Source organism: Photorhabdus hindustanensis (assembly GCF_002968995.1).
GTDB lineage: Bacteria > Pseudomonadota > Gammaproteobacteria > Enterobacterales > Enterobacteriaceae > Photorhabdus > Photorhabdus akhurstii.
Map to the genome: position 1 here is coordinate 1 of NZ_PUWT01000018.1, position 115,343 is coordinate 115,343.

The following is a 115,343-nucleotide window of genomic DNA, read 5'->3' on the forward strand; positions in this document are numbered from 1 at the left end:
CCGGCGTTGAGGGTGACGGTTTGTCCCGCATCCAGCGTAGTTTCATTATGGCTGACGCCGTTGCCGCTTTCACGGCCTTTGCCGTAGTTGACACTGGCGGAGAGGTTGATACCCGTGCCCCCCGGTCCGGCAGTGAAACCGACGCCTAGTGAACCACCGCGACTACTGTTTTTGCCGGTGGTCTGTTCGGTGTTCTGGCTGGATGAGAGCTGGATATCCCGGCTGGCATTGAGTTGCAGGTCTTTACCCGCCTGCAACTGGCCGCCCTGAATACGAATATCGCCGTTCTGGTCTGGAGCACCGGAAGCGGTGAGGGTGAGATTATCCCCGGTCATCAGGCTGCTGCCCTGTTGAGTGGTCTGGTGCTGTTTCAGTTCTGACCGGGAGGACTGGCTGCCGTAGGAGAGGTTGACGCCAACCAGGTTGTTGTTGGCTTTGTCGTCACCGCCTTTAGCGTTGGCCAGCCGAGCTGCCTGGACTGCCTGTACTCCGCTCAGGGCGGCTTTGGTGCCTTGTAAGGCTTTGATTCGGCTGTCACTTTCACTTCTGGCTGCTTGAACTGTTTGAACAGTGGAATTCAGGGCCCCGCCTGCTGTGCCGGACAGCGCCACGGTCAGGCCGCTTTGTTTCTGTTCGGTTTTGGTGACAGCGGTGTGATTGTTTTCTGCGCTGGTGATGTTAATGTTTTGACCGGAAAGTTGCATATCGCGGCCCGCTACCACATCACTGCCGTGAAGGTTGAGCTGTTTTCCGGCGCTGAATGTCACACTGCCCTGACTGCTGCCTACTGTGCTGCCTTTGTTGAGGTTGCTGTCGATGTCGGTAGTGGATTTTTGGCTGGCTTTGCCGACGGTGAAGCCGATACCGCCGGTCCCCATCAGGCCCGATTTTTTCTCTTGCTTGAAGTGCGTTTCATGACGGGCTTCATCAGCGGTAGTGACGGTGAGCTGATTGCCGGCGGCCAGATTAACATCCTGAGTGCCTGCGACGTTACTGCCGATGATGTTTAGGTCATTCCCGGCCTGTACAGTCACGCTGTCGCCACTGAGCGTGGTGCTCTGCGCCCGGCGTTCATGCACTTCGTCGTGGGTTTCGACGGAGGATTTGGAGAGTAAGCCCTTACTGGTCTGTTTGCTGTGTTCTATCAGGTCGGATGAAGCGGTACCGGCATCTAGAGTGAGGTTGTTTCCGGCCCGTGCCGTCAGTCGCTGACCGGCGTTCATGTTAGCTGCGGTGGCATTGAGGTTATTGCTCGCTCGCAGGGCTAGGTTGCCGGCAGTGCTTATCTGGCTACCAACGTCATGTTGTTGTGTCAGATGGCGATAGTTGTCGCTCCCCCAGTCACTGTTTTCCGTGCGATGAGTACGCAGGGTGTCCAGAGTCAGATCGAGTCCCGCGGTTATCTCTGTCTGGCTGTCTTTGCCGGCATTATCGACTTCACTAGCGGTGAGACGGATGTTGTTGAGGGCTTTCAACGACATGGTGCCGTTGTCATTTTGGACATAAATACCCGCTTGTCGGTCCAGCCAGCGGTCAGCACCTTCTCCGCGCAGGGTAGAGGTACTGATGATATCCCGGTTTGCCCGTGCGGAAACGTGGTCGCGGCCCCGAATTTGTCCGCCGAGGTTGGTGATGTCCTGCCGGGCGGTTAAATCCACTTTGCCGCTTTGGATAAAGCCGCTGTTGGTCAGATTGTTTGCTGTCAGTTTGGTGATTTCACGTCCGCTGATGGCGCCGCTGTTGGTGATATCTCCTCGGCTATTTATTGTCACGTTTTTGCCGGAGAGCAGGGCGCCGTCACCGGTCAAGTCGCCTTTATTCACGCGAGCGTAGACTTGTGGCACGGTCACGGTCTGTTTTGTGCCATCTGCCAGAGTCACGGTCCGGTTGGTCAACCAGATAATGTCTGAGGTGAGCAGTGCCATCTGTGACGGGCTCAGTGCAATACCGGGGGTAAGTTGTTGCCGTTTGCTGAAAGCAACGCCAGCTTCCATTAGTGCTTTGAACTGAGTTTCATCGTTGTTGTGTCCGGCCAGATAACGCTGTCCGGTCAGTTGGGTGATTTGCTCACGCACCAGGCGCTGTTCGTAGAACCCATCGCCCAGGCGTTTATGTGCCAGTGTTGGGTCAAGGGTTAATTGTTGTTGCATATAATCCGTACCCAGCCATTTTTTATACTGGGTGAATTTAGGGTCGGTTTCCACCAGGTAATGGCTGTCACTGCCCGGCTGTACGACAAACAGGCTGTTGTCCGGCAAGCGGGTATCTGGAGCAACGATGCGGATAAGCGGTTCGATGCTTTGGCCTTGGACGGTATCAGACGGTAGCGCCAGTTCAAATTGTTGGCCGGTTGGTAACACCAGCGGGCGCTCATCTAATGTAACACTGTTTGGTAGGGTGACAGTGGCAGGGGGGAGTACCCGTTCAGTTTGTTGAACTGGTGGAAGTACCGGGTGTTCAGTGAGTTCATCTCTGTTTGGTAGTGCCACTGTGCCGGATGATAATATCTGCTCAGTCTGTTGACTGGTAGACGGAAGTGTGGGGTGTTCAGGCAGGGTGTCCCGGTTTGGTAGTGCCACTGTGCCGGACGATAATATCTGCTCAGTCTGTTGAGCGGTAGGTGAAAGTGTTGGGTGTTCAGTGAGTGCATCTCTGTTTGGTAGTGCCACTGTACTGGATGATAATATTTGCTCAGTCTGTTGACTGGTAGGCGGAAGTGTGGGGTGTTCAGGCAGTGCGTCTCTGTTTGGTAGTGCCACTGTGCTGGACGATAATATTTGCTCAGTCTGTTGGCCTGTAGGAGAAAGAAATGGACGATCGATCGGTATGTCCCTGTTCGGTAGTGTGATGGCGTTGATAGTGGCGTTTGTGAACGTAACTTCACCGGCTTCCGCCATTCTTGAGGTCTGGTTAATCCCAGCTGGCGCGCTTTGAACATGGCTTTGCTGCCTGTCACCGATTGTTATGCCGGTGGAGTTTGGACGAGTGTTGCCCTGCCAGGCTAGGGCTTTCAGGTCAATGGTTTCGATTATCGGTGCTGGGTTATAGTCGTCCCAATCTTTTCCTTGGGAGGTTTTGGTTCCTCTGAATCGACGTTTTTTCTTTTTGGCATACCAACGGATTTCGCTACCTTCATCCGTGATGATACGTTCGCCTTTGGTGGCGTTATTGTGCAGCTCGTCAATATCACCCCCTAGTATTCCACCCGCTACAATCTGACTGTCGTCATTAGTCAGCATCGCGCTATTGATGGTCATATTACCCCCGGACAGGATTTTACCCGGATCACTCTCTTTTATCTGGGTTTCATTGATGGTACGGGTATATCGGTACTCGTAAAACTCATCATCACTGCTACCATCCGGCATAACAGCGGTATGTACGCCGTATTTGTTGCTGTAGGAAGTGTCTACTTGTGACCAATCATAGCGGGTAGTGTGGCCGCTCAATACTGCTTCATGACGCTGAGATTTTTCTGTTTCGACGATATGGGTGACCAAACCGTTGTTGGTATTTTTGATAATAGCGGCATCAATCTTTAGGTTACCTCCGGCCTCAATGGTTGCCGCATGGTTGCTGAGTCGGCCAGCTTGACTAGTAGCAGCTAGGTTTTCATCCAGTTGTCCACCAATGCGCATGTCACCCACGCTGTAAATTTGGGCATGGTTACTGTTGTTGAGGGTTCCGGTGCCGATATCTAATTGGTCCCGGGCGGCAATGACAGCGGCTTTGCCATCTTTCGCTGTGTTATTGAGAGTGCCAGTCTTTAGGGCTATTTGGTCACCGTAAATACGTCCGGTTCCAGTGTTGTCCAGTACTTTGGCGGTGAGATGGGTCTGTTCGCCGTCAATGAGTCCGGTGTTGGTCAGCGTGTTGCGGACGTTGACTTCGGTTTGCTTGGCACTGATTTCCGCGGTCTGGGTATTGGTGAGGTGGTTTGGCTCCCAGATGCAATGTTTGCCAGGCTTTAATTGTGCTGTTATTGATAATGTTGCCGTCGGTTTCCAGAGACAGCTTACCGTCGGCGGCGATGTTGCCGGTATTGTGGAAGTCCTGTTTTAATTTTACCTCCATATCGCCCTGTGATAAGGTCTGGCCGTCACCGCTCAAGGAGTTGGCTTTAATATTGACCATTTCACTCCCAATCAGTGTGCCTTGCTGGTTATTCACTGTCAGTTCCTGGGTTTCATCTTTGATGGTGAGTTGTTTTCCACCGGAGACGAGTCCTTGTTCGTTTTTCAGTGACTGGTTAATGATGGCTTGCAGGCGGTTGGTTCCCCGTAATGCGCCTTGGGTGTTATCCACTTGTTGAGCTTCAATTATCAGGTCTTGGGCTTCGATACCTTGGTCAAGGTGATTAGTCTCCCGGTTAATGAGTTCTGCTGTTTTGAGTGTCAGTTGGTGGTCACTGTGGATAAAGCCGCCAGTGTTATTCGTTTGTTTTTGTGCGTCAATCGTCGCGTCACCTATGGCGTTGACCTGCCCGCGGCGGTTGTCGAGCTGTAGGGTATTCAGGCTCATGGTGTCTGTTGACAACAGCTTACCGTCCTGGTTATCCGTATCGGTTTGCCCGGTGTCGATGGTGAGTTTTTTACCCTGAATGTGTCCGTGTTGGTTATCCAGTTTGCCGCTGGTTACCGTGGTGTTGCCATCGCCCATAATCTGGCCATGCTGGTTGTTCAGTAGCTGCCCGTTCGTGTCAATATTGACGGTTTTTGCTGACTTTAATGAGCCACTGTGGTTGGTAAGTGTTTGGCTATGAATGTCCAGTCCACTGTTGCCCGCAATTCGTCCTTTTTTATTGGTGAGAGTTGTACCGGTAATCTTAGTTTTGCCATCAGCGGCGATAAAACCGGCGTCGTTGTTTAACTCACCGATATCCAGTGTCAAATCTCCTTGGGCAGAGAATTTGCTTGATTTATCTTTATCACCTTGGTTATTCAGGCGTTGGCCTTGGGTGTTGAGGTTCAGGTTGCCATCAGAATCGACGGTGCCTTGTTGGTTATTGAATGCTTGGGTAGTGAGTTTTATCTGTTGAGCACCAGCAATAGTGCCCTGAGTATTATTCACGGCAGCAGTGTTCAGGGTGGTGATTTTACGACTAGTAATCATGCCGACCTGATTATGTAAATCACCGCTGGTAATGGATATGTCGTCTTGGCTGCGAATGCCGCCTTTATCAACACTGTTTTTATTGGTCAGGGAATGGCCGTGCGTATTGAGAGTCAGCTTACTTGCGGATTGCAACAAGCCGCCGCTATTGTCAGTTTGGTTCACCGATAATGTCAGCGCATCTTTTTCGCTGATGAGTGTTCCGCCTTGGTTTTTCAGTTCACCGCCGGTAACTGTTGTTGCTCCTGTACCGATGATCGCACCATCCTGATTGTCGATTTCACCGGTGGTCAGTGTCATAGTTCCTTTACTGATAACGCCTTTGGTCTTACCGCTTTTGGCGTTGGTCAGTTTCTCTCCGTGAGTATCTAGCGTCATGTTGCCGCCAGACTTTATTAGTCCACCGGTACTGTCTAACTTGCCGCTATAGAGTTGTAGGTTTTTCTTACTGACTATAGTGCCGGTTAGATTGCTTAATGTCTGTTTATGCGTATCAATATGTGTTTCATCGCTACGGATATATCCGAGATCATTGATGAGTTCACCTGTAATCAGTTTTAAGCCATCCAGTGCGAGGATTCCGTTAAATTTTCCACTATTGGTATTCGTTAGTTTCTGCTGTTGAGTATCTAGTTTCAGACTGGCTGAGGATTGTATTAGCCCGCTTTGGTTGTTGACCGCCAGTGTTGTCAGCTCGGTTTTTTTCTGCGAGATGATTTTACCGTCGGTGTTGTTGAGGTTTTGGCTGGTTAGCGTGGTTTCGCCTTGTGAATCTATCTTGCCGGCGGTGTTATCAATTTCACCGGCTTCCAGTATCAGGTCACTGCCGCTGAGTATGCCGTGTTTATCTCCGCTTTGAGTGTTAATCAGTTTCTGGCCGTGAGTGTTGAGTGAAAGGGTGGTGTTGGATTGCAACAGACCACCGGCGTTATTCAGTTCGCCGGTATTGAGTTCCAGTTGTTGATGCTTGCTGATGAGTGTTAATGCGGGTTTCATTACCACGAATATCGCCGCGGTCATTGATCAGTTTGCCGGTAGCCAGTTCTAAAGCATCTTCCGCGACGATCTTACCGCTAGTGCTGATCAGTTCATGCTGTTGTGTATCTAATTTCAGACTGGCTAAGGATTGTATCAGTCCACGTTGGTTGTTGACTGCTTGTGTTGTCAGATCGGCTTTTCCCTTCGAGAGGATTTTACCGCCGGTGTTGTTGAGGTTTTGGCTAGTTAGCGTGGTTTCGCCTTGTGAATCTATCTTGCCGGTGGTGTTATCAATTTCACCGGCTTCCAGAGTCAGGTCACTGCCGCTGAGTATGCCGAGGTCATTCCCGCTTTGTGTATTAGTCAGTTTTTGGCCGTGAGTGTTGAGTGAAAGAGTTGTTTTGGATTGCAGCAAACCACTCGTGTTATTCAGTTCACCGGTATTCATGGTGAGTTGTTGATGCTGGCTGAGCATTTTGCCGCTGGTATTATCAACGGCTCCTGTTGATGTCACGTTGAGCTGCTTATCGGCGATGACTCTTCCCTGTTGGTTATCGATGGTGCCCGCGGTTATTGTCAACTCTCCCTTGCTTGAGATCCCCTGTTTAGGCTGGCTGTTGCGGTTGGTTATTTTGCCTTGTTTCCCATCTAGAGTTAGGTTTTTATCCGCATGGATCCAGCCAGCTTTGTTATTGATGCCTTGAGCGGTCAGCTTGACATTGCCTGCACCGATTATGCCCCCGGTCTCGCCGCTGTTGAGGTTAGTCAGTAGCTCACCTTGTGTATCGAGTGTCAGATCACCAGCAGATTTCAACAGGCCGCCGCTGTTATCGGTTTTTTTCACGGTCAATGTGAGTGCGCTGGTTTCACTGGCGAGGGTTCCGCCTTGGTTTTTCAGTTCACCACCGGTAACGGTTGTGGTTCCTGTACCGATAATCACACCGTTTTGGTTGTTAATATCGTCAGTGGTCAGCGTCATATCACCGGCGGACTCTATTCTCCCGCCGGTACTGTTGAGTTTTCCGCTATCGAGTTTTAGGTTTTTCTTACTGGTTATGGTGCCAGCCACGTTATTTAGCGCTTGCTGATGAGTGTTAATGTGGGTTTGATCGCCACGGATAGATCCGCGGTCATTGATCAATTTACCGGTAGCCAGTTCCAAGTCATTTTCCGCGATGATCCTGCCGTCGGTGCTAGTCAGTTCATGCTGTTGTGTATCTAATTTCAGACTGGTTGCGGATTGTATCTGTCCACTTTGGTTGTTGACCGCTTGTGTTGTCAGATCGGCTTTTTTCCGCGAGAGGATTTTACCGCCGGTGTTGTTGAGGTTTTGGCTAGTTAGCGTGGTTTCACCTTGTGCATCTATCAGGCCAGCGGTGTTATCAATTTCACCGGCTTCCAGTGTCAGATCACTGCCGCTGCGGATACCACGTTTTTCTCCGCTCTGTGCGTTAGTCAGTTTCTGGCCTTGGGTGTTGAGCGACAGGGTTGTGCCGGATTTCAACAGGCCGCCGGTATTGTCAACTGTCCCGGATGTCACGGTGAGTTGTTTATCAGCTTCTACAGATCCTTGATGGTTATCAATAGCGCTTGCAGTCAGCGTCAAGTCTCCTGAGCTACGGATACCCTGATTAGGCAGGCTGTCGCGGTTGGTTATGGTTCCTTTCTGTCCGTCAAGGATCAGGTTTTTTCCCGCATGGATTAGGCCAGCATCGTTGTTAACGCCTTGGGTCGTCAGCTTCATGTTGCCTATGCTGATTATGCCCCGGTCTTTGCCACTGTTGGTGTTGGTTAGCAGCCCACCTTGCGTATCCAATGTCAGGTCACTAGCGGATTGTAGTAACCCGCCGCTGTTGTCAGTTTTGTTTACCGTTAATGTCAGGGGGCCGGTTTTGCTGACAAGTTTTCCTCGTTGGTTGTGGAGGTTTCTACCCGTTATCGTTGTCGTCCCTGTTCCAGTGATAGTGCCATCGTGGTTGTCGATCTCGCCTGTGGTTAAGGTCAGTGTTCCCTCGCTGATAACGCCACCGGTATCACCGCTTTTGGCGGTGGTCAGTTTTTCTCCGTGCGTGTCCAGTATCATATCGCCGGTAGATTCTATTTTCCCGCCTGTACTATTGAGTTCTCCGCTATCGAGTTTTAGGTTTTTCTTACTGGATATGGCGCCGCTTTGGTTGCTCAGTGCTTGTTGATGGGTATCAATGTTGATGCCATGACCAAGGATAACGCCTGCGTCATTAGTCAGTTTACCGCTGGAAATGCGTAATGAGTCTTTGGCAATGATACCGCCAGTTTTGCCACTGTCGGTATTGGTCAGGGCTTGGTTTTGAGTATCCAGCAACAGGCTTGACTCTGATTGGATCTGTCCACGAGTGTTATTTAATGCCTGTGTGGTCAATTCCGCCATCTGTTGTGATAAGAGTTGACCATCGGTATTGTCAACGCTACCGGCGTTAAGGGTGGTTTTTCCTTTAGCGGAAATAATGCCGGCGGTGTTGTTGATATCCCCGGTACGGAGTTCCAGATTGCCTTTGCTTAATATGGTGCCTTTTTGAGTCTCTTTTTTGTCACCATTTTTAGTGTCTTTCGTGTTAGTCAGTTTCTGCCCATGAGTATTGACTATCATGTCACTGCCAGATTGTAACAAACCAAACGTGTTATCCAGCTCACCGCTGTTTAGGGTGAGTTTTTCTTGGGCAATGACTTGTCCTGCGGTGTTGGTGAATTTATGTCCTTTGGTTTGGCTGTCTATCTGCTGAGCCAGTAATGATCCTTGATGGTTATTTAACGCCTGACTTTTTGTGGTGAGCGTCGTTTTGGCTTCGATTCGTCCGTCAACGTTTTCAATGTTTTTCCCAATGATCAGTTCTGTGCTGCCACCGGTTGCAGCGATTTTGCCCCGGCTGTTATCAAGCTGTGTTGCTGTGAGTTGGATATCTTGACCGGCTTCTAGCTGTCCATCTTGGTTATTCAGAGCGTCATTAACAGTCAGTTCCAAGGTGCCTTGTTTGGCTGCTATGATTTTACCTTTGCTGTTATCTAAGGTAGTGGCATCGATTTTCAGGTTGCCATTACCTTTAATCTCGCCATTTTGGTTATTCAGAGTCTTGGCAGTAAGGGACATTCTGTCCTTACCCTGTTGCTGCATTATTCCACTCTGATGGCTTAATGTGTCTGTTGTTATTGTAATTTTGTCGGCGGTAGTGACTGCTTTTTTGTTCAGTTGCAGGTTGTGGGCTTGTACATCCAGTTCACCATTGGAGAGCAGTTTGCCTCCGTCACCTATCCACTGATGGGTGTTGAGTGACAGTTTACCTTTACCGGCGAGTTGAATTGTCCCTCCTTCCGTGTTGTCCGCTTTCTCGTGGACGATTAGGTTCAGATCATTCCCGTTATTGGCGATTTTTCCATGACTGTTGTCCAGATTTCTTGTGGTGATAGCCAGTCGTTTCCCTTCATTGAGAATGGTCCCGCTGTGGTTATTCAGTGTTTGGGTGTTCAGTACCAGCTCGCCGTTGCCGGTTTGATTAATTTTCCCCTGCTTGTTGGATAAGTCTGGAGTAGTTAAGTTGATTTCTCGTGCTACCAGTGTTCCGCTGTCATTGTTAAATAGGCTTGGTGTTTTGGCTGTAAAGCGGTCAGCGGTGACTGTAGCGTTGGCGGTGCTAATCTCTTGCTGACTGGCAGTGAGTTGAATGTTGTTGGCAGAAGTTTGACTGCCGCTGAGATCAATCTTTTTACTCTGTACTTCCAGAGTATTGGTTGCCAGATTTTTTCCATTGGCCTGAATTTGCTGTTTGGCGGTCAGTGTCAGCGATCCGGGCAGCGTGGCTTTCCCTTTATCATCAATTCCGGCAGCCAGGATGCTGCCTTTGGCGCTCTGTATCGACTCCGCTTTGATTGTGGTGTTACTTCGTGCAGCGATTGTGCCACTGTTCTCAATCTGTCCATCAACCGTGATACGGACGTCACCGGCGGTTGCTCCGATGTGGCCGGCGTTACGTACCCCTACGCCAAACTCGGTACCCACCAGCACGATTTTATTGGCGTACATGCCACCGAGTGCGGCTACGTCCAGCGTAAATGATGGATTCTTGCTGCCGTCAGCAGTTTTTTTCTCAATATTTTGGTGAGCTGCATCAACGATATTACTTCCGGTTGTGATTTTTAGATCTTTCGCGTGCAGTTTGCCGTTGATTACCACCGAGCGGGCAATAATTTCGGTGTAATTTTGTTGTGAGCTGTCCAGTCCCAGGTCTTCAATGCGGACTTCTCCCCGCTCAATATCAAAGCCTTTCAGCCGGCCTTGTTCCATCATGGCTTGTCCCGTGGTGAGTGTTGCGCGATGGGCGTTAATGAATCCACATCCGTTGCAGGTGATACCCGCCGGGTTGGCAATAATAACGTCGGCTTTTTGTCCGGCGACTTCTATCCAGCCATTGAGTTTGCTGGTGTTAATGCTGTTCACTTCATTGAGAATAATTTTGGCTTCTGCTTTGGCGAGCCACGGATTTCCCGCCACCATGCCGCCCAGTTGAGTTTGGACAGCCTCGTGACTGTTGTTAAGAATGACACCTTGTTTATCGATATCAAATTGGGTGTAGGTATTATGCGAGATACCCGCGGCGTTAGGGGTTTGAATATCGATTTGTGGCGTACCGTTCGCGCTGTTCAGGATAGTCGGTTGTTGATTACCCGGCGCTTGTCCGTCGGCCACAATATTTGCTTGCGTTGTTAGGGAGATGCAGCCGGTTGCCAATAACAAACTTAGTCGTAACGTCGTTAACCGGCAAAGGCATTGTGATGATTGCCGACGACTACGGCGGCGTACCGTACTACCTTGCCCGGAGGTGGCAATATCAGACACGACCATCAGCATGTTCCGGGCTTTGTTAAAGATAATACGATACAGATGCTTGTTCATTGTTTTTCTCCACTAACACTTTTTATCTGTGATAACTTTGGCTGCGTTGTTATTTTGAATTAGTACTGCCAGTACAAACTGAATCCGGTGGTGACTGATGAGGTTTGAAAGCCATCCGGTTTGGATAGCGGGATACCGGCAAACAGGTCATAGCTCACGCCTTTAAGACTGCCGCGATAGCCTAGAATGCCGCCCGCCAGATGTTTTCCCAGACGTTGCTCATTTCCCGGCCCGCCGATTTCGCCATAATCCATGCCCAAATACAGGGATTGACCATTCAGTGGGGTTTGCCATTCCAGTTCGTTACGGCTGTACCAGCCATGATCTCCATTTAGCGTGCGTTCGCCGTCAAATCCGCGTACGGTCCAGCGGTTGCCGATTGAAAATTGATCCTGTGGCGTCAATGGCCTGGAGCTTATTTGGCGCAGGTACTGGGTTTTGTAGATGAATGGTTGAGAAAATAGGGTAAACGGCGCAGAAAGTGCCGCGGAAAACTGGGTTGTTTTAAGTAGGGCGGTTGCTGTACCGCGGATCTCTTCTTGTGCGGGCAGTGCCCCAAACCAGCGTGTTCCCTGTTGGTAAGTCACTCCGGCATCCAGGGTCGCTTTACCGATGTAGTGACGATGAGATAATCCCAATTTCCAGCCAGCCGTTTCCCGGTGCTGTACGCTAATTTCTAGGTCATTAATAAAACTCTTGGATGTGCGACGATAAATTTCACCATTAACCGAAGTTTTCTGGCTGGCGTTACGATGCAGGACTCGGCTGAGTTGGACATTCAGGTTTTTGCTTTTGCCACTGTATTTGTCGTCTCCATTTGGCCTGGCTACCTTTTGGTTGTAATCGTAATTACTGGCGGTGATGCCTGCCATCCAGTATCCCACCGGTAGGGAGTAGTGGATGGTATAGTTTTTGCTGCTGCGGCCAGAAGGGGAGTGAATATCACGCCCACCGGAAATATAAAATAGATCACTCAACGCAAGAGGATTATCCAGATATAAAGTTAATCCGCCTTGATAACGCCCGGTACTTTTAGAACCAGAATCATCCAGATAGGAGGCTAGCCGCCAATGTCTTGATTGACGCCAATCCAGTACGATATCGCTTTCTCCTAATTGCTCATTCGGTGCAATTTCCATGTTGGCTTGAACGGTAGGAAAACGTTGTAAATTTTCTAATCCTTGTTCGATATCCCGTAAATCAAGCAATTTTCCTTCACGGGGAGGGAATGTGGTTATCCGTTGGATATAATTATCGCTTTCAGCGGTATAGCGAATATGCCCAACTTTTCCCGGTAAGATCATCAGCTTTAATGTCTTGGAATTAAGATCCTGACTGGGAGCTAATACTCTGCTAGTAACATAGCCATGATTAATTAATCGGTTTTGTATCCGAGTCATTAATATATTAATCCCCTGGGTGCCCAGGCAGTGATTTTCTCCCTGTTGAGCTAAACGTTTTAAAGGTAACCAGTGAGGAAAATGTTCGGTGCCTTCAAGAACGACACGCGTAATAGGAAAACAGGGCGTATCGACAGGAAATTCAGAGGGTACTGCTGTTTCAGGAACAGACAGACGAATATCCTCTGGCGGCGGTGCTAATTGAGCCTCTAGGGCTTTCTGCCGTTCCTGTTGATGAATAAGTTGTTGATCTGATATTTCGGTAGCTTTAGCACTGATAGTAATAATAAGAAAGCTAGTAAAAACAATGGCCCTTTTTTGCATTATTCTTTGGCATCCCGCACGCGATATGTAATTTTTGGGGCGCTATTAATCATTAATTTAACTTAACAATCAATATATGGATTTATGTGTTGATATGATTGAGAAATACAGCTTGTTTTAAATTTATAATAAAAAACAACTAGATGTGTTTTTGTTGGAAAATGAGAAAGAATGGAAAATGCTTTATTAATTAATGGGTTATATAGCTAATGTCAGATGTTTATAATTTAATTTTATATATTGATAAATATGTGATGTGTGTCACTAAGAATATTGTTATTTAATTGTAGTTAAAGTAACAGTTGAAATTGTTTTTTTTCGGTATTGAGTGAATGAGTGATATTGTTTTTTCTGGATTATTAATTAATTAATTGTCGGACATTTGTTTCTTAGCAAATATGCGAATGGATTGAATTATTGGTGATTGTCAGAATCAATCACCAAGGTGAAATAATGATTTAGCGAGAAATTATTTCTCTTTTTCTTCACTTGATTTGCTGTTGGCTGTCAGTAAATAAGGCGATTGCTGCCAGCGGCTTGGGGCTAATTGCAATAGGTTATGTGCCAGAATAAAACCAATTGCTAAAGCGAGTAAAATCATGATCCGAAGTAAGTTAGTCGTGTTATCCACCTGCTTGGACTCTGTTGCCAATTTGTGGGTATCCAGTGTCAGGCGTAGAAAACCTTTTGGCTCCTCTTTTCCTGGGATGGGTGTGACTATCTGGTAGTTAAAATAGCTGCCGGCTTTTTTACCATCCAAAGATAGACGATCCCGCACCGAGACGTCCTCTCCGCTATGGGCAACCTGTGTTCCATTGTTAAGATAAACACTGGCATCAAGTATGCGGCTGTTTGTCGTTAGATGATGTAAATTAGCCTGTATTCGCTCATTATTAAGATCTTTGCTGCCACTCTCCATATAATCAGATAAGCTGAATGCGACTTGTTTTGCCAAGGTTTTTGCCAATTCCTCAAATTGATCCATCTGGGCTTGTTGGTGAGAACGGCTAAAATAAGAAACGCCCTGCATTAGAAATACTAATAAAGCAATGCAAATCAATATAATAGCTGTTTTATGCAGTCGGAATTTTAATTTAGCTTTGATCATCGTTATCTCTTCCAAGCTTTGGCCAACGCCATGTTGCCAGATGCAGTACAGAGAGGATAGTTTGAAGCGCAATTTTTTGCTGTTAAATCATGTGGGATTACAGGAGTAGGGATTAATGTCTAATAATCTGGCTTATCACTATTTGCCGGAAGAGGTCCATAAGTGGCCGGGATTACCACTTTCGTTAAGTGGTGAAGAAGTTATGCCATTGGATTACCGGGCTGGTGACAGTGGCTGGTTGATATATGGTCGTGGCCTGGATAAACAGCGTATCAGTAATTTCCAGCATCGGCTTGGCGCTGCTATTGTCATCGTCTCTTCATGGCGCATTGATGATTATCAGGTGGTACGCATTGCCGGAAATTTGACTACGCGTATTAAGCGGCTAGCCGATGAATGTCGGTTGGATGTGGTTCCGTTGGGGCAGATCCCAAGGTTGCGGTCACCGGGTTTGCTTGTGATGGATATGGATTCAACGGCAATTCAAATTGAATGTATTGATGAAATAGCCCGTTTGGCTGGCGTAGGTGATAAAGTCGCTGAAATTACCGAGCGAGCGATGCAAGGAGAGTTGGATTTTTCTGATAGTCTGCGGGAACGAGTTGCTCAGTTGGCAGGGGCTGATGCTGATATTCTGCGGCAGGTTGTCGAAAATTTACCACTTATGCCGGGGCTGACCAGTTTAGTGCGTAAGTTACAATCCCTTGATTGGCATGTGGCGATCGCGTCGGGTGGTTTTACCTATTTTGCTGACCATTTGCGTCGGAATTTACGTTTGATGGCGGCGGTAGCCAATCAGTTAGAAGTAAAAAATGGCAAGTTGACAGGTAAGGTTATCGGGCCAATTGTTGATGCTAAGTATAAGGCTGCTACATTGGTGAAGTTGGCGAAAAAACTGGATATCCCATTGGAACAGACTGTCGCGATTGGTGATGGCGCTAATGATTTGAAGATGATCCGCAAAGCAGGGTTAGGTATCGCTTACCATGCTAAACCGAAAGTTTATGCACAGTCGAAAGTAACCATCCGTCATGCTGATCTCATGGGAGTATTGTGTGTGTTAAGTTGTGGTCTCAAACACGAAGAGCGTTAATAAAGTTTTTAGGAGTGCAGAGTGGCTAAAGCAGCAAAGCGGGCATTTGTCTGTAATGAGTGTGGAGCGGATTATCCTCGCTGGCAGGGGCAATGTAGTGCGTGTCATGCCTGGAATACCATTACTGAGGTGCGCTTGGCCGCAGCGTCTTCTTCCCGTAATGACAGGTTCAGTGGTTATGCGGGAGATGCTGGCGTCAGCAGAGTTCAGAAATTATCAGAGATTAGTCTGGAAGAACTTCCTCGTTTTTCTACCGGATTTAAAGAGTTCGATCGGGTGCTTGGCGGCGGGGTTGTTCCCGGTAGCGCGATTCTGATCGGCGGTAATCCGGGAGCCGGGAAAAGTACCTTGTTGTTGCAGACGATGTGTCAGTTGTCTGCGCAGATGAAAACTTTATATGTCACCGGGGAGGAGTCGTTACAGCAAGTTGCAATGCGTGCGCACCGGTTGGGGTTGCCGGCTGATAATCTGAATATGTTGTCAGAAACCAGCATTGAACAAATTTGTTTGATTGCGGAGCAGGAGCAGCCAAAGTTGATGGTGATTGACTCCATTCAGGTGATGCATATGGCGGATATCCAATCTTCGCCGGGGAGTGTCGCTCAGGTGAGAGAGACTGCCGCTTATCTTACTCGGTTTGCTAAGACTCGTGGTGTTGCCATTGTTATGGTCGGTCATGTGACCAAAGATGGTTCGTTGGCGGGGCCGAAAGTGTTGGAACACTGTATTGATTGCTCTGTGATGCTTGATGGTGAAGCGGATTCCCGCTTTCGCACTTTACGTAGTCATAAAAACCGTTTTGGGGCGGTTAATGAGCTTGGTGTATTTGCCATGACAGAACAGGGATTGCGTGAAGTGAGTAATCCATCGGCTATTTTCCTGAGCCGTGGCGATGAAGTTACCGCGGGCAGTTCTGTCATGGTGGTGTGGGAAGGGACTCGTCCTCTGTTGGTAGAGATTCAGGCGCTGGTGGATCATTCCATGATGACCAATCCACGGCGGGTGGCTGTGGGGTTGGAGCAAAACCGGCTGGCTATTCTGTTGGCGGTCCTTCATCGTCACGGAGGTTTGCAAATGTCCGATCAGGATGTGTTTGTGAATGTGGTGGGGGGCGTTAAGGTCGCGGAAACCAGCGCGGATCTCGCTTTACTGCTCTCTTTAGTCTCCAGTTTTCGGGATAGGCCGTTACCCCGTGATTTAGTTGTATTTGGCGAAGTCGGGTTGGCAGGAGAAATCCGCCCTGTTCCCAGTGGGCAGGAACGCATATCCGAAGCCGCTAAACATGGTTTCAAACGGGCGATAGTGCCTTATGCCAATATGCCAAAAAAAGCGCTGCCAGAGATGCAAGTTTTTGGTGTGAAAAAGTTGGCGGATGCGTTATCTGTTATGGATGATTTTGATTAAACAGGGAGGAGATATGGGCCAATTTGACTACCTTAAAGAAGCGATTAAACAGACAGGTTGTACGTTGCAACAGGTTGCCGATGCAAGTGGTATGACCAAAGGTTATCTCAGTCAATTAATTAATGACAAAATTAAAAGTCCCAGCGCCCAAAAACTGGCTGCCCTCCATCACTATCTGAGGTTGCAATATCCTGTACAAAATAAAACGGTTGGAGTGGTATTTGGCAAGTTTTATCCCTTGCATACCGGGCATATCTATCTGATTCAACGGGCCTGTAGTCAGGTGGATGAGTTGCATATTATGCTTTGCCATGATGAGCCTAGAGATCGGGAGCTGTTTATAAGCAGTTCTATGTCTCAGCAACCCACGGTGAGTGATCGTCTGCGCTGGTTGCTACAAACGTTTAAATATCAGAAAAATATTCATATTCACTCTTTTGATGAACAGGGAATTGAACCTTATCCACATGGTTGGGGTGTGTGGAGTGAAGGCATGAGAGCTTTTATGGCAAAAAAAGGCATTAATCCAACTTATATATACTCCAGCGAAACTCAGGATGCTTGCCGATATAAAGAGCATTTAGGAATTGAGACAATTCTTATCGATCCACAACGTTCATTTATGAAAATCAGTGGTCGGCATATTCGCCAGGACCCATTCCGCCATTGGGAATATATTCCTACGGAAGTGAAACCTTTTTTTGTTCGTACCGTAGCGATTCTTGGTGGAGAGTCCAGTGGTAAATCTACGTTAGTTAACAAATTGGCAAATATTTTTAATACGACAAGCGCTTGGGAATATGGTCGTGATTATGTTTTTTCTCATCTGGGGGGAGATGAGATGGCGCTGCAATATTCGGACTATGACAAGATTGCATTAGGGCAAGCTCAGTATATTGATTTTGCCGTAAAATATGCGAATAAAGTCGCATTTATAGATACCGATTTTGTCACTACCCAAGCATTCTGTAAGCGATATGAAGGACGTGAACATCCGTTTGTTCAGGCATTAATTGATGAATACCGATTTGATTTAGTCATTTTACTGGAAAACAACACCCCTTGGGTTGCTGATGGTTTGCGTAGTCTTGGCAGCGAACAGGATCGTAAAGAGTTCCAGCAACTGTTGGAGGATATGCTGAAAAGTAATAGTATTGAATATGTCAATGTGGATTCACCTGATTATGATCAGCGCTTCCTACGTTGTATTGAACTCATTCAGCAACTTTTAGCGGCTAATCCTAAATGACACGTTAGTTGAATCGTTTGTAATTAGGTTTATATATAATATTTTATATGATAAATTAATAAATATATATCCAATCACAATATGCATTGTGGGTGGATATTTTTATTTCCTGTAAGTAATAAAATATATAACAGCTATTAATATTTTTGATACTTCTATTGATTATTTATTTCTTGAATAAAAACAAAATTAATAATTAAATACTTCCCGGTTGATTTATAAATAAAAGTTCTTGGGTTTTTGATTGGTCTGGGAATAAGAGAGGGTTGATTTCTTTATTAATAATTTAATGTTCGATGTGTAGCTGTTATTATGATGGTTAAATATTAATTTTAACATGTTGTTATGATATTAAGGTGTTTTTATCTATAAAAAATTATTTGTCTGATGTTATTTTTTTATTTGTACTAACAAGATAGTAGCCTATTGTTAATGAATGGTTGGTAGGAGTGGGTTGCTCTTGTTTAGTAAAATTTTGATTTTAGCATGCAGATAGTCATTTGAAATAGTCACTGGTAGAAATATTGATATACTTTCAATTGAGATATTTCTTATATGATTTTCCCTCGTTTGTGTAATCTTATAATGATGAATATCTGTATTTTTACGGATTGCTCTGGCTGTAAGAGTTACTGATAATGCCAGATTTCTTACACTATTAATTATGCTGAGATAATGAATTTGAATCAAATCGCTACGATTGAAGCCATTGATATTTCATATGGTTTTTCGAAAAGTAAAGCTAACCAGAAAATGATTTCAGACATCACTCTTTCTATTTTTCCAGGTGAATTTACTTTGATTAATGGGGATCTCTGTTCAGGAAAAAGTACTTTGCTGGCAATGATTTCTGGGTTATTGCCTCTCGACGGAGGAAAAATATTAATTGCTGATAATGAATTGGGGAGGATGAATAACTTCGAGTTAGATAGATTTCATTTGATAAATTGTGGTTTTATCTTTCAAAGAATTAATTTATCTAATGAACTTACGGTTCTGGATAATTTGCTATTATCTCTTTCTTGTGGAATCACGACTTCTCATCAAGAAGCAACAGTCAGGGCAACCAAGGCACTGAATATTGTTGGTTTGAAACATAAGAAAGATATATATCCCAAGGAATTACGTGATAATGAAAAACAACGGGTGGCAATAGCCAGCGCCATTGTGAAAAGTCCTCGGTATTTGTTTGCTGATGAGCCAACCCGTTATCTTGATAATGATGACTGCCAAATAGCGATTGATATCTTAAATTTTATTGCTCATAACCAAAGAGGCACGGTTGTTGTGGCTTCACAGGATAATAGGCTTATCAAACATGCAGATCGTATTATTACGTTGAAAGAAGGAAAGATTATCCATGACACGTATCTTACACATAGCATAATGAATAAGACTATGAGTTTATATCTAAATAATTGAGCGGAAAACGGCCTGTCTCCAGGCCATTTTCAATATGATTATTTGCTGATTCTCTTATATTTAATGCGATGCGGTTCCAATGCTTCTGCTCCGAGAGTCCGCTTTTTATAGTCTTCGTATTCACTAAAGTTACCTTCAAAGAAAGTGACTTTACCTTCATCTTGGTAATCAATGGTGTGGGTTGCGATACGATCAAGGAACCAACGATCGTGGGAAATAACCATCGCACAACCTGGGAATTCCAGCAAGGCGTTTTCCAGTGCGCGCAAGGTTTCAATGTCCAGATCGTTGGTTGGTTCGTCGAGCAACAGCATGTTACCGCCAACTTGCAGTAGTTTAGCCAGATGCAGCCGTCCTCTTTCACCACCAGACAACTCACCGACACGTTTGCCTTGATCAACACCTTTGAAGTTAAAACGGCCAACATAGGCGCGACTTGGCAGCTCGAAGTTACCGATACGCATAATATCCTGACCGCCGGAAATCTCTTCCCAAACGGTTTTCTTATCATCCATGCTGTCACGGAACTGATCGACAGAAGCGAGTTTGACGGTTTCACCTAACGTGATAGTGCCGGAATCGGGCTGTTCCTGGTTGGAGATCATACGGAACAGGGTAGATTTACCGGCTCCGTTAGGCCCGATAATCCCAACAATCGCTCCTTTTGGCAGAGAGAAGCTCAGATTATCAATCAGAACCCGGTCGCCATAGGATTTGGTTAAATTTTCCACTTCCAGAACTTTGTCGCCCAGGCGTGGCCCAGGTGGAATAAACAGTTCGCTGGTTTCGTTACGTTTCTGGTATTCAACGCTATTTAATTCTTCAAAACGGGCCAGACGTGCTTTACCTTTTGCCTGACGGCCTTTCGGATTTTGGCGAACCCATTCCAGCTCTTTCTCAATGGATTTACGACGTGCGGCTTCTGTTGCGGCTTCTTGAGCCAGACGAGCATCTTTCTGTTCCAGCCATGAAGAGTAGTTACCTTCCCACGGAATACCTTCACCACGGTCAAGTTCCAGAATCCAACCGGCAACGTTATCAAGGAAGTAGCGGTCGTGGGTAATGGCGACAACGGTACCTTCGTAATCGTGTAGGAAGCGTTCCAGCCAAGCGACAGATTCGGCGTCAAGGTGGTTCGTAGGCTCGTCCAGTAGCAGCATATCGGGTTTTTCCAGCAGTAAGCGGCAGATTGCCACACGGCGTCGCTCTCCCCCGGATAGATGCTCGATTTTTGCATCCCACGGCGGCAGACGTAGGGCATCAGCGGCACGTTCAAGCTGGTTATCAAGGTTATGCCCATCGTGGGACTGAATAATCGCTTCCAGTTCACCTTGCTCTTTAGCCAGTTTGTCAAAATCAGCGTCAGGATCAGCATAGGCTGCGTAGACTTCATCCAAACGAGTCAGCGCGTGTTTTACCTCGCTGACTGCTTCTTCCACGGCTTCGCGGACAGTGTGCTCAAGGTTTAATTTAGGCTCTTGTGGTAGATAGCCAATTTTAATTCCTGGTTGTGGGCGAGCTTCTCCTTCGATATCTTTATCGATGCCAGCCATAATGCGCAGTAAGGTCGATTTACCGGCGCCATTAAGGCCAAGGACGCCAATTTTTGCTCCTGGAAAGAAACTCAAGGAGATATTTTTCAGAATATGACGTTTCGGGGGAACAATTTTACCGACCCGATGCATGGTGTAGACGTATTGAGCCACGTTGCTATAAGCCTCGCTATCTCTGATGGTGATAATGCCTGTTTTGCGAAGCAAGTCGCATGGACAGGGCGCGTTGATACCTGATTATATCTGTTTAGGTTATTGATGTTCATCTGAACACGATTTGTCACAGTTTACCCGATTTAAGTTAATAAACTCTAGAACCCAATTGCTCGAATAAAATGATCTTAGGTTGAGCTTATTAAAGTGAATCAATCTATTAGATAAAAAACTTACCTGCTACGAATATGTGGTTAAATATCTCATCATAGGGTAAATTGATGTGGTAAATGGTAGTAATTATATTATTATGCTGTCTATACATTCGTAATATTAACCTATTTGATTGATCTCCGGAAGGAGCGTGATAATGGCTAAATGGCAATACCTTGCGGTAGCTGTAGGGTTGGTTTTTATCTCTATAGCAGCAAGCGCTGATTCTCTGGAAAATCAGCGGCAGAGATATCAGCAAATTAAACAAGCGTGGAATGTCGGCGATAAGGCTGAAATCGCGAGGCTGATGCCAACGTTGAAAGACTATCCGCTTTATCCTTATCTGCAATACCGGGAGCTGACTCAGGATCTGTCACTTGCTACATCAACGCAGATCCGTGATTTTACGGATCGTCATCCTAATCTGCCTCCCGCACGTTCTTTATCATCCCGTTTTATTAATGAGCTTGCACGCCGCGAAGATTGGCGCGAGGTATTGGTGTTCACTCCTACTGCACCGAAAGCTATTACCGCCCGCTGTCATTACTATTTTGCTAAATGGGCTACGGGTGAAGAACAGGTTGCCTGGCAGGGAGCGAAAGAGATTTGGTTGAATGGTCGTTCTTTGCCAGCCAGTTGCGATAAATTATTTGATGTTTGGCAGCAAACCGGCCATTTATCAGCGAAACTGATATTACAGCGTATTAGCCTGGCGTTAAAAGCGGGGAATACGTCACTGGTCAGTTACCTCGCTAAACAATTGCCACTGGGATACAAAAGTATCAGTGAGGGCCTGATTAAATTGCAGGATGATCCTGCGACTGTAGAGGATTTTGCTAATCATACCGGGCCGACTGATTTTACTCGTGTCGCCACTTTAGCGGCTTTCTCGCGTTTCGCACGTCAAGATCCGGAACAGGCAAGAGCGATCATCCCATCAATTGTCAGAGTGCAAAAGATGAATGCAAGTGAACGTCAGCAATTAAAAGAGATTATTGCCTGGCAGTTAATGGGCGAGGTGAGCGATGAACAAGAAAAGTGGCGTGATGATGCGATTCGCGATAGCCAATCTGTTGCATTGCTTGAGCGTCGTGTTCGTTTGGCGTTGGGTCGTGCAGATGAGCGTGGTGTAGCTCAATGGATAAAATTGCTACCGTTAGAGAAGCAGAACAAAGAAGAATGGCGTTATTGGCAAGCTAACATTCTATTGGCGCAGGGTAATAAAAGCGAAGGTGAGGCGATATTGCGTAAGCTGACAGAAGGCCGTGGTTTTTATCCAATGGTTGCTGCGCAGAAACTGAATGTCAGCTATCCGCTGGTGATGAATAGCGCAAAAAAGCCAGATGCTGCTATTGCTTCAATACCAGAAGTACAGAGAGTGAGAGAACTACTATATTGGCAAATGGATAATCTTGCTCGCATAGAGTGGAGCTACCTGGTCGCCAGCCAAGATAAATTAAAACAACAGCAACTGGCGCGTTATGCTTTCGATCAAAGATGGCCAGCTCTGAGTGTACAGGCGACAATAGCTGGAAAAATGTGGGACTACCTTGAAGAACGTTTTCCATTGGCATGGCTGCGGGAATTTAGTCATTTCACTGCAAATAAAGGCATTTCTCAAAGTTATGCGATGGCGATAGCCCGTCAGGAAAGTGCCTGGAATCCGCAGGCCAGTTCGCCAGTCGGGGCCATTGGGTTAATGCAGGTGATGCCAAAAACGGCGGAGGATACGGTTAAGAAAAATGGAATCCAAGGATATATAAACAGTAGCCAACTTATAAACCCACTGACAAATATCGAAATCGGTACTGCTTATCTTGAATCGGTTTATCAGCGCTTCGGAAATAATCGGATACTTGCCAGCGCTGCCTATAATGCCGGACCAACTCGGGTAGAGCGCTGGTTATCTAACAGTGATGGGCGACTGGATGCGATAGCTTTTATTGAAAGCATTCCATTTTCTGAAACTCGCAATTATGTCAAAAATGTTTTGGTTTATGATCTCTTCTACAGTCATTTCATGGGTAAGTCATCAAATGTGCTGACTAACGCGGAGTGGCAAAGGCGTTATTGATTTATGGCAAACTATGTTATGCTGCTGTACTAGTTAAATAGTATGATGACTAATTGATTATGACGACGAATCATCTGACAGACCCGGCACTTTCGCCGCAAGATCATGAAGATTGGCAATGTTTCGTAACATTACTCCAACAGGCTTTTGCTGAAAATCTACAGCATCCGATTTTGCAGTTATTCTTGACGCCAGATGAACGGACAGCACTGGCTACCAGGGTACGAATCATCAAGGAGTTGATGAATGGAAAAATGAGTCAACGTGAGCTGAAAAATGAACTTGGAGTGGGCATTGCGACTATAACGCGCGGCTCTAATAGCCTGAAATTTGCTTCAAACGATGTGAAGGCTTGGTTGGAACAGCAATTACTGAAATAGCAGGCCGCCGACTGCGGCCTATGGTGAGCGCCTGTTTAACGGGCGTTCAGTTCTTTATAAATTTCATGGTGTACCGGCACTAAAGCGAGTATCAGAGCTTGGTGGTACACACTGGTACGAGTCAGTATGCCATCAGTAAAAAAGCCAATCGCCCCATCTTTCTGTTTGATGTTATCAATGCCTGTAAGGTAGGCCATTTCATGGCCTAATTCCCGACCTTCTCGAATGCCATCAAGAATTTTTTCTGGCAGCATTAAACTGGCTGAACGAGATTCTCCGCGAATTTGCTGATATTCCACCACCATCCAGGCAAAGGTCATATCGTCTTCAATACCCGCTTCCACACCGACCCAAAAATCTGCTTCAGGACGAACTTGTCTGGCAGCCATGACACGCTGACGGGCGCCGGTACGGGTTTCCGTGTTACCAATAGGTTGTTGTGGGACGCTACTGTCTACATTGATATCTTCGATCCGATAAGTACCTGGCCCAAAAACATCATCAAAGGCGAGACTAATGGCTTTAATTTTTGCAGGGTTGGTGGTTGCGGCAATAACGTGATACATAATAGATGAGTTATCCTTTGAACGAGTATTTACGCAGTATAACGGAAAATGAAAATGTTACAGGTATATCTTGTTCGGCATGGGGAGTCCGAATGGAATGCGGCACGTCGTATTCAGGGACAATCTGACAGCCCTTTGACCGAAACAGGCGAACATCAAGCCAGATTAGTGGCGCAAAGAGTAAAATCTGAAAGTATTACCCATGTTATTACCAGCGACCTTGGACGGACACGTCGAACGGCAGAGATCATTGCTGAGGTTTGTGGTTGTGAAATTATTCTGGAGCCACGTTTGCGCGAATTGCACATGGGGGTGCTGGAACGCAGAAATATTGATTCCTTGACCTCGGAAGAGGAGAACTGGCGTAAGAAAGTCCTTGATGGCACGCCAGGGGGACGTATCCCCGAAGGCGAATCGATGGATGAACTCGCTGTGCGTATGAGAGCTGCACTGGAAAGCTGCCGTAAGTTGCCGGTTGGTAGCCGGCCGTTGTTAGTCAGTCATGGCATCGCTTTGGGATGTTTGGTTAGCACGATACTGGGATTGCCCGCCCATGCTGAACGTCGTCTTCGCCTGCGAAATTGCTCTCTGTCTAGAGTGGATTATCAACAAAGTCCGTGGCTGGCGTCAGGCTGGATTGTAGAAACGGCAGGCGATATCACACATCTGGATACGCCCGCACTGGATGAATTACAACGTTAATGCTGGATAGGAATGAGATACTGAAATTCGATGATATGGTTCGCCGCTTCCTTATCCCTATCATTGGTATTGGTAAGGTAATATCGTTCGATATCGTATCCTTTCCTACGCGTCAGGTTTAGCATTGGCAGGCAAATACCGTAGACGGTAAACAGGAAATCCTGTAAGCCATCTTTGGTGCCGTAGTAACTAAATGAGACGTATTCTCCAGCCGGTAATGTAACAGGTTGGCTGCCTGCCACATCAAACTGGGCATATTGGGGTTCTACCGCCGTTGTGTACAACACGGTTTGTTCATCTTCTTTTTCTGGATTGGGAGTCGCATGATGAAGGCCATAAAGTACAGGAGGTAACACTTCTGCATTTTGCAGATAATATGTCCAGAAATTGTGTCGCATTTCAGTACAAAAACTGGACCATTGTTCCAGCGTATAAGAACAGGTCTGTTCTATACCAACCAGTGGCTGTTCCTCTAGGGTGAGATAGGTTGCTTCGGGAATATACCTTTTATCCAGCAATATGGGCGGGCAAATACCCGTGGCGCACCACTCCTCACTGAGACGATAAAGTGCAGGTGTTTTATTAAATTGTTTTTTAAATGCGCGAGTGAAAGTTTGTTGGGAGTCAAACTGGTACTGTAAAGCAATATCCAGAATAGGGCGGCTGGTTAAACGTAAAGCAACGGCTGCCCGTGATAACCTTCTGGCACGGATATAGGAGCCAATAGCCTGGCCGGTAATGTCTTTAAACATACGTTGCAGGTGCCATTTAGAATAACCTGCTTTAGCTGCAACATTATTGAGTGATAATGGTTGATCTAGATGATTGTCTAGCCAACGTAATAAATCACGAATGATGCCGGTTTGATCCATACATCTCCTTAGTCATTAAGACCAGAAAGAACAATATAAGAACCTATACTACTAGGCTATTTTGTTTGCCATTTGAACAGGCCCATAGAGTAAGTAAAACGAATCATTCCTATGTATTGCATATCTGTTTTGGTGTCTGTGTGCTGTTGGTGTTCATAATTTATTGACAAGCGTGGCATTCAACAATAACTCTACTGGATATAAGCACTAAGTGTAAAACAAGTCTTATATTTACAATAGGATACTTATTCGTATTATTATTTCACTCATTACTTTGTGAAATTATTCTAATAAGTAATTATTGTTATTAGAGGGTATTACCGACTATTTGGTATATTGGTGGTGAAATTTTACGCTGAATTAATTAAGGCACGAGACTATATATGTTAAAAATCATAAAGATACTAGTAACGACAACATTGTTGTTCATACCTGTGGCGACTCAGGCAGAAGAGATTGGTTCGGTAGACACTGTTTTCAAATTTATCGGGCCTGATCACAAAATTGTCGTGGAAGCATTTGATGATCCTGATGTTAAAAATGTGACTTGCTACTTGAGCAGGGCAAAAACAGGCGGAATAAAAGGGGGTTTAGGGCTTGCGGAAGATACTTCTGATGCGGCGATTTCTTGTCAGCAGGTTGGGGAGATTGAACTAGCAGACAAGATTAAAAAGAGCGGCAAAAAAGGTCAGGTGGTTTTCCAGAAACGAACTTCACTGGTGTTTAAAAAACTTCAAGTTGTCCGCTTCTATGATGCAAACCGTAATGCATTAGTCTATCTGACATATTCCGATAAGATGATCGATGGTTCACCGAAGAATGCAATCAGCGCTGTACCGATTATGCCGTGGAAGACGGTAGGGAATTGAGGGGCAGGATGGGTTCCCACAGGGATATCCCATCCTGTCATTTTTAGAGGCTTACTGACACTGGCAGTTCAAGTTATGCTTCCAAATCACCACAGAAACGATAGCCTTCGCCGTGAATGGTGGCGATAATTTCCATCGTATCTGGCGTCGATTCGAAATGTTTACGGATGCGGCGAATCGTTACATCAACGGTACGGTCATGAGGTTTCAATTCACGACCTGTCATTTTTCTCAGTAAATCTGCGCGCGTTTGGATTTTGCCTGGATTTTCACAGAAATGAAGCATGGCGCGGAACTCGCTGCGCGGCAATTTATATTGCTCGCCCGCCGGGCTGATCAGAGAACGGCTATTGATATCTAATTCCCAACCGTTGAATTTATAACTCTCAACTTGGCGACGTTCCTCGCTGACATTACTCAGATTCATGGTACGAGAAAGCAGGTTGCGGGCGCGAATAGTTAATTCACGCGGATTAAATGGTTTGGTGATGTAATCATCAGCACCAATTTCCAAGCCAAGGATTTTGTCTACTTCGTTGTCACGGCCGGTCAGGAACATCAAGGCGACATTTGCTTGCTCACGCAGTTCGCGGGCAAGCAACAAGCCATTTTTGCCTGGAAGGTTGATGTCCATAATCACCAAGTTAATGTCATTGTTTGACAGAATGTGGTGCATCTCTGAACCATCGGTGGCTTCATAAACTATATACCCTTCAGCTTCGAAAATGCTTTTTAGGGTATTGCGAGTGACAATTTCGTCTTCAACAATCAAAATGTGCGGGGTTTGCATGGTTGCTACCTAGAATCGCTTAAAAATAAATCAGAATGATTCAAACTACTCTTATCTCAGGATATTTACTGGTTATTATTTGTCATCACTGAAATTATAGTTTAAATCAGTAATAACATTTATTGATATGTTTTACACTGAAAGTAAAAGTTGCTTTTCCTTTGGTGGGCATATACCCAAAAAACTGGTTAAACAGTGTTATGTTAGTCCATTAACAGCAATATAACAGCTTGCAATGCATTTACCATCTAAAAAAACTACCTTTTATTGACGTACATCAAAATTGATTGTAGCACGTTAATATTATTTATATTGGTTATTTTATACCTTGTATTCTGTCATGCAAATGACAAATTTCTGTTAACGTACAGAGTGGTTTTGTACGGAAAATAATCTCTGTTGAGTTTGGCAGTGAACAAAAATAGCTGATTTTTACGAAAAGATAAAATATATTGTTAATTTTGTTAAAAATGGATTTAACAACTAAAAAATTGGCTTCAACAAGAAATATTTGTTTGTCTTGATGACCATGAGATAAATTATTCCAGTACTAAAAATATCGAAAAAATAAGATTGTTTAGAGAAAATGTTTGACTTTGTGCACAGATTCATTTAACCAATATAGGGTCGAACCCATTAAATGACAGACAGGAACCTATGCAAACTATCAGCCTGAAAACCACAATTATTATCACCACCGGAACCACAGGTTGCGGGGCGGGCTGACGCATACATAAAACAGAGAAAAAAGCCCGCATCCAAATCAGATGCGGGCTTTTTTTTGGCGCGGAATCAGGAGAAAAATGTTAATGCGAGTGCTTAAATTTGGAGGAACTTCGGTCGCTAATTACCAACGTGTGCTGAGCGTTGCCGATATTGCAGAAAAAAAAACTTTCTCAGGGAGGAGTTGCATTGGTGCTTTCCGCACCGGCAAAAATTACCAATCATTTAGTGGCGATGATTGAAAAAACGGTCTCCGGGCAAGAGATCATTACCCATATGCATGATGCTGAGCAGATCTTTGCTGATTTATTACAGGGATTGGCGCAGGCGCAACCCGGTTTTGCTTATGAACGGTTAAAAATGATGGTTGAGCAAGAACTTGCGCAATTAAAACAGGTTCTGCATGGTATTTCGTTACTGGGTCAATGCCCGGACAGTATTAACGCTTCCCTGATTTGTCGTGGTGAAAAACTCTCTATCGCCATCATGGAGTCTGTATTGCAGGCACGTGGTCATAAAGTCACGGTGATTGATCCAGTGAAAAATCTGCTGGCACAAGGTCATTACCTTGAATCTACGGTAGACATCAACGAATCCACTAAGCGTATTGCTTCTCTGAATATTCCTGATGACCATATTGTCCTGATGGCTGGATTTACGGCCGGAAATGATAAAGGGGAGCTAGTTGTTCTGGGGCGTAATGGTTCTGACTATTCCGCTGCTGTTTTGGCGGCTTGTTTGCGGGCTAAATGTTGCGAAATCTGGACTGATGTGGATGGTGTTTATACCTGTGATCCCAGAATTGTGCCGGATGCGCGGCTACTAAAAGGCATGTCCTATCAAGAGGCGATGGAACTCTCTTATTTTGGCGCCAAAGTGTTGCATCCACGGACTATTGCCCCGATTGCTCAATTTCAGATCCCCTGTTTGATTAAGAATACCGCTAATCCAGATGCGCCGGGAACACTTATCGGTGACGGGCAGAAAGATGAAAGTACGCCGGTAAAAGGGATTACCAACCTGAGCAGTATGGCGATGATTAACGTATCAGGCCCTGGTATGAAAGGGATGGTGGGTATGGCAGCAAGGGTATTTGCTGTCATGTCTCGCAAAGGGATCTCTGTTGTGCTAATTACTCAATCATCTTCAGAATACAGTATCAGCTTCTGTGTGCCTCAACGTGAATTGGAACGTGCGCGTCAGGCGCTGAGTGAAGAATTCTATCTTGAACTGAAAGAGGGTGTACTTGATCCTTTGGATGTGATGGAAAATCTTTCCATTATCTCGGTTGTTGGCGATGGTATGCGTACCTTGCGTGGCATCTCTGCCCGTTTCTTCTCGGCATTGGCACGCGGTAATATCAATATCGTTGCCATTGCACAGGGGTCTTCTGAACGTTCTATCTCCGCGGTTATCGATAATGAAATGGCAACGACAGCCGTTCGTTTGTGCCATCAGATGTTATTTAATACCGATCAGGTGATTGAAGTTTTTGTTGTCGGCGTTGGTGGTGTAGGCAGTGTTTTAATTGAGCAGATCCGTCGTCAACAAACCTGGTTGAAACAAAAGCACATCGATTTAAGGGTATGTGGTATTGCTAATTCACGGGCGATGCTGACGGACATGAGAGGCATTTGCCTTGATAATTGGCAGCAATGTTTATCAGAAGCCACAGAACCTTTTAGTTTGAGTCGTCTGATCCGTTTGGAGAAAGAGTACCATTTGCTGAACCCGGTGATAGTGGATTGTACCGCTAATCAACAAATTGCCGATCAATACGCCAGTTTCCTGAGTGATGGCTTCAATGTGGTCACGCCGAATAAAAAAGCCAATACATCGTCGATGGCTTATTATCACCAGATTCGTAAGGCAGCAGAGAAATCTAAACGCAAATTTCTGTATGACACTAACGTCGGGGCTGGTCTGCCGGTTATTGAGAATTTACAAAACCTGCTTAATGCGGGTGATGAACTGGTTCAGTTCAATGGCATTCTTTCCGGTTCTCTCTCTTTTATTTTCGGTATGCTGGATGAAGGAATGTCACTATCTCTGGCGACGTTGCTGGCAAAAGAGAAGGGTTATACCGAACCTGATCCGCGTGATGATCTGTCCGGTATGGATGTTGCTCGTAAGTTGTTGATCCTCGCTCGTGAATCAGGTTATGAACTTGAACTGGATGATATTGATGTGGAGCCTGTACTGCCAGCTTCCTTTGATAACGGTGGCAGCGTGGATACTTTCCTTGAGCGTTTACCCTCTCTTGATCAGGTTTTCAGCCAGCGTGTGGCAGAAGCCAAAGGGCAGGGAAAAGTGCTGCGCTATGTTGGCATAATTGAAGATGGCCGTTGTAAGGTGAAAATCGCCGCAGTAGATGGCAATGATCCGCTTTATAAAGTCAAAAATGGCGAAAATGCGTTAGCATTCTACACGCGTTACTATCAGCCAATACCGCTGGTACTGCGGGGATACGGGGCGGGTAATGATGTTACTGCCGCAGGTGTGTTCGCAGATATGCTGCGTACTTTGTCCTGGAAACAGGGAGTTTAATTGTGATTAAAGTTTATGCGCCTGCATCTATTGGCAATGTCAGTGTTGGGTTTGATGTGCTGGGAGCGGCGGTCTCTCCGGTTGATGGTAATTTATTAGGTGATTGCGTTACTGTCCGGGCAGCGGAGAGCTTTAGTTTGCGTAATGAAGGGTTGTTTGTGGGGAAGTTACCTGAGCAGCTGGAGCACAACATCGTTTATCAATGCTGGCAATTATTCTGTCATCATTTTGGTAAACAACTACCTGTGGCGATGACGCTGGAAAAAAATATGCCAATTGGCTCTGGTCTTGGCTCTAGCGCTTGTTCTGTTGTTGCCGGCTTGATGGCGCTGAATGAATTTGCAGGTCTTCCGTTTAGTGAAAGCCAATTACTGGCAATGATGGGGGAACTGGAAGGACGCATTTCCGGCAGTATTCACTACGATAATGTTGCTCCATGTTATCTCGGCGGTTTACAACTGATTATGGAGCAGGGGGATACTATCTGTCAGCCGGTACCTTCGTTTGATGAATGGTTGTGGGTGATGGCTTATCCGGGCATTAAAGTTTCTACCGCAGAAGCCAGAGCGATTTTGCCTGTGAACTATTCGAAGCAGGATGTTATCGATCATGGTCGTTTTCTTGCTGGCTTTATTCATGCTTGTCATACACGGCAACCCGATCTGGCTGCTGGATTGATGAAAGATGTGGTTGCTGAACCGTATCGTACCCAACTGCTACCGGGTTTTGCTAAGGCCCGTGAAACCGCGAAACGGATAGGGGCATTGGCGTGTGGTATTTCTGGTTCTGGCCCGACCTTGTTCTCCATTTGCAATGATATGGCAACCGCAGAGGAAATGGCTGAATGGCTGCAACAGCATTATGTTCAGAATGATGAAGGTTTTGTACACATTTGCCGTCTGGATCTCGCAGGCGCACGACAGATAGGGTAATTGATGAAACTGTATAACTTAAAAGACAACAGCGAGCAGGTAAATTTTGCACAGGCAGTTAAACAGGGGTTAGGCAAACAGCAAGGGCTTTTCTTCCCGCAAGACTTACCTGAGTTTAGTCGGGAAGAAATTGACCAACTGTTGAAACTGGATTTTGTTACTCGTAGCGGCCGCATTCTCTCAGCGTTTATTGGCGATGAAATTCCGCCAGAACAATTGGCGACACGGGTTAAGCATGCTTTTACTTTTCCGGCGCCTGTTGCCAAAGTGGAAAATGATGTTGCAACACTGGAATTATTCCACGGCCCGACTCTGGCATTTAAGGATTTTGGTGGTCGTTTCATGGCGCAAATACTGGCACAAGTTGCTGGTGAGCAGCCAGTAACTATCCTGACGGCGACTTCTGGCGATACGGGGGCCGCAGTAGCGCACGCCTTTTATGGGTTGAATAATGTACAAGTGGTGATCCTCTATCCGCAGGGCAAAATCAGCCCGTTACAGGAAAAACTGTTCTGTACCTTGGGCGGTAATATTCACACGGTGGCAATTGATGGCGATTTCGATGATTGCCAAGCGTTGGTTAAACAGGCGTTTGATGATCAGGAGTTGAAACAAGCTCTGTATCTCAATTCAGCCAACTCAATTAACATCAGCCGCTTGTTAGCACAAATTTGCTACTACTTTGAAGCGGTTGCTCAACTACCAGAAGATAAACGTGAACAACTGGTTATCTCTGTACCGAGTGGGAATTTTGGTGATTTGACCGCGGGTTTATTGGCAAAATCGATGGGATTGCCGGTAAAACGCTTTATCGCTGCCACTAATGTTAACGATACGGTTCCACGTTATCTAGAGGATGGAAAATGGCTGCCTCACCAGACCGTTGCCACGCTTTCCAACGCAATGGATGTGAGCCAGCCAAACAATTGGCCACGTATTGAAGAGCTATTTCGTCGTCAATCTTGGTCGTTAAGTGAATTGGGATATGGCGTAGTCTGTGATGACGTGACAAAAGAGACGATTAAGGCGCTGGCTAAATTGGGTTATATTTCTGAACCTCATGCTGCGGTTGCTTATCGTGTTCTGCGTGATCAATTGCAAGAAGATGAATACGGATTATTTCTCGGTACGGCGCATCCAGCGAAATTTAAAGAGAGCGTGGAACAGATTTTGGGTGAAGAATTACCATTGCCGGAAGCTTTGGCGGAACGGGCTGATTTAAGCTTATTATCCCATCATTTACCGGCAGATTTTGCTGAATTACGTACTTTCCTGATGGAAAGAGTGCCTAAATAGCGATGAGAGTAGGCGCCGCACAAATCATGCGGCGTTTATGGCTGATAATAAAAGCCTTAATGTTGTTCAGGGCGTTTAAATACCAGTTCATTTCCTTTGGACAGTGACTCATCAAAGGCGTAACCATCCAGATTAAACTCCACCAGACGGTCAGTTTGGGTTAACTGATTCTGAATAATAAACCGGCTCATTAGCCCACGGGCTTTTTTCGCGTAGAAGCTAATGATCTTATATTTACCGTTTTTCTCATCAAGAAAGACGGGTTTAATAATTTTACCGGCTAGCTTTTTCGTATTCACGGATTTGAAATATTCATCGGAAGCCAAATTAACTAACACATTATCACCTTGTTGTTCCAGAACCTCATTGAGCTTTTCCGTGATCAAATTTCCCCAGAAAGCGTAGAGATCTTTACCACGTTTATTTTCCAGCTTGATCCCCATTTCCAGCCGGTAAGGTTGCATTAGATCCAACGGACGGAGTACACCATAAAGACCAGACAGGATACGCAGATGATTCTGAGCAAAATCAAAATCCTGATCGGAGAAAGATTCAGCCTGCATACCGGTATAAACATCACCTTTAAATGCCAGAATAGCCTGACGGGAATTTTCTGGCGTGAAATCAGCATGCCATTCGCCAAAACGAGCGGCATTCAGGCCGGCAAGTTTATCGCTGATACTCATCAAACTCGCAATTTGGGCTGGCGTTAGTTTACGGCAAATGCTAATTAGCTGTTCTGACTGGTCGAGTAATGCTGGCTGACTATATTTTTCCGTGGTAAGCGGGCTTTCATAATCAAGGGTTTTTGCAGGTGAAATAGTAATAAGCATAATATTGTCCCGGTTATTCAGATTAAGTTAATTTAACAAAAGATAGGATAATAAAGAATGAGTAACAATGATAGCGGAAACTGTGTATTTAATATCTATGGGGTAACAAACTGATAATTTTACACTCCATTTTATTGACCGATATTACCTTTAATGAGAATAATATTTAAATAATTTATCATGGTATATTTTAATTTAACTTTATATATAAATAAAGTTTTATTGATTGTTTCAATATTAATTTTTGTGAATTTGATCTATTTTTCTTGGATTTTAATAGCGTAATTATGCTAAAAGTAAGAAAGTGTACAATATTACCAGTTTCTTATTTGATTGGAATCGAATGGGTAAAAATGTATAAATGGGGTAAAACATGGAGAATAAAAACAAGCTATTATCCTCTGATATAATATCTATCTTTGGTACAGGAATAAGTGAAATAGCGCTTCTTTCACTTGTATATTCAATTACCAAGTCGGAGATAGATACGTCTTTAATGGTATCTGTGAGGTTAATGGCGAGTATATTGGTTTTTGTGGTTATTGGTGGGTTAACGGCTCGGTTTAATATGCGGGCTATTTGTATTTCTTCGGATTTATTTCGGGCAGTAACAATATTCCTTGCTGTATTTGTGAATAATATATATTTATTATTTTTCATATCTTTCCTGCTGTCATTTTTTTCAGGTTTAAATATATCGATAAGGTCAGCGGCATACCAGGTATTTGTCAGCTCAGAAGAAAGAGTTGCTTTTATATCAAAGCAACAATTCTATTATGGGTTACTCTCTATATCTTCTCCATTGATAGCCGGTTTTTTGATAAATATGATGTCAATACGATCCTTGTTTCTTATTGAATCAATGTGTTTTATTTTATCAATTATATTTCTCTTCTTTATCAGTGATTGGGGAACTAAAATAAAGGAAAAAGATATTTCTATGAAATATGGTGGGTTGGAATATATTATCAAGAATAATACCCAGAGAAATATATTATTGTTCAGGATAAGTATTTTAACTGCAATGGTGTCATACCAAGTGATTTCAACCTATATAATGACTTCTAACTATACAACAATTGTCTCTTTATTTAGTGGATTATATTCGTTTTCTTTTTCTGATTTGGTTGCTTATTTTTCCTTTTTAGCTTCTATTTCAATGTTATTTGGATCTTATTTATCTGGTTGTTATTTTAATATAAGTAAATTAAAAAAAATCTTTCTTTCTTGGCTCTCTTTTGATTGCTGTTGGATCTATTTTTTGGGCCATGCCTTTGTCAAGAATTGTCCTATTATACTATACATTAGGCACTATGCTTATTTTTGTCGGACTCTCTTTTTTAAGGATATCTCTCTATACATCAGGGCAAGAGCTGACGCCAGAAAAATATTTTGCGAAAATAATATCGTCTTCGGATGCAATTTCAAGAAGTTACCAGTCAGACTTTGGTATTATAATAATATGGTTAATCCCTTTGCTAGGAAGTAGTGTTTTATTTGTCTTTTTTGCAATGTGTTCTTTGAGTTCAGTTTTTGTTGCAAAGAAAATAAGCGCTGACGTTGAGAGTAAACTAACATTAAAGTAATTCATTTTGAATGAAATTATTGGCAATAGTTTCAATTTATTGAATTCAGTGAATTATCTCCCTCGGTGTTTTTTCTAATATTCACGACACAGAAAAGTCGTTGCTTGAGTATAAGTATATAAAGCATAATTTATGCGACATTTGCCTCATATCTGACAGATTATTATTGACTAACGATATTGAAATAATTTAAATATTCGTCCTTTGAAGGAGAAAAGTGTAGGTAATAAACAGCTAAATTAGTATGTTTACTTAAACAAGTAAGAAAAATAAAGGTTTTAAGAATGAGTTTACAGAATCTAATATAATTTTTATAAGTAATGCAGGTAGCAAAGAAAACCTAATTTAGCTATTGAAAAATAAGGTAGCAAATGAACATTTCTTCAATTAAGAATAATATAACAAAGCAATATAGTACCTTAATTCTATTTCCCGTTGAGGTAATAATTAATTTATTATCTTCTTTTTTTTTCATTTTTTATATTGATTTACATAATAACACTTCCTTTGACTGAGGGTTTAGAGGCAGGGAGTGTTGGGCTGATTATCTTCTTAATTGTAATATTGAGACCTATTTTGAGTATGATTAATAATCTAAGTTTATTTCTCATTACTAAAAAGCAGGCTTATATTCTCTCAATATTTGATAACTGTTTCACCAGTAAAAAAGAGGCTCAGCAGAATGAGCACGATATTGTAAATTATTCCACCTATGATACTAGTGTGGTTTTGATTATATCTAAGGTAATTTGTTTCATTTATCTCTCCATTCTAATGGTCATTAATGTTGAAGGGGGAACAGTTGGTTTATTATCTTTGTGTTCTATATTGATACCATTATCCTTTTTTCTATTTAAAAAGCGAGCCTATCTCTCTAAACAACTAGCAAAGATAAGGAAATTAAGATACGGATTTATTGGAGATAACTTTGAGTCCTTGACTGCTATATTGTTAACTGGATACCAGGGAGGGAAACTTTTAAGTTTGAACAGAATTATTAACATTGAAGAAACAGTAAAACGTATTGATTCATTGTGGAGAGCTGTAGATATTTCCTCAAATGCATTTTTAAAAGTTATTCCTGTTATTCTTCTCATTCTGATTGGTAAGGAAATAGATAATAGTGATAAACTACTTATTCTTTTATATTCTCTAATTTTGGTTAGTGAATATCTTGGTTTAGTTAGATTATTAATGCCATTTTATGATGGCTATCTGGCAAAATTATCAATTATTAGTAGATATGAAAATTATCGCTCTAAGCCAGAAGAGTATTATGATTTAGATGGTACACAAAGTTTTGTTGAGAAAACTATTCTGGGAAATATATATTTATCAAAAGAGCTAATCAATAGAAGTATATTAAATAAATTAAGTTATGAAATTTTCCAGATTAATAAATATATTGATATGAGCTCAAACATTCGTTATCTGTCGAGAGGGAAATTAAATCTTATTTTTGCTGTAAGGAGTGTATATATGGCCATAATTGATAATTACAAAGGCCATATTTATTTTGATACAAATAAGACTGGTTGGGATTCTAAATTATTATTTGATTTAAAAGATATCATTTCAAAAATAAAAATAGAGTATCAAATTGATGTTATATTGTTATTTCCTCATGAAATTAATCATATTGAGTTGGAAATAAAAAATAAACCTATAAAGTCGACGTCAGATAATGGAGTTATATTAGCAGGAAATTGTAAGATTAATAAATCAAAAACAGCTCAATTTCTATATATTTTCAGTTATAACTCTGTAATTGGAATTATACTCTTGTTCATTGCTAGTCTTTCGTTATTCGAGTTAGGAAGAGTGACATACAATGAATATGATAGTGAAACCTATAAGATAATATCTGTATCTCTATTAGGTATGATTTCATTGATTGTGGGATCATATTTAATAGAGTTTAAGATAAGAAAAAGAGCAAGGCAAGACATATATAACTCTATTAAAAGTAACTTTAGAGTGGAAGGTTTCAATTTATTTAAGCATGAATACAATGTGATAATAAATAGATTTACCATGTATGCCAAGGATGTTTTCTGGTTTGGTTCGATATTTATCGGTACTGTATTTTTATTTCTTAATTCTGACAATTTTATGATTGTGTTTGGTGCCATGTTTATATTTCTTACTAGCGTTTATTTATTGTATCCTATATACAAGGATAATAGAAATAAACACTATAAAGAGCTACATGCTTTATCAATTCGCTTTTCTTATATTAAAAAACTACCTCAATGTGGTCCGGCTAACCGTTTTTGTCGTGACGCTATTTTATCTGGAATACGTAGTTTATATACCGTAGCATCACAACGATATTTAATTAATTCTTTGGCTTCTATATTAGGTCTTATAATATCTAGTTTGATAATTTTTTATTCTTTATATCCCAGTTTTGAATCAGGTAATATGACGGCTGCTATAAACTTAGATAATAGAATCGTCATTTTTTATTTCGCTATATTTGGATATTTGTCAGAAACTGTATCTATTAAAAGGATAACTGAGCACGACAATGTTTATTATAAAGAAATAAACTTATCTTCTAAATTATTAATTTTAGAGCAAAGTTTGAAAAAAGATAGAATTATACAATTAGTAGGGAATAATGGCAGTGGTAAGACCTCTTTTCTTAAGAAATTATCTGAAATAAAAGGATACATATATGTAGACCATAATTTTGATTCCTATTTAGCAAATGATAGATTTTTATATTATCTCAATAACTCGGATTCAGAGGTAATTATATTTGATGAATTTGATTGCAGGAAATTAATAAATAGAATTGATAAAAATAAGAAAATAATCGTTGTTTCACACATGGAAACGATTGGTTCAATATTGGACATTAGCGAAGTGGTATGAAAAGATTGACTACAGAGTGAGTGACTGCGAGTGATCGTTTTTACCGCCTTGCAGCAAGGTCTTACCGTGTTATTATCAGTGGATGGCTCAAGAACAATGCCACAATTTCACGCATAACGATGAGATATGACAAAATGACCGATAAACTAACCTCCCTGCGTAAACTGACAACAGTAGTAGCAGATACCGGGGATATTGCGGCGATGAAACTTTATCAGCCACAAGATGCGACAACTAACCCATCTCTGATCCTTAACGCGGCACAGATTCCTGAATACCGTAAACTAATTGATGAAGCAATTGCGTGGGCGCGCGAACAGAGCGATTCCCGCGAGCAGCAGATTGTGGATGCTAGTGATAAACTGGCGGTAAATATTGGCTTGGAAATTCTCAAACTGATCCCTGGCCGTATTTCGACAGAAGTTGATGCCCGTCTGTCTTATGACACTGAACGCAGTGTTGCCAAAGCTAAACGCCTGATTAAGCTGTATAACGAGGCCGGTATCAGCAATGATCGGATTCTGATCAAATTGGCTTCAACCTGGCAGGGTATCCGCGCGGCTGAACAGTTAGAAAAAGAAGGGATTAACTGTAACCTGACACTACTGTTCTCCTTTGCTCAGGCGCGTGCTTGTGCGGAAGCCGGGGTTTATCTGATTTCACCATTTGTTGGCCGTATCCTTGACTGGCATAAAGCGAACAGCGAGCAGAAAGAGTTCGCTCCACACGAAGATCCGGGCGTCATTTCTGTGACTGAAATCTACCAATACTATAAACAACATGGTTATAACACTGTGGTTATGGGAGCAAGTTTCCGTAATTCCGGTGAAATATTGGAATTGGCGGGTTGTGACCGTTTGACTATTGCGCCTGCGCTGTTGAAAGAGCTGTCCGAAGCTCAGGGTGAAGTTGAACGTAAGCTGGGTTATACCGGTGAAATTAAAGCGCGTCCAGAGCCATTGAATGAGGCTCAGTTCTACTGGGAACATCATCAAGATGCAATGGCGACAGAAAAACTGGCGGACGGTATCCGTAAATTTGCTATTGATCAGGGCAAACTTGAGAAGATGATCGCTGATCTGCTGTAATGATAGGCGATAAACTATTCTTTTAGCGTTAAAGGCGGCATAATTGGCCGCCTTTTTGTTATTTAGTTAATCGTGTTAATTGAGGTTTATATGAATGAATTGCGCATTGGCCTGGTATCCGTCTCTGATCGTGCATCAAGCGGTATTTATCAGGACAAAGGGATTCCGGCATTGGAAGAGTGGCTAAAAAGGGCGATTACCACCCCTTTTCAGATAGAGACTCGCCTGATCCCGGATGAGCAGATCATCATTGAACAAACCTTGTGTGAATTGGTGGATGAAATCGGCTGTCATCTGGTTTTAACCACCGGTGGAACCGGCCCGGCCCGCCGAGATGTGACGCCTGATGCCACATTAGCGGTTGCAGACCGTGAAATGCCGGGTTATGGCGAACAGATGCGTCAGATTAGTTTGAAATTTGTTCCAACGGCAATTTTATCCCGTCAGGTTGGTGTGATCCGCAAACAGGCGCTGATTTTGAACTTGCCGGGGCAGCCAAAAGCAATCGCGGAAACGCTGGAAGGCTTGAAAGACGAAAACGGCAAAGTTCTGGTATCCGGCATTTTTGCCAGTGTGCCATATTGTATCCAATTGCTGGATGGCCCGTATGTGGAGACTGATGATAAGGTAGTCGCGGCTTTTAGGCCGAAAAGTGCTCGGCGCTGAATGAGCTTATCGAATTAATTGCTCCCTGAATGTGCCCGCTAATAATGGGCGGTATTACACATCACAGTGACAAGCTGGAATAGAAAGAAAAATCATTCCAGCTATTAACTTGTTTTTGTAAGCAATGTTTCTTATATGTCGGTTTTTAATTTTAGATTCAGAGCTTCTCGTGCTGCTGCTATATCGTATGGAAATTCATCCCATGTATATTTTTCTGGCCAAACTCCTCCCCTATATATACCTGGTTCTGTACGACCATAGGTATCTTGATAACTTAATGGTAGAAGTGGGCTTCCATCCCAAGCAAGCCAGAGACGAAGCAGTAAGCGTTTATTCTCTAACAAATTATCGCCATCATTAAATTTGGTACGAGCATGGTAAAGTCGATGATTATCTAGGATTAATAGATCCCCTGCTTCCATTTTTAAGTCTAACGACATACCTGGCAACTCTAGAATAGAATCTAAAGTATCAAGAGCATCAATCTGTCTATCAGTTAGTCGTGGTGCGTCAGAAAACCTCTGTGAACTTTCAATAAAGCGTCGTACATAACGAGATATAAATACGTTATTTTCAAAGGAAAATGGAGGAAGACAGGTCCATCCTGGTTGACCTTCAATTTGAGCATCTCGTCGATCAAACGGTATAGGTTGACTTAACTCCCATGCATAAGAAGGATTGATTTCTTTTAAGTTTTGGAAAGCCCGATAGGCATTAATTAGTCTAGTTTTTCCTCCGTGGAGAGCGGGTCGTATGCAGAGAAGGCACAGAAGGTCACATCTGTCAGTATGGAAAGGCAAAGCAGCCGAGCTTTCATATCCTCGATTTGTTGGATTGAGAATATCACTATCACGGTTTGTGACTTTACCTAAGAAATCGAGTTTACGACTTTGAGAAACAGGGCTACCTAGTTGTAAGCCGAAATTAAAAAACTGGTTACAACAGATATCGTCAGTAATTTTAGATATCGGTAAACCACGAATTAGAACTAAGCCGTACTTTTTCAGTTTAGAAATAATTTGATCCAGATTGTTGCATAGACTTTCGAAGTCTCCCCCGTAGGATCTAGATTGCATTATCCAATCTGTTTGTTGAGATAGCTGGAGACCATCCCACTCTAAATTATTATATTTGGGGGAATCATTATTTATGTTCATTTGTATCTACTCTATATTGGGTTTATGTTTAACTGGATGATTGGTTCTAGAGTATACGTCTTGTATTTGTAAGGTATTCATTAAGGGGTGTATATCTAGAGTCGAAATAATAGTGCTAACATACATCCTTTCAATTATATAAATTTTTATAATTAATTTTGGCTATACATCACATAACTAAAAAATTTATAATGGATTGGTTTAAAAATTTATGCAAAATCTTGTGAATTAGCTAATTTTCTATAAGGTTTAATTAATCTAGTGTTATTAAAGTTAATTAAACTGGTTAGTTAAAAATTTAATTTTGTTGTTAAGTTAGTTTAACGGCTAATATAGGTTGTTAAGTTTGTTTGTTTAAATAAAGTTGTATTAAAAAGCGATGTCGCTTTATTGTGTTTTATTTTTTAATACTTAAAAAATTAGTGGAGAAGTTCAATGGTTGCTAAAGTTGATTTCGGGAAAACGGCTCTGGATTATATAATACATCGTGAGGGATTTCCTCCTGCTCTGTTGGTTCGCCTTAAACCCTATGGGGTTGGAATAGTTGGTCAAAGAATTTTGGATCTTGGAACAGGAACAGGGACTTTGGCTAGACAATTAGCCCAAGTAGGTGCTGAAGTAATAGGAATGGATATCGCTGAGCCTTTATTGAAGCAGGCTAGGGCTTTAGATATTAAGGCAAAGGTTTTTGTAGATTATAAGTTAGGAAAAGCCGAGGACATCCCGCTACAAGATGAGACACAAGATATTATCATCGCTGGTCAATGTTGGCATTGGTTTAATCCAGAACAAGCAGGTAGTGAATGTTTTCGAGTCCTTCGCAATGGCGGCACTATGGTAATTTGTCATTTCGATTGGCTTCCTTTGCCGGGTAATGTTGTGGAAGCTACAGAAAACTTAGTATTAAAGCATAATCCAAAATGGAATATGTCTGGTGGATCAGGAATTTATCCACGCTGGTTGGAAGATTTAGCCAAAAGTGGTTTTGTTAGTATAGAGACTTTTAGTTTTGATTTAGAGATTCCGTATACCCATGAACGTTGGTGTGGGCGTATTAGAGCTAGCGCAGGTGTTTCTGCTAGTTTAAATAAAGAAAGTGTTCATAAATTTGATGAAGAACATCAGGAATTACTCGTAAAGAACTTTCCTCAAGAGCCTTTGCTTATACCTCATCGTGTCTGGGCAGTCATCGCGCGTAAATCAAGGAGTTATAAATAGATGAAGAGTTTTTACTATATACTGAAAATAGAGATAATATGGAGGAAAAATATTACAAACAATGAGGGAAGTAATTAGTTTGATATCCGATTATATAAAAGTGTTTTAAGATCAACGTGACAAACATTCAACATATGGATATCTATTCATTTGAATTACTAAGTATTATAGTAATTAGGTGAGAATTTTTTTGATTGGAGATTGTCTCTATAAAAATAAAGTGAGAATTAAAATACTAACTTATGAATAGATTAATTAGGTGGAATAATGATAAATGTGTCTTTATCTAGAAGTGAATTATTAGCTTTCGCTAATAGTTTGCCAGGATTTTGTTATGTTGATTTATCACGCATAAGTTCTGTATTTATTGCCCAAATTATGCAATTATATTACGGAAGAATCATAAATGTTTTTAATATTGCAAATAAAATTGAATCCCTAGAGGGGATAAGAAAAAACTCGTCCATTAAAAATGAGAGTGAATTTAGATATAATCCATTAAAAGGGCTGATGAAAGTTCATTTTACTGATGTGAGGTTTATTTTAAAAAATATTATAAATAAATTGAATGGTGATGATTATATATATAAAGTAGTAGATGAGGGATTTAATAAAAATAATTCAGGATATGCCGATGACGATTTATTTAAATATATATGCCATCAGTTAACTGTCGGTGCGTATAATGAAAAGATTGAAATAAAAAATATGACTGGAGAATGGATTGTTTTTCAAAAATATAATGGTGAAAACTATTGTTTAACACTTGGGTCTCATAGTGAAGGAGATGAAAATATATATAAAAGAGTTTGTATAGCGTATGAGAAAGACTTTCCTTTTCTAAAAAATATTTTGTAAATGATGGTCTTTTTTCGAAGGACAATTAACTTTAGTAAAAAATTTACTTGGCATGCGAATTTTTTATCTGGAATAAACCCTGAGGTGAAAAAATGGAATGGTCAAAAAAAGTAAGGATTGGCTTTATTGCTGGTTTGGCATTGATTATGAGCGCAATGGCGCCAACGGTGACGTTAGCAATGGAGGCAAAGACGACGGTAGCTCAGTTGATTAATCAGCGCCTTTCTTACATGAAAGACGTAGCGGGATACAAGGCTGAAAACCATCTACCTGTTGAGGTTTTGGCTCAAGAAGATAAGGTTCTTGCTAAATCAATAAGTGAGGCTGAATCTTTCGGGTTAAGCGGGGAATCAGTTAGACCGTTTATTATAATCCAGATGGATGCTGCAAAGGCGATTCAATATCGCTATCGGGCTGATTGGTTGTCACTCCCTGAAAATGGTTGGCAACCGAAGCCGTTAGGTGATGTTCGGATTAAAATTAGCGGGCTGAATACGGAAATCTTCCAACAAATTGCGATTTTGCTTAAAGCCGGAGAGAAGATAGGCGCTTCTGACAAAGAAATGTTTATGAGGAATATTCAACAACATAACTTGAGGGATTCAGATAAGCAGCAAATTTTTGCGGCGCTTGAGAAAGTGAAATTAAAATAAATCACAGTCCCTCGCTCTTTAGTAAGAAAAGCCGGTCTTTTTGAAGTGAGTCTTTGGAACTAGATTTGCTTTACGTTTTTTCAAGCTACTAGTAGCACGTACAGCAACAATCTGTTTCGGCATACAGATAACCCTGCCCGATCACGAGACACTGATAATGTTGTACAGGGCTTGATACCTCTCAGATTAAAGCGGCCTTATAGTTTTTCTCTGAACGTCATATGTTAAAAGTAATCCCCTACGGGCGAACTTGCGCCTTATATCTTATTGATGGTAACTCCTCGGAAGTTAAATTTGACGTATACAGCGTAAAAGCCAGTGTGCTGATAAAACCGAACCTTTTTTCCTTAACTCCTACCTGTAATTATGGTGATAATTTGTTTTTTAGGTTGACAAAATCGACATTATTCATGACATTCATGCATATTGGCATGACAAAAAATCATTTTTGATTGTCATTATATTTAAGGGGTTGGTTATGAATATCGTTGCTGAGGACATTGTTGCCCTCATAGAAGCGTCTTTGGATGCTAATTATACAGAAGTTAGAAGTGTCAGTAATAGAATAGCTAAATCCATCAGTGCCGATGATATGGATGTTGCCAAAAAAATTAAATCCATAGTAAGACGTAAGGGAGTTCCACTTCGTAGTTCGGGATATAGTGATAGTTTACCTGTTGACCCTAAATCAAGAATGCCTCTAATTGAGGAGCATCAGTGGTCAGTGACCCCTATTTTTTTGGGCGAGTCTGAAAGTATTACTTTTAATGCTTTTATTGAAAGTGTTAAGCATCAGAAAAAACTAATTGAAAATGGGTTATCAGGAAGATTGGGGTTACTGTTATCAGGTCCACCGGGTACTGGTAAGACATTGATTGCTGGTCATGTTGCTTCTCAACTAAATAGGCCGTTATTCGTTGTCAGATTAGATTCAGTAATATCATCATTATTGGGTGATACAGCTAAGAATTTAAGGCAAATATTTGATTATGTACCTTCTAGAAACGGTATATTGTTATTAGATGAGGTTGATGCGGTTGCTAAGATACGTGATGATCGGCACGAAATAGGTGAGCTTAAACGTGTTGTGAATACTTTGATACAAGGTTTAGATTCACTGGATGATAGCGCAGTAGTAATTGCGGCAACTAACCACGCAGATCTTTTAGACCCCGCGATTTGGCGACGTTTTCCATATAAAATTCGCTTTGGTATGCCAAACCTTGAAGTTAGGGAGTCTCTTTGGAATCATTTCCTGTTCCAAGACAAGGGCATATCAAAGGAGTTAAAAGCACTATCTATAATATCAGATGGATTAAGCGGAGCAGATATTGAAACTATAGCAATAGCAGCGAGAAGACAGGCAATTTTGACTAATTCGGGTATTGATATTATAGCGGTCATTCAAGCAATAATTGAGGGTGATTCACATAACTCGATTATACCTTACAGAGAAAGGTTGAGTTCGGATAATAAAAAAAACATCGTTAATTTGCTTTCCGAAACTAAATTGTTTACTCAGGCTGAAATCGGTAGTTTTTTGAAACTAAGTAGACAGACAATTTCAAGCTATCTCAAGGAGTAGGAATTATGGCTGAGGGTGTTAGAAGTCCTTTATTAAATCCTGTACTATCTTTTTTAGATAAGCCAGTTCCCAATACAGTGAGTGGTGGCGGAAAAAACTCTAAAGATATAATTTGGGCGCGATTAGATGCTCAAAAAAAAGAAGCTATCGAAAGAGCTTAGACACATTAGCGAAGATGATGGTATTGTTTCCCATTCAGGTAAAATTCATCTATTAGCTAAAATGTTTGATGATTCTCTTGCACCATCTTAGATCCCTGATGATTTATTTGAAGCAGATGATTTAACAAGAATAGTTGCTCCGGCTTTTGATGGATACTTAGTCGAAATATCAGGTTCTAAAATCTCTAGTTTGATTGAGAAAATAGAAAGAGCGAAGAATGGTCGAATTAAAGTCGATATTTCTCGTCTTGAAAGTATTATTGGTTTTGATAAAAATCAAGTATTAAGAGGAAGAAAGGCAAAAGCTGTTTTTGAAGCGTTCGATGATGTAGAAAAGCAGTTCAATGTTTGGGTTTTACCATTCCATGATAAAAAAGCAAGAGTATCTGTTAAGAGAGAACTTGAAGAGTTTGCTAATCAAAAGATTATTGGTTTTGGTCATTCTAAATTTGATAATGTTTTTAAAAATGAAGAAATACAAAAAAAGGGAAATAGATATTTTCCAAGAAAGTTGGATGAGTATTTAATCGACGGAATATTATCATTTACCACAGTAATAAATAGTTTAGAGAATTTTAATAAGTTAATTAGCTCTGGTATTGTTTATAGAATTGAGCCGGTGTATCATGTTTCAGTGAAATCAGTGCCACCAGGTAGCGGTAAAGAACCAATACCTAATTTATCTAACTTGAAAAATATCCCAACAGTAGTAATTGTTGATGGTGGTTGCTCTGCTGTTTCTTATTTACCTTTTAATGTAATGAGTATTACTCCATTAGTAGATCAGCATGATGCAGATTTAAAGCATGGTAATAAGGTTACTTCAGTAATTTGCCAAGGATCTGCGTGGAATAATAATCTCGCTTTACCTGAGTTGGAGTGCAAGTTTATTAGCGTTCAAGCAATTAATAAAAAAGGAGTCGCTATCCAACCAACAACCGAACAATTTATTAACTATCTTAGAGATGTTGCCAATGAGACAAATGGGGTATCTCAGATATGGAATCTTTCATTTAATGAGAGTGAGCCATATTATTCGAATGAGGAAATTAGTTATTTAGGGCATGAAGTTAATAGAATTGCCCGTGAGTTTGACATATTACCAATTATTTCAATTGGTAATGTAAGTAGATCAAATAGTATAAGATTGTGTCCCCCTGCCGATTGTGAATCTGCTTTAACTATAGCGGGACGATGTGCGGATGAAAATGGTATGGCAACTACACCTTGCTCGATGAGCTTGCGAGGGCCTGCTCCAGCAGGAATGAAAAAGCCAGAACTATCTTGGTTTTCAACGTTACGAATGATTGGTGGGGTAATAGATACTGGAACTAGTTACAGTACACCTCTTATTTCATCAATAGCAGCCCATGCGTTTAAAAATCTAAAAGAACCTACTCCTGATTTAGTTAGACCATTGTTAATAAATAAAGCTGAGAGGTGTGTACATGATTTGCGTCTAGGTTGGGGATCACCTTGGAAAGAAGGTAATAACCTTCCTTGGTATTGTGATGAAGGGACAGTTACTCTCGCTTGGAATAGTAAAATTCGTGCAGGATTTGCATATTATTGGAATGATATTTTTCTACCTACTGAAATGTTGAAAGATGGAAAAATTAAAGGAGAAATAATATTAACAGCAATATTAAAACCCTTGGTTTCTGAACTGGGCGGCGAAAATTATTTTGCTACTAGGCTACAGTGCTCTTTGCAGAGCATTAGTAACGACGGTAAAGTAAAAAATCTTCTTGGTACTATGAAGGAATCTAAAGAAAAAGAACTTCAGTCTCGCCAAGAGTTAGCTAAATGGAGCCCGATAAGACATCATGGCAAATCTTTTTCAGGAGTATCACGTTGATAATTCGAAGTTAAGACTCTATGCTCGAATTTTTACCCGTGATTTATATCAGTTTGATATGTCATCACACCATGAACTATCAGAACAAGAGGTATCATTTGTCTTAACTTTTAAAAGTCACGATAAAGATTCTGGTATTTATAACTCAATGAAACAACGTTTAGGACCAAAAGTTGAAGTTGGAATAATTGAGCAAGATATTGATATCGATAATACAATATAAATACATAGTATCCCCCTGTATTAGCTGCTTGATACAGGGGCGAATTAGAGATTTTTTATCTATCTATCATATCTATGTAAATTAACTGTTAGTAACGTGTCAATCCTCGCAGATGAGAGGCTTGTTTCTATGCCGCTTAAAAAATTGAAGTGAACACTAGAAGTTGGATTTAAGGGGCTCACTTCACTTTTTTGCGGTAGTCTCAATTGGTGGGAGATTGACTACCAGAAAACAACGTACAATACAGCCAGAATGATCATAATGGCATAAGATGCAATATTAAAACTGCGGTCCGTCGCAAACATAGATGAAACCAATACAATGCCTTTAGGATCGTCGTCATTAGCCGATGTACTTAAACTCGTGAATGCAATAACGACCAGTGTAAAGAGTAATGTGTAGAGCATTTGATCCATAAATGGCATTGCAAACGGCATAAATTTCAGAAATAAGGCAAAGGGGATCGATAAAACCACACCAATTATCGCCCCTTTACTGGACGTCTTTTTCCAGAATAACCCAAGTAAGAACACGGCTAAAATACCGGGGCTGACAAGACCAGTATATTCTTGAATATATTGGAATGCTTGGTTAATACCGCCAAGCATTGGAGCAACAAAACAGGCGATAATCAGGGCAATAGTGGCAGAAATACGACCAACATTAACCAGTTTGTGGTCGCTTGAATCAGGTGCAATATATTCCCTATAAATGTCCATAGTGAAAATGGTGGCGGTCGAATTTAGCATTGACGCTAATGATGAGACGATAGCGGCTGCTAATGCGGCAAATACGATACCTTTGAAACCGACAGGTAGAAATTGGGTTAACCACGGATAAGCTTTGTCTGCATGCGTTGCATCAGGCACGTTATTTAGCGCAAGGTCGCCTAAACCTGCCATTAATTCAGGGGAGGTTGTGATCACATAAGCGGCAATGCCCGGCACAACAACCAGGAAAGGCAGAATAAGTTTCAGAAAAGCGGCAAAAACAATTCCTTTCTGTGCTTCCTGCACTGACTTGGCAGCAAGGGTACGTTGAATAATGTATTGGTTGAAGCCCCAATAATAGAGGTTAGCAACCCATAAACCGCCAATCAGTACAGCAATACCAGGCAAGTTTATGAATTGAGGATTACTTTTATCCAAAATCATTTCAAAGTGTCTTGGTGCTGCATCAACCATTTTGGCAAATCCCGCCATTATGCCTTCACTGCCGCCAATATAGCTGACGGCAATAAGTGTTGTGAGCAATCCCCCTAATATCAGGAAAAAGACTTGAATAACATCGGTCCAAACGATAGCCGAGAGGCCGCCGTAAATAGAATAAACCAAGGAAAATATTGCAAGCCCAATAATGGAATAGATCAATGGAATATTCAGAATGGTTTCCAGTGCTAAGCCACCCAAATAAAGCACAGAGGTCAGGTTGACGAAAATATAGAGTGAGATCCAGAACACTGCCAGAATGGCTTTTAAATTTTTATTAAACCGTTGTTCCACAAATTCTGGGATAGTATAAATGCCTTTCTCAATGAAGATAGGTAAGAAATATTTACCTACGATGATTAATGTAATTGCCGCCATCCATTCATAAGAAGCGATTGCTAAACCAATGGAATAACCGGAGCCGGACATACCAATAAATTGCTCGGCAGAAATATTTGCCGCGATCAGTGAGGCGCCTATTGTCCACCAGGGCAAGGATTTACCTGCCAGGAAGTAATCTTCAGTGCTTTTGTCCGAGCCTTTTTTATCCCTGGATACCCAGAGCCCCACACTGATGATAATGGCGACATAGAACATAAATACCAATATATCTACCAAGCTTAAACCGTGTTCTATAGTGGACATGTTTCTTTTCCTGGTTAGTCTATTTGATACTAAATTGTAAACGTTACTATTTGATGGGGATGTAATCAGAATCACAAAATTGTTATTGAATATCGTATTTGTAATTTATCTTAATTCTTAATAATTTGTTTTAATTAATAGATTAAGTAAATTTACTGTGACTTTAACTCATGTTTGCAGAATATGTCGAAGTTGAACACCTTAATCTGTCTTTTAGGTTTATATCTAAGCTTCTTGTGTAATTGTTTACATTTACGTGATTGGTATCTCAGATTAGTATTAATGCTCGTTGTTAAACTGTGTCCAGCCTGAGTGTGAATAAAGATTTTCACAATCGGTATTGGAAAATATAAATGAGGTAGAGACTGTTATGTCCAAGATTGTATTCAATCCTGCTGAACATCCCCACCGTCGTTATAATCCGCTAACCGGGCAATGGGTTTTGGTCTCTCCCCATCGGGTAAAGCGGCCGTGGCATGGGCAGGATGAGAAATCATTGATAGACGATATTCCAAGTTATGATGAGCAATGTTTTCTTTGCCCATTAAACACGCGTATTTCCGGTGATAAAAATCCTGATTATCAAGGAACTTTTGTTTTTAATAATGATTTTTCGGCTTTAATACCAGATTCACTTGATGTGCCTCAATCGTCTCACCCATTGTTTAAAATACAAGGAGTACGAGGATTAAGTCGTGTAATCTGTTTTTCTCCTGATCACAATAAGACATTGCCTGAATTGTCGGTTAAGCACATTCGTCAGGTAATTGATACCTGGAATGAACACATTGAAACGTTGGGTAAAGAATATCTTTGGGTTCAGGTTTTTGAAAATAAGGGTGAAGCAATGGGCTGTTCTCAGCCTCATCCTCACGGGCAAATCTGGGCGAATAGTTTTCTGCCAAACGAAATTGAGCGTAAAGATAAACAACTGCGTGCTTATTACCAGGAACAGGGTTCCAATTTATTGATGGATTATGTTCAGGCTGAATTAGTTGATGGTGAACGAGTGGTGGTCGATACAATCCATTGGTTGGCGGTTGTGCCTTATTGGGCAGCATGGCCCTATGAAACCATGTTGTTACCTAAAGTTCATGTTCGTCGTATGAATGAATTAACGGATGAACAACGCGATGATTTGGCTGTTGCGCTTAAAAAGCTTACCAGTCGTTATGACAACTTATTTCATAGCTCTTTTCCTTATTCAATGGGTTGGCATTTTGCACCGTTTTTTGACCAAGGCACCGATATTGAACATTGGCAACTGCATGCACTTTTCTATCCGCCATTATTGCGATCGGCTACTGTGCAAAAATTTATGGTGGGCTATGAAATGTTTGCTGAAATACAACGTGATTTAACCGCAGAACAGGCGGCTAAATTTTTACGTGCGGTGAGTGATGTACATTATAAAGCGCAATAATGTTAATTATCTGGCAGGATATTTCATGAGAAGTATCGTTCAGTTAATATCTTATTTGAGAATGAAATGATGGAAACTTTAATTAATTGTGTTAAAGATGTTTTTGATTTGGTATTTCATTATATGCCAACACATATTATTCAAGCACCAGGTCGGGTTAATTTGATTGGAGAGCACACTGATTATAATGATGGCTTTGTATTGCCATGTGCTATTAATTACCAAATTGTGGTTGCGGCGGCAAAGCGGGAAGATAATATTATTCGTGTTGTTTCGGTTGATTACGGCAATCAATTAGATGAGTTTGATATTAGCCAGCCTATTAAATTTGACGAAAATAAAATGTGGGCCAATTATATTCGCGGTGTTGTAAAATGCTTGCTTAGTCGTGGATATATATTTAACGGGGCAGATATTGTGGTAACGGGTAATGTGCCACAAGGGGCGGGGTTAAGTTCATCGGCTGCACTGGAAACAGTGATTGGTGAAACGATAAAAACACTTTACCATTTAGCTATTAGCCAAACGGAAATAGCATTAAATGGGCAGCAAGCTGAAAATGAATTTGTCGGTTGCCATTGTGGCATTATGGATCAATTAATTTCCGCGCAAGGTAAGAAGGAACATGCGTTATTAATTGATTGCCGCGATTTAACCACGCAAACCGTATCTATGCCGAAAGATATTACAGTTATGATTATTAATTCAAATAAGAAACGGGAATTGGTTGGCAGTGAATATAATATCCGCCGGGCTCAATGCGAACAAGCAGCGGTATTATTTGGCGTTAAAGCTTTGCGGGATGTGACATTAGATGAATTTGCAAAACGGAGTGTTGAGTTTGATAGCATAGTGGCTAAACGTGCTCGCCATGTAATTACAGAAAATGAACGTACACTTCTGGCAGCAAAAGCGTTGACAGAGGGAGATATGCCATTAATCGCGGAACTTATGGCGCAATCACATCAGTCAATGCGTGATGATTTTGAAATTACCGTACCTGAAATCGATCTTTTGGTTGATATTGTGACGCAAGCCATTGGTAAACAGGGTGGAGTGAGGATGACCGGTGGTGGGTTTGGTGGCTGTGTGGTGGCTGTAGTCCCCCAAACTTTGGTTGATGTGGTTAAAAGCACGGTAGAGCAACACTATTTTGCATCGACAGGTTTGAAAGAGACCATTTATGTGTGCCGGGCTTCGGATGGTGCAAGTTTGGTTGAAACACGGTAGGTAATAAAATGGCAGATGCTTACTTTGAATTATTGAATGCTTCAATGACACAACATATTGCTTTGGATGGAAAAAAAGCAAATCTTGTCTGTCTTTCCAATGTTTCGGGTTTTTCCGTTGTGTTGATGGATATTGGCGCATCTTGGCTGAGTTGCCGTGTACCTTTAAATAGGGAGAAAAGAGAAGTTTTACTAGGTGTTGCCACTTTACAAGACTTTTATAAACAGACCAGCTATTTAGGTGCTACCGTGGGGCGATATGCTAACCGTATTGCAAATGGGTGTTTTAATCTTGATGGTAAAACTTATCAATTACATGTCAATCAGGCGGGAAATTGTTTGCATGGTGGGATTGAGGGTTTTGATAAGCGGCGTTGGACAATCACTGCAAGAGATGCCTATTCAGTGAGTTTTACATTACAGTCACCAGATGGTGATCAGGGTTTTCCTGGTAATGTCGCTGTGACCGTTCGTTACGTATTAACCAATGATAATCAGATAATCGTGGATTATTTAGCCCATACAAATGCTGCGACGCCCATTAATTTGACTAATCACGCTTATTTTAATTTGTTGGGGGCTGATTCTGGAAAAACATGTTTATCGCATCGCTTAGAGGTGAAAAGCGATGACTATTTACCGATCGATGAAAATGGTATTCCGTTGGGCCAACTGGCTTCGGTTAATAATACGGGTTTTGATTTTCGAAAACCTAAAGTAATTAACAGTCACTTTATGCTGGATAAACAGCAACAGATTGTGAATGGGTATGATCATTCATTTTGGTTGCAAGCCGCTCGTTTGAATTCGGATTATGCAATTTCAATTACTTCCCCCGATGAAGCAATTACAATGAAAATCTTCACCACAAAACCGGCTGTGCAGTTTTACACAGGCAATTGGTTAGGTGGAGTGTTTAACCGTGATGGTGGGCGATATGAGAACTATGCGGGCATGGCATTTGAGCCACAATTTTTACCGGATTCTCCCAATCATCCTGAATGGGAGCAAGAGAGCTGCATACTTCGTCCTAACCAACGCTATAAGCACCGTAATTGCTATCAATTCGAGATTCACAATATTGGTTCAATATAATTGTGGCTAAATTGATACACATTCAACGGACATTCGTCTGATTAGCGTCGGGGTAAATATCATCGGCTCTTTCTCTACGTTCATAACGGACTGGAAGAGGACGAAAAAATTTGCCTTCTTCCAACCCGCAGTTTATTACGGTTTTATCTCGCCAATAGGCAGAATAGTGCGTCCATATTGTTCGTTCAGCACTTCCGCCATTGCCAGATAAATTGCGCTGGCGCCACAAATTATCCCTTCATAACCGGCAATCGTCAGAAGAGTGGTATTTCCGGTAAAGTTGCCAATCGCTAACAGAGCGAACAACAGAGTCAGGCCGCCAAAGATAAACTGTAGCATGCGGTTAGCCTTGAAGGTGCCAAAGAACATAAACAGAGTAAACACACCCCACAGGCCAAGATATACTGCTAAATATTGGCTGCTGGTGGCTTCTGCCAGTCCCATTTTAGGTAGAAACAGCAACCCGACCAGACTGAGCCAAAATAACCCATAAGAGGTGAAAGCAGTTGCAGCAAAGGTATTGCCTTTCTTATATTCAAAAAGCCCTGCCAGTACTTGGGCCAGGCCGCCGTAGAAAATGCCCATACTCAGGATAACGGATGCCAGTGGAAAGAAACCTGCGTTATGCAGATTCAGAAGAATGGTTGTCATGCCGAAGCCCATCAAACCTAAGGGGCCGGGATTAGCCAATTGATTCGCGCTCATAAGTCCTCTGAAAGAAAATCATAAAAGTCATAAATAGCAAAGGTGGCGAATCATAATGATCTGTCAGCAAGGAAACAATGACCTTTGAAATAATAAAAAGGTTTTTTTTTTCACATCCCCCCTTGATGATAGTTTTAACGACCCCATCTTATAATCAACCGCAGTTGCTAATCGCTGTCCTATACAGCCGGTATATATAAGCAAAGGTGAGGAATCGCATAGAGGCATAAAAATGGGTGCCATTGAAAAGCAGAAAGTTATCCTCATATTGATTAGCAACTTGACTGATTACGAATTTCTTTGGAGGCGTTTAGATGGGTAAAATTATTGGTATCGACCTGGGAACTACCAACTCTTGTGTAGCTATTATGGATGGCACGACAGCTCGTGTGCTGGAAAACAGCGAAGGTGATCGCACAACCCCTTCCATCATTGCTTATACCCAGGATGGTGAAACTCTGGTTGGTCAACCGGCTAAACGTCAGGCTGTTACTAACCCGCAAAATACGTTGTTTGCTATTAAGCGTCTGATTGGACGTCGTTTCCAAGATGAAGAAGCGCAACGCGACGTAGCTATCATGCCATACAAAATTATTGCGGCAGATAATGGCGACGCATGGCTGGAAGTGAAAGACCAGAAAATGGCTCCTCCTCAGGTTTCTGCTGAAGTTTTGAAGAAAATGAAGAAAACAGCGGAAGATTATCTGGGTGAGCCAGTTACTGAAGCGGTAATCACTGTACCTGCATATTTTAACGATGCTCAGCGTCAGGCAACCAAAGATGCGGGCCGTATCGCAGGTCTGGAAGTAAAACGTATTATCAACGAACCAACTGCTGCTGCGCTGGCTTATGGCTTGGATAGAGAAGTGGGTAACCGTACTATTGCGGTTTATGACCTCGGTGGTGGTACTTTCGATATCTCTATTATCGAAATCGATGAAGTTGACGGCGAAAAAACCTATGAAGTGCTGGCGACCAATGGTGATACTCACTTGGGCGGCGAAGACTTCGACAGCCGTATGATCAACTATCTGGTTGACGAATTTAAGAAGGATCAGGGCATTGATCTGCGTAATGACCCACTGGCAATGCAACGTCTGAAAGAAGCAGCAGAGAAAGCAAAAATTGAACTCTCTTCTGCACAGCAGACCGATGTTAACCTGCCATATATCACCGCAGATGCAACCGGTCCTAAGCACATGAACATTAAAGTAACCCGTGCGAAACTGGAATCACTGGTAGAAGATCTGGTTAAACGCTCTATGGAGCCTGTACGAGTTGCATTGCAAGATGCTGGCCTGTCAGTTTCTGATGTGAACGATGTCATTCTGGTGGGTGGTCAGACCCGTATGCCAATGGTACAGAAAGTCGTTGCTGACTTCTTCCATAAAGAACCACGTAAAGATGTGAACCCTGACGAAGCGGTAGCAATGGGTGCTGCGGTACAGGGCGGTGTTTTGGCTGGTGATGTGAAAGATGTATTGTTGCTGGATGTTACACCATTGTCTCTAGGTATCGAAACAATGGGTGGCGTAATGACTTCCCTCATTGTGAAAAACACCACGATCCCAACCAAACACAGCCAGGTGTTTTCTACGGCAGAGGACAATCAGTCTGCGGTAACTATCCATGTATTGCAGGGTGAGCGTAAACGTGCCGGTGATAACAAATCTCTGGGCCAGTTCAATTTGGATGGTATTCAGGCAGCGCCTCGTGGTATGCCTCAGATTGAAGTGACTTTTGATATCGATGCTGATGGTATTCTGCATGTGTCTGCTAAAGACAAAAATAGTGGCCGCGAACAGCAGATCACTATCAAGGCTTCTTCCGGTTTGAATGAAGAAGAAATTCAACGGATGGTTCGTGATGCGGAAGCGAACGCAGAGTCTGATCGTAAGTTTGAAGAGTTGGTACAGGTCCGTAACCAGGCAGATCAACTGGTTCACGGTACGCGTAAGCAAGTAGAAGAAGCCGGTGACAAACTGTCGGCAGAAGATAAAACCGCGATTGAAGGCGCTGTGGCTGAGTTGGAAAAAGTTGCTAAAGGCGAAGACAAAGCGGATATCGAAGCGAAAATTCAGGCTTTGGTTCAGGCTTCCGCTAAGTTGTTGGAAATTGCCCAGCAGCAGGCTCAAGCTGGTGCGACCGCAGACGCTGGCGACAGTGCGAAGAAAGATGACGACGTTGTAGACGCTGAATTCGAAGAAGTTAAAGATAAAAAATAATTGCCCTTAGCGGGCGCGGCGATAGTTATGACAATTGTTGCTGATTAACCGGCACGGGCGTTGAGGGAACTCTGCGCCCGTGCGCGTATGTTAAGGGTAAAATAAGAGATGGCAAAGAGAGACTGTTACGAAGTTTTGGGTGTTTCCAAAACAGCGGACGAAAAAGAGATTAAAAAAGCCTATAAGCGGCTGGCAATGAAATATCACCCTGATCGTAATCAGGGCGATAAAGATGCGGAAAGCAAATTCAAAGAAGTTAAAGAAGCTTATGAGATTCTGACGGATGCTCAGAAACGAGCTGCTTATGACCAATATGGTCATGCTGCTTTTGAACAAGGCGGTATGGGTGGCGGTGGCGGCGCTGATTTTAGTGATATCTTTGGTGATGTTTTCGGTGATATCTTCGGCGGTGGTCGTCGTCAGCAGCGTCCAAGTCGCGGTGCTGATTTGCGTTACAGCATGGAGTTGACGCTGGAAGAAGCGGTTCGTGGTGTGACCAAAGAGATCCGCATCCCGACATTGGAAACCTGTGATACCTGTCATGGCAGCGGTGCTAAAGCAGGAACTAGTCCTGTAACCTGCTCAACCTGTAAAGGTGCTGGTCAGGTTCACATGCGTCAGGGGTTTTTCACCGTTCAGCAACCTTGTCCACACTGTCATGGCCGTGGTCAGATCATTAAGGATTCTTGCCATAAATGTCATGGTCATGGGCGAGTTGAAAGATACAAAACCCTATCTGTTAAGATCCCGGCGGGTGTTGATACCGGCGACCGCGTTCGTTTGAGTGGTGAGGGTGAAGCAGGAGCAAAAGGCGCACCGGCAGGTGATCTGTATGTTCAGGTACAGGTGAAATCGCACCATATTTTTGAGCGTCAAGAAAGTAATCTCTATTGTGAGGTGCCGGTTAACTTTGCAATGGCGGCACTGGGCGGAGAAATTGAAGTTCCAACCCTCGATGGCCGTGTGAAACTGAAAATACCTGCTGAAACTCAGACAGGTAAAATGTTCCGCATGAAAGGCAAAGGTGTTAAATCTGTCCGTGGTGGTGTTCAGGGTGATTTACTGTGCCGGGTAGTGGTAGAAACGCCAGTTAAATTGAATGAAAGACAGAAAGAATTACTGTGCGAATTGGGTGAATCTTTCGGTGGTACTGGCGAAGAAACGAATAGCCCACGTTCTAAAAGTTTCTTTGATGGTGTAAAGAAGTTCTTTGATGATTTGACCAAGTAACAGTCTATATCTCCACATATATAGGGCTGGATTGCTAAATAACGCTCGAATTACTGGTAAAAAGTCCTCGTTTAAATGAGGACTTTTTGTTTGAGTTGAGAATTATAAACTGAAGTAATTTGTGTGAGTAAATTATAGGCATCATTTAAATTGCGTTCTATGCTGTGACCAATGACTCTGTGGGGTTGCATATCTGAGGTTGATAACCCTTTCCCATCTATATTGATAGTCTCCTTCAACCTGATTTGTAGCCAGCGTGCCTCCCCAAAGGAAGTTATTTGGAAATTGTTTTTTCATGATTTTCCTCTTATTAATTGCTCGTTAAACTTGGAAGATATCCTCTTAATATGATTTCTCCTCTCAGAGTTTAAATTAATTATTTGTGCTGTTTTCTCGTTATTATTGTCTTATTTTATCTTATCTGTCGAACGTTTAGAAATTATCTGGTTATATAAATTCTGAAAGAAATATATATTGCATAATATGAAATCATATTGAACACTAATGTTTTTAGATGAAAAATTAATCGATTGACATTGACAATTTAGCTTCAAAAGGGCTACTTTTTATCGTGTAATAATGTAAGGTAGTGGAATGGCCGCAGCCTGGCATCCCTAAAAAGGAAGAACGATAAGTATTACTGAAATGACTACTTCTGAACTCGAAAAAATCCACGCTGAAATAGCAAAATTAATGGCAGAAACGACAAAGATAAATTGTGAGGCTACATGGTATCCGATTGTTGTCGCTTCTGGTCTTATTGGTGCGGTAGCTACCATCACAACTCTATTGCTCAAATTCATTTAATTAATTGGTCCCGTTAAGGGGCTTTGTTCTGGAATACTTATGCGACTGATCGGCAATTATTCTCCTCCTACTACAGAAGATCTCATTAAGCTCAAACAAGAATTAGGTTTCACAGGAGAACAAATGGCCGATTTAGCGGGAGTTTCCGGGAACAACCAATGGAGAAAATACACGGGTGGGAAAATGCCACGCGTTGTTTCTCCGCATATTCTATTCTATATAGCAACACAGTTAACACTATCAGAAGATGATTTAAACCGCATTTTGGCTAAGATGCGGGAAATTGGTGCTAATGTAAGATAAATAGGGCCTCTCCATTTAACGATTTCCTCTGATTGATAATCTATTTTATTGAGATGTAGATCATCAATAGATCGGTTATAGCGAATTATTCTGGTTATAAAATCGATTTTTTTCGAAACCATCGCTAGAGTACCATTTAAGTCCGATCAATTTCAGAGGTTAATCATCGTGACAGCAATTATTCGTCAATTCCTGAAATTAGAAGCGGCTGGAGGGCTCCTTCTTATCATCGCTGCCATTATTGCGCTGATGATGGCAAATTCACCATTACAGGGTATTTATCAGCAATTTCTTAATCTTCCAGTGGTAATGCAATTCGCTGCACTGGAGATCAATAAGCCTTTATTGTTGTGGATTAATGATGGCTTAATGGCGGTCTTCTTTTTGATTGTTGGTCTGGAAGTCAAACGGGAACTTCTGGAAGGTTCTTTGGCAGGGAGTGATAAGGCAGTATTTCCGGTGATAGCGGCGATAGGTGGTATGGTCGCTCCGGCATTAATATATCTGCTATTTAATGGCAATGATGAATTTACCCGTCAGGGGTGGGCTATTCCTGCGGCAACCGATATTGCTTTTGCTTTGGGTGTGATGGCGCTATTGTCTAAACGAGTACCAACAGAACTCAAGGTTTTCTTGTTGGCGCTAGCGATTATTGATGATCTGGGCGTTATCGTGATTATCGCTCTGTTTTATACCAAAACAGTTTCCCTTGTGGCGCTTGGATTATCAGTAGCAATGACGGCTTTGCTGGTTTGGATGAATTGGCGTGGTGTCGAAAAAATATCGGCTTATATGGTTATTGGCGCTATTCTTTGGGTTTGCATCCTGAAATCGGGTATTCATGCAACACTGGCAGGGGTTATAGTTGGTTTTCTGATCCCTCTGCATAGCCGGAATGGTCATTCACCATCTGAATCACTTGAGCACGGTTTGCATCCTTGGGTGGCGTATCTTATTTTGCCATTATTTGCCTTTGCCAATGCAGGTATCGTCCTGAATGGCGTGACGTTAAATAGTTTGACCGATAGATTACCGCTAGGTATTGCTGCCGCTCTGTTTCTTGGTAAACCATTGGGAATTTTTCTGTTTAGCTATATTTCCATTAAGATCGGATTTGCTAAATTGCCACAGCAGATTAATCTTAAACAGATATTTGCGGTTTCCGTTCTTTGTGGAATCGGTTTTACTATGTCTATCTTTATTTCAGGATTGGCCTTTGAAGGGGGAGATGAATCTTTCAGTATCTATTCTCGTCTTGGCATTCTGATGGGTTCAACCATCGCTGCGTTTATGGGTTATGGCTTGTTACGAATGGTCTTACCAAAGAAAAAGTGATGGCAGAGCCGTGGTAAATTCATTAATTTAGCCGGTAGTTTCAGAAAGAATTTCCGAACTGACTCTCATTTTTGTACTCGCAGTACAATAATAAAATGGTATCGCGGATACTTTATGTAGTGAAAAACAGGAAATCGCCGTAAAACGGTAAATTAGAGATGTATGGCTAGGTAGTCTGTTAGACGAAAGCGATACACAAGGAAAAATATATGCGGGTGTCACATCTGAATTTTAATCATCTCTATTATTTCTGGCATGTTTGCAAAGAAGGCTCTGTGGTTGGGGCGGCAGAGGCGCTTTATCTAACACCTCAGACGATCACCGGACAGATAAAGGCGCTGGAGGAGCGTCTGGGAGGCAAGCTGTTCAAACGTCAAGGTCGGGGTCTGGTGCCGTCAGAACTAGGACAGCTTATCTTCCGCTATGCGGATAAGATGTTTATGCTGAGCCAGGAGATGTTGGATATCGTTAACTACAGCCGTGAATCTAACCTTTTATTTGATGTTGGTGTTGCTGATGCACTGTCCAAACGTCTGGTTAGTCAGGTATTGGAAACGGCGGTTGTGGAGCATGAACAGATCCATCTACGTTGTTTTGAATCAACTCATGAATTGTTGCTGGAACAACTCAGCCAGCACAAACTCGATATGATATTGTCTGATTGTCCGGTGGATTCTTCCCAGCAGGAAGGGCTATTTTCAGTAAAACTGGGTGAATGTAATGTAAGTTTTTTCTGCCGACAACCTATCCCGGAAAAACCTTTCCCGGAATGTTTGGAGGAACGTCGCTTATTGGTTCCAGGACGCCGTTCTATGTTGGGGCGTAAGTTGTTGACTTGGATACGTAATAAAAATCTTCAGGTTGAAGTATTGGGTGAATTTGATGATGCCGCGTTAATGAAAGCGTTTGGTATGTATCATAATGCGATTTTTGTAGCGCCATCTTTGTATACCAATGATATTTTTGCAGATAATGATATTGCTGAAATTGGTCGGTTGGATGCGGTGCAGGAAGAATATTATGTGATTTTTGCTGAACGAATGATTCAACACCCGGCTGTTCAAAGGGTATGTAATAAAGATTTTTCTGCGTTGTTTAATGTGCCACCTAAGAAGCGCGCTTAAAAAATAATTGATAATAACTGCAAACACAAAAAAACCGGCGCAGGCCGGTTTTTCAGTAATCCAAACGCAAATTATTGCATTGCGTTGATTTGAGCCGTCAGATTAGATTTATGACGTGCTGCTTTGTTTTTGTGGATCAGACCTTTACAGGCGTGACGATCGACAATAGGTTGCATGTCATTAAATGCTTTCTGTGCAGCTTCTTTATCGCCAGTAGCGATAGCAGCATATACCTTCTTGATGAAGGTACGCACCATAGAACGACGGCTAGCGTTGTGCTGACGACGTTTTTCAGACTGTATGGCGCGTTTCTTAGCTGATTTGATATTAGCCAAGGTCCAACTCCCAAATATATTCTATCGAGGACAATTCAAAGGCCGAGGAATATGCCTGTTCAACCTTCTTTTGTCAATGGATTTGTGCAAATAAGCGCCGTTGTACCGCGGCAACTTGTTTCGTTGTGATGGCGCAGGATTTTATCAGCTTACTTAGCGGGAATACAGTCTTTCACAATAAAAATCTCATTGAATAGTCCAGATAGAAATAAAATGAATATTTTTCGGGATTCCTGCTCGTTTTTGTTGTATGAATCAGGGCTATTGATTTAAATCATCTTATGATGGTGGGTTAACCTTGAGCTTTGTACAAGGTATAATTTGGCAATTTCCAGGGTATTGAGCCAGCTATGGAGCTAATTCGCGGTATACGTAATATCCGGACATGTCACCGCGGTTGCGTGTTGACGATTGGTAATTTTGATGGCGTCCACAGAGGTCATCAGGCACTACTGAAACACTTAAAACACGAAGGGCAGCGTCTGGGATTACCAGTAATGGTCATGATTTTTGAGCCACAACCCTTGGAGTTTTTTGCTAAGGGCAATGCTCCTGCGCGTCTGACGAGATTGAGGGATAAAGCCAAATATCTCGCTCAATGTGGAGTGGATTATTTATTATGCGTGAAATTTGACAGAAATTTTGCGGCAAATACGCCAGAAGCTTTTGTTTCACGGTTGCTGGTGGAAAAATTGGGTGTTAAGTTTCTCGCTGTAGGAGATGATTTTCGTTTTGGTCAAGCTCGCAGTGGTGATTTTGCCTTTTTGCAGCGAGCCGGTGAAACATACGGCTTTGATGTGACCAACAGTGAAAGTTTTTGTGATAATGGTTTGCGGATCAGCAGCACAGCTATTCGTCAAGCATTGCAAAATGATGATTTGGTATTAGCCGAAACATTATTAGGGCATCCATATAGCATTTGTGGCCGGGTTGTTCACGGTAAACGACTAGGGAGCACTATTGGTTTTCCAACAGCGAATTTGCCGTTAAAACGATTAGTGGCTCCTGTACAAGGTGTTTATGTTGTTGAAGTCTATGGTTTAGGAGACCAGCCCTTGCCGGGTGTTGCCAATATTGGTACACGTCCAACAGTTTCTGGTCAGGGTCAACAACTTGAAGTACATCTAATTGATACCCAAATGGATCTCTATGGGCGTTATATTGATGTGGTGTTACGCAAAAAATTGCGTAATGAGCAGCGGTTTGCTTCCCTTGATGCACTCAAGCAGCAAATTGCTAATGATTTGGTCGCTGCGAAGGAATTTTTTAAACAGCGACTTGTGTCATGTATCTAGCGGAAAATTGGAATTGAGAATCGAATGAGTGACTATAAAAACACCCTGAATCTGCCAGAAACAGGGTTTCCAATGCGTGGAGATTTAGCAAAGCGCGAACCAGATATGTTAAAACGTTGGTACAAAGATGAGTTGTATCAGGTAATTCGTAAAGCAAAAGCCGGTAAAAAAACATTTATTCTGCATGACGGCCCTCCTTACGCGAATGGCAGTATTCATATTGGTCACTCAGTCAATAAGATTCTCAAAGATATTATTATTAAATCCAAAGGGATGGCGGGATATGACTCGCCATATATTCCTGGTTGGGATTGCCACGGTTTACCTATTGAGCTTAAGGTTGAGCAGATTATTGGTAAGCCCGGGGAAAAATTTTCCGCCGCTGAATTTCGTGCCGAGTGCCGTAAATATGCCAAAGAGCAGATTGAAGGTCAGAAGAAAGACTTTATTCGTCTGGGTGTATTAGGTGACTGGGAACGTCCCTATCTGACGATGGACTTTAAGACCGAGGCCAACATTATTCGTGCACTGAGCCGTATTATCGCTAATGGTCATTTGTTGAAAGGCGCCAAACCTGTTCACTGGTGTGCTGATTGTGGTTCATCACTGGCCGAAGCGGAAGTTGAGTATTACGATAGAACTTCTCCATCGATTGACGTGCGTTTTAATGCGGTTGATGCAGCAGCCGTTTGTGAGAAATTTGGTGTGCAGGCACCAGATCAACCGGTCTCTTTGATTATCTGGACAACCACGCCGTGGACGTTGCCAGCTAACCGGGCGATCGCTTTGCATGCTGAATTTAGCTATCAATTAGTGCAGATTGAGGGCGAATGTCTGATTCTGGCTGCTGATTTGGTAGAAAGTGTGATGCAGCGTGCGGGTATAACTTCGTGGGCAGTGCTAGGGCATTGTGCGGGGTCCGCTCTGGAGCTGCTGCGCTTCAAACATCCGTTTATGGATTTTGAGTCACCGGTTGTGCTAGGTGATCATGTGACTCTGGATGCAGGTACCGGTGCTGTGCATACGGCGCCAGGTCACGGCCCGGACGACTTTGTTCTTGGTCAGAAATATGGCTTGGAAGTTGCAAATCCGGTTGGTCCTAATGGTTGCTACCTGCCCGGCACTTATCCTTCACTGGATGGCATGTTTGTCTTTAAGGCGAATGATGTTGTGCTGAATATCCTGAGTGAAAACAATGCCTTGTTGCATTTGGAAAAATTACAGCACAGTTATCCTTGTTGCTGGCGCCATAAGACGCCTATTATTTTCCGTGCCACGCCGCAGTGGTTTGTCAGCATGGATCAAAATGGTCTGCGTAAACAATCGTTGCAAGAGATCAAAGGCGTTCAGTGGATTCCGGGTTGGGGTCAGGCTCGTATTGAGGCAATGGTTGAAAACCGCCCTGATTGGTGTATTTCACGTCAACGTACTTGGGGCACGCCGATGTCTCTTTTTGTCCATAAAGAGACAGAAGAGCTTCATCCACGTACTATTGAATTGATGGAAGAAGTGGCAAAACGTGTTGAAGTTGACGGTATTCAGGCGTGGTGGGATCTGGAACCAGCCGAATTGCTAGGTGATGACGCGGCTAACTATGTCAAAATTTTTGATACGTTGGATGTATGGTTCGATTCGGGATCAACTCACGCATCGGTGGTTGATGCTCGCCCTGAATTCCAAGGTAACGCTGCGGATATCTATCTTGAAGGTTCAGATCAGCACCGTGGCTGGTTTATGTCTTCCCTGATGATCTCAACGGCAATAAAAGGTAAAGCGCCTTACCGTCAGGTGTTAACACACGGTTTCACTGTGGATGGTCAGGGCCGTAAGATGTCTAAATCTATCGGTAACACCATCAGTCCGCAGGATGTCATAAATAAATTAGGGGCGGATATTCTGCGTCTATGGGTTGCTTCTACCGATTACACCGGTGAAATTGCGGTATCCGATGAGATCTTGAAACGCTCTGCTGATGCATATCGCCGTATCCGTAACACGGCGCGTTTCCTGCTGGCAAACTTGAATGGTTTTGATCCTGAACAACATAGGGTTGAACCAGAAGAGATGGCTGTGCTGGATCGTTGGGCTGTGGGGCGTGCTCAGGCGGCACAGGCGGACATTGCAAAATCCTACGATGAATATGATTTTCACACGGTTGTTCAGCGTATGATGCAATTTTGCTCCGTGGAGATGGGGTCGTTCTATCTCGATATCATTAAAGATCGTCAGTACACCGCTAAGAGCGATAGTCTGGCGCGTCGCAGTTGTCAGACTGCGCTGTATCATATTGCGGAAGCGTTGGTTCGCTGGATGGCGCCTATCCTCTCCTTTACTGCCGATGAAGTTTGGAATGAGTTGCCTGGCAAACGTGCTCAATATGTATTTACCGAAGAGTGGTATGACGGTTTGTTTGGTCTGGCCGCAGGCGAAGCAATGAATGATGCTTTCTGGGCTGATTTGCTGGCAGTGCGTGGTGAAGTTAACAAAGTGCTGGAGCAGGCACGCGCAGACAAACATATCCGTAGTTCATTGGAGGCTGCGGTGACGCTGTACGCTGATAATGAACTGGCGGACAAACTCAATAGCCTCGGAGATGAATTGCGTTTCGTTCTGCTAACATCTCAGGTTGTTATTGCAGGTTATGAGCAGGCTGGTGAAGATGCGCAACAAAGCGAAATCGGTAGCCTGAAAATTGCTTTCCGTAAAGCGGATGGCGAAAAATGCCCTCGTTGCTGGCATTACGCTAAAGATGTGGGATTGGTGGCGGAACACGCAGAACTTTGTGGCCGCTGTGTAACTAATGTTGCCGGTAACGGCGAAGAGCGTAAGTTTGCCTGATGAATAAACCCATTTGCTCCACCGGCCTTCGCTGGCTTTGGTTAGTTGTTGTGGTATTGATTCTGGATCTGGGTAGTAAGCAGCTAGTGTTGCAACACTTTCATCTGTATGAATCCGTTCCATTGATACCTTATTTTAATCTGACTTATGCCCAGAATTTTGGGGCGGCTTTCAGTTTCCTTGCAGAGAAAGCCGGTTGGCAGCGTTGGTTCTTTGCATTCATTGCCGTTGCCATTTCAGTTGTGTTGACGGTGATGATGTATCGTGCCAGTGCAAAGAAGAAACTGAGTAATATCGCTTATGCCCTGATTATTGGTGGAGCATTGGGTAATCTGTTTGACCGGTTGGTTCATGGTTTTGTCATCGATTTTATTGATTTTTATGTCGGTGATTGGCACTTTCCAACTTTTAATATTGCCGATATGGCGATATGCATCGGGGCTGGATTGGTTATCATTGATAGCTTTTTAAGCCCGGATGAAAAGACAATCAAAGTGGGATAAGTAATATGTCAAACCAGGTGCAGGAGGATAGTGCAGTTTTACTGCACTTCACTTTAAAACTGCAAGATGGCTCCATTGCCGACTCCACTTACACTCAGGGTAAACCTGCATTATTCCGCTTAGGTGATGGAACCCTTTCCTCACCTTTAGAACAGCAGCTTACTGGGCTAACAGAGGGAGATAAACATAGTTTTACTCTGGCTGGTGAAAATGTATTTGGTAAACCAAACCCTGATCTGATCCAATATTTTACTCCGCGTGATTTTGCTGAAACGGGTATGCCTGAAATTGGCACTATAATGTTATTTACGGCGATGAATGGCAGTGAAATGCCGGGTATAGTCAAAGCCGTAACGGAAGAATCTGTGACTGTTGATTTCAATCACCCGTTAGCTGATCAGAACGTCACGTTTGAAATTGAAGTGTTGGAAATTGATCCACAATTGGAGGAAAACCATGCAGATATTGCTGGCTAACCCTCGCGGTTTTTGTGCCGGTGTTGACCGTGCTATCAGTATTGTAGAACGCGCACTGGAATTATATGGTGCGCCAATCTATGTTCGTCATGAAGTTGTGCATAACCGTTATGTTGTAGATAACCTGCGCAAGCGGGGTGCTATCTTTATTGAAGAAATTTCAGAAGTACCGGATGATGCGATTCTGATTTTTTCGGCACATGGTGTTTCACAGGCTATTCGTGCAGAAGCGCGTTCTCGCAATTTGACCATGTTGTTCGATGCGACTTGTCCTTTAGTGACGAAAGTCCATATGGAGGTAGCAAGAGCCAGCCGCAAGGGTAAAGAAGCGATTCTGATTGGTCATGCTGGACATCCCGAAGTTGAAGGTACGATGGGTCAGTACAACAATGCAGAAGGTGGAATGTATCTGGTTGAATCTCCGGAAGATGTATGGAACTTGAAAGTCAAAGATGAAGACAACTTGTGTTTTATGACTCAAACCACGTTATCCGTTGATGATACTTCAGAAGTGATTGATGCACTTAATGCGCGATTCCCAAACATTGTTGGTCCTCGTAAAGATGATATCTGCTATGCGACGACTAACCGCCAGGAAGCAGTGCGGGATTTGGCGTCTGATGCTGATGTTGTCTTGGTTGTGGGTTCGAAGAATTCATCTAACTCTAATCGTCTTGCTGAGTTAGCTCAGCGAGTTGGTAAGCCTGCTTATCTGATAGATTCTGCTGAGGATATTAAAGAAGAGTGGATTACCGGTACCTCCTTGGTTGGTGTAACCGCTGGCGCTTCAGCACCGGATATTTTAGTTCAGCAAGTTATTGAACGCCTGAAAAATCTTGGGGCTGATTCCGTCAGGGAATTACATGGTCGGGAAGAAAATATTGTGTTTGAAGTACCGAAAGAGTTACGTGTTGAAGTCAAAGAAATTAGATAAATAGTCTAAGTTTCTAAGGTAAGTAAGAATAAAATAGTGTATATGATCTTTATCTAAAACATTCATCTGACTGATCATCGTGTTAATCAGGAAAAGGACTAACTTCATAGTGAGGGCTTATGGCTGATACAGATATTCGTGTTGCTATTGTTGGCGCTGGTGGGCGTATGGGACGTCAGTTGATTCAGGCTATTTATCAATTAGATGGGGTATCTCTTGGTGCAGCTTTGGAACGTTCCGGTTCTTCTCTGATTGGCGCAGATGCTGGAGAGTTAGCAGGTATTGGTCATACAGGTGTGACTGTTTATGATGACCTGAAAAATATCGTTGATGATTTTGATGTTCTTATCGATTTTACCCGTCCGGAAGGAACGTTGACTCATCTTGAAATTTGTCGCCAGAACGGTAAAGCGATAGTGATTGGTACAACTGGCTTTGATGAGGCTGGTAAGCAGACAATTAAAGAGGCTTCTGCTGATATCCCGATTGTTTTTGCTGCGAATTTCAGCGTGGGTGTGAATCTGGTACTTAAGTTATTAGAAAAAGCAGCGAAAGTGATGGGGGAGTATAGCGATATCGAAATTATCGAAGCACATCACCGCCATAAAGTGGATGCGCCATCAGGAACAGCTTTAGCAATGGGAGAATCTATTGCTCATGCTTTGGGGCGGGATCTTAAAACGTGTGCTGTCTATGCCCGTGAAGGTTATACCGGTGAACGTAATCCGAAAAGTATTGGTTTTGCGACTATCCGTGCCGGGGATATTGTGGGCGAGCATACCGCTATATTTGCCGATATTGGGGAGAGAGTAGAGATAACTCATAAGGCTTCCAGTCGGATGACGTTTGCAAATGGCGCTGTAAAGGCTGCCTTATGGCTAAGGGGTAAAAATAGCGGTCTTTTTGATATGAAAGATGTGCTAAATCTTGATTTACTTTGAAAGAAAATTTTTTCAACTTATTGATATCGCATAATTAAATATTTTATTATGCGATTTTAGATTTCTTTGTTTAATTTTGTTATTTTTTGGTTTGTTTTTTCTATTTTTGTCTTATTTCCAACCTTAATTTTCTGCTTTTTTCTCCTTTTTATGATTATTTTCAGCTTTTCATCTGAGAATCAAGTTTTCTATGCTGATTACTGTTTTCTAAATTAGTTTTGTTGCTGTTTTTAGTCTTATTTTATTAATTCACTCAGTGAAATGTGTAAAAAAATAAGAAAAGTAACATTTTTTGTAGACAACTCCCCCTCTCATCATTAGAATGCGCGCAATTTGCCAAAATTTTGCCTAAAAAGCAGCTTTGGCATTGATTTTGAGGAACAGATCTGAATTAATATGCACTAATTGCGAGTAATTATTCTTTGGAGGGTGTTTTGATTAAGTCAGCTATATTGGTTCTGGAAGACGGAACCCAATTCCACGGTCGTGCCATCGGTGCGGAAGGGGCGGCAGTTGGGGAAGTGGTTTTCAATACCTCGATGACCGGATATCAAGAAATTCTCACAGACCCTTCCTATTCCCGCCAAATTGTCACTCTTACTTATCCCCATATTGGTAATGTCGGTGTTAACTCAGCCGATAAAGAATCACTAAAAGTACAGGCCCAAGGGCTGGTGATTCGTGATCTACCACTGTTGACCAGTAACTTCCGCTGCGAAGAAACGCTTTCTGATTACCTTAAACGCCATAATATTGTTGCGATAGCAGATATCGATACCCGTAAACTTACGCGTTTGCTAAGAGAAAAGGGATCACAGAATGGTTGTATTATAGCAGGTAAACAGATTGACGCTCAGGTTGCACTGGAAAAAGCGCAAGCGTTTCCGGGACTGGAGGGAATGGATTTAGCAAAAGAGGTGACAACTAAACAGATTTATCCGTGGTTACAGGGGAGCTGGACGTTGGCGGAGGGATTACCGGAAGATAAGCAAGAGCAGGATCTGCCTTATCATGTTGTTGCTTATGACTTTGGTGCAAAACGAAATATTTTGCGAATGTTGGTGGATCGTGGCTGCCGCTTGACAGTTGTTCCTGCCCAGACACCGGCTGAAGATGTACTAAAACTGAATCCAGATGGTATTTTCTTATCTAATGGACCGGGGGACCCGGCACCTTGTGGCTATGCAATCGAAGCAATTAAAACCCTGCTTGAGACAGAGATTCCAATTTTTGGTATCTGTCTTGGACACCAATTGCTGGCATTGGCGAGTGGCGCGGAAACCATGAAAATGAAATTCGGCCATCATGGTGCTAACCATCCGGTAAGAGATCTTGAATGTAATGTTGTTATGATTACTGCCCAAAACCACGGTTTTGCTGTAGATGAAAGATCACTGCCGTCAAATCTGAACATTACTCATAAATCTCTGTTTGACGGTACGTTGCAAGGGATTCATCGCACAGATAAACCCGCATTCAGTTTCCAGGGGCACCCAGAAGCCAGCCCTGGTCCACATGAAACAGCATCGTTATTTGATCACTTTATTGACCTAATTGAACAGTATTGTCAGAAAAATAATCGTCATAACACCAAGTAATCAGGAGAAAATAAAATGGCAAAACGTACTGATATTAAAAGTATCCTGATTCTGGGTGCTGGCCCAATTGTTATTGGTCAGGCTTGTGAATTCGACTATTCAGGAGCACAAGCCTGTAAGGCGTTACGGGAAGAGGGTTATCGTGTCGTTCTGGTGAATTCGAACCCTGCTACCATTATGACTGATCCAGAGATGGCCGATGCTACTTATATTGAGCCGATCCACTGGGAAGTGGTGCGTAAAATCATTGAAAAAGAGCGTCCTGATGCGATTCTGCCGACAATGGGCGGGCAAACCGCACTCAACTGTGCTTTAGAATTGGAGCGTCAGGGAGTTCTGAAAGAGTTTAGCGTTACTATGATTGGTGCTACCGCAGATGCGATTGATAAAGCGGAAGATCGCCGCCGTTTCGATATAGCAATGAAAAAGATCGGCTTGGAAACTCCGCGTTCTGGTATCGCCCATTCAATGGAAGAAGCGCTGGCAGTTGTTGATAAAGTCGGTTTTCCTTGTATTATCCGCCCCTCCTTTACTATGGGAGGAAGCGGTGGCGGCATCGCCTATAACCGTGAAGAATTCGAGGAAATTTGTGAGCGTGGCTTGGATCTTTCACCAACCAACGAACTCTTGATTGATGAATCTCTGATTGGTTGGAAAGAGTATGAAATGGAGGTTGTGCGGGATAAAAACGATAACTGCATTATCGTTTGCTCCATTGAAAACTTTGATGCGATGGGGATTCACACCGGTGATTCCATCACAGTCGCCCCGGCGCAAACGCTGACGGATAAAGAGTATCAAATCATGCGTAACGCTTCGATGGCGGTATTGCGTGAAATCGGTGTAGAAACTGGGGGATCTAACGTACAGTTTGCGGTGAACCCAAAAAATGGCCGTTTAGTTATCATCGAAATGAATCCACGTGTTTCCCGTTCTTCTGCGTTGGCTTCGAAAGCGACCGGTTTCCCGATTGCTAAAATTGCCGCTAAATTGGCTGTGGGTTATACCCTTGACGAATTGATGAATGATATCACTGGTGGCCGCACGCCAGCTTCCTTTGAACCTTCTATCGACTATGTAGTCACTAAAGTTCCTCGCTTTAATTTCGAGAAATTTGCTGGCGCCAATGATCGTCTGACAACCCAAATGAAATCTGTTGGTGAGGTGATGGCGATTGGCCGCACTCAGCAAGAATCTCTGCAAAAAGCATTGCGTGGTTTGGAAATCGGGGCAACCGGTTTTGATCCGAAAGTCAATTTAGATGATCCAGAAGCGTTGACTAAAATTCGTCGCGAATTAAAAGATGCAGGTGCTGAGCGTATCTGGTATATCGCCGATGCTTTCCGTGCGGGTATGTCTGTTGATGGTGTGTTTAACCTGACTGATATTGATCGCTGGTTTTTAGTGCAAATTGAAGAACTAGTGAGATTGGAAGAGCAGGTGGCAGAGCAGGGAATTAACAGCTTGACGGCCGACTTCCTGCGTCATCTGAAACGTAAAGGTTTTGCTGATGCGCGTTTGGCAAAACTGGTCGGTGTGGCCGAAAAAGAGATCCGCAAGCTGCGCCACAAATATAATTTGTATCCGGTTTATAAGCGGGTTGATACCTGTGCGGCAGAATTTGCGACTGATACTGCATACATGTATTCCACTTATGAAGATGAGTGTGAGGCTAATCCGAATAGTGATAGGCCAAAAATCATGGTATTGGGTGGTGGCCCTAATCGTATCGGGCAAGGGATTGAATTCGACTATTGTTGTGTTCATGCAGCCTTGGCACTGCGTGAAGATGGGTATGAAACCATCATGGTGAACTGTAACCCAGAAACTGTTTCAACAGATTATGATACTTCGGACCGTCTCTATTTCGAACCGGTGACTTTGGAAGATGTTCTTGAGATTGTACGTGTTGAACAGCCAAAAGGGGTGATTGTGCATTATGGTGGGCAGACTCCGCTGAAATTGGCTCGTGAACTAGAAATCGCCGGTGTTCCAATTATTGGTACCAGCCCGGATGCGATTGATCGTGCGGAAGATCGTGAACGTTTCAAACAGGCAGTAAATCGTCTTGGCTTGAAACAGCCTGAAAATGCCACAGTAACCACGATAGAACGTGCAGTTGAGAAGGCAAACATTCTTGGTTATCCGCTGGTGGTTCGTCCATCTTATGTTTTGGGTGGCCGCGCGATGGAAATCGTATATGACGAAATTGACCTGCGTCGTTACTTCCAGACTGCGGTCAGTGTCTCTAATGATGCCCCGGTATTGCTTGATTGTTTCCTTGATGATGCAGTGGAAGTGGACGTTGACGCTATTTGTGACGGTGAGCGTGTCTTGATCGGCGGCATTATGGAACATATTGAGCAGGCTGGAGTGCATTCCGGCGACTCAGCTTGTTCACTGCCTGCTTACACCTTAAGTCAGGAAATTCAGGATGTTATGCGTCAACAGGTAGAAAAACTGGCATTTGAATTAGGTGTGCGTGGTTTGATGAATGTCCAGTTTGCCGTCAAGAATGACGAGGTTTATCTAATTGAGGTTAACCCACGTGCAGCTCGTACTGTGCCATTTGTTTCTAAAGCGACCGGTTTACCACTAGCGAAAGTTGCAGCTCGAGTGATGGTTGGTCAATCTCTGGCTGAGCAAGGTGCAACTCAGGAGATCATCCCACCATACTATTCGGTGAAAGAGGTTGTATTGCCTTTCAACAAATTTCCAGGTGTAGATCCGATTCTTGGGCCTGAAATGCGGTCAACCGGAGAAGTAATGGGCGTTGGGCGTACATTTGCCGAAGCTTTCTCAAAAGCACTATTGGGGTGTAGCGCTAAAATGCCACAAAGTGGTAGGGCGCTTCTGTCAGTGCGTGAAGGTGATAAAGGCCGGGTTGTGGATTTGGCCGCTAAGTTGCTGAAACAGGGTTTTGAACTGGATGCGACTCATGGTACTGCGGTTGTACTAGGTGAAGCGGGGATTAACCCTCGTCTGGTGAATAAAGTTCATGAAGGGCGTCCGCATATTCAGGATAGAATCAAAAATGGTGAATATAGCTATATTGTAAATACGACTGCCGGTCGTCAGGCAATTGAGGATTCCAAACTTATTCGCCGTAGTGCACTGCAATATAAAGTGCATTATGACACCACATTGAATGGTGGATTTGCGACAACGATGGCACTGAGTGCAGATCCAACTGAGCAAGTGATTTCTGTACAGGAAATGCATGCGGCGATTAATAGCTAGTCTATATTCTAATTAATTGAAGTAAAAAAAGTGCGCTCTGTTCAGCGCACTTTTTTATGTTTATTGAAAAATTAAAGAGAAAGAATCACTGTCTGTTAGCCCAGAGCTACTTTGACACCTAAGCCAATCAAAACAATACCTAGTAATTTATCAATAACTTTCTGAGTTTTAGCTAATCCGCGGCGTACTGGTGCGCTTTGAATTAATATGACTAACAGAGGCCAATAGATAACCGCCAATCCCCAGATAATAGAGGCATACCACAATTTCTCACCAACACCAGAATTGACATTTAGTAACTGAGTAAATATTGCCAGGAAGAACAACGTTGCTTTGGGATTGAGCAAATTACATAAAAACCCCTGCATAAACGCTTTTTTGAAAGTGACGATCTGTCGTGGTTGAGCATCGAGAGTGAGAGTATTCCCTCCGCGAGAAAACAAGCTATTGATCCCAATCCAAATAAGATAAGCCGCTCCAGCATATTTCATCAGATTAAATAGCCACGGTGTTGTGGTGATAACAATAGCCAACCCGGCGACACAGTAAACCATATGGCAAGCGATAGCGGCGATTAAGCCCATAACTGTCATCATGGCGGCAGAACGTTGGTAACGTATGGCATTTTTGACTACCAGAAAGAAATCAGGACCGGGAGAGAGCATACCCAACGTTGAGATAGTGATGACGACTAGTGATGTTTCCAGCATAATGTACCCTATAGTTAATATTAGTTTTGTTATTATTTTGATCAATAAATGTCTTAAGTAATAAACCAAGTATAAATTAATTTTTTGTACTTAAGAAGGTGTTGAGCCTATCGACTGGGTACATCCCTTTCCGTATAGTGTCATCAATTTTTATACTATTTGCCTATAAGGTGGCTTAATGAATATCAGCTTGATCGCTGCTTTAGCTATGGATCGGGTTATCGGCATGGAGAATAAAATGCCGTGGAATCTGCCGGGGGATTTAGCCTGGTTTAAACGTAATACATTGAATAAACCTGTTATTATGGGACGAGTGACTTATGAATCCATAGGTCATCCGTTACCTGGAAGGCTCAATATTGTATTGAGTAATCAGCCGGGTAATGATGAACGTGTAACCTGGGTAAGCTCAGTTGATGAAGCGCTGGCTGTGGCGGGTGATGCGGAAGAGGTTATGGTCATGGGGGGTGGTAAAGTTTATGACCAATTTATTTCACGAGCGAACCGCATGTACCTGACACACATCGATGCAGAAGTGATAGGTGATACGCATTTTCCTGACTATGAACCGGATGAATGGGATTCTGAGTTTACTGAATACCATGATGCCGATGAATTAAATTCTCACAGCTACTGTTTTGAGATTTTACAACGCCGCCTCTAATTGATAGAACACGCCGATGAGCTTTTTTCACGGCGTGTCTGGCTTTATTGCTGTCTTACTGCGGTAACGATAATTGTGTAAAATATTGTTTATCTTCCCAACGTAACATCGTCAGTTGTCCTCCCCAACAACAACCTGTATCCAATGCATAAAATCCGTCGGGTGTTCCCTGACCTTCTAATGATGCCCAGTGACCGAAAACGATGGCATACCCTGATGGGATCTGGCGTGGCAGTTCAAACCAAGGTTTTAGCGGCGCAGGCGCGTTTTCGGGTTTATCTTTGCACAACATATCCAATTGACCATTTGGAAAACAGTAACGCATGCGTGTCAATCCATTGGTACTGAAGCGCAAACGCGCTAGCCCAGAGAGTTCTGGTGACCAGTTGTTTGGCATATCTCCATACATGGAATTGAGAAACAGAGGGTAACTGCTACTGTTGAGCATAGTTTCAACTTCGCTAGCGCACATTTTGGCTGTTTCCAAATCCCATTGAGGCGTAATGCCCGCATGTGTCATGAGTAGTTTTAGATCATCATCGCACTGTAGTAACGGTTGTTTGCGTAGCCAATTAATTAATTCATCGGCATCTGGCGCAGACAGTAACGAATCAATTTTATCTTTAGGTTTATTACGGCTGATCCCGGCATAAACTCCCAATAAATGGAGATCGTGATTGCCTAGTACCACTTTTGCGGCTGAGCCTAGCTGTTTAACATACCGGAGAACATTAAGAGAGTCCGGGCCGCGGGCAACTAAATCTCCTGTTAACCACAATGTGTCCTTTTTAGGATCAAAATCGACTTTAGTTAATAAAGCCCGTAATTCACGATAACAGCCATGAATATCACCAATGAGATATGTAGACATAATCAATTAATCAGCGTTGGGATAGCCAGACGGAAAACCGGAATGGCAACACGAAATGGCTCACCGTTGTGGTCGACCATTTCATAATGGCCTTCCATAGTACCCAAGGGTGTTTCCAATATTGCGCCGCTGGTGTAACGGTATTCGGTCCCTGGCTGGATTATGGGTTGTTCACCAACAACACCTTCCCCCTGAACTTCTGTTTGATGACCATCACTGTTAGTAATTAGCCAGTAACGATTAATTAACTGAACCAGTTCGCGCCCAAGATTTCGGATAGTGATTGTATAGGCAAAAACGAAACGCTGTTGATCGGGACACGATTGACTTTCTACATAAACACTTTGTACCTGAATAGAAACCCTGGGCGTATTAATCATAATTGACTCCTGTTATGACAGCATTTCAGGTTGTTCTGATAGCCAGTTTGCCATTTTACAGTACTGCTCAACAGAAATATTCTCGGCACGAGTACTTGGATCGATACCAAGTTCTGTTAGCTGTTCTACAGTAAAAAGATCACCGAGGCTGTTACGGATGGTTTTACGCCGTTGGTTGAAAGCTTGAGTCGTGATCCGGCTCAGCATACGAATATTTTTGACGGGGTGAGGTATGCTTTTGTGCGGTATCAGACGTACAACGGCTGAATCGACTTTAGGTGCGGGAGTAAACGCGCTTGGCGGTACTTCCAGTACAGGGATAACCTGACAATAATATTGAGCCATGACACTCAAACGCCCGAAAGCTTTACTTCCGGGGCCGGCTACCAGACGGTTTACAACCTCTTTTTGTAACATAAAATGCATATCAGCAATAGCACCAGTATAGCTGAAAAGGTGGAACATTAACGGTGTGGAAATATTATAAGGTAAATTACCAAAGACGCGCAGCGGCTCCCCTCTTTGCTGAGACAATTCGCTAAAATTAACCGTCATGGCATCTTGCTGGATAATAGTAAGTTTATCTTTTAATTGCGGATGGATTTGTAGACGAGCGGCCAAATCGCGGTCGAGTTCAACCACGGTCATTTTATCCATGCGCTCGCCGACCGGTTCTGTCAATGCACCAAGACCGGGGCCAATTTCCAACACTGCTTGGCCGGGTTGTGGATTGATAGCGGCAACAATACTATCAATGACAAATTGATCGGTTAAGAAGTTTTGCCCGAAGCGTTTACGGGCAAAGTGCCCTTGGTGGACTCTGTTATTCATTACTGTTTTGTATCATTTTAATTGCTAAATTCAATGCGGTGATGAAGCTTCCCACATCAGCTTGACCTGTCCCGGCCAGTTCCAGTGCTGTGCCATGATCGACCGAAGTACGGATAAACGGCAGGCCTAATGTAATATTCACTGCTCTGCCAAAACCTTGGTATTTTAACACGGGTAATCCTTGGTCATGATACATCGAGAGCACGGCGTCTGCATGTTGAAGATATTTAGGCTGAAACAGGGTATCTGCCGGTAAAGGTCCTTCCAGCACGATGCCTTCTGCTCTCAGACTGGCTAATGCAGGAATAATGACATCAATCTCTTCCCGTCCCATATGGCCGCCCTCTCCCGCATGGGGATTCAGACCGCAAACATAAATACAGGGTTTTGCCAGACCAAACTTTGTTTTTAAATCATGGTTAAGAATAGTAATCACTTCCCGCAGACTATCGAAAGTGATGGACTTTGGTACATCAACAATAGGCAGATGAGTCGTTGCCAGGGCAACCCGAAGCTCTTCTGTTGCAAGCATCATGACAACTCGCTGGCATCCACTGCGATCGGCAAAGAATTCGGTATGGCCGATAAAAGGCACGCCAGCATCGTTGATATTCCCTTTATGAACCGGTCCTGTGACTAATGCTGAAAATTCTCCGTTTAAACAGCCGTCACAGGCTCGGGCCAGTGTTTCGGTGACATATCTGCCGTTTTCTTGGTTCAATTCGCCGGCGATTGCGGGGGCATGAAGAGGAACTGACAATATTGTCAACGTCCCGGCAGCCTGTGGTTCGGGGGTTTTGTCAGCAGAGTATTCTTGTAATTGCAAAGGTAAATTAAGTTGTCTGGCTCTGTCGAGAAGCAGGTTGGGGTCTGCGCAAGCGACCAGTTGCATTGGCCAACTTTGTTGAGCAAGAGCAACCGTTAAGTCGGGTCCGACCCCGGCAGGCTCGCCGGGGGTAATAACAATTGGTTTATTGATAATAATCGGTTTATTGTTGTGCATCGCTGCCATCTAAAATTTTCACATAAGCTGAGGCGCGTTGTTCCTGCATCCAGATTTGTGCTTCTTCGGTGAATTTACGGTTGAACAACATACGGTAAGCGCGATCTTTCTGAGCGGCATCTGTTTTATCAACTTTTCGGGTATCCAATAGTTGGATCAGATGCCAGCCAAAAGATGAGTGAACAGGTTGACTGATTTCACCTTTATTCAGGCGCATTAACGCGTCGCGGAAAGCAGGATCATAGATATCAGGGGTAGTCCAGCCGAGATCACCACCACGTAGGGCTGAGCCAGGATCGTCTGAAAACTCTTTTGCGGCATCGGCAAAATCAGTTTTTCCGCTGCGAATATCACTGGCGATTTGCTGCAACTTAGTGCGCGCTTGATCATCGGTCATGACAGGGGAAGTTCTCAATAGAATATGGCGGGCGTGAACTTCAGTGACGGCGATGGTTGGGTTACCGCCACGGATATCATTGACTTTGAGAATATGGAAACCAACACCGGAGCGGATTGGGCCAACAACGGCTCCTTTCTGAGCTGATTGCAGTTGTTCAGCAAACAGAGTTGGTAATTCCTCAAGCCGACTCCAACCCATATTACCGCCTTTCAGCGCTTGCGGATCAGCAGAGTAAGCGATCGCCAATTTACCGAAATCAACACCATGTTTAAGTTCAGACATAATTTTCTGCACTACCGTCATGGCTTTTTCCATTTGTGCCTGATCAGGGTTTTCTGGCAATGGGATCAGAATATGGCTGATATTCAGTTCTGTATCGTTAGTATTCTGGTTGCTAATTTGTTTAACTAAGGCGTCGATCTCTTGAGGCAAAATGGTGACACGACGGCGAACTTCATTATTGCGCACCTCTGCTATCATCATCTCTTTACGGATTTGATCACGGTAAGTATCGAAACTCATTCCGTCAGCAGTAATGCGATGTTTCATTTGTTCCACAGTGATGTGGTTCTGAGCTGCAATATTGGCAATTGTAGAATCCAATGCTTGATCAGGAATGGTGATCCCTATCTGTTTTGCCATTTGTAACAGGATGTTATCCATAATCAGACGTTCAAGGATCTGATGACGTAGCGTTTGTTCATCCGGTATTTGCTGGCCGGCATGTTGCGCATCCAGTTTGACAGATTGTAAGCGGTTGTTGATGTCGCTTTCCAGTACCACTCCGTTATTAACGACCGCAGCAATTTTATCCATTTGCTGAGGTGCAGCGAAGGCAGTACTCACTGAAAACATCAATCCGAAAATGAGAGTTCTCCAGTTCTTCATACTTTTCCCATCATATGTAGGTTCCGCAATAGCGGATTTATCGTGTTTAATATCAAAATGTTCTTGGCGTCAGAATGCTCGTTGGTATGGCATGATGCCAGACTTCAACATTTTCTGGCTACCTAAACTATGATTGTTACTTAAGCCACGAAGTTCAAAATTAAATGACCATTTGTTGTCATATTCGCTATCGCTGTCTTTCCAACCAATGATCTTGCGTTCATAGCCAACGTTGATTGCCCAGCAACAAGTGTTGTACTGCAAACCCACTAACTGACTTGCCGGTTGCTGTTCTTTAGTATCGTAGTAGTAAGCGCCTACGAAACCCCAGCGATCACTTAACGGCCAACTTGTAACCAGACCGACTTGAGAAATCCCTTGCTGGAAAGCCGGAGCGCTCTTAGCTGTAGCTTGGATATAATCTCTGTCAACAAAACGATAGTTCAATTGCACAAGTCGGTCTTCATCACGGCGATATTCTAGCACTGCATTTCCCATCGTTACGCTACCTAGGCGAGTATCGTATTGCATGCCACCTTTCAAGCCCCAGGAATCATTAATTTTCCAGTAAGTATCACCTGCCCAGGTCATCATACCTGTATTATCTTTACTGTTGATGATGGTTTCTTTACCGGTGCGTGGACGTTCAAAGTAATAGATTTGACCTAATGACAGGTTAAAACGTTCAACTAAACCTTCATCATAAAGACGGGTAGTGAGACCGGTAGTCACTTGATTGGCAGATGAAATACGGTCCAGGCCACCATAAAAGCGGTCACGGAACAGGCCGGTATAGTCGGTTTGTAGTAAAGATGAGTCGAAGTTGTTGATATTATCTTGGTCTTTGTATGGCACATACAGATACTGAACCTGCGGTTCTAGCGTTTGGGTGTAATTGCTGTTCAGGTATGTTGAACGCTCAAACACCATTTTGGCTTCGCTTTTGAACTGTGGCAGAACCCGGTTAACAGATTCTTTATATTCAGCATTCTCAAGAGCCTTGGGAATATCCTGCTGATAGTGAGTCGCCATCAGCTTAACTTCATTATTCATACTGGCCCAGCCATTGGAGAGTGGCAGGTTAATGGAGGGTTCCAGATGCCAGCGGGTTGCTTCCGGGTTGTTTTTACCTACACTGGTGAATTTTGCCGCCTGACCATAGACTTTCAGGTCAAATGGCCCCAGATCGTTTTTGTAATAGTTCAAATCTAACTGTGGTTCAGCTCTGTAGGCTTTTCTACTGGTATCTTTAGAAAAAATCTGGAATTGTTTAGTTGATAGCGTGGCATTCCAGTTCTGTTGAGCATAGCCCAGACTGAATTTTTGCGTAGCGTAGCCATCGGTGGTGGAACCATATTGAGAGCTGAAATCAGAAAAATATTCGGGATCACTGACTTTGGTATAGTCGATATTAAAACGCCATACCCTATCCATCACACCGCTGTGTCTCCAGTAGAATAACCAGCGATTATCACTCTCTCTGGCGGTACGTGTGTTTGTCTTTTTGTCTTTGACATATTGTTCATCGTTATTCAGCCAGTCGAGAGCAAGGGTACCTGTGCCAGCTTTGGTTAAGTAGCGGAATTCATTATCCAGTTTTAAACCACGATTACTGAGATAGTGCGGTGTAATCGTTGCATCATAATTCGGTGCAATATTCCAGTAATAGGGTAGCTGAAATTCAAAGCCGGCTTTTTTGGAATAGCTGGCGTTAGGAATAAGAAACCCTGAACGGCGTTTATTACCGATCGGTAATTGAAGATACGGGCTATAAAATACTGGAATGTTAGCCATTCTGAAACGGGCATTCCATATTTCGGCCACTTCTTCTTCGCGATCGAGAATAACTTCGGAGCCGACAACGCTCCAGCTATCATTACCCGGCAGGCAGGAAGTAAAGGTACCATTATCCAGAATGGCATAACGGTTTTCACCACGCAGTTTCATTTTGTCTGCGGTGCCGCGTCCTTGACGTCCGACCATCTGATAATCACTCTGATACATATCGGTATCTTTATTATTTAAATTAGACCAGGCACGTGGCCCTTTTAGAATAATCAGAGGGTCATCATAATGAACATTACCCGTTGCAGTCACGGTTCTTAACGGAACTTCATCTTCTGTTTGATCAAGTTGTACTTTATCTGCGGTCAGGGTTTTATTACCCTGTTTAATATTAACATTACCGATAAATTTAGCGGAACGCGGATAATCTGCGCGTGAATCATCTGCCAGAATATTGATAGGGAGTTGATTTAAATCGCCATTAATGATTGGCTGATCATAAACAGGTATACCCAGCATACACTGCGCTGCGAGATCAGCATGTGCATACTGACCATAAAGTGCGGCCCATACCGTTGTGGCCAGCAAAGTTGGATAACATTTCTTCATAGATATTTATGCGGTTCCGTCATCAGTGGCATTATGCCGGGCAAACCTCAAGAGACTAGCGTACTCAATGAATATACGCCAGCGTAAAGTCATACCTTTACTTATCTTGCCGTTAGGCACGGAGCTGAATGAATAGTATGATAATGCAAAACGACACTCAGAGCATTGGTGAATTGAGGAGTATATGCATTATTGGGGAAAATTGCTTGGGCTGATTTTTGGTGTTGTGTCTGGAGCCGGCTTTTGGGGTATTGTCATTGGTCTGTTTATTGGTCATATGCTTGATAGGGCGAGTGCACGGAGAAACCAAGGTTTTTTTGCAAATAATCAGTCTCGTCAATTGCTATTTTTCAGTAGTACTTTTCAGGTGATGGGGCATATCACTAAATCAAAAGGGCGGGTGACTGAAACAGATATTCGTCTTGCGAGCCAGTTAATGGATCGCATGCAACTTCACGGACAAGCCAGGATAGCAGCACAGCAGGCTTTTCGTGAAGGTAAAGAACCCAATTTTCCTTTGCGTGAGACACTAAGACAATTGCGTCGTGCCTGTTTTGGCCGGTCTGACTTAGTTCGCATGTTTTTGGAGATCCAATTACAGGCTGCATTTTCTGATGGGCAATTGCATCCGAATGAGAGGACGGTGCTGTTTATTATTGCTGATGAACTTGGGATCTCTCGTAATCAATTTGAACAATTCCTTGCCATGATGGAAGGTGGCCGCAATTTCGGTGATGGAGGAGAGTGGCGGCAACGGCAGTATGGCGGTTATCAGAGGGCCGCGCAGGGGCCAACACTCGCGGACGCTTGTAAGGTGTTAGGTGTGCGTGAAAAGGATGACGCGACGACCATTAAACGTGCCTATCGTAGATTGATGAGTGAACACCATCCGGATAAGCTGGTAGCAAAAGGTTTACCACCGGAAATGATGGAGATTGCTAAACAAAAGGCCCAGTCAATTCAGGCTGCCTATGATCTCATTAAAAAAGAGAAGGGTTTTAAATAGGCTATTTTTTTATCTTTAAAAACATGCCACTAAATATATAGGGGAATAACATCCCCTACGGCGGTTGAGTTTATTTTTTATTTCTCTAAAATATTAGAATATTTTATGTTTTATTTTGTTTTAATTTAGGAGGAAGGCAAAAAATGGCAAATATCCGTGTTCTTTTGGCTTGTTGTGGCTTGGCCTTATGTTTGATATTGGCTTCATTGGATTCGGTTACTGTATTTGTCTATTAATCAAAAATCGGCTTTGCACTGAAAATGCATTGGCGTTCCATAGGCCGGATGTGTGATATATAACTCTTGTGCATGTAATTGCAGGCGAGGCGCCATTGCTCTTGCCTGCTGATGAGCGTAAAACCGATCCCCCAGAATCGGGTGTTCAAGTGCTAGCATATGTACTCTGAGCTGATGTGAACGACCGGTTATCGGTGAGAGTTTTACTCGAGTTGCTTCATCTTCGTAAGCGAGTACTTCGTATTCAGTCTGAGCCGATTTCCCGGTTTCAAAACACACTTTCTGTTTTGGTCGGTTCGGCCAGTCACAAATCAGCGGTAAATCGACAAGACCAGTTTTTGGTTCCAGACGTCCCCAAACCCGTGCAATATAGGTTTTTTCCGGTTCTCGTTCACGGAATTGGCGTTTCAATTCACGCTCTGCGTCTTTGGTTAATGCAATTACCATTACGCCGCTGGTTGCCATATCTAGCCGGTGAACAGATTCTGCTACGGGAAACTGTTGTTGTATCCGCGTCATAATGCTGTCTTTATGTTCTTCTGCCCGACCGGGAACAGAGAGTAACCCGCTGGGTTTATTGACTACGATGATATGTTGATCCTGATAAAGCACATGTAACCAAGGATCGGTAGGAGGGTTATAAGCTTCCATTGAGGCTCCGGTAGCTGAATATTAGGGGAGGCATGGAATAGGGTGCTTAGTAAAGTTTACCCCATTCCGGTTTAGCCTCCGGGTATTGCTAATATTTACTGATGCGTAACGACAACAAGGCGAATAGCATCCAGACGCCAGCCTGCCTGATTTAAGTTAAGCAGCAACTGTTGGCGATTGGATTCAATGGCTTCCAATTCATCATCACGAATATTTGGATTGACGGCCTTCAATGCTTCCAAACGGGAAAGTTCAGCAGTGAGATTTTCATCTGCTTGCTGTTTCGCTTGTTCAATCAATGATTGAGCCTGAGTTTCTACTAAACCTTCGGCCTGTTGCAAAATAGCGTGAACTTCTTTTTGTACCGCATTGACCAGTTTACTTGCCGTATGACGATTCACTGCATTAAGCTGGCGGTTAAAGCTTTCAAACTCCACCTGACCAGCCAGATTATTGCCTTTCAGGTCCATCAGTATCCGCAATGGCGTTGGTGGAAGGAAACGGGTCAATTGCAGGTGTTTCGGGGCTTGAGCTTCAACTACATAGATCAGTTCTACCAGCAGGGTTCCGACAGGTAATGCTTTATTTTTCAAAAGGGATACCGCACAGCTACCCGTATCGCCGGAAAGGATCAGATCCAACCCATTACGGATAATTGGGTGCTCCCAACTGATAAACTGGGCATCTTCACGGGACAGAGACTGTTCACGATTAAAAGTGATAGTACAACCATCTTTTGGTAATCCAGGGAAATCTGGGACTAGCATATGATCAGATGGTGTCAGCACTATCATGTTGTCATTGCGATCTTCCTGATTGATACCAACGATATCAAATAAGTTGAGTGAGAAGTTCACTAAATCAGTATCATCATCATACTCTGAAATTTTTTCTGCCAGTTGCAAACCATGTTCGCCACCGTTGGAGTTCATTTCCAGCAGCCGGTCACGGCCTTGCTCCAGTTGCTGTTTGAGTTGCTCATGTTGCTGGCGGCACTGATCAATAAATTCACCAAATTTTTCCTGGCTATTGGGTTTGGCAAGATAGTTCAGCAGAGTTTCATAATAGTGATCATAAATAGTACGACCGGTTGGGCAGGTATACTCGAATGCATCCAAACCTTCGTGATACCAACGAATCAGGACAGCTTGGGCGGTATTTTCCAAATAAGGCACACTAATCTGGATATCACGGCTTTGGCCGATACGATCCAGGCGTCCGATACGCTGTTCCAGTAAATCCGGATTGAATGGTAAATCAAACATCACTAATTGGTTAGCGAACTGGAAGTTGCGGCCTTCTGAGCCAATTTCGGAGCATAGTAATACCTGAGCTCCTTCTTCTTCGGAAGCAAAATAGGCTGCGGCGCGATCACGTTCAACCAGTGATAGACCTTCATGGAAAACAGCGCCACGAATCCCTTCGCGCTCACGTAGTACCTGTTCCAATTGCAGAGCTGTGGTTGCTTTAGCACAAATTACCAGCACTTTCTCATGACGATTTGCCATCAGAAAACCAAGTAGCCACTCTACGCGGGGATCAAAGTTCCACCAGGTAGCGTTTTCGCCTTCAAACTCCTGATAAATTTGTTCTGGGTAGAGCATATCCCATGCGCGAGCTTCCAGCGATTTTTTAGCGCCCATAATATCGGAGACTTTAATAGCGGTCTGATATTGGGATGGCAGAGGCAACTTGATCTGGTGCAGTTCGCGACGGGGGAAGCCTTTTACACCATTACGGGTATTACGGAACAGAATACGGCTGGTGCCGTGACGATCCATAAGCATGGAAATCAGTTCATGGCGTGCGGTTTCACTTTCATCGCTATTACTATTGGCGGCTTTCAGCAGAGGCTCAATATCTTGCTCGCTAATCAATTCACCCATTAGATTTAATTGATTATTATTAAGTTGTTCACCGGATAACAGCAGTGTGACAGCATCGGCAACTGGAAGGTATTTTTGTTGTTCGTCGATAAAAGCCTGATAATCGTGGAAACGGTTTGGATCAAGTAGACGTAGACGGGCAAAATGGCTTTCTTGCCCTAGCTGTTCTGGTGTTGCAGTCAATAGCAATACGCTGGGGATCTGTTCAGCTAATTGTTCGACAACCTGATATTCACGGCTAGGAGCATCCTCGCTCCAGGCCAGATGGTGAGCTTCATCCACCACCATCAGATCCCAGCTAGCTTCAAGCATATGCTCAAAACGCTGTTTATTACGGCGGACAAAATCCAGTGAACAGAGTATTAATTGTTCTGTTTCAAATGGATTATCACTGTCATGTCGTGCTTCGGTATAGCGGCTATCGTCAAACAGGGCAAAACGCAGGTTGAAACGGCGTAGCATTTCTACCAGCCATTGATGTTGAAGGCTATCGGGTACAATCACCAGAACGCGTTCAGCACGACCGGCCAGCAATTGCTGGTGGATGATCATCCCGGCTTCGATGGTTTTACCTAAACCGACTTCATCGGCCAATAGAACCCTTGGCGCGTAGCGTTTGCCGACTTCATTAGCGATATGAAGTTGATGAGGGATCAGGCTGGCGCGGATACCCCGCAAGCCGCTTTCAGCCAGTTTAAATTGTTCGCTTTGATATTTACGGGCGCGAAAACGCAAGGCAAAGCGGTCCATACGGTCAATCTGACCAGCAAACAGGCGATCCTGTGGTTTGTTGAAGGTAAGTTTACTGTCAAGGAATACTTCGCGCAGACTGATATTTTCTTCCAGAGTATCAAGTCGTGTGCCTGTATAAATCAGCAGGCCATTTTCTAGTTGGACTTCATCCACTTTGAGTTGCCAGCCTTCATGGCTGGTGACAACATCCCCCGAGTTAAACATAACACGGGTAATAGGAGAATCATTGCGTGCATAGAGGCGGTTTTCACCGCTGGCAGGAAAGAGCAAAGTGACCATTCGTGCGTCCAGTGCAACAACGGTTCCTAATCCAAGTTCGCTTTCTGTATCGCTGATCCAGCGTTGACCGAGGGTAAATGGCATAAATTTTAACTCAGTTTCTGTTAGATAATGTTATTCATAGGTGGAGGACGACAGCTTTTTATTTGGTCTAACGGAGATAATGGGCAGACAGCAAGACACCCCGTTAATTCCCTTATCACTCGTCAAAGGGGCGATATGTTAATGGAAGCAAAGCCGGTCGTCACCTGCAAAAAATAGTAATCAGTCAAAAGGCATTACCATCTGTCCGGTGAGTAAAGTTATAAAATCATCCTGTAAAAACGGCAGGATAGCATCAGCGATAGGCTGAAGTTGCTTATTGATGTAGTGATCATAGTCTGGTGATGAATGCAGATTTTCCAGTGGTTCCGGCCCGGATTGTGTCATGACATAGCTTATCCACCCCCCATTTTGGTACTGCAAGGGTCGGTTATGTTGCAGATTGTATTCATCTGCCAGCCTTGCTGCTCTCACATGGGGTGGTACATTGCGCTGATAGTCAGACAATTTACGGCCCAACCTTTTACGGTAGATTAGTTTATCATCAAATTTTCCTTTTAGGGTACTGGTAACATAACCACGGATAAATTCTTGATAAGGCTGTTCATGAAAAATCAGTGAATACAGTTGCTTCTGGAAATCTTGCGCTAGAGGTGTCCAGTCAGTGCGTACTGTTTCCAGACCTTTATAGACCATGCGGTCACCACTCAGACCGGCATAACGCTTTTTACTGCCTTGTTCAGCCCCACGGATGGTTGGCATCAGGAAACGGCGATAGTGAGTTTCAAATTCCAACTCAAGGGTGCTTGTAAGCCCAAAATGTTCTTGCAGGTGTTTTTGCCACCATTGGTTAACGAATCGCGCAAGTTCTTTGCCGATACTGAGAGCCAGTTCTTCTTCATGCGCTTGTTTCAGCCATATAAAGATAGAATCTGTATCACCGTAGATAACTTGATAGTTTTGAGATTCAATCAGCTTTCTGGTCTGGAGCATAATTTCGTGGCCGCGCATAGTAATGGAAGAGGTCAGGCGCGGGTCGAAGAAACGACAGCCCTCCGCCCCAAGAACGCCGTAGAAAGCGTTCATGATGATCTTCAATGCTTGTGACAATGGGGCGTTATGCTGTTTTTTTGCTGCGTCACGTTCATGCCAGATTTGTGTCACGATATCAGGCAGACAATGCTGAGTACGGGAAAAGAAGGCATTGCGAAAACCGGGAACCGCATGCTCGCTGTCCGGCTGTGCCAGACCTTCCACCATACCGACAGGATCGATAAGAAAAGTGCGGATAATCGAGGGATACAGACTTTTATAATCCAGCACCAGCACTGAATCATACAAGCCGGGGCGAGAATCCATCACGAAACCACCGGGGCTGTTATCTTCGGGCTTCCCGCCTGGATTTGGGGCGACATAACCGATGCGGTGCATTTTTGGCATGTAAAGATGAGTGAAAGCAGTGACTGAACCGCCACTGCGATCTACGGCGAGACCGGTAACTGTTGCCCTTTCCAACAGGAATTTCATTAAGTGGGTTTTATCGAAAATCTGGTTTACCAGAATACAGTCTTGCAGGTTATATTGCGCCAGTGCGGGCTTATCTTGCTGGAAACGGCGGTCAATCTCATCCATACGCTGATAGGGTGTATCAATGGCTTTGCCTTCGCCCAGTAGTTCTTGCGAGACATATTCCAGACTGAAAGAAGGAAAATTCCAGGTGGCGGTTTTCAGTGCTTCAATACCATCAATAATCAACCGACCGGCTGTGGAAGCGAAAAAGTGCCCCGGTTTAAAGCCGTGCTCCCGCCACTCCAGTAACCCTCCGGCCCGTCCAAATTTCAGTGGAACACCGTAGCGTTCAGCATGTTTTTGTAAAATCCGCAGATCGAACTGAATCAGGTTCCAGCCAATAATGGCGTCAGGGTCATATTTTTCCAGCCACTCGTTGAGTCTTTCCAGCATTTGCGGACGACTTGCTACATATTCCAAATCAAAATTTACCGGGTGCTCATTACCGTTAGCAGGGCCAAGCATAAATACTTTCTGCTGATCACATCCTGCTAATCCAATGGAATAGAGTTCTCCATGCTGGCTGGTTTCAATATCCAGGGATACCCATTTCAATGTTGGGCGATAAGCCGGGTTGGGTTTCATCTGATAGCTACCATTAGGTGCCTGACTGAACCAGATGGGAGCAGTGATAAAACGTTCCATCATAAACCTGTCTGGTGGACGGATATCTGCTTCATAAACCTGAATTTCCTGTTTCTGTAGCACTTTCTCAATCCGTTGTAATTGGCGATATTGCTGGCAATAAAGCGCGGCAACAGGCTGGCGATTGAAATCTTTCAATGAAAGTGGGCGGAGATGGTAGTTGCGTTCTTGCGCCAGAATTTTTTCCACCTGCGGCATATTAGCTTGCAAGATAAAAGCAACAGCTTGTTGGTGAAGAATTTTTATATGACGTGGCCCCTGATCTGTCACCAGCCAGTATTCCACCTCAATACCCGAGGGAGTATCCCGCCAATGGCGTGTCAATATAAAACCTTGTTCAGCATGATTCTGTTGCATATAGAGGCAGGCGCTTATATTTGTTGAAAATAACTACAATTATAGCATTAAATCATGGTTATTTATACAGTTGTCTGATCTCACTATATTGTGATGTGGTGCATAAATGATAATTGAAACATTGCCGAATTAATTGCAAAGAATGGAAAATAAATAGCTCTAATGAAGTAGACAGGTATTATTGAATATATCTATAAGAGTATAGTCGTATAAAATGTATTTCATTCGTTATTTTCAATACGATTTTAATATTATATGGCTTTATTCTTAATTATATTTTTCCGAATATTTATTGTGAAATAGCTATAAAAATATGAATTATATCTAACTCAGACTTGAAAGGTAGAGGTAAATAGAGTAAGTGAAATATTAAAGAAAAATCTACCAAAGAGTTTAAGTTATTTATGGGGGTTTTAATAAAGTTAAAAGACGGATTAAACTTATAAAACCGTCAGGTTAGGCACCATTACGCTTATCTTGTCTAGCAATAAAGCATAAATCTAGCGTAGTAAGTATAGAACCAATAAAGAATAAAAATGGAGGCAAAAACAAAATAGCTTATTGATCTGATTTTATTGCTCTTAAATAAAAAATATGACTTGTAAAAACAGGCTATATAAAAAGGACTAAGTGGGATTAATATAAATATGGAAGTGATTATATCAATACCTCCATCTTCATACTGCCATATATCACAATCAACTGAGTTGAAGTCAAAAAAGTCTGTAACCCTAGGAAAAGCGAATGAGTTAATTAATCCAAAGGATAAAAAACTTAACATAAAAAATGTAAATACATCTGATATTTTCATTTTTATCCTTGAAGTAAATTATCTAAATAATCCAGCCGCTTATATATACTTACTCCGTAAGAAATCCATTTTTTTTCATCAGTAGTGCTTAATTCAGGCGGAGTGTTCATTATTCTTATGAAATCCCTCTTTTCTCTTGTTATACCACGGTTATATCTAGAACCAGCCATGATATATTGTTCTTTTGTTAAGTTCTTGGTATCTGCATTAGGATAATCATAGAGAATTAAATCTCTTAAATGACGAGCAACCATTTTAATATTAAATTCATCAATTTGAAGGCAATTTGCGATTTCTAACTGGTCTGTTGTTGTTAATGTATTTGAGTCAAAGCCCATCATATCTGCTACATGTCTTATTTGTATTGCAACTATACCCGTAGAAGTTTCATTTGAGCCTTTTGAGCGAGTTTTATCAAGATTAAAAGCCTGTTCACGCCATTGCCTCATTGCAATAGTGTTTAATTTCCACATATCCGGTTTACCGCCGGCTTCTATTCTGGCAACACCGGCCAAAAGGTTCGGTGGGATTTGTTCTATATGGGCATATTTTAAAATTAAGTTCCTGTTATATTTCACATATGCATCTTTATAACCATCCAGATAATTTACTGAGCCTGGAATAAATCGATTAAGAAGATAAATTGAAGCATCTATTTCATCCCATCGCCTAAAAGATGGCCTGGAACTTGGGTTATATGTACAAAAATTATTACTTAATACCCTGTCACGCAATTTATTCATTCTTAATAAACCTCATCATCTCTGATGCTATAAGCAGAAGTACCAGCAATGTGATGACTCCAAGTTATATTTTGATAAATGACAGAGATACTCTCTTCTGGCTGATTTCCTGCATGAGTTAAAGAGTGGGGGTAATTGGTATTAAAAGCATTTATTTTTGCTTTTGTTAATTCTATTGAATAAAACTTTTCTTGAGCACCTTCTGATGAAGTTCTATAAAAATCTAACAGGATATGAAGTTCTTCGTTGTTTGAAATTGCTAGTCCAAGTAAAGGAGAGGATTTATCGATGGGTTTTATGATATTAAAAGGATGATGGCTTACATGTTGTACTCGAGTTAAAGAATGTGTAGCGGAGTAAACTAGTATTTGATCCCGGTGGTTCTCTTGATATTTATTACCAATAGAATCAAAAGTAGAACAGCCAGCTGAAATTAACCCTTGGTTCTTTCCTTTTATGGTCGCATAAATCAAATTAGACATTATTAAATCCTTTATGAAAAATTAACACATAAAAAACACTTATAACAAAAAAGATTTATATTACCCAGTTTTATTTTTAAAATATAGACTTTGGTCACAGAAGGAAATAATCGAAGTACTAAATAGAAGCGACCTTCCTCCCCAAAATAGCTGCTTCAGGAACAGTACCGGCAGCCAGTGCATTTGTTGATCCGTCATAATGAATATTGCCATCAACAATTAATAAAGCGCGATTCGCTATACGAACGGCATCATCCAGATTGTGGGAAACCATCAGTAATGTAAGCCGGCGTTCATGGCAAACTTGTTCCAGTAATATCAGCATTTCATTACGCAGTGCCGGATCTAGGGCAGAAAAAGGCTCATCAAGTAATAAAATGGGCTGCTGGCGTACCAGGCAACGGGCTAATGCTGCCCGCTGCCGTTGTCCACCAGAAAGTTGAGCAGGCAAACGAGTAAGACAATCTTCCAACGAAACTTGAGAGACTATTTGCTGTAATGTCTGTTTTTGCGTGCTATTAAGGCGTAACCCGGGATGTAAGCCTAGTCCAATATTTTGCTCAATTGTCAAATGAGAGAAGAGATTATTTTCTTGAAACAACATGGAGACCGGGCGTTGAGCTGGTGGCGTACTGGTATGATTTTCCCCGTTCAGCCATAGGGAACCTTTTTCTGCTGTTTGAAAGCCGGCGATCAGGTTTAGGAGTGTACTTTTACCTGCTCCACTGGGGCCTAGGATTGCGATACGTTCTCCGGCTTGAATTTGCAAGTCAAAGCGCATCACCAGATGTTCATAGCGGTAAGTCAGATTCTCAAGTTTAAGCATTACGAGGTCTCGGTAAGCATTCAAGTAAACTAAACAGCATAAAACATAACAATAACAGCAATAAAGCAGTGATCGCGCCATCCTGACTACGGTAAGCCCCGATTTGCTGGTAGAGATAGAAGGGCAGGGTACGGAAATCTTCATTGCCAAATAGCGCGACAACGCCAAAATCTCCAATGGAGAGGACACAAGCAAAGGCCAGCGCTTGTGCCAGCGGAACTTTCAGTGCTTTTAGTTCAATCCAGCGCAGTCGGTTAATACCTTGAATATTCAGGGAGCGACACAGTGGATTATAGCGGGCCGCCAGATCTTTCATTGGATTATCCAGAACTTTCAGCGCATAGGGAATTGCCATCAGTGCGTTGGTTAAAATCACCAGACCATAGGGTGAACGGGGCAGGCCGACGGTATCATTGAGCAACAGAAAGAATCCTGTTGCTAATACAATGCCTGGCATAGAAAGGATTAACAAACCACTCATTTCCATTGCTTGTCCCCAATGGAGGGAATGATGCAGGTACAGCTCACGGCTGCTCCACAGCAGCATCATAGTGAATAAAACACATAATAACCCCGCGCCTAAAGCAATCACCACTGAGGTGATAAATGCCTGCCACAATGCAGGCTGGCGCAATACGTTAAGCAACCCGCTGTTAAGGCCATCTAAGATAACCGCCAATAATGGCGGCACGAGCAGTAATAATGCTGCGATAATTAACAGGCTGTCGCAGATTTTTCTCAACAAAGTATCCTGTGGATTACGCCATTGCTGTTGGTTGCTGTAGCCGACAGATAGAGCACTGTTAAGTTTCTGGCTGAGGAGTACAAGGCCAAGACAGCAGGTAATCTGAATCAGAGCCAGTAACGCGGCGCGGTTAAGATCGTAGTCATAGCTTAACGCCTGATAGATTGCCAGTTCGACAGTTGTTGCAGCAGGTCCGCCACCTAACGCCAACACGGTAGCAAAACTGGCGAAACAGAGCATAAAAATCAGTGCGCCAGTGGGCAGGATCTGGCGGCGTAGATAAGGCCATTCAACAAAACGGAAATGTTGCCATTCATTCATACCTAGCTGAGCCGCTAATTGCCGTTGTTCCACCGCGATGTTTTCCAGTGATTGCAGTAAAAGCCGTGTCGCTAGTGGCATATTAAAGAAGATATGTGCCAGCAAAATTCCTGGTAGACCATAAGGGGTGAAATGGTAATCGATGCTGATCCACTCGCAGAACTGAGCCAGCCAGCCGGCTCTGCCATAAACCGTCAGAATGCCGAATAAAGCGACCAATACAGGTAAAACCAGTGTCATCGCGCATAAGCGGAGAAATAGAGTTCGGCCTGGAAAATGACGGCGATAGAGTGCCCTGGAAAGAAAAATAGCCGGGATAACAGAAAACAGCGCCGACAAAAAAGCCTGCCAGAATGTAAAACGCACCACATGCCACAGATAGCTATCTTCTGCCAGTAAAGACCAATTACGTTCAGGCGCATTAAACCAAAGCGCACCGAACGCGAGTAAGGCGACCAATAGTAAAAAGCCGGAAGCAATAGCCCCCGGCAACAGCCATCCGGCTATCAGCGGCTGACAGCGCTTTGCCATGTACGAATCCATTGGTTACGGTATTTTGCGACTTCTTCTGCGGGATATTGCAGTGATTTTTCAGGTATTGAAAGCTGTGAATACACTTCTGGGAGTGGGATATCAATGACCGGATACATCCAGTTAGTAGTTGGGATTTCCTGTTGGAAAGCTGGGGTCAGCATAAACTGCATAAATTTCCGGGCAAGCTCCGGTTGCTTGCTGGAGGCCAGTTGTGCTGCCACTTCGACTTGCAGGTAATGACCTTCATTAAAGGTAGCGGCAGCATAATCGTCTGTCTTCTCAAATAAGAGGTGGTAGCCCGGTGAAGAGGTATAGCTTAGTACCAGATCGCCTTCTCCTTTCAGGAACAGACCGTAAGCTTCACTCCAGCCTTTGGTAACAGTTAGTGTTTTCTTTGCCAGTTTTTGCCAGGCTTGTGGGGCATCATCACCATAAATTTTCTGCATCCATAACAGCAAACCTTGCCCCGGTGTGCTGGTACGAGGATCTTGATAGATCACTTTCCAGTGATTGGGGCTATTAATTAGCTCATCCATGCTTTTGGGTGGGTTTGGCAAACTCTTTTTGTTGTAAATGAAGGCAAAATAGCCATAGTCATAAGGAATAAATATCTGGTTATGCCATGACACCGGCAGTGCCAGCTTGCTGATATCCACTTGACTTTCAGTGAACAGCCCCGTTTGTTGAGCTGCTTGAATCAAGTTGTTATCCAACCCAAGAATAATATCGGCGGCAGTACGCTTTCCTTCCATTCTTAGGCGATTGAGCAAGGAAACACCATCTTCCAGAGCAATCAGTTTCAGTTCACAGTCACATTCAGCTTCAAACGCTTTTTTAATTGCGGGTCCGGGACCCCATTCTGCGGCAAAAGAATCATAGGTATAGACCGTTAATACCGGTTTAGCCTGTACAACCTGACTCAATAGCAACATAGGGGCTGATAGGACCGTCAGTACGATTAATTTGGAAAATAACGTCTTAAACACTTTGCTCTCCTTACATTAAGAGGATTGGCAAAGGATTTGAGGAAGCGCTAAACGGCAAGATAATGTCTGTGAAATAGTTAGCAGCTCAAATCCCTACGTCGGTATTAGCCGGATCAGGTTCGGCGGGTTTACTCTCAGCAAGGCTGTTTTAAACAGCCAGCACCCCGTTGAGATGGCGCTATTGTAGAGATTTAGCTAGCGACTGCAAAGTCCAATGATAGAGGTTTACCACTTGAGGGTAGTGTGAAACAATTAGTCATCTTTCAAATTTAGTTTATCGAGGTAGTCTGGTGATCGATGATGATGGCTACCGCCCGAATGTAGGAATTGTAATTTGTAATCGGCAAGGCCAGGTTTTGTGGGCACGGCGTTATGGGCAGCATTCCTGGCAATTTCCTCAAGGGGGCATTAATCCGGGGGAATCACCAGAACAGGCTATGTACCGGGAACTGTATGAAGAAGTGGGGTTAGGTCGGAAAGATGTACGCGTTCTGGCCGCTACTCGTAATTGGTTGCGTTACAAATTACCCAAGCGTTTGGTGCGTTGGGATACACGACCTGTCTGTATCGGTCAAAAACAGCGGTGGTTTTTATTACAACTGCTCTGTAATGAAGAAGACATTAATGTGCAACACAGTAATACCCCGGAATTCGATGGCTGGCGTTGGGTCAGCTATTGGTATCCTGTCCGGCAGGTTGTCTCTTTTAAGCGTGATGTTTATCGGCGCGTGATGAAAGAGTTTGCTTCGGTTGTCATGCCAATGCAGGAAAGCTCATCCCTGCCACGTTCTTCGTATTCTTATCGTCGCAAAAGAAGTTAGGTGAGTTCTATGCTCATGCGCTTACGGGAAATTGTTGAAAAAGTTGCTATGGCAACCAATCTGGCCGAAGCGCTTGAGCTATTGGTGAACGAGACCTGTTTGGCGATGAACACGGATGTCTGTTCTATCTATCTTGCTGATCATCAACGGCGGTGTTATTACCTGATGGCAACCCGAGGATTGAGGAAACCCCGGGGAAGGGCTGTCAGTTTGGCTTTTGGTGAGGGAGTCGTCGGACAAGTTGGTCAATTGTCTGAACTGATTAATCTGGCTGATATTCGCAGCCATCCAAGTTTCAAATATTTGCCTCAAGTGAAAGAGGATAGCTTCCGCGCGTTTTTGGGCGTTCCGGTGGTCTATCGCCGCCAGTTGCAAGGTGTTTTAGTCGTTCAGCAGCAGGAACAACGCCTGTTTAATGAAACCGAAGAGTCCTTTATGGTGACTCTTGCGACACAACTGGCGGTGATCCTTGTTCAAGCTCAGACTAAGGGATTGTTTGGTCAGTATCGGCAAACCAGAATTAAAGCGCTGGCAATTTCCAATGGCATCGTGATGGCTCAGGGATGGCAAGATTGTTCCCAACCCTCACTTGACCAAATTTTTGAAGCTTCAACCCTTGATCATGCAGCAGAACGTTCTCGTTTGATTCAGGCACTTGAAGATGCAACAGCAGAATGTCGTCGGCTCAGTAAACGTTTTACCGCGGGTTCTCAAAAAGAGAGTGCTGCAATTTTTAATCTTTATTCCTACCTTTTGAATGACCCTCAGTTGAAACAAGATCTGTTCTCCTGTGTTGAACAGGGATCTGTTGCGCAATGGGCGGTTAAACAAGTTATTGAGAAATACGCAGAACAATTTGCCAGCTTGCAGGATGCTTATATGCGGGAAAGGGCATCGGATCTACGAGCGCTTGGGCAGCGATTATTATTTCATCTTGATAATTCACTTACTGCCAGCCATCAATGGCCTGAATGGTTTATTCTGGTTGCAGATGAACTGAGTGCCAACCTATTGGCAGAAGTGCCGCAAGAAAGATTAGCAGGAGTGATTGTTCGTGATGGCGCTACCCATTCACACTCTGCCATATTGGTACGTGCTATGGGCATTCCGGCCATTATGGGGGCAGATATCCAACCGGAACTCCTGCATAATCGTATGCTGATTCTTGATGGTTTCCGTGGAGAAGTTTTTATTGAGCCTGAACCACTGATTTCGCAGGAATATAAACAGATTATTGAGGAAGAAAAAGCACTGAGCAAACTGGCTGAGGGGGATGTTGATCAGGAAGCGCGGCTCAAAAGTGGTGAACGCATTCTGGTTCAGCTTAATGCGGGTTTAAGCCTGAAATATGAGTTACAAATCAGTAACAGTATTGATGGTGTTGGACTCTATCGCACCGAAATACCCTTTATGTTGCACAGTGGTTTCCCGTCAGAAGATGAACAAAAAGCGCGTTATCAGGAAATGTTGCAGTTATTTCCCGATAAACCGGTGGTATTACGTACACTTGATATCGGTGCGGATAAACAACTGCCTTATATGCCGATTAGCGAAGATAACCCTTGTTTGGGATGGCGTGGTATACGGGTGACGTTGGATCAACCGGAGATTTTTCTTATTCAGCTTAGGGCAATGCTCAGAGCTAATGCTGACACGGGCAATCTGAAAATCCTGTTGCCAATGGTGACGAATGTAGAAGAAATTGATGAAGCTAAGCGATTAGTAGACAGGGCGAAAGAGGAAGTCGAGAAAATTCTGGCGCACCAAATACCTATACCTCAACTTGGTGTAATGATTGAGGTTCCTTCGATGATTTTTCTGTTGCCACAACTCAAAAACAGAGTTGATTTTGTGTCTATTGGCACCAATGACCTAACGCAATATCTATTGGCGGTGGATCGAAATAACACTCACGTCGCTTCTCTTTATGATTGTTTGCATCCGGCGGTGATTCGGGCATTAAAACTGGTATTTGAAAATAGCCAACGAGCAGGTCTTACGATCAGTATTTGTGGTGAAATGGCAGGAACCCCGATGGGTGCGTTATTATTGATTGGTCTTGGCTATCGTAGCCTGAGTATGAGTGGTTGTAGTGTGCCAAGAATTAAGTATTTATTGCGTCATCTGGAGATGGCTCAGGTTGAAAAATTAATGGCCGAAATACTACAAGCTGAAACCAGCCTAAGAGTAAAGGAGCTATCAGCAACATTTATGGAGCAGCATGGGGTTGGCGGTTTGGTCAGAGGCGGCATTTAATCCGTTTAACCGCCTGTGCTATGATTCTCAATCACTTGCCTTAGGGCATTAACGCTAAATATTAAGTGGGGAAAGATGAGTAACAGCTACCTGGCATTTCCTAATATTGACCCGGTTATTTTTTCAATAGGTCCAATAGCCCTCCATTGGTATGGTTTCATGTACTTGGTTGGGTTTGTATTCGCCATGTGGCTAGCGACACGCAGAGCAGCGAAACCCAATAGTGGTTGGACGAAAAAAGAAGTAGAGAACTTACTTTATGCAGGGTTTGCTGGCGTATTTGTTGGTGGCCGTTTGGGCTACGTCCTGTTTTATAATTTCCCTGCCTTTCTCGACAACCCGCTTTATTTGTTTAAAGTTTGGGACGGTGGGATGTCTTTCCACGGTGGTTTGATGGGGGTTATCTGCGCAATGTGGTGGTTTGGTCGCAGAACGAAACGCCATTTCTTACAAGTTGCCGACTTCATTGCACCGTTAGTCCCTTTTGGCTTAGGCATGGGGAGAATCGGTAATTTTATTAACGGCGAGTTGTGGGGCCGCGTCACCTTGGATACGCCGTGGGCAATGCTGTTCCCAAGCTCCCGTAGTGAAGATATTGCCCTGGCTGCAACGGAGCCTTCATTGCTATCGGTACTTGAACAATATGGTGTTCTGCCACGTCACCCTTCACAGCTTTATGAAATGGCGTTGGAAGGGATCGTTCTGTTCATTATCTTGAATTTATATATCCGTAAACCTCGGCCGATGGGCAGTGTTTCTGGTTTATTCTTAATTGGTTACGGTATTTTCCGAGTGATAGTCGAATTTTTCCGCCAACCGGATGCACAATTGGGTTTATTCGACGGGATCAGCATGGGGCAAATTCTTTCTATACCAATGATTCTGGCGGGAATTTTAATGATGATATGGGCATATAAACGCCAAGGTAATAAGGTACAAAAGGTAAAATGAAACAGTATCTGGATTTAATGACAAGAGTGCTTGCAGAGGGCACTCCGAAGGCAGACCGTACCGGGACGGGGACTCTCTCCATTTTCGGACATCAGATGCGTTTCAATTTGCAGGAGGGTTTTCCGCTAGTTACAACTAAACGTTGCCATATCCGTTCAATTATTCATGAGCTTCTTTGGTTTCTGAATGGTGATACCAATATTAAATACCTGCATGAAAATGGGGTGACTATTTGGGATGAGTGGGCGGATGAAAATGGTGACTTGGGGCCTGTGTATGGTAAGCAATGGCGTGCATGGGGCACCGCAGATGGCCGTCAGATTGACCAATTGAAAACGGTGCTGGAACAGCTTAAAAGCGATCCAGATTCACGTAGGATCATTGTTTCGGCTTGGAACGTTGGTGAACTGGATAACATGGCATTAGCGCCATGCCACGCTTTCTTCCAGTTTTATGTCGCGGATGGCAAACTTTCCTGTCAGCTTTACCAGCGCTCTTGTGATGTATTCCTTGGCTTACCGTTCAATATTGCCAGCTATGCATTGTTGGTGCATATGATGGCGCAACAGTGTGATCTGGAAGTGGGTGATTTTGTCTGGACTGGTGGCGACACCCATCTTTATAGCAACCATATGGAGCAGACAAATTTACAGCTCAGTCGTGAACCGCGTTCACTGCCAAAACTGGTGATAAAGCGTAAACCGGAATCACTTTTTGATTATAAATTTGATGACTTTGAAATAGTTGATTATGACCCGCATCCAGGAATAAAGGCTCCGGTTGCTATTTAACGGTTGTGGTTAAAATAGCTCTTCTATGTTTGTCAACATTCTGGGGGAACAATTTATTATAAATTGTTCCCCTTTTCATTTTGGTGGTATAGTATACAGATACATAGAAGTAGGAGGAAAAAGACCATGAATACCTTTTCTCAAAAAAAAGCTAGGGATCTACTCAGTAACCCAGAGAATTTCGAGGGCGGCGTGTTTATTACCAAAAATGGGATATCTGAATTGTTTATTCAACCGATAGCAGAACGTGAGAGGGAGCAAGCCGATAGAAACGCAGAAAGACAGGCGATGGCGTTGCTTAAAATCGCTATGCTGTCTAAGAAAGATATCATGGATGGTAGAAAAATGACTCCTGAAGAAGCACTTCGTAGACGCAGGGAATGTCGGACGTGATATATAAAGTTCAAGTTGCTGAAACAGCCTACCAGACACTTTCTATTATTGAAGACTACAAGGCTTACACAATAGGGTTGGAAGCGGCTCAAAATTTGGTAGATGATTTATTGATTGAATCATCGAGATTGATTGGGGAAAACCCGTTAGCATACGGCTATTCCTCAATGTTACTGGATAAAGGAATACAATTTCACCAGTGGTTTTCCAAAGATCGGCAATTCCGTGCCATTTATGATGTAGTCGGGGGTGAAATTCAAATATTAGCATACGCAAGCACAAACCAAGATTTAATTACCCTCTTGTACCAACTACTGATCGTACACTGATAGTAAAAACACTTTATGGTGTATTAGTCTTAGAGTCAGGTTAGGATCGGCATTAAACCCGACCTAAGACAGCAATTATGAAAGATCTTAAAAAATCTTTTTGTTACTCAATCAGTTGTGGAAATAGATAAAGCTAATCGATAAAAACTGCACTAGAAACCTTAAAACGTTTACTCAGGGCTTTTATATGGGTTACTGTCAGTGACTTTGCTCCACTCAGAATTTGTGATACCAGAGAAGCTTCTCCGATTTCGTTTTTAAGGTCGGCTGGCGTAAGACCGTATTGATCCATTAGAACTCGTAGGGTTGCAATCCCCGTAGGAATATTTTCAATAGCCTGGTTAAATTCTGCAAATTCAGGGGCAGTATCTTCATAGCGTTCAATTGTTGTAGCTAGAATCTCAATTAACCCTTTGTTGTTGTCATAGTCTTTGAAAAGCTCATCAATTAAATCCATCGCTTCTTTGTACTGTTCTGAGGTATCGATGTAGGTCAGCCAAGGGATCTCTGAAAACAGAGCGCGAGCTCGTTCCTGAACGACTGCAAAATTTATCATTCTCTGTTTCTCCGGTAGTAGTCGGTTAACTTGTCGTATTCTGCGTGGGATACGATGTATTTAATGTAACAGTGCTCCATTGAAAATTCGATAAAGGTCAGTAACCGAACATTATTACCACCAATATCGATACACCACTATTGATCATGATACTTAACACTTGGATCACTATACTTAAAACAATCTTCTCAATTAATTATTTTCTGGTCTGATGTTATTTATATTTAGAATAAGTTAATAAAAATGACATTATCATATAAAAGCGTTTGATCTTATATTCATGAAGCTTCTTCCTCATAGCCATATAATCTTACAATGTATGACAATAATAAGAAACAAAAATAACTATTCTCGTTGATTTTTGCGAAGCTCTACGCAATTTAAATGTAACGATAATAGATTGTTATTTTTTTATTGATGCACTCTCGCATAAAATTCAATTATGTATTTATTCTGTTTTTAAAATGAGTAAAATGTTTTTCGGAAGGATATAAGGAATTATCAATGGGAAATAACATTAATATAATTGGCCGTTATAATATTGATAATCAATTAGGTTTTTCTTTGTTGGAATTGATGATCGTTATTGTTTTGGTTTCAATATTCTCTTTATGGGGAGTACAGGAATGGGGATATCACCAGGAAAGAGCCAGATTGCAAGAGTCAGCACAGAAAATATTGACGTTTATAGCCAGGCAACAATCTTTGGCAAATTATCTGAACAAAAGGGTAATGCTGTGGTTGAAAACGGGAAAAGGCTGGTGCATAGCGCTCTCTAATTCGGGGTTGCCTGATTGTAATTTGGAAAATGTTGAGGGAATAAGTTCCCCCTATCAAGATGTTATTATCAGTTCGGCAACGAAGGATCAGATAGAATTTCATGGAATAAGAAATACGATGATACCCGCGAGTTTTGCTTTAGCGAATTCCGCAGGCGAAATAACTGTTATTTTTTCTTCTCGAGGCAGGATGAGATCATGTAGTAATAATAAGTTTAATCAAATTCCAGCTTGTGATTAATTATGTTTTTTTATTAAAATAAGAGATGCTTTATTGGAATAATGAAATATAAAAATCAATCTGGAATGACATTATTAGAAGTTATTGTAGCAATGGCTATTGGTAGTATTATCTTACTGGCAATTGCTAAAAGTTACCCTATTTTAACTAAACAAATAATGGAGTTATATCAAAGATATCGTTTAGGTTATTTTGTTAAACAAACGTTGCATATTATAGAAAAAGATATTCGCCGTGCTGGATATTGTCAGCATTATTGTGACGGCAAGCCGATAGTAATCAGTAATAAAAGTGATGAGAGTGAGGATTCATGCCTGATTATTGCATATGATCTTAACACAAATAACCAATGGGAACCGCCAGAACACAGTGAATCGGAATTCTTTGGCTATCGCCTTAGTAATAAGTCAGTAGAGTGGAAAAGAGGTGCCGGTAACTGTCAAGAAAGTGGTTGGGAAAGGCTGTTTGATCCAAATGAAATAGTGGTAGATTCCTTTAAAGCTGAAAAATTACCGGCAAAAGATGGTTTAGTTTTTATCAAATTAACGCTTATTGCACATTGGTTTAAACATCCATCGATAAACTACCAATATCAGTCAGTAATACGTTTGCGCAATATCAGGGGATAAGTACCGTGGCTGAGCATTCTCCGCATGGTTGTTTTCAATATCAGCAAGGTAATGTATTGCTAATTTCAGTGCTAATATTGTTGGCAGTGAGCCTGATGATGTTAAAGGCTTTGCATCATCATCATCTGGATAACGCTTTAATCATGATGGTCGATGAACGCAGATATCTAAAGGCTTTTCAGCAAGCAGAATCTTCATTGGCATGGGGAATCGCTCAGTCATGGACACTTGATAAAACAGAAGAGTGGTATTGCCAGCAACAGCAAGAATTTCATTTGACCAGTTGCTTAAAAAGGCAATCGAGTCATTTTTTTCTACTGAAAGGTATTGCTGATGCGGCATCTGGGCAATCTGTCGGGTTATATCAATGGATGAAATTACTTTCGGCTGGTGGAAGAGATTCTCTTATTCCGGTAGAAAGTGGTTGGCTGGACTTTTGTCCTGAGGTAGATGTGGGGTTTTGTTCATGAAGTCAGATCTTTTTTATGAGCATCAAACAGGCATGAGTTTGCCCGAAGTAATGATTGCTGTTATGGTCTTTTCGGTCTCTCTATTGGGATTAATGCGTTATCATCAGGCGTTGTTATTTGGGTTTCAGCAACATTGGCAGCAAGCAAAGGCGGATAAATTATCTTATGAATATCTGGAACAATATGAATTAATTGCAGGTCAAAACCCTTTGCCAGAAATAATATTGCCACCGGGGTGGCACGCTGAATTTCAGACAGCATATCCGTTGTCTGGCTGCTATCAGCTTACAGTTATAGTGACAACACCTTATAATCAGCAAAGTAAAGCAAGCCGATGGATTTGTTCAAATGGGAGTTCTGATGTTCAAAGTTTATCATTCTAATCAACTAGATCTTCTTAAAGAATTGATAGCAATATTGATCGGGGATAATCCACTGGCTGATCCATTTGCGCAGGAAGTCATTTTGGTGCAAAGCCCAGGTATGTCACAGTGGCTGCAAATTCAACTGGCTGAAAGAATAGGTATATCGGCCAATATTTCATTTCCGCTTCCCGCTACGTTTATTTGGGATATGTTTACCAAAGTATTGCCTGATATTCCTAAAGAAAGTGCTTTTAGTAAAGATGCTATGACATGGAAATTGATGGCGTTATTGCCTCAATTGTTGCCAGAAGCGGAGTTTGTCGCGCTCAGGCATTACCTTGATCAAGATTTTGATAAACGGAAGATTCATCAACTGGCTGGACGGGTTGCTGATCTGTTTGACCAATATCTAGTTTATCGTCCGCAATGGTTGGAAAGTTGGCAGCAAGGTCAGCTTATTGATGGCTTGAGCGATAATCAGTTGTGGCAGAAAAGATTATGGCTGGAACTGACGAAATATACTCACCAGTTACAACAACCCCAATGGCATCGTGCTAATTTGTATCAGCGTTTTATTTCGACACTGGAAAATAGCCCTGAACTGGGAAATAGTCTTGAACTGAAAAATAGTACTGAGCTTTCAGCTTGTTTACCGAAACGGGTATTTATCTGTGGTATTTCTGCCTTACCACCGGTCTATTTACAAGCTTTGCAGGCATTGGCACGGCATATTGATATTCACCTGATGTTTACCAATCCATGTAAATATTATTGGGGGGATATTCAGAATTATGCTTTTCTGGCAAAACTGAGCAGTCGTAAACCACGTCATTATAAGAACGAACAGGAGCTGGAATATTTTAAAGACCCTGGTAATGCTCAATCACTATTTAACGACGACGGTGAACAAGAAGTCAGTAATCCCTTGTTGGCATCGTGGGGACGATTGGGCCGTGATAATCTCTATTTATTATCGCAGCTTGAGCAGAGTTCGGACGTTCACGCCTTTGTTGAATTAGAACAGGATAATCTATTACATCAATTGCAAAGGGATATTCTCTATCTGGAAGATCATGCCCAAATTGGTTCAACGAAAGATACATTTGAAAATAGCTTGCAAAAAAGAGTACTTGATCCGTTGGATCGTTCTTTGTCTCTCCATGTTTGCCATAGCCCTCAACGTGAAGTGGAAGTTTTACAGGACCAGTTATTGCGATTATTGGAAGATAATCCATCGTTGACGCCAAGGGATATTATTGTAATGGTCGCGGATATTGACAATTATACTCCCTATGTTCAGGCAGTATTTGGTAATGTCTCTGCTGAACGTTATATTCCATTTGCCATTTCTGATCGTAAGGCTCGTCAGGCACATTCGGTTTTACAGGTATTTATTACACTGCTTGATTTACCTCAAAGCCGTTTTACGACGGAACAGGTTTTAGCATTGTTGGAAGTACCCGCGCTGGCGAATAAATTTGATATTCATGAAGATGGTTTGCGTTTATTAAGGCGTTGGGTTGAAGAGTCAGGCGTTCGTTGGGGGCTGGATGACGATAATGTAGAAGAGCTATCTTTGCCGGTAACAGGTCAGCATACATGGCGTTTTGGGCTCACTCGAATGTTATTGGGTTACGCAATGGATAGTCGGTCTGGCCCTTGGAAAGAGGTATTGCCTTATGATGAATCCAGTGGTTTAGCCGCAGAGCTTGCCGGCCAATTAGCTGAACTTTTAATGCAATTGAGCTATTGGCGCAAGATTCTGGGCGAGAGCCGAACATTAACGGGCTGGTTACCTATCTGCCAGGAGTTGCTGGAGGCATTTTTTGCATCGGATAGTGAAACTGAATTAGTACTGGCAATGATTGAGCAGCAATGGCAGAAAGTCATAGCCAATGGCTTGAATGCCCGTTATCAGGAAAATGTGCCATTGGTTCTATTACGAGATGAATTGGCGCTTCAGTTTGATAATGAAAAAATCAGTCAACGTTTTCTCGCCGGATCTGTCAATTTTTGCACTTTAATGCCGATGCGTTCCATTCCCTTTCAGGTTGTCTGTTTATTGGGAATGAATGATGGTATCTACCCCCGTTCAATTCCACCGCTTGGATTTGATCTCATGGCGGAAAAAGGTCAGAGGGGAGACAGAAAACGGCGGGATGATGACCGTTATCTATTCCTTGAAGCCTTGATATCTGCCGAACAGTTTCTCTATATCAGCTATATTGGTAAGTCCATTCGCGATGATACGGAATGTAATCCTTCGGTGTTGGTGAATGAATTACTGGATTATGTTTGTCAAAGTTTTTGTTTACCGGGAAATGAAGAACTGAATGTTGATCAAAGTGCTATTCATGTCAGAGAACATCTGTTGTATCTTCATTCCCGCGTTCCATTTGCACCGGAAAATTTTATACCGGGCAGTTATCAGCAAAGCTATGCCGAGGAGTGGTTACCGGCGGCAACTGAGCAAGGTGCCGCATACGCTGAATTTTGCCAATCGATTGAAACGGCGCAAATTCAAGAAATTACACTTGATAGTTTGAGCAGTTTTTACCGCCACCCCGTTCGGTTTTTTTTCCAACGTTGCTTGAAAGTCAATTTCGTTATTGAAGAAACGGAATTACCAGAGGAAGAGCCTTTCGTTTTAGATAACCTTCAACGTTATCAGTTTAATCAGCTATTGTTGAGTGCACTAATTGAACAGCAATCGCCTGAGCCGCTTTTCAGTCGGCTTCGTGCTGCTGGCGGGTTGCCTTTTGGTGCTTTTGGTGAGGTTTATTGGTTGAAGCAACAAAAAGAGATGCAGCCTCTGGCGGATAAAATTCGTGAACAACAGATGGAAACTTTATTTATTGATTTACATCATGATTTAGGCCAGGTGATTCTGACAGGACAAATTAATAAGGCGCAACCGGATGGTTTGCTGCGTTGGCGGCCGGCCAGCTTAACAGCCAATGATGGCATGCAATTGTGGATTGAGCATCTGGCTTACTGTCTTGCCGGGGGGGAGGGTGAAAGCCGCAGTTATGGGCGTGATGGCAGCGAATGGCGTTTTGCTTCTGTGTCTTCAGAACAAGCAAAAGATTATCTGAATCAATTGATTGAAGGTTATCAACGAGGAATATCTGCGCCTTTACCACTGTTTTGTAAAAGTGGTTGGGCGTGGCTTTCAACATGTGTGAATAAAGAAACGGGTGAGATTGATGATAGCGATGGAATTCAATCAAAAGCTGACAGCCAGCTATTGAAGGCATGGCTTGGAGATCAGGGACGTACAGGCGAAGGGGATGACCCTTATATTCAGCGGGCTTTCAGGGAAATCGATGAATCATTTTTAGCAAAACTTAAACAGGAAGCGCTCAATTATTTGTTACCGATGGCGCGAAATCAGAAACATAGGGAGAATATCGGATAATGCATAAACATTTTGTTCGCATGATTACTATGATGTTCCTGCTCTTCTGGGGAACGGTAAGTTATGCGCAAACATCACAGTGGCAGCGACTGCAAGAGACAATTTATAAAAGCGAAAATGATCATCGTCAGTATCAAGGAATCAGATTGGCAAACAATATGACGGTCTTGCTGGTATCTGATGAGAAGGCAACCAAATCTCTGGCAGCGGTAGCAATTCCGGTTGGTAGTATGGAAAACCCTGACAGCCAGCTTGGGCTTGCACATTATCTGGAACATATGGTTCTGATGGGATCTGAACGTTACCCACAGTCAGGTGATTTATCTGAATTTTTGCAAAAGCATGGTGGTAGCTATAATGCCAGCACAGCTTCTTACCGCACGGCTTTTTACCTTGAAGTGGAAAATGAGGCGTTGGCTCAGGCTACAGATCGTCTGGCTGATGCACTGGCTGAGCCGTTACTTAATCCAGTGAATGCAGATCGGGAGCGAAACGCCGTGAATGCAGAGCTGACAATGGCGCGTTCTCGTGATGGGATGCGGGTGGCTCAAATACGAGCGGAAACCCTGAATCCTAAGCATCCTAATGCCCGTTTTTCTGGTGGTAATCTAGAAACATTGAAAGATAAACCAGGGAGTAAATTACAGACAGAACTGGTGGATTTCTATCAGCGTTATTATTCAGCTAATCTGATGGAAGGTGTCATTTACGGTAACCAGCCTATCGATAAACTGACTCAAATTGCAGTTGATACTTTTGGTCGGATACCTGACAGAGAAGCGAGCGTGCCGCCGATTACTGTGCCGGCAGTAACGGAAAAAGAGAAAGGGATTATCATCCATTATGTTCCTGCCCAACCGCAAAAGGCATTGCAATTGGAGTTCAGTATTGACAATAACAGTGCTGATTTCCGCAGTAAAACCGATGAATATCTTGGTTATATGATTGGCAACCGTAGCCTGAATACATTATCAGATTGGCTACAAACTCAAGGACTCGCGGAAAGTATTAGTGCTGGTGCGGAGCCTATGGTTGATCGCAACAAGGGTATCTTTTTTATTTATGTGACGTTGACAGATAAAGGGCTTGCGCAACGGGATCAGGTTATTGCGGCCATTTTTGCCTATATTAATTTGTTAAAACAAAAAGGCATTCAGAAAAGTTATTTTGATGAGATCGCGAAGGTTTTGAATCTGTCTTTCCGATATGGCTCCATTGTTCGTGATATGCACTATATCGAATGGTTATCGGATGCTATGTTGCGAGTTCCTGTTTCCAATGTACTTAATGCCGGTTATTTGGCTGATAACTATGACCCAGAAGCAATTGCCAATCGGCTTGCCGAATTGACGCCTGAAAATGCAAGAATCTGGTATATCAGCCCAAAAGAGCCGCACGATAAACAGGCTTATTTTGTTCAGGCGCCTTATCAGGTTGATCGAATCACATCACAGCAACGAATGGAATGGCAGCAGTTAGAGGCGCGGATGAATTTTTCTTTGCCTGTGCCAAATCCTTATATTCCTGACGATTTGAAGCTGATAAAAGCAGGTAAGAGTCAAAAACATCCAGAGATGATCCTTGAACAGCAGAATGTCCGCCTACTCTATATGCCGAGTCAATATTTTGCTGATGAGCCTAAGGCCAGTATTACGCTTGATTTACGTAATGCGAACAGTTTGGATAGTGCCCGTGAGCAGGTGACTTCCTCTTTGCTTGATTATTTGGCAGATCTTTCCCTTGACCAGCTTAGTTATCAGGCTTCTGTTGCCGGAATGAATATTTCTACTAGTTCATCACAGGGACTGCAACTGGGAGTAAGCGGTTACACTCAAAATCTGTCGGCGCTTTTAACCTCTTTAATCAGTAATTACATGGCGTTCACCCCAACAGAGGATCAACTATCACAAGCTAAGTCTTGGTATCGTGAGCAGATAGCGGTTTCTAATAACGCTAAAGCTTATGACATGGCTATGCAGCCGTTGAAGCGCCTTTCTGTGGTGCCTTATATTGAACAGTCCACTCGTTTAAAAGCGCTGGAGACTATCACGGTTCAGGATATTGTTACGTATCGTCATGAAATGATAAAAAATGCTGCTTTGCAAATGATGATAATTGGGAACTTGACCGAACAGCAGAGCAAAGTGATTGCTGAATCTGCCCATAACCAACTGGCCAATCAAGGAAATGGCTGGTGGATTGGGGATAAAGTGGTGATCGATAAAAATTACCCGGTTAATTTCCAGCGTGTTGGCAGCAGTACAGATGGTGCTTTAGCAGAGGTTTATATTCCGACGGGTTATAACCGTATAGAAGGTTATGTTTATTCTAGTTTGTTGAGCAATATGCTCCAGCCGTGGTTCTATGAACAGTTGAGAACAACAGAGCAACTGGGGTATGCGGTGTTTGCTTTCAATACCAGCGTAGGGGAGCAGTGGGGATTAGGATTCCTGCTACAAAGTAATAGTAAACAACCAAAATATTTGAATCAGCGTTATCAAGATTTTTATCAGAACGCCGGTAATAAATTGAAAGCAATGTCTCAAGCTGATTTTGAACAATATAAGAGCGCGCTGATTAATGAAAAACAGCAGCCGCCACAAACTTTCTATGACGAAGTTGCCCGTTTCTCTCGTGATTTTAGCCGCAATAACTTTAGTTTTGATAGCAGAGATAAAATGCTTGAGATTTTAAAGAAAACCACCCAGCAGCAATTGATTAATTTCTATCGGAATGCGGTAATCAAACATCGAGGGCTGTCATTGGTTTCACAAGTGATTGGTAAATCAGGAAGCTTGGATGGATATGCGAAATTGAAAGGTTGGAAAACCTATCAGAATGTAACTGAATTTCAGAAACGGTTACCTGTTGAGGTAAGGGATCAGTGATCACAGAGATATCTGTTCACCGACTTAATGTGTTGACTCTGCCGCTGAATGGTCAGCGGCTGATCGAAGCGTCGGCCGGAACGGGTAAAACCTACACTATCGGTATCTTATATCTGCGTCTTCTGCTTGGGTTGGGGAAAGATGCCGCTTTTTCACGGCCTTTGAGCGTGGAAGAAATTCTGGTAGTCACTTTTACTGAGGCGGCGACAAATGAGTTACGTGGGCGTATCCGTGAAAATATTCATCAACTTCGCCTTGCTTGTATTCGAAACGAAGTAGAAGACGCAGAACCTGCCTATCAACAGCTATTGGATGAAATCCCGGATAAAGAACAGGCGGCTATCTGGTTACTGGCCGCAGAGCGGCAAATGGATGAAGCCGCGATTTATACTATTCATGGTTTTTGTCAGAGGATGTTGGCGCATAACGCTTTTGAATCTGGGATCTTGTTTGAACAGACATTGATTCAAGATCAACAGCCATTAGAACGGCAGGGGTGTGCCGATTTCTGGCGGCGCCACTGTTATCCATTGCCATTATCAATGGCACAGGTAATCAGCCAGGAGTGGAGTGGGCCAGAAGCCTTGTTGGCTGAATTACACCCTTATTTACAAGGGGATATGCCATATATTGTTAATGCGCCGGACAGTGATGAAACACTGTTAAGTCGTCATGAAAAAATTACCCAGTTGATCAGCGATGTTAAATACCAATGGAATGAAGTTGCCGGAGAGTTGCACGATTTAATTGCGGGTTCTGGTGTCGATAAAAGAAGTTACAGTAGTAAGCACTTACCAAATTGGCTGAATAGTGTCACGGATTGGGTTCAGGCACCTACAGAGGATTATCTGTTGCCAAAAGCGTTGGAGAAATTCCGGCAGTCGGTATTAGCAGAGAAGACAAAAAAAGGTGAGGTACCTGAACATTCACTTTTTGTTGCAATAGATGATTTATATAAGCAACCACTTACTTTACGTGATTTGATTATCTCCAGAGCTATTATTGAGATTCGCCAATCAATCCGTCAGGAAAAATTAACACGTGGTCAAATGGGGTTTGATGATTTACTTACCCGTCTTGATGATGCTCTGAAAGGCCCCGGCAGTGATTTGCTTGCTGAGACTATTCGTCGGCGCTATCCGGTTGCGTTGATCGACGAATTTCAGGATACCGACCCACAGCAATACCGGATTTTTCATACCGTTTATGGCACTCAACCTGAAAATGGATTGCTGTTTATTGGTGATCCCAAACAAGCTATTTATGCATTTCGTGGCGCAGATATTTTCACTTATATTCGCGCCCGCTCTCAGGTAAGTGCTCACTATACTCTGGAAACAAATTGGCGCTCTGCTTACTCAATGGTACAGGCAGTAAACAAACTGTTTATGCGTTCGGAAAAGCCATTTTTGTTTGAGCAGATCCCTTTTATTGAAGTCTCTGCGGCAGAAAAAAATCGAGAGCTCTCTTTTAGCTATGATGGTGAAGAACAGGCCGCACTGAATCTCTGGTTACAACCGGGAGAAGGCGTTTCTACCGGAGATTATGAGCAAACGATGTCACGGCTCTGTGCCGCGCAAATTCGAGATTGGTTGCAGGCAGGTAGTGAAGGGCGGGCTTTGTTACATAAAAGTGAAGGTTCTCGGTCTGTGACGGCGGCTGATATTACGATTTTGGTGCGTAGCAGAAAGGAAGCTACACTAATCCGTAATGCACTTAACCTGCTATCTATCCCTTCCGTGTTTCTTTCTAACCGAGAAAGTGTATTTGCTACTGCGGAAGCCAAGGATATTCTCTGGTTACTGCAAGCGGTGTTATCCCCGGAAAAAGAACGGGTTTTGAGAAGTGCGTTGGCGAGTGGTTTATTTGGTCTGACTGCCTGTCAGATAGACAAGTTGAATCATGATGAAAAGAGATGGGATCAGTTAGTTGATGAATTTGATGGCTACTTTCGTCTGTGGCAACGCCGTGGTGTGTTGCCTATGTTACGAGCGGTAATCGCCAACCATCATATTGCTGAGAATTTGCTTGCCAGTTATGGCGGTGAACGGCGTTTGATGGATGTGATGCATATTGGTGAGTTGTTGCAGGAGATATCTTTACAACTTGATAGTGAACATGCAGTCACCCGCTGGTTGGCTCAACAAATTTCTCATCCTGATCCACAATCTGAAAACCAGCAGATGCGGTTGGAAAGCGATCGTCATTTGGTACAAATTTGCACTATCCATAAATCTAAAGGTCTGGAATATCCGCTGGTATGGCTGCCATTTATCTGTAATTTCAGGGAGCAGAAGCGGGCGATATATCATGATCGTACAAGCTTTAATGCTTGCCTTGATATCTTTCCTGACGACGAGACGATTGAGCTGGCGGAACAAGAGCGATTGGCAGAGGATTTGCGTTTGCTCTATGTCGCATTGACGCGTTCTGTTTACCATTGCAGTGTCGGCGTGGCTCCGCTGATAAAAGGCAATAAGAAAAAGATCGGCGATACGGATCTGCATCAGTGTGCTCTAGGCTACCTGTTGCAAAAGGGGGTGAAAGGGGATGCTGATTTTCTGGCAACATCGCTTAAAGAATTAAGTGGGGATGGCATCGTTGTATCATCAATTAATGATACTGATGGTCATCCCTGGCAATTGCAAAGTAAAAATGATTTAGTCCTATCGGCCAGGCAATTTAAACGCAGAGTTCAGGATGAGTGGCGTATTACCAGTTATTCTGGTTTACGAAACTCTGTGGTTCATCGTGGTAATGCTTCTGCTTATTTTGCTGGAGAAGAATCGATTGACGTGATTGTCCAGTCTATTGCGCCAAAGCTTGATGTTGATGCTAGTGGTGAAAAGCAGTTAGCAGAACAACCTGAAATGACGCCACATACATTTCCTCGGGGAGCCTCGGCAGGGACGTTTTTACACGCTATTTTAGAAGAAATTAGTTTCAGCCAACGACCTGATGAGAAATGGTTGGCTGAACAACTGCAATCAGCCGGATTTGATGAACGATGGAGTGGGACATTACAGCAATGGATGACTGACATTTTTACCATTCCATTGAATGATGAAGGAGTGCAACTGGCAAAAATTCCTCTGCATCATCAACAGGATGAAATGCAGTTTTATCTGCCGGTTGAGCAACTTTTGCGATCTCAGGAATTGGATATGGTAATGCGTCGTTATGACCCGATTTCTGCTCGTTGCCCCCAACTGGAATTTCAGCAGGTGAAAGGAATGCTGAAAGGGTTTATTGATTTGGTCTTCTGTTGGCAAGGTAGATTCTATGTGCTGGATTACAAATCAAATTGGTTGGGAGAGGAGAGCCAGTTTTATACTCAACAGGCAATGGAAATAGCCATGATTGAGCACCGCTATGACCTGCAATATCAACTTTATACACTGGCGCTGCATCGTTACTTACGTCACAGGTTGGCTAATTATGATTACCAACAACATTTCGGCGGTGTGATTTATCTGTTTCTCAGGGGGATAGATAAACAACAGCCGGGGAATGGTATTTTCAGTTGTCGGCTATCGGCTGAATTTGTTGATGCTTTGGATCTGCTTTTCAGTGGTAATGAACAGTCTGAAAAAGAGAAAAATTAATGATTTCGTTATTACAACAGGCAGTAAACCTCAGACTTTTGCGTTCATTGGACTTACAGTTTGCTCATGCATTGATTGAGGATAAAGATCCTGTTTTGTTGTTGGTTATGGCGTTGTTGAGTGCTGAAACGGGTACCGGACATGTTTGCCTGCCGGTTAATCGGATAACGCCAGAATATTTTTTTGATGGGCGACATCGTGAATTTGCAGAGCAATTATGGCGAGCTGCGGGAAAACCTGATGAGCAGAGTTTGCTGATAGCACTGGAAAATTGTGCTGCGGTTAGTGATGGGCTTCAACCAACGCCTGTGGTGCTTTCCCATGACCGGCTTTATTTGCAGAGAATGTGGCAAAGTGAATGTCAGGTGGCGGCTTTCTTTTCCGGTAATCAACCAACCGATAATATTCAGGAACAGCAACTGAGAGCTGTTTTAGATGAATTATTCATATTGCCTGAGGAAACGGTGGACTGGCAAAAAGTGGCTGCGGCTGTTGCGGTGACTAGCAGAATTTCGGTTATCTCTGGCGGGCCGGGAACCGGAAAAACAACGACAGTTGCTAAGTTATTGGCTGCCTTAATCAAACTTAATCCTGATAAAAAGCAGGTTGTCCAACTGGCAGCTCCGACTGGAAAAGCAGCCGCCAGATTGACCGAATCTCTTAATAGCGCGATCAGAAAATTGCCTCTGACGGAGAAACAGTTTGCATGTATGCCGGATCAGGCGCAGACGATTCATCGCTTGCTAGGAGCGCAACCTGATAGCCAGCGCTTACGCTATGATCGAGATAATCCACTGAGTTTGGATGTGCTGGTGGTGGATGAAGCTTCAATGGTGGATTTACCCATGATGGCTAGGTTGATTGATGCATTGCCACCGAAAGCGAAAATTGTTCTGCTTGGTGACCGAGATCAATTGGCATCAGTGGAAGCTGGAGCGGTGTTGGGTGATATTTGCCGTTTTGCAGAACTGGGATACAGCATAACGAGGGCGCAACAGTTAAGCAGATTAACGGGATGTCGATTAGATGCTGGTGATCAGCAAAATATCCCAGAGGTTCGTGATCGTTTGTGTCTTCTGCGTAAAAGTTATCGCTTTAATATGGATTCGGGGATTGGTCAATTGTCTGCGGCAGTTAACCAGGGAAAGAGTCGACAGGCTCTCTCTATTTTGCAGCAACCGTTGAAGGATATCTGTTTTTACCCATTATCCGACGATGAAGATTATCAGCGGTTGCTGGCAGAAACGGTATCCGGTTATCACCCTTACTTGCATCTGGTGGTAAAGCAGGCGCCAGTCAAAGAGATTTTAGATGAATTTAACCGCTATCGTTTGTTGTGTGCGCTTAGAGAAGGGCCGTTTGGCGTCAGTGGGCTTAATGAGCGTATAGAACAGCTATTACATCGTCAGGGGCTTATTCGTCGCCCAGTCGGGACTTTCAGCCGTGGTTATGCAGGCAGGCCCATCATGATATCGCGTAATGACAGCACACTGGGTCTGTTTAATGGTGATATCGGTATTATGCTTAGAGACGAAAATCATGAACTGCGAGCTTATTTTCAGTTGCCTGATGGACAGATTAAAGGAATCCAGCCAAGTCGTTTACCACAACATGAAACTGCATATGTGATGACCGTACATAAATCACAGGGCTCAGAATTTGACCACACAGCTTTGGTATTGCCAACGCAGTTTGTCCCGGTTGTCAGCCGTGAATTGGTCTACACAGCGATAACCCGTGCTAGAGAAAACCTGACCCTTTATGCACATGAAGCGGTATTGCGTCAGGCAATCCAGACGCCAACTCAAAGGCGAAGCGGGCTAGCAGAGCGGCTTAACTTACAGGGGTATTAGCGTTTGCTCTGTTAGACTGACGTATGCAAAAAAATTTATATGTTAATGATGTAGTCATATCTTTTATGGCGTTTTTTGTTCAATATTTGAACGAGTGATGAGCTAAAACTTTTGAACTGAACAAGAAAATTATCAATATCTTTGATGGATTTTCTGATTTGCCGAGCTAACTTCGGTAAATACATCTTTTTGTTTCTGTAAAAAGTTATCGTTTAGATGACTGATTAGTTTTTGTGTAGTGATCTGGCGATTATACTAACCTATGCAAGAAGAATGTATCTTTAACCTGCCTTTATGCCAAATTTTGGCTAATTTCTAATTGAAATTTCTTTTCTTGGTTTTTTGGTTGATTAATTATTAGCCGTGATATCCGATCGGTAATACCGATTGGTTTCATTGTGATGGCTAATAACTGATCGATATCTTATTTTCACTGATTCAAGAGTCGTTGCAATTATTGAATCAGATTGTTGATGCTTATATTTTTCATTCGATACAAACAACAGCGTTATAAGTTTAGCAAATGTTAATATTATTTTGTGGTTAATGTCACGATTTGTTAATATTTTAAGTGAAATTTATTATTAATTGATGATATAAATGTTTAATTACATGAATTGTGATTTGTTTACTAAACGGATTGCGGATATTTCTGGATAGCTTACTAGGGGTGAGATGAATATCCAGATGTTTGATTTAAAGGATAAAGTTGTCTGATGCAGGATAATGAAATGAGTACTGAGTCACCCCACTCTTCTCCGGAGCTGGATACCGGCTTGATTTGCCTGGCTATGTTGGCCAGGTTTCACAATATAGCTATATCGACTGAACAACTTTCACACGAATTTTCCACTTCCAACCAAGGTCTTACCTTGAAGGAGCTGCTGCTGGCCGCTCGTCATTCAGGGCTGAAAGCCAAGTCTGTAAACACAACACTTGCCAGACTTGAACATACTCCCTTGCCCGCCATTGCTATTGACCGGGATGGGCAGTTTTTTATTTTGGCTAAACTGGACAAAGAACAGGCCCTGATTCAGGACCCACGT

85 protein-coding genes, 3 pseudogenes, 1 riboswitch and 1 other annotated feature (1 of these 90 running past the window's edge) are annotated in these 115,343 nt (G+C 43.0%); of the genes and pseudogenes, 56 read left to right on the forward strand and 32 right to left on the reverse strand.

Features of this window, described 5'->3' with window-relative positions:
- The 5 genes and pseudogenes from C6H66_RS07205 to C6H66_RS07225 form a co-directional block, all read right to left on the reverse strand.
- Nucleotides 1–2,366: pseudogene (locus tag C6H66_RS07205) on the reverse strand (hemagglutinin repeat-containing protein); the annotation flags it as partial.
- A 1,480-nt stretch (nt 2,367–3,846) separates the two neighbouring features.
- Nucleotides 3,847–6,108, reverse strand: coding sequence for a hypothetical protein (locus C6H66_RS07210; RefSeq protein ID WP_248000627.1), 2,262 nt, complete (start codon nt 6,106–6,108; stop codon nt 3,847–3,849).
- The gene (locus tag C6H66_RS07215; RefSeq protein ID WP_105395216.1) at nt 6,041–11,014 is read right to left on the reverse strand and encodes a two-partner secretion domain-containing protein; all 4,974 of its coding nucleotides are present in this window, start codon (nt 11,012–11,014) and stop codon (nt 6,041–6,043) included. Before C6H66_RS07215 ends, C6H66_RS07210 begins: the two co-directional genes overlap by 68 nt.
- Before the next feature lie 59 nt (nt 11,015–11,073).
- Nucleotides 11,074–12,738: a ShlB/FhaC/HecB family hemolysin secretion/activation protein gene (locus C6H66_RS07220; protein WP_105395217.1), complete on the reverse strand. Its 1,665-nt coding sequence runs from the start codon at nt 12,736–12,738 to the stop codon at nt 11,074–11,076.
- A 469-nt stretch (nt 12,739–13,207) separates the two neighbouring features.
- Nucleotides 13,208–13,846 carry a YtjB family periplasmic protein gene (locus C6H66_RS07225; RefSeq protein WP_065389374.1) on the reverse strand — a complete coding sequence of 213 codons (639 nt, stop codon included), beginning with the start codon at nt 13,844–13,846 and terminating at the stop codon, nt 13,208–13,210.
- 115 nt (nt 13,847–13,961) lie between these two features.
- On the opposite strand from C6H66_RS07225, the gene serB reads away from it, so the two are divergent.
- From serB to C6H66_RS07245, 4 genes are all read left to right on the forward strand, one after another.
- Nucleotides 13,962–14,939 carry a phosphoserine phosphatase gene (gene serB, locus C6H66_RS07230; RefSeq protein ID WP_065389375.1) on the forward strand — a complete coding sequence of 326 codons (978 nt, stop codon included), beginning with the start codon at nt 13,962–13,964 and terminating at the stop codon, nt 14,937–14,939.
- 21 nt (nt 14,940–14,960) lie between these two features.
- Nucleotides 14,961–16,343, forward strand: a complete 1,383-nt coding sequence (radA, locus tag C6H66_RS07235; protein ID WP_046397359.1) for a DNA repair protein RadA — start codon at nt 14,961–14,963, stop codon at nt 16,341–16,343.
- A gap of 13 nt (nt 16,344–16,356) precedes the next feature.
- Nucleotides 16,357–17,592 carry a multifunctional transcriptional regulator/nicotinamide-nucleotide adenylyltransferase/ribosylnicotinamide kinase NadR gene (gene nadR / locus C6H66_RS07240; protein ID WP_046397362.1) on the forward strand — a complete coding sequence of 412 codons (1,236 nt, stop codon included), beginning with the start codon at nt 16,357–16,359 and terminating at the stop codon, nt 17,590–17,592.
- A gap of 675 nt (nt 17,593–18,267) precedes the next feature.
- On the forward strand, nt 18,268–19,014 hold the full coding sequence (locus C6H66_RS07245; protein WP_046397358.1) for an ABC transporter ATP-binding protein: 747 nt from the start codon (nt 18,268–18,270) through the stop codon (nt 19,012–19,014).
- A gap of 38 nt (nt 19,015–19,052) precedes the next feature.
- On the opposite strand, the gene ettA is transcribed toward C6H66_RS07245, so the two are convergent.
- Nucleotides 19,053–20,720 carry an energy-dependent translational throttle protein EttA gene (gene ettA, locus C6H66_RS07250; RefSeq protein WP_105395285.1) on the reverse strand — a complete coding sequence of 556 codons (1,668 nt, stop codon included), beginning with the start codon at nt 20,718–20,720 and terminating at the stop codon, nt 19,053–19,055.
- Nucleotides 20,721–21,090: 370 nt separating this feature from the next.
- Between ettA and sltY the strand changes: the two genes are divergently transcribed.
- Both sltY and trpR read left to right on the forward strand, forming a co-directional pair.
- Nucleotides 21,091–23,007, forward strand: coding sequence for a murein transglycosylase (sltY, locus tag C6H66_RS07255; RefSeq protein ID WP_105395218.1), 1,917 nt, complete (start codon nt 21,091–21,093; stop codon nt 23,005–23,007).
- Nucleotides 23,008–23,066: 59 nt separating this feature from the next.
- Nucleotides 23,067–23,387: a trp operon repressor gene (gene trpR / locus C6H66_RS07260; RefSeq protein WP_065389380.1), complete on the forward strand. Its 321-nt coding sequence runs from the start codon at nt 23,067–23,069 to the stop codon at nt 23,385–23,387.
- A 35-nt stretch (nt 23,388–23,422) separates the two neighbouring features.
- On the opposite strand, the gene yjjX is transcribed toward trpR, so the two are convergent.
- Nucleotides 23,423–23,953 (reverse strand): inosine/xanthosine triphosphatase, encoded by a 531-nt coding sequence (yjjX, locus tag C6H66_RS07265; protein WP_049583776.1) that lies wholly within the window; start codon nt 23,951–23,953, stop codon nt 23,423–23,425.
- 54 nt (nt 23,954–24,007) lie between these two features.
- Here yjjX and gpmB point away from each other — a divergent pair, with 54 nt between their 5' ends.
- Nucleotides 24,008–24,655: a 2,3-diphosphoglycerate-dependent phosphoglycerate mutase GpmB gene (gene gpmB, locus C6H66_RS07270; protein ID WP_036812296.1), complete on the forward strand. Its 648-nt coding sequence runs from the start codon at nt 24,008–24,010 to the stop codon at nt 24,653–24,655.
- Here the strand turns inward: gpmB and robA are convergent.
- On the reverse strand, nt 24,652–25,527 hold the full coding sequence (robA, locus tag C6H66_RS07275; protein WP_036777055.1) for an MDR efflux pump AcrAB transcriptional activator RobA: 876 nt from the start codon (nt 25,525–25,527) through the stop codon (nt 24,652–24,654). The genes gpmB and robA overlap by 4 nt on opposite strands.
- 383 nt (nt 25,528–25,910) lie before the next feature.
- Here robA and creA point away from each other — a divergent pair, with 383 nt between their 5' ends.
- Entirely contained in the window at nt 25,911–26,396 is a 486-nt protein-coding gene (gene creA / locus C6H66_RS07280) for a protein CreA (RefSeq protein WP_046397355.1), read from the forward strand.
- Nucleotides 26,397–26,469: 73 nt separating this feature from the next.
- On the opposite strand, the gene arcA is transcribed toward creA, so the two are convergent.
- Entirely contained in the window at nt 26,470–27,186 is a 717-nt protein-coding gene (gene arcA / locus C6H66_RS07285) for a two-component system response regulator ArcA (protein WP_036777051.1), read from the reverse strand.
- Between the two features lie 664 nt (nt 27,187–27,850).
- Nucleotides 27,851–27,970: a sequence feature (Thr leader region), on the forward strand.
- Nucleotides 27,971–27,995: 25 nt separating this feature from the next.
- On the opposite strand from arcA, the pseudogene thrA reads away from it, so the two are divergent.
- From thrA to thrC, 3 genes and pseudogenes are all read left to right on the forward strand, one after another.
- Nucleotides 27,996–30,456, forward strand: a pseudogene (gene thrA / locus C6H66_RS07290) (bifunctional aspartate kinase/homoserine dehydrogenase I).
- A 2-nt stretch (nt 30,457–30,458) separates the two neighbouring features.
- Nucleotides 30,459–31,388, forward strand: a complete 930-nt coding sequence (gene thrB / locus C6H66_RS07295; RefSeq protein WP_105395219.1) for a homoserine kinase — start codon at nt 30,459–30,461, stop codon at nt 31,386–31,388.
- A gap of 3 nt (nt 31,389–31,391) precedes the next feature.
- Nucleotides 31,392–32,684, forward strand: coding sequence for a threonine synthase (gene thrC, locus C6H66_RS07300; RefSeq protein ID WP_105395220.1), 1,293 nt, complete (start codon nt 31,392–31,394; stop codon nt 32,682–32,684).
- 56 nt (nt 32,685–32,740) lie between these two features.
- Here the strand turns inward: thrC and yaaA are convergent, their stop codons facing one another.
- Nucleotides 32,741–33,517 carry a peroxide stress protein YaaA gene (gene yaaA / locus C6H66_RS07305; protein ID WP_105395221.1) on the reverse strand — a complete coding sequence of 259 codons (777 nt, stop codon included), beginning with the start codon at nt 33,515–33,517 and terminating at the stop codon, nt 32,741–32,743.
- Nucleotides 33,518–33,890: 373 nt separating this feature from the next.
- Between yaaA and C6H66_RS07310 the strand changes: the two genes are divergently transcribed.
- From C6H66_RS07310 to mog, 4 genes are all read left to right on the forward strand, one after another.
- Nucleotides 33,891–35,006: an MFS transporter gene (locus C6H66_RS07310; RefSeq protein ID WP_146111029.1), complete on the forward strand. Its 1,116-nt coding sequence runs from the start codon at nt 33,891–33,893 to the stop codon at nt 35,004–35,006.
- A 673-nt stretch (nt 35,007–35,679) separates the two neighbouring features.
- Nucleotides 35,680–37,983: a hypothetical protein gene (locus C6H66_RS07315; RefSeq protein ID WP_146111030.1), complete on the forward strand. Its 2,304-nt coding sequence runs from the start codon at nt 35,680–35,682 to the stop codon at nt 37,981–37,983.
- Nucleotides 37,984–38,117: 134 nt separating this feature from the next.
- Nucleotides 38,118–39,071 carry a transaldolase gene (gene tal / locus C6H66_RS07320; protein WP_046394798.1) on the forward strand — a complete coding sequence of 318 codons (954 nt, stop codon included), beginning with the start codon at nt 38,118–38,120 and terminating at the stop codon, nt 39,069–39,071.
- A 90-nt stretch (nt 39,072–39,161) separates the two neighbouring features.
- Entirely contained in the window at nt 39,162–39,737 is a 576-nt protein-coding gene (gene mog / locus C6H66_RS07325) for a molybdopterin adenylyltransferase (protein WP_046394799.1), read from the forward strand.
- A 131-nt stretch (nt 39,738–39,868) separates the two neighbouring features.
- On the opposite strand, the gene C6H66_RS07330 is transcribed toward mog, so the two are convergent.
- Entirely contained in the window at nt 39,869–40,894 is a 1,026-nt protein-coding gene (locus C6H66_RS07330) for a TauD/TfdA family dioxygenase (protein WP_105395223.1), read from the reverse strand.
- Between the two features lie 435 nt (nt 40,895–41,329).
- On the opposite strand from C6H66_RS07330, the gene C6H66_RS07335 reads away from it, so the two are divergent.
- The 7 genes from C6H66_RS07335 to C6H66_RS26355 all read left to right on the forward strand — a co-directional run bounded on the left by C6H66_RS07335 (nt 41,330) and on the right by C6H66_RS26355 (nt 47,450).
- Nucleotides 41,330–42,112 carry a class I SAM-dependent methyltransferase gene (locus C6H66_RS07335; RefSeq protein ID WP_105395224.1) on the forward strand — a complete coding sequence of 261 codons (783 nt, stop codon included), beginning with the start codon at nt 41,330–41,332 and terminating at the stop codon, nt 42,110–42,112.
- Between the two features lie 267 nt (nt 42,113–42,379).
- A complete protein-coding gene (locus C6H66_RS07340) occupies nt 42,380–42,970 on the forward strand; it encodes a hypothetical protein (RefSeq protein ID WP_105395225.1) in 591 nt (196 codons plus the stop codon).
- A 92-nt stretch (nt 42,971–43,062) separates the two neighbouring features.
- Nucleotides 43,063–43,623, forward strand: a complete 561-nt coding sequence (locus C6H66_RS07345; RefSeq protein ID WP_105395226.1) for a chorismate mutase — start codon at nt 43,063–43,065, stop codon at nt 43,621–43,623.
- A 478-nt stretch (nt 43,624–44,101) separates the two neighbouring features.
- Nucleotides 44,102–45,208 carry an AAA family ATPase gene (locus tag C6H66_RS07350; protein WP_105395227.1) on the forward strand — a complete coding sequence of 369 codons (1,107 nt, stop codon included), beginning with the start codon at nt 44,102–44,104 and terminating at the stop codon, nt 45,206–45,208.
- Nucleotides 45,209–45,213: 5 nt separating this feature from the next.
- The gene (locus C6H66_RS26350; RefSeq protein ID WP_219847608.1) at nt 45,214–45,369 is read left to right on the forward strand and encodes a hypothetical protein; all 156 of its coding nucleotides are present in this window, start codon (nt 45,214–45,216) and stop codon (nt 45,367–45,369) included.
- Nucleotides 45,370–45,559: 190 nt separating this feature from the next.
- On the forward strand, nt 45,560–47,227 hold the full coding sequence (locus tag C6H66_RS07355) for a S8 family serine peptidase (protein WP_219847609.1): 1,668 nt from the start codon (nt 45,560–45,562) through the stop codon (nt 47,225–47,227).
- On the forward strand, nt 47,196–47,450 hold the full coding sequence (locus C6H66_RS26355; protein ID WP_219847610.1) for a hypothetical protein: 255 nt from the start codon (nt 47,196–47,198) through the stop codon (nt 47,448–47,450). Before C6H66_RS07355 ends, C6H66_RS26355 begins: the two co-directional genes overlap by 32 nt.
- A 221-nt stretch (nt 47,451–47,671) precedes the next feature.
- Here C6H66_RS26355 and C6H66_RS07360 read toward each other — a convergent pair whose 3' ends face one another.
- Nucleotides 47,672–49,303 (reverse strand): sodium/sugar symporter, encoded by a 1,632-nt coding sequence (locus C6H66_RS07360; protein ID WP_105395228.1) that lies wholly within the window; start codon nt 49,301–49,303, stop codon nt 47,672–47,674.
- A 370-nt stretch (nt 49,304–49,673) separates the two neighbouring features.
- On the opposite strand from C6H66_RS07360, the gene C6H66_RS07365 reads away from it, so the two are divergent.
- The 3 genes from C6H66_RS07365 to galM all read left to right on the forward strand — a co-directional run bounded on the left by C6H66_RS07365 (nt 49,674) and on the right by galM (nt 53,050).
- The gene (locus tag C6H66_RS07365) at nt 49,674–50,726 is read left to right on the forward strand and encodes a UDP-glucose--hexose-1-phosphate uridylyltransferase (protein WP_105395229.1); all 1,053 of its coding nucleotides are present in this window, start codon (nt 49,674–49,676) and stop codon (nt 50,724–50,726) included.
- A 69-nt stretch (nt 50,727–50,795) separates the two neighbouring features.
- Nucleotides 50,796–51,956 (forward strand): galactokinase, encoded by a 1,161-nt coding sequence (gene galK / locus C6H66_RS07370; RefSeq protein ID WP_105395286.1) that lies wholly within the window; start codon nt 50,796–50,798, stop codon nt 51,954–51,956.
- 8 nt (nt 51,957–51,964) lie between these two features.
- Entirely contained in the window at nt 51,965–53,050 is a 1,086-nt protein-coding gene (gene galM / locus C6H66_RS07375; protein WP_046394806.1) for a galactose-1-epimerase, read from the forward strand.
- Between the two features lie 135 nt (nt 53,051–53,185).
- Here the strand turns inward: galM and satP are convergent, their stop codons facing one another.
- On the reverse strand, nt 53,186–53,755 hold the full coding sequence (gene satP / locus C6H66_RS07380; protein ID WP_046394807.1) for an acetate uptake transporter: 570 nt from the start codon (nt 53,753–53,755) through the stop codon (nt 53,186–53,188).
- 314 nt (nt 53,756–54,069) lie between these two features.
- On the opposite strand from satP, the gene dnaK reads away from it, so the two are divergent.
- Nucleotides 54,070–55,980, forward strand: a complete 1,911-nt coding sequence (gene dnaK, locus C6H66_RS07385) for a molecular chaperone DnaK (protein WP_046394808.1) — start codon at nt 54,070–54,072, stop codon at nt 55,978–55,980.
- Nucleotides 55,981–56,088: 108 nt separating this feature from the next.
- Entirely contained in the window at nt 56,089–57,210 is a 1,122-nt protein-coding gene (gene dnaJ / locus C6H66_RS07390; RefSeq protein ID WP_105395230.1) for a molecular chaperone DnaJ, read from the forward strand.
- 137 nt (nt 57,211–57,347) lie between these two features.
- On the opposite strand, the pseudogene C6H66_RS26670 reads toward dnaJ, so the two are convergent.
- Nucleotides 57,348–57,507 (reverse strand): annotated as a pseudogene (locus tag C6H66_RS26670) (family 1 glycosylhydrolase); the annotation flags it as partial.
- 348 nt (nt 57,508–57,855) lie between these two features.
- On the opposite strand from C6H66_RS26670, the gene C6H66_RS25855 reads away from it, so the two are divergent.
- The 4 genes from C6H66_RS25855 (at nt 57,856) to nhaR (ending at nt 60,779) form a co-directional block, all read left to right on the forward strand.
- The gene (locus C6H66_RS25855) at nt 57,856–58,017 is read left to right on the forward strand and encodes a hypothetical protein (protein ID WP_181150158.1); all 162 of its coding nucleotides are present in this window, start codon (nt 57,856–57,858) and stop codon (nt 58,015–58,017) included.
- 39 nt (nt 58,018–58,056) lie between these two features.
- On the forward strand, nt 58,057–58,320 hold the full coding sequence (locus tag C6H66_RS07400; RefSeq protein WP_036812259.1) for a helix-turn-helix domain-containing protein: 264 nt from the start codon (nt 58,057–58,059) through the stop codon (nt 58,318–58,320).
- A 168-nt stretch (nt 58,321–58,488) separates the two neighbouring features.
- The gene (gene nhaA / locus C6H66_RS07405; protein WP_105395231.1) at nt 58,489–59,655 is read left to right on the forward strand and encodes a Na+/H+ antiporter NhaA; all 1,167 of its coding nucleotides are present in this window, start codon (nt 58,489–58,491) and stop codon (nt 59,653–59,655) included.
- Nucleotides 59,656–59,864: 209 nt separating this feature from the next.
- The gene (gene nhaR, locus C6H66_RS07410; protein WP_040151823.1) at nt 59,865–60,779 is read left to right on the forward strand and encodes a transcriptional activator NhaR; all 915 of its coding nucleotides are present in this window, start codon (nt 59,865–59,867) and stop codon (nt 60,777–60,779) included.
- 71 nt (nt 60,780–60,850) lie between these two features.
- Here the strand turns inward: nhaR and rpsT are convergent, their stop codons facing one another.
- Nucleotides 60,851–61,114 (reverse strand): 30S ribosomal protein S20, encoded by a 264-nt coding sequence (gene rpsT, locus C6H66_RS07415; RefSeq protein WP_036777011.1) that lies wholly within the window; start codon nt 61,112–61,114, stop codon nt 60,851–60,853.
- Nucleotides 61,115–61,464: 350 nt separating this feature from the next.
- Between rpsT and ribF the strand changes: the two genes are divergently transcribed.
- The 8 genes from ribF to carB all read left to right on the forward strand — a co-directional run bounded on the left by ribF (nt 61,465) and on the right by carB (nt 72,939).
- Nucleotides 61,465–62,409 carry a bifunctional riboflavin kinase/FAD synthetase gene (gene ribF / locus C6H66_RS07420; RefSeq protein ID WP_105395232.1) on the forward strand — a complete coding sequence of 315 codons (945 nt, stop codon included), beginning with the start codon at nt 61,465–61,467 and terminating at the stop codon, nt 62,407–62,409.
- A gap of 24 nt (nt 62,410–62,433) precedes the next feature.
- Nucleotides 62,434–65,247 carry an isoleucine--tRNA ligase gene (gene ileS / locus C6H66_RS07425; RefSeq protein WP_105395233.1) on the forward strand — a complete coding sequence of 938 codons (2,814 nt, stop codon included), beginning with the start codon at nt 62,434–62,436 and terminating at the stop codon, nt 65,245–65,247.
- Nucleotides 65,247–65,750, forward strand: coding sequence for a signal peptidase II (gene lspA, locus C6H66_RS07430; protein WP_046394813.1), 504 nt, complete (start codon nt 65,247–65,249; stop codon nt 65,748–65,750). The genes ileS and lspA overlap by 1 nt, the downstream gene beginning before the upstream one ends.
- A 5-nt stretch (nt 65,751–65,755) precedes the next feature.
- Nucleotides 65,756–66,226, forward strand: a complete 471-nt coding sequence (fkpB, locus tag C6H66_RS07435; protein ID WP_036812248.1) for an FKBP-type peptidyl-prolyl cis-trans isomerase — start codon at nt 65,756–65,758, stop codon at nt 66,224–66,226.
- A complete protein-coding gene (gene ispH / locus C6H66_RS07440; protein ID WP_105395234.1) occupies nt 66,207–67,160 on the forward strand; it encodes a 4-hydroxy-3-methylbut-2-enyl diphosphate reductase in 954 nt (317 codons plus the stop codon). The genes fkpB and ispH overlap by 20 nt, the downstream gene beginning before the upstream one ends.
- A gap of 119 nt (nt 67,161–67,279) precedes the next feature.
- Nucleotides 67,280–68,101 carry a 4-hydroxy-tetrahydrodipicolinate reductase gene (dapB, locus tag C6H66_RS07445; RefSeq protein WP_105395235.1) on the forward strand — a complete coding sequence of 274 codons (822 nt, stop codon included), beginning with the start codon at nt 67,280–67,282 and terminating at the stop codon, nt 68,099–68,101.
- Nucleotides 68,102–68,535: 434 nt separating this feature from the next.
- Nucleotides 68,536–69,699, forward strand: a complete 1,164-nt coding sequence (gene carA / locus C6H66_RS07450) for a glutamine-hydrolyzing carbamoyl-phosphate synthase small subunit (RefSeq protein WP_036812242.1) — start codon at nt 68,536–68,538, stop codon at nt 69,697–69,699.
- Nucleotides 69,700–69,714: 15 nt separating this feature from the next.
- A complete protein-coding gene (gene carB, locus C6H66_RS07455; RefSeq protein ID WP_046394817.1) occupies nt 69,715–72,939 on the forward strand; it encodes a carbamoyl-phosphate synthase large subunit in 3,225 nt (1,074 codons plus the stop codon).
- Nucleotides 72,940–73,034: 95 nt separating this feature from the next.
- Here carB and C6H66_RS07460 read toward each other — a convergent pair whose 3' ends face one another.
- Complete coding sequence (locus C6H66_RS07460) at nt 73,035–73,649, reverse strand: LysE family transporter (protein ID WP_105395236.1); 615 nt, start codon at nt 73,647–73,649, stop codon at nt 73,035–73,037.
- A 178-nt stretch (nt 73,650–73,827) separates the two neighbouring features.
- On the opposite strand from C6H66_RS07460, the gene folA reads away from it, so the two are divergent.
- The gene (folA, locus tag C6H66_RS07465) at nt 73,828–74,313 is read left to right on the forward strand and encodes a type 3 dihydrofolate reductase (RefSeq protein WP_040151807.1); all 486 of its coding nucleotides are present in this window, start codon (nt 73,828–73,830) and stop codon (nt 74,311–74,313) included.
- A 55-nt stretch (nt 74,314–74,368) separates the two neighbouring features.
- Here the strand turns inward: folA and apaH are convergent, their stop codons facing one another.
- From apaH to lptD, 6 genes are all read right to left on the reverse strand, one after another.
- Complete coding sequence (gene apaH, locus C6H66_RS07470) at nt 74,369–75,184, reverse strand: bis(5'-nucleosyl)-tetraphosphatase (symmetrical) ApaH (RefSeq protein WP_105395237.1); 816 nt, start codon at nt 75,182–75,184, stop codon at nt 74,369–74,371.
- Between the two features lie 2 nt (nt 75,185–75,186).
- Nucleotides 75,187–75,564, reverse strand: a complete 378-nt coding sequence (gene apaG / locus C6H66_RS07475; RefSeq protein WP_046394819.1) for a Co2+/Mg2+ efflux protein ApaG — start codon at nt 75,562–75,564, stop codon at nt 75,187–75,189.
- A 12-nt stretch (nt 75,565–75,576) separates the two neighbouring features.
- A complete protein-coding gene (gene rsmA / locus C6H66_RS07480; protein WP_105395238.1) occupies nt 75,577–76,395 on the reverse strand; it encodes a 16S rRNA (adenine(1518)-N(6)/adenine(1519)-N(6))-dimethyltransferase RsmA in 819 nt (272 codons plus the stop codon).
- Nucleotides 76,388–77,407 carry a 4-hydroxythreonine-4-phosphate dehydrogenase PdxA gene (gene pdxA, locus C6H66_RS07485; RefSeq protein WP_105395239.1) on the reverse strand — a complete coding sequence of 340 codons (1,020 nt, stop codon included), beginning with the start codon at nt 77,405–77,407 and terminating at the stop codon, nt 76,388–76,390. Before pdxA ends, rsmA begins: the two co-directional genes overlap by 8 nt.
- Nucleotides 77,385–78,686 (reverse strand): peptidylprolyl isomerase SurA, encoded by a 1,302-nt coding sequence (gene surA / locus C6H66_RS07490; RefSeq protein WP_105395240.1) that lies wholly within the window; start codon nt 78,684–78,686, stop codon nt 77,385–77,387. The genes pdxA and surA overlap by 23 nt, the downstream gene beginning before the upstream one ends.
- A gap of 69 nt (nt 78,687–78,755) precedes the next feature.
- Nucleotides 78,756–81,080, reverse strand: coding sequence for an LPS assembly protein LptD (lptD, locus tag C6H66_RS07495; RefSeq protein ID WP_105395241.1), 2,325 nt, complete (start codon nt 81,078–81,080; stop codon nt 78,756–78,758).
- Nucleotides 81,081–81,264: 184 nt separating this feature from the next.
- Here lptD and djlA point away from each other — a divergent pair, with 184 nt between their 5' ends.
- Complete coding sequence (gene djlA, locus C6H66_RS07500) at nt 81,265–82,086, forward strand: co-chaperone DjlA (RefSeq protein WP_105395242.1); 822 nt, start codon at nt 81,265–81,267, stop codon at nt 82,084–82,086.
- 236 nt (nt 82,087–82,322) lie between these two features.
- On the opposite strand, the gene rluA is transcribed toward djlA, so the two are convergent.
- From rluA to thiB, 8 genes are all read right to left on the reverse strand, one after another.
- The gene (gene rluA, locus C6H66_RS07505) at nt 82,323–82,973 is read right to left on the reverse strand and encodes a bifunctional tRNA pseudouridine(32) synthase/23S rRNA pseudouridine(746) synthase RluA (protein ID WP_046394823.1); all 651 of its coding nucleotides are present in this window, start codon (nt 82,971–82,973) and stop codon (nt 82,323–82,325) included.
- Between the two features lie 95 nt (nt 82,974–83,068).
- Entirely contained in the window at nt 83,069–85,975 is a 2,907-nt protein-coding gene (rapA, locus tag C6H66_RS07510) for an RNA polymerase-associated protein RapA (protein ID WP_105395243.1), read from the reverse strand.
- A 180-nt stretch (nt 85,976–86,155) separates the two neighbouring features.
- Nucleotides 86,156–88,504 carry a DNA polymerase II gene (locus C6H66_RS07515; protein WP_105395244.1) on the reverse strand — a complete coding sequence of 783 codons (2,349 nt, stop codon included), beginning with the start codon at nt 88,502–88,504 and terminating at the stop codon, nt 86,156–86,158.
- A gap of 813 nt (nt 88,505–89,317) precedes the next feature.
- The gene (locus tag C6H66_RS07525) at nt 89,318–90,058 is read right to left on the reverse strand and encodes a hypothetical protein (RefSeq protein ID WP_046394827.1); all 741 of its coding nucleotides are present in this window, start codon (nt 90,056–90,058) and stop codon (nt 89,318–89,320) included.
- Between the two features lie 2 nt (nt 90,059–90,060).
- A complete protein-coding gene (locus C6H66_RS07530) occupies nt 90,061–90,540 on the reverse strand; it encodes an Hcp family type VI secretion system effector (RefSeq protein ID WP_046394828.1) in 480 nt (159 codons plus the stop codon).
- A 118-nt stretch (nt 90,541–90,658) separates the two neighbouring features.
- Nucleotides 90,659–91,366, reverse strand: coding sequence for a thiamine ABC transporter ATP-binding protein ThiQ (thiQ, locus tag C6H66_RS07535; RefSeq protein ID WP_105395245.1), 708 nt, complete (start codon nt 91,364–91,366; stop codon nt 90,659–90,661).
- Nucleotides 91,359–92,963 carry a thiamine/thiamine pyrophosphate ABC transporter permease ThiP gene (gene thiP, locus C6H66_RS07540; protein WP_105395246.1) on the reverse strand — a complete coding sequence of 535 codons (1,605 nt, stop codon included), beginning with the start codon at nt 92,961–92,963 and terminating at the stop codon, nt 91,359–91,361. Before thiP ends, thiQ begins: the two co-directional genes overlap by 8 nt.
- Nucleotides 92,939–93,952: a thiamine ABC transporter substrate binding subunit gene (thiB, locus tag C6H66_RS07545; RefSeq protein WP_105395247.1), complete on the reverse strand. Its 1,014-nt coding sequence runs from the start codon at nt 93,950–93,952 to the stop codon at nt 92,939–92,941. The genes thiP and thiB overlap by 25 nt, the downstream gene beginning before the upstream one ends.
- A gap of 72 nt (nt 93,953–94,024) precedes the next feature.
- Nucleotides 94,025–94,129, reverse strand: a riboswitch (TPP riboswitch).
- Nucleotides 94,130–94,242: 113 nt separating this feature from the next.
- On the opposite strand from thiB, the gene rppH reads away from it, so the two are divergent.
- The 6 genes from rppH to C6H66_RS07575 all read left to right on the forward strand — a co-directional run bounded on the left by rppH (nt 94,243) and on the right by C6H66_RS07575 (nt 99,493).
- Nucleotides 94,243–94,773 carry an RNA pyrophosphohydrolase gene (rppH, locus tag C6H66_RS07550; RefSeq protein ID WP_046394832.1) on the forward strand — a complete coding sequence of 177 codons (531 nt, stop codon included), beginning with the start codon at nt 94,243–94,245 and terminating at the stop codon, nt 94,771–94,773.
- Between the two features lie 9 nt (nt 94,774–94,782).
- On the forward strand, nt 94,783–97,029 hold the full coding sequence (gene ptsP / locus C6H66_RS07555; protein ID WP_105395248.1) for a phosphoenolpyruvate--protein phosphotransferase: 2,247 nt from the start codon (nt 94,783–94,785) through the stop codon (nt 97,027–97,029).
- Nucleotides 97,030–97,104: 75 nt separating this feature from the next.
- A complete protein-coding gene (gene lgt, locus C6H66_RS07560; RefSeq protein ID WP_105395249.1) occupies nt 97,105–97,980 on the forward strand; it encodes a prolipoprotein diacylglyceryl transferase in 876 nt (291 codons plus the stop codon).
- Entirely contained in the window at nt 97,977–98,771 is a 795-nt protein-coding gene (thyA, locus tag C6H66_RS07565) for a thymidylate synthase (RefSeq protein WP_046394835.1), read from the forward strand. The genes lgt and thyA overlap by 4 nt, the downstream gene beginning before the upstream one ends.
- A 126-nt stretch (nt 98,772–98,897) precedes the next feature.
- Nucleotides 98,898–99,164, forward strand: a complete 267-nt coding sequence (locus C6H66_RS07570) for a hypothetical protein (RefSeq protein WP_046394836.1) — start codon at nt 98,898–98,900, stop codon at nt 99,162–99,164.
- Nucleotides 99,161–99,493 (forward strand): hypothetical protein, encoded by a 333-nt coding sequence (locus C6H66_RS07575; protein ID WP_052739388.1) that lies wholly within the window; start codon nt 99,161–99,163, stop codon nt 99,491–99,493. The genes C6H66_RS07570 and C6H66_RS07575 overlap by 4 nt, the downstream gene beginning before the upstream one ends.
- 133 nt (nt 99,494–99,626) lie before the next feature.
- Here C6H66_RS07575 and C6H66_RS07580 read toward each other — a convergent pair whose 3' ends face one another.
- Entirely contained in the window at nt 99,627–100,049 is a 423-nt protein-coding gene (locus tag C6H66_RS07580) for a helix-turn-helix domain-containing protein (RefSeq protein WP_105395250.1), read from the reverse strand.
- Entirely contained in the window at nt 100,046–100,180 is a 135-nt protein-coding gene (locus tag C6H66_RS07585) for a type II toxin-antitoxin system HigB family toxin (protein WP_082300797.1), read from the reverse strand. The genes C6H66_RS07580 and C6H66_RS07585 overlap by 4 nt, the downstream gene beginning before the upstream one ends.
- 373 nt (nt 100,181–100,553) lie before the next feature.
- On the opposite strand from C6H66_RS07585, the gene C6H66_RS07590 reads away from it, so the two are divergent.
- The 9 genes from C6H66_RS07590 to C6H66_RS07630 form a co-directional block, all read left to right on the forward strand.
- Nucleotides 100,554–101,069, forward strand: coding sequence for a prepilin peptidase-dependent protein (locus C6H66_RS07590; protein WP_105395251.1), 516 nt, complete (start codon nt 100,554–100,556; stop codon nt 101,067–101,069).
- Between the two features lie 41 nt (nt 101,070–101,110).
- Complete coding sequence (locus C6H66_RS07595; RefSeq protein WP_105395252.1) at nt 101,111–101,698, forward strand: prepilin peptidase-dependent protein; 588 nt, start codon at nt 101,111–101,113, stop codon at nt 101,696–101,698.
- Nucleotides 101,699–101,703: 5 nt separating this feature from the next.
- Nucleotides 101,704–102,168 carry a YgdB family protein gene (locus C6H66_RS07600; protein ID WP_105395253.1) on the forward strand — a complete coding sequence of 155 codons (465 nt, stop codon included), beginning with the start codon at nt 101,704–101,706 and terminating at the stop codon, nt 102,166–102,168.
- The gene (locus C6H66_RS07605) at nt 102,165–102,551 is read left to right on the forward strand and encodes a prepilin-type N-terminal cleavage/methylation domain-containing protein (RefSeq protein WP_105395254.1); all 387 of its coding nucleotides are present in this window, start codon (nt 102,165–102,167) and stop codon (nt 102,549–102,551) included. The genes C6H66_RS07600 and C6H66_RS07605 overlap by 4 nt, the downstream gene beginning before the upstream one ends.
- Nucleotides 102,529–105,951 (forward strand): exodeoxyribonuclease V subunit gamma, encoded by a 3,423-nt coding sequence (gene recC, locus C6H66_RS07610; RefSeq protein WP_105395255.1) that lies wholly within the window; start codon nt 102,529–102,531, stop codon nt 105,949–105,951. The genes C6H66_RS07605 and recC overlap by 23 nt, the downstream gene beginning before the upstream one ends.
- Nucleotides 105,951–108,839, forward strand: coding sequence for a pitrilysin (gene ptrA / locus C6H66_RS07615; RefSeq protein WP_105395256.1), 2,889 nt, complete (start codon nt 105,951–105,953; stop codon nt 108,837–108,839). Before recC ends, ptrA begins: the two co-directional genes overlap by 1 nt.
- Nucleotides 108,839–112,444, forward strand: a complete 3,606-nt coding sequence (gene recB / locus C6H66_RS07620) for an exodeoxyribonuclease V subunit beta (RefSeq protein ID WP_181150162.1) — start codon at nt 108,839–108,841, stop codon at nt 112,442–112,444. Before ptrA ends, recB begins: the two co-directional genes overlap by 1 nt.
- The gene (gene recD / locus C6H66_RS07625) at nt 112,444–114,297 is read left to right on the forward strand and encodes an exodeoxyribonuclease V subunit alpha (protein ID WP_105395258.1); all 1,854 of its coding nucleotides are present in this window, start codon (nt 112,444–112,446) and stop codon (nt 114,295–114,297) included. Before recB ends, recD begins: the two co-directional genes overlap by 1 nt.
- Nucleotides 114,298–115,028: 731 nt before the next feature.
- A protein-coding gene (locus C6H66_RS07630; protein WP_181150159.1) for a type I secretion system permease/ATPase crosses the window boundary here: on the forward strand, nt 115,029–115,343 show its beginning. 1,821 nt of this gene lie beyond the right edge of the window; 315 of the gene's 2,136 nt are visible here — the first part of the coding sequence; the start codon lies at nt 115,029–115,031; its stop codon lies off the right edge, out of view.

Coding starts and splice junctions, on each gene's coding strand:
- C6H66_RS07210 (WP_248000627.1), bottom strand. CDS start 6,108: ATGAAACCCGCATTAACACTCATCAGCAAGCATCAACAACTGGAACTC.
- C6H66_RS07215 (WP_105395216.1), bottom strand. CDS start 11,014: ATGAACAAGCATCTGTATCGTATTATCTTTAACAAAGCCCGGAACATG.
- C6H66_RS07220 (WP_105395217.1), bottom strand. CDS start 12,738: ATGCAAAAAAGGGCCATTGTTTTTACTAGCTTTCTTATTATTACTATC.
- C6H66_RS07225 (WP_065389374.1), bottom strand. CDS start 13,846: ATGATCAAAGCTAAATTAAAATTCCGACTGCATAAAACAGCTATTATA.
- serB (WP_065389375.1), top strand. CDS start 13,962: ATGTCTAATAATCTGGCTTATCACTATTTGCCGGAAGAGGTCCATAAG.
- nadR (WP_046397362.1), top strand. CDS start 16,357: ATGGGCCAATTTGACTACCTTAAAGAAGCGATTAAACAGACAGGTTGT.
- C6H66_RS07245 (WP_046397358.1), top strand. CDS start 18,268: ATGAATTTGAATCAAATCGCTACGATTGAAGCCATTGATATTTCATAT.
- sltY (WP_105395218.1), top strand. CDS start 21,091: ATGGCTAAATGGCAATACCTTGCGGTAGCTGTAGGGTTGGTTTTTATC.
- trpR (WP_065389380.1), top strand. CDS start 23,067: ATGACGACGAATCATCTGACAGACCCGGCACTTTCGCCGCAAGATCAT.
- yjjX (WP_049583776.1), bottom strand. CDS start 23,953: ATGTATCACGTTATTGCCGCAACCACCAACCCTGCAAAAATTAAAGCC.
- gpmB (WP_036812296.1), top strand. CDS start 24,008: ATGTTACAGGTATATCTTGTTCGGCATGGGGAGTCCGAATGGAATGCG.
- robA (WP_036777055.1), bottom strand. CDS start 25,527: ATGGATCAAACCGGCATCATTCGTGATTTATTACGTTGGCTAGACAAT.
- creA (WP_046397355.1), top strand. CDS start 25,911: ATGTTAAAAATCATAAAGATACTAGTAACGACAACATTGTTGTTCATA.
- arcA (WP_036777051.1), bottom strand. CDS start 27,186: ATGCAAACCCCGCACATTTTGATTGTTGAAGACGAAATTGTCACTCGC.
- thrC (WP_105395220.1), top strand. CDS start 31,392: ATGAAACTGTATAACTTAAAAGACAACAGCGAGCAGGTAAATTTTGCA.
- yaaA (WP_105395221.1), bottom strand. CDS start 33,517: ATGCTTATTACTATTTCACCTGCAAAAACCCTTGATTATGAAAGCCCG.
- C6H66_RS07310 (WP_146111029.1), top strand. CDS start 33,891: ATGGAGAATAAAAACAAGCTATTATCCTCTGATATAATATCTATCTTT.
- tal (WP_046394798.1), top strand. CDS start 38,118: ATGACCGATAAACTAACCTCCCTGCGTAAACTGACAACAGTAGTAGCA.
- mog (WP_046394799.1), top strand. CDS start 39,162: ATGAATGAATTGCGCATTGGCCTGGTATCCGTCTCTGATCGTGCATCA.
- C6H66_RS07330 (WP_105395223.1), bottom strand. CDS start 40,894: ATGAACATAAATAATGATTCCCCCAAATATAATAATTTAGAGTGGGAT.
- C6H66_RS07335 (WP_105395224.1), top strand. CDS start 41,330: ATGGTTGCTAAAGTTGATTTCGGGAAAACGGCTCTGGATTATATAATA.
- C6H66_RS07340 (WP_105395225.1), top strand. CDS start 42,380: ATGATAAATGTGTCTTTATCTAGAAGTGAATTATTAGCTTTCGCTAAT.
- C6H66_RS07345 (WP_105395226.1), top strand. CDS start 43,063: ATGGAATGGTCAAAAAAAGTAAGGATTGGCTTTATTGCTGGTTTGGCA.
- C6H66_RS07350 (WP_105395227.1), top strand. CDS start 44,102: ATGAATATCGTTGCTGAGGACATTGTTGCCCTCATAGAAGCGTCTTTG.
- C6H66_RS26350 (WP_219847608.1), top strand. CDS start 45,214: ATGGCTGAGGGTGTTAGAAGTCCTTTATTAAATCCTGTACTATCTTTT.
- C6H66_RS26355 (WP_219847610.1), top strand. CDS start 47,196: ATGGCAAATCTTTTTCAGGAGTATCACGTTGATAATTCGAAGTTAAGA.
- C6H66_RS07360 (WP_105395228.1), bottom strand. CDS start 49,303: ATGTCCACTATAGAACACGGTTTAAGCTTGGTAGATATATTGGTATTT.
- C6H66_RS07365 (WP_105395229.1), top strand. CDS start 49,674: ATGTCCAAGATTGTATTCAATCCTGCTGAACATCCCCACCGTCGTTAT.
- galK (WP_105395286.1), top strand. CDS start 50,796: ATGGAAACTTTAATTAATTGTGTTAAAGATGTTTTTGATTTGGTATTT.
- galM (WP_046394806.1), top strand. CDS start 51,965: ATGGCAGATGCTTACTTTGAATTATTGAATGCTTCAATGACACAACAT.
- satP (WP_046394807.1), bottom strand. CDS start 53,755: ATGAGCGCGAATCAATTGGCTAATCCCGGCCCCTTAGGTTTGATGGGC.
- dnaK (WP_046394808.1), top strand. CDS start 54,070: ATGGGTAAAATTATTGGTATCGACCTGGGAACTACCAACTCTTGTGTA.
- dnaJ (WP_105395230.1), top strand. CDS start 56,089: ATGGCAAAGAGAGACTGTTACGAAGTTTTGGGTGTTTCCAAAACAGCG.
- C6H66_RS25855 (WP_181150158.1), top strand. CDS start 57,856: ATGACTACTTCTGAACTCGAAAAAATCCACGCTGAAATAGCAAAATTA.
- C6H66_RS07400 (WP_036812259.1), top strand. CDS start 58,057: ATGCGACTGATCGGCAATTATTCTCCTCCTACTACAGAAGATCTCATT.
- nhaR (WP_040151823.1), top strand. CDS start 59,865: ATGCGGGTGTCACATCTGAATTTTAATCATCTCTATTATTTCTGGCAT.
- ribF (WP_105395232.1), top strand. CDS start 61,465: ATGGAGCTAATTCGCGGTATACGTAATATCCGGACATGTCACCGCGGT.
- ileS (WP_105395233.1), top strand. CDS start 62,434: ATGAGTGACTATAAAAACACCCTGAATCTGCCAGAAACAGGGTTTCCA.
- lspA (WP_046394813.1), top strand. CDS start 65,247: ATGAATAAACCCATTTGCTCCACCGGCCTTCGCTGGCTTTGGTTAGTT.
- fkpB (WP_036812248.1), top strand. CDS start 65,756: ATGTCAAACCAGGTGCAGGAGGATAGTGCAGTTTTACTGCACTTCACT.
- ispH (WP_105395234.1), top strand. CDS start 66,207: ATGCAGATATTGCTGGCTAACCCTCGCGGTTTTTGTGCCGGTGTTGAC.
- dapB (WP_105395235.1), top strand. CDS start 67,280: ATGGCTGATACAGATATTCGTGTTGCTATTGTTGGCGCTGGTGGGCGT.
- carB (WP_046394817.1), top strand. CDS start 69,715: ATGGCAAAACGTACTGATATTAAAAGTATCCTGATTCTGGGTGCTGGC.
- C6H66_RS07460 (WP_105395236.1), bottom strand. CDS start 73,649: ATGCTGGAAACATCACTAGTCGTCATCACTATCTCAACGTTGGGTATG.
- folA (WP_040151807.1), top strand. CDS start 73,828: ATGAATATCAGCTTGATCGCTGCTTTAGCTATGGATCGGGTTATCGGC.
- apaH (WP_105395237.1), bottom strand. CDS start 75,184: ATGTCTACATATCTCATTGGTGATATTCATGGCTGTTATCGTGAATTA.
- apaG (WP_046394819.1), bottom strand. CDS start 75,564: ATGATTAATACGCCCAGGGTTTCTATTCAGGTACAAAGTGTTTATGTA.
- rsmA (WP_105395238.1), bottom strand. CDS start 76,395: ATGAATAACAGAGTCCACCAAGGGCACTTTGCCCGTAAACGCTTCGGG.
- pdxA (WP_105395239.1), bottom strand. CDS start 77,407: ATGGCAGCGATGCACAACAATAAACCGATTATTATCAATAAACCAATT.
- surA (WP_105395240.1), bottom strand. CDS start 78,686: ATGAAGAACTGGAGAACTCTCATTTTCGGATTGATGTTTTCAGTGAGT.
- lptD (WP_105395241.1), bottom strand. CDS start 81,080: ATGAAGAAATGTTATCCAACTTTGCTGGCCACAACGGTATGGGCCGCA.
- djlA (WP_105395242.1), top strand. CDS start 81,265: ATGCATTATTGGGGAAAATTGCTTGGGCTGATTTTTGGTGTTGTGTCT.
- rluA (WP_046394823.1), bottom strand. CDS start 82,973: ATGGAAGCTTATAACCCTCCTACCGATCCTTGGTTACATGTGCTTTAT.
- rapA (WP_105395243.1), bottom strand. CDS start 85,975: ATGCCATTTACCCTCGGTCAACGCTGGATCAGCGATACAGAAAGCGAA.
- C6H66_RS07515 (WP_105395244.1), bottom strand. CDS start 88,504: ATGCAACAGAATCATGCTGAACAAGGTTTTATATTGACACGCCATTGG.
- C6H66_RS07525 (WP_046394827.1), bottom strand. CDS start 90,058: ATGAATAAATTGCGTGACAGGGTATTAAGTAATAATTTTTGTACATAT.
- C6H66_RS07530 (WP_046394828.1), bottom strand. CDS start 90,540: ATGTCTAATTTGATTTATGCGACCATAAAAGGAAAGAACCAAGGGTTA.
- thiQ (WP_105395245.1), bottom strand. CDS start 91,366: ATGCTTAAACTTGAGAATCTGACTTACCGCTATGAACATCTGGTGATG.
- thiP (WP_105395246.1), bottom strand. CDS start 92,963: ATGGCAAAGCGCTGTCAGCCGCTGATAGCCGGATGGCTGTTGCCGGGG.
- ptsP (WP_105395248.1), top strand. CDS start 94,783: ATGCTCATGCGCTTACGGGAAATTGTTGAAAAAGTTGCTATGGCAACC.
- lgt (WP_105395249.1), top strand. CDS start 97,105: ATGAGTAACAGCTACCTGGCATTTCCTAATATTGACCCGGTTATTTTT.
- thyA (WP_046394835.1), top strand. CDS start 97,977: ATGAAACAGTATCTGGATTTAATGACAAGAGTGCTTGCAGAGGGCACT.
- C6H66_RS07570 (WP_046394836.1), top strand. CDS start 98,898: ATGAATACCTTTTCTCAAAAAAAAGCTAGGGATCTACTCAGTAACCCA.
- C6H66_RS07580 (WP_105395250.1), bottom strand. CDS start 100,049: ATGATAAATTTTGCAGTCGTTCAGGAACGAGCTCGCGCTCTGTTTTCA.
- C6H66_RS07590 (WP_105395251.1), top strand. CDS start 100,554: ATGGGAAATAACATTAATATAATTGGCCGTTATAATATTGATAATCAA.
- C6H66_RS07595 (WP_105395252.1), top strand. CDS start 101,111: ATGAAATATAAAAATCAATCTGGAATGACATTATTAGAAGTTATTGTA.
- C6H66_RS07605 (WP_105395254.1), top strand. CDS start 102,165: ATGAAGTCAGATCTTTTTTATGAGCATCAAACAGGCATGAGTTTGCCC.
- recC (WP_105395255.1), top strand. CDS start 102,529: ATGTTCAAAGTTTATCATTCTAATCAACTAGATCTTCTTAAAGAATTG.
- ptrA (WP_105395256.1), top strand. CDS start 105,951: ATGCATAAACATTTTGTTCGCATGATTACTATGATGTTCCTGCTCTTC.
- recD (WP_105395258.1), top strand. CDS start 112,444: ATGATTTCGTTATTACAACAGGCAGTAAACCTCAGACTTTTGCGTTCA.